This is a genomic window from Paraburkholderia largidicola (assembly GCF_013426895.1).
Classification (GTDB): Bacteria; Pseudomonadota; Gammaproteobacteria; order Burkholderiales; family Burkholderiaceae; genus Paraburkholderia; species Paraburkholderia largidicola.
Genome location: NZ_AP023174.1, coordinates 115,343 through 230,685 on the forward strand (window position 1 = coordinate 115,343; position 115,343 = coordinate 230,685).

At 60.9% G+C, this 115,343-nt stretch carries 92 protein-coding genes, 1 tRNA gene and 1 pseudogene (2 of these 94 running past the window's edge); 49 read left to right on the plus strand and 45 right to left on the minus strand.

Features of this window, described 5'->3' with window-relative positions; genetic code table 11:
• The 4 genes from PPGU16_RS00510 to PPGU16_RS00525 form a co-directional block, all read right to left on the minus strand.
• Positions 1-100, minus strand: the start of a protein-coding gene (locus PPGU16_RS00510; protein WP_243460556.1) for an ABC transporter permease. The gene continues 908 nt to the left of window position 1, outside the view; only the first 100 of its 1,008 coding nucleotides appear in the window; it begins with the start codon at positions 98-100; the stop codon falls past the left edge of the window.
• Complete coding sequence (locus tag PPGU16_RS00515) at positions 90-1,655, minus strand: sugar ABC transporter ATP-binding protein (protein ID WP_180722506.1); 1,566 nt, start codon at positions 1,653-1,655, stop codon at positions 90-92. Before PPGU16_RS00515 ends, PPGU16_RS00510 begins: the two co-directional genes overlap by 11 nt.
• Positions 1,656-2,188: 533 nt before the next feature.
• Positions 2,189-3,193 carry an ABC transporter substrate-binding protein gene (locus PPGU16_RS00520; protein ID WP_180721236.1) on the minus strand — a complete coding sequence of 335 codons (1,005 nt, stop codon included), beginning with the start codon at positions 3,191-3,193 and terminating at the stop codon, positions 2,189-2,191.
• Between the two features lie 107 nt (positions 3,194-3,300).
• A complete protein-coding gene (locus PPGU16_RS00525) occupies positions 3,301-4,353 on the minus strand; it encodes a LacI family DNA-binding transcriptional regulator (protein WP_180722507.1) in 1,053 nt (350 codons plus the stop codon).
• A 308-nt stretch (positions 4,354-4,661) separates the two neighbouring features.
• Between PPGU16_RS00525 and PPGU16_RS00530 the strand changes: the two genes are divergently transcribed.
• Positions 4,662-5,651 carry an aldose 1-epimerase gene (locus PPGU16_RS00530; protein ID WP_238266318.1) on the plus strand — a complete coding sequence of 330 codons (990 nt, stop codon included), beginning with the start codon at positions 4,662-4,664 and terminating at the stop codon, positions 5,649-5,651.
• A 21-nt stretch (positions 5,652-5,672) separates the two neighbouring features.
• Here the strand turns inward: PPGU16_RS00530 and PPGU16_RS00535 are convergent, their stop codons facing one another.
• Both PPGU16_RS00535 and PPGU16_RS00540 read right to left on the minus strand, forming a co-directional pair.
• Positions 5,673-6,470 (minus strand): endonuclease/exonuclease/phosphatase family protein, encoded by a 798-nt coding sequence (locus PPGU16_RS00535; RefSeq protein ID WP_180721238.1) that lies wholly within the window; start codon positions 6,468-6,470, stop codon positions 5,673-5,675.
• A 28-nt stretch (positions 6,471-6,498) separates the two neighbouring features.
• Positions 6,499-7,005 carry a hypothetical protein gene (locus tag PPGU16_RS00540; RefSeq protein WP_180721239.1) on the minus strand — a complete coding sequence of 169 codons (507 nt, stop codon included), beginning with the start codon at positions 7,003-7,005 and terminating at the stop codon, positions 6,499-6,501.
• 326 nt (positions 7,006-7,331) lie between these two features.
• On the opposite strand from PPGU16_RS00540, the gene PPGU16_RS00545 reads away from it, so the two are divergent.
• The 5 genes from PPGU16_RS00545 (at position 7,332) to PPGU16_RS00565 (ending at position 12,310) form a co-directional block, all read left to right on the plus strand.
• Entirely contained in the window at positions 7,332-8,309 is a 978-nt protein-coding gene (locus tag PPGU16_RS00545) for an AAA family ATPase (RefSeq protein ID WP_180721240.1), read from the plus strand.
• 233 nt (positions 8,310-8,542) lie between these two features.
• Complete coding sequence (locus PPGU16_RS00550) at positions 8,543-8,830, plus strand: DUF4148 domain-containing protein (protein ID WP_180721241.1); 288 nt, start codon at positions 8,543-8,545, stop codon at positions 8,828-8,830.
• A 280-nt stretch (positions 8,831-9,110) separates the two neighbouring features.
• Positions 9,111-10,217, plus strand: a complete 1,107-nt coding sequence (locus PPGU16_RS00555; RefSeq protein WP_180721242.1) for an NAD(P)/FAD-dependent oxidoreductase — start codon at positions 9,111-9,113, stop codon at positions 10,215-10,217.
• A 216-nt stretch (positions 10,218-10,433) separates the two neighbouring features.
• The gene (locus tag PPGU16_RS00560; RefSeq protein ID WP_091778120.1) at positions 10,434-10,745 is read left to right on the plus strand and encodes a high-potential iron-sulfur protein; all 312 of its coding nucleotides are present in this window, start codon (positions 10,434-10,436) and stop codon (positions 10,743-10,745) included.
• Between the two features lie 254 nt (positions 10,746-10,999).
• Positions 11,000-12,310 (plus strand): MFS transporter, encoded by a 1,311-nt coding sequence (locus tag PPGU16_RS00565; RefSeq protein ID WP_180721243.1) that lies wholly within the window; start codon positions 11,000-11,002, stop codon positions 12,308-12,310.
• Here PPGU16_RS00565 and PPGU16_RS00570 read toward each other — a convergent pair.
• Complete coding sequence (locus PPGU16_RS00570; RefSeq protein WP_180722508.1) at positions 12,307-13,821, minus strand: amidase; 1,515 nt, start codon at positions 13,819-13,821, stop codon at positions 12,307-12,309. The two genes, PPGU16_RS00565 and PPGU16_RS00570, sit on opposite strands and share 4 nt — an antisense overlap.
• A 107-nt stretch (positions 13,822-13,928) precedes the next feature.
• The gene (locus PPGU16_RS00575) at positions 13,929-14,627 is read right to left on the minus strand and encodes a dienelactone hydrolase family protein (RefSeq protein WP_180721244.1); all 699 of its coding nucleotides are present in this window, start codon (positions 14,625-14,627) and stop codon (positions 13,929-13,931) included.
• 675 nt (positions 14,628-15,302) lie between these two features.
• Between PPGU16_RS00575 and PPGU16_RS00580 the strand changes: the two genes are divergently transcribed.
• Entirely contained in the window at positions 15,303-16,448 is a 1,146-nt protein-coding gene (locus PPGU16_RS00580; protein ID WP_180721245.1) for a branched-chain amino acid ABC transporter substrate-binding protein, read from the plus strand.
• A 230-nt stretch (positions 16,449-16,678) separates the two neighbouring features.
• On the plus strand, positions 16,679-17,677 hold the full coding sequence (locus PPGU16_RS00585) for a cupin-like domain-containing protein (protein ID WP_180722509.1): 999 nt from the start codon (positions 16,679-16,681) through the stop codon (positions 17,675-17,677).
• A gap of 296 nt (positions 17,678-17,973) precedes the next feature.
• Here the strand turns inward: PPGU16_RS00585 and PPGU16_RS00590 are convergent, their stop codons facing one another.
• Complete coding sequence (locus PPGU16_RS00590; protein ID WP_180721246.1) at positions 17,974-19,185, minus strand: MFS transporter; 1,212 nt, start codon at positions 19,183-19,185, stop codon at positions 17,974-17,976.
• Between the two features lie 188 nt (positions 19,186-19,373).
• On the opposite strand from PPGU16_RS00590, the gene PPGU16_RS00595 reads away from it, so the two are divergent.
• The 3 genes from PPGU16_RS00595 to PPGU16_RS00605 all read left to right on the plus strand — a co-directional run bounded on the left by PPGU16_RS00595 (position 19,374) and on the right by PPGU16_RS00605 (position 22,157).
• The gene (locus PPGU16_RS00595; RefSeq protein WP_180721247.1) at positions 19,374-20,039 is read left to right on the plus strand and encodes a HugZ family pyridoxamine 5'-phosphate oxidase; all 666 of its coding nucleotides are present in this window, start codon (positions 19,374-19,376) and stop codon (positions 20,037-20,039) included.
• A 360-nt stretch (positions 20,040-20,399) separates the two neighbouring features.
• Complete coding sequence (locus PPGU16_RS00600) at positions 20,400-20,705, plus strand: H-NS histone family protein (protein ID WP_180721248.1); 306 nt, start codon at positions 20,400-20,402, stop codon at positions 20,703-20,705.
• Positions 20,706-20,954: 249 nt separating this feature from the next.
• Positions 20,955-22,157 carry a cation diffusion facilitator family transporter gene (locus PPGU16_RS00605; RefSeq protein ID WP_180721249.1) on the plus strand — a complete coding sequence of 401 codons (1,203 nt, stop codon included), beginning with the start codon at positions 20,955-20,957 and terminating at the stop codon, positions 22,155-22,157.
• 27 nt (positions 22,158-22,184) lie between these two features.
• Here the strand turns inward: PPGU16_RS00605 and PPGU16_RS00610 are convergent, their stop codons facing one another.
• The 3 genes from PPGU16_RS00610 to PPGU16_RS00620 all read right to left on the minus strand — a co-directional run bounded on the left by PPGU16_RS00610 (position 22,185) and on the right by PPGU16_RS00620 (position 24,002).
• On the minus strand, positions 22,185-22,643 hold the full coding sequence (locus PPGU16_RS00610; protein ID WP_012399541.1) for an Lrp/AsnC family transcriptional regulator: 459 nt from the start codon (positions 22,641-22,643) through the stop codon (positions 22,185-22,187).
• Positions 22,644-22,746: 103 nt separating this feature from the next.
• Positions 22,747-23,361: a 3'-5' exonuclease family protein gene (locus tag PPGU16_RS00615; RefSeq protein WP_180721250.1), complete on the minus strand. Its 615-nt coding sequence runs from the start codon at positions 23,359-23,361 to the stop codon at positions 22,747-22,749.
• Positions 23,358-24,002 (minus strand): MBL fold metallo-hydrolase, encoded by a 645-nt coding sequence (locus tag PPGU16_RS00620; RefSeq protein ID WP_180721251.1) that lies wholly within the window; start codon positions 24,000-24,002, stop codon positions 23,358-23,360. The genes PPGU16_RS00615 and PPGU16_RS00620 overlap by 4 nt, the downstream gene beginning before the upstream one ends.
• Positions 24,003-24,645: 643 nt before the next feature.
• Between PPGU16_RS00620 and PPGU16_RS00625 the strand changes: the two genes are divergently transcribed.
• Positions 24,646-25,245 carry a septal ring lytic transglycosylase RlpA family protein gene (locus tag PPGU16_RS00625; protein WP_180721252.1) on the plus strand — a complete coding sequence of 200 codons (600 nt, stop codon included), beginning with the start codon at positions 24,646-24,648 and terminating at the stop codon, positions 25,243-25,245.
• A 79-nt stretch (positions 25,246-25,324) separates the two neighbouring features.
• Here PPGU16_RS00625 and rsmI read toward each other — a convergent pair whose 3' ends face one another.
• Positions 25,325-26,200, minus strand: a complete 876-nt coding sequence (gene rsmI / locus PPGU16_RS00630) for a 16S rRNA (cytidine(1402)-2'-O)-methyltransferase (protein ID WP_180721253.1) — start codon at positions 26,198-26,200, stop codon at positions 25,325-25,327.
• A 37-nt stretch (positions 26,201-26,237) separates the two neighbouring features.
• Between rsmI and PPGU16_RS00635 the strand changes: the two genes are divergently transcribed.
• The 11 genes from PPGU16_RS00635 (at position 26,238) to PPGU16_RS43180 (ending at position 39,847) form a co-directional block, all read left to right on the plus strand.
• Complete coding sequence (locus tag PPGU16_RS00635) at positions 26,238-26,681, plus strand: YraN family protein (RefSeq protein ID WP_434064422.1); 444 nt, start codon at positions 26,238-26,240, stop codon at positions 26,679-26,681.
• A gap of 239 nt (positions 26,682-26,920) precedes the next feature.
• The gene (locus PPGU16_RS00640) at positions 26,921-27,508 is read left to right on the plus strand and encodes a phosphoheptose isomerase (RefSeq protein ID WP_180721255.1); all 588 of its coding nucleotides are present in this window, start codon (positions 26,921-26,923) and stop codon (positions 27,506-27,508) included.
• A gap of 20 nt (positions 27,509-27,528) precedes the next feature.
• Entirely contained in the window at positions 27,529-28,329 is an 801-nt protein-coding gene (locus PPGU16_RS00645) for a BON domain-containing protein (RefSeq protein WP_180721256.1), read from the plus strand.
• On the plus strand, positions 28,326-28,694 hold the full coding sequence (locus tag PPGU16_RS00650; protein ID WP_180721257.1) for a c-type cytochrome: 369 nt from the start codon (positions 28,326-28,328) through the stop codon (positions 28,692-28,694). Before PPGU16_RS00645 ends, PPGU16_RS00650 begins: the two co-directional genes overlap by 4 nt.
• Before the next feature lie 57 nt (positions 28,695-28,751).
• A tRNA-Ala gene (locus PPGU16_RS00655) sits at positions 28,752-28,827 on the plus strand.
• 1,404 nt (positions 28,828-30,231) lie between these two features.
• Complete coding sequence (locus tag PPGU16_RS00660) at positions 30,232-30,519, plus strand: hypothetical protein (RefSeq protein ID WP_243460557.1); 288 nt, start codon at positions 30,232-30,234, stop codon at positions 30,517-30,519.
• Positions 30,516-31,808 (plus strand): hypothetical protein, encoded by a 1,293-nt coding sequence (locus tag PPGU16_RS00665; RefSeq protein WP_180721258.1) that lies wholly within the window; start codon positions 30,516-30,518, stop codon positions 31,806-31,808. The genes PPGU16_RS00660 and PPGU16_RS00665 overlap by 4 nt, the downstream gene beginning before the upstream one ends.
• Before the next feature lie 235 nt (positions 31,809-32,043).
• Positions 32,044-33,723, plus strand: a complete 1,680-nt coding sequence (locus PPGU16_RS00670; protein ID WP_180721259.1) for an AAA family ATPase — start codon at positions 32,044-32,046, stop codon at positions 33,721-33,723.
• A 1,588-nt stretch (positions 33,724-35,311) separates the two neighbouring features.
• Positions 35,312-37,129, plus strand: coding sequence for a DUF262 domain-containing protein (locus PPGU16_RS00675; RefSeq protein WP_180722511.1), 1,818 nt, complete (start codon positions 35,312-35,314; stop codon positions 37,127-37,129).
• Entirely contained in the window at positions 37,126-39,288 is a 2,163-nt protein-coding gene (locus tag PPGU16_RS00680) for a DUF262 domain-containing protein (RefSeq protein ID WP_180721260.1), read from the plus strand. Before PPGU16_RS00675 ends, PPGU16_RS00680 begins: the two co-directional genes overlap by 4 nt.
• A 274-nt stretch (positions 39,289-39,562) precedes the next feature.
• The gene (locus PPGU16_RS43180; protein WP_345961156.1) at positions 39,563-39,847 is read left to right on the plus strand and encodes a helix-turn-helix domain-containing protein; all 285 of its coding nucleotides are present in this window, start codon (positions 39,563-39,565) and stop codon (positions 39,845-39,847) included.
• A 211-nt stretch (positions 39,848-40,058) separates the two neighbouring features.
• Here PPGU16_RS43180 and PPGU16_RS00690 read toward each other — a convergent pair whose 3' ends face one another.
• The 9 genes from PPGU16_RS00690 to PPGU16_RS00730 all read right to left on the minus strand — a co-directional run bounded on the left by PPGU16_RS00690 (position 40,059) and on the right by PPGU16_RS00730 (position 46,958).
• Positions 40,059-40,352 (minus strand): hypothetical protein, encoded by a 294-nt coding sequence (locus PPGU16_RS00690; protein ID WP_180721261.1) that lies wholly within the window; start codon positions 40,350-40,352, stop codon positions 40,059-40,061.
• 104 nt (positions 40,353-40,456) lie between these two features.
• The gene (locus PPGU16_RS00695; protein WP_180721262.1) at positions 40,457-40,750 is read right to left on the minus strand and encodes a hypothetical protein; all 294 of its coding nucleotides are present in this window, start codon (positions 40,748-40,750) and stop codon (positions 40,457-40,459) included.
• A gap of 198 nt (positions 40,751-40,948) precedes the next feature.
• Positions 40,949-42,499, minus strand: a complete 1,551-nt coding sequence (gene tnpC, locus PPGU16_RS00700; RefSeq protein ID WP_180720034.1) for an IS66 family transposase — start codon at positions 42,497-42,499, stop codon at positions 40,949-40,951.
• 30 nt (positions 42,500-42,529) lie between these two features.
• The gene (gene tnpB, locus PPGU16_RS00705) at positions 42,530-42,874 is read right to left on the minus strand and encodes an IS66 family insertion sequence element accessory protein TnpB (RefSeq protein ID WP_180720033.1); all 345 of its coding nucleotides are present in this window, start codon (positions 42,872-42,874) and stop codon (positions 42,530-42,532) included.
• On the minus strand, positions 42,871-43,338 hold the full coding sequence (gene tnpA / locus PPGU16_RS00710) for an IS66-like element accessory protein TnpA (protein ID WP_243460538.1): 468 nt from the start codon (positions 43,336-43,338) through the stop codon (positions 42,871-42,873). Before tnpA ends, tnpB begins: the two co-directional genes overlap by 4 nt.
• 39 nt (positions 43,339-43,377) lie before the next feature.
• Positions 43,378-43,956 carry a hypothetical protein gene (locus tag PPGU16_RS00715; RefSeq protein ID WP_180721263.1) on the minus strand — a complete coding sequence of 193 codons (579 nt, stop codon included), beginning with the start codon at positions 43,954-43,956 and terminating at the stop codon, positions 43,378-43,380.
• A complete protein-coding gene (locus tag PPGU16_RS00720; protein ID WP_180721264.1) occupies positions 43,953-44,876 on the minus strand; it encodes a recombination directionality factor in 924 nt (307 codons plus the stop codon). Before PPGU16_RS00720 ends, PPGU16_RS00715 begins: the two co-directional genes overlap by 4 nt.
• A gap of 47 nt (positions 44,877-44,923) precedes the next feature.
• Positions 44,924-45,919 (minus strand): YqaJ viral recombinase family nuclease, encoded by a 996-nt coding sequence (locus PPGU16_RS00725; RefSeq protein WP_180721265.1) that lies wholly within the window; start codon positions 45,917-45,919, stop codon positions 44,924-44,926.
• 73 nt (positions 45,920-45,992) lie between these two features.
• Positions 45,993-46,958 (minus strand): DUF932 domain-containing protein, encoded by a 966-nt coding sequence (locus PPGU16_RS00730; RefSeq protein ID WP_180721266.1) that lies wholly within the window; start codon positions 46,956-46,958, stop codon positions 45,993-45,995.
• Here PPGU16_RS00730 and PPGU16_RS00735 point away from each other — a divergent pair.
• Complete coding sequence (locus PPGU16_RS00735) at positions 46,957-47,238, plus strand: hypothetical protein (protein ID WP_180721267.1); 282 nt, start codon at positions 46,957-46,959, stop codon at positions 47,236-47,238. The genes PPGU16_RS00730 and PPGU16_RS00735 overlap by 2 nt on opposite strands.
• A gap of 421 nt (positions 47,239-47,659) precedes the next feature.
• Here the strand turns inward: PPGU16_RS00735 and PPGU16_RS00740 are convergent, their stop codons facing one another.
• Positions 47,660-48,535 (minus strand): diguanylate cyclase domain-containing protein, encoded by an 876-nt coding sequence (locus PPGU16_RS00740; RefSeq protein ID WP_180721268.1) that lies wholly within the window; start codon positions 48,533-48,535, stop codon positions 47,660-47,662.
• 292 nt (positions 48,536-48,827) lie between these two features.
• On the opposite strand from PPGU16_RS00740, the gene PPGU16_RS00745 reads away from it, so the two are divergent.
• From PPGU16_RS00745 to PPGU16_RS00760, 4 genes are all read left to right on the plus strand, one after another.
• Positions 48,828-49,823 carry a helix-turn-helix transcriptional regulator gene (locus PPGU16_RS00745; RefSeq protein WP_243460558.1) on the plus strand — a complete coding sequence of 332 codons (996 nt, stop codon included), beginning with the start codon at positions 48,828-48,830 and terminating at the stop codon, positions 49,821-49,823.
• Positions 49,824-50,394: 571 nt separating this feature from the next.
• Positions 50,395-50,976 (plus strand): hypothetical protein, encoded by a 582-nt coding sequence (locus PPGU16_RS00750; protein WP_180721270.1) that lies wholly within the window; start codon positions 50,395-50,397, stop codon positions 50,974-50,976.
• Positions 50,973-52,733, plus strand: coding sequence for a hypothetical protein (locus tag PPGU16_RS00755; RefSeq protein WP_197986836.1), 1,761 nt, complete (start codon positions 50,973-50,975; stop codon positions 52,731-52,733). The genes PPGU16_RS00750 and PPGU16_RS00755 overlap by 4 nt, the downstream gene beginning before the upstream one ends.
• Entirely contained in the window at positions 52,705-54,408 is a 1,704-nt protein-coding gene (locus PPGU16_RS00760) for a LeoA/HP0731 family dynamin-like GTPase (protein WP_180721271.1), read from the plus strand. The genes PPGU16_RS00755 and PPGU16_RS00760 overlap by 29 nt, the downstream gene beginning before the upstream one ends.
• Before the next feature lie 102 nt (positions 54,409-54,510).
• On the opposite strand, the gene PPGU16_RS00765 is transcribed toward PPGU16_RS00760, so the two are convergent.
• Positions 54,511-54,744 carry a hypothetical protein gene (locus PPGU16_RS00765; protein WP_180721272.1) on the minus strand — a complete coding sequence of 78 codons (234 nt, stop codon included), beginning with the start codon at positions 54,742-54,744 and terminating at the stop codon, positions 54,511-54,513.
• Positions 54,745-55,631: 887 nt separating this feature from the next.
• Between PPGU16_RS00765 and PPGU16_RS00770 the strand changes: the two genes are divergently transcribed.
• Positions 55,632-56,288 (plus strand): hypothetical protein, encoded by a 657-nt coding sequence (locus PPGU16_RS00770; protein ID WP_180721273.1) that lies wholly within the window; start codon positions 55,632-55,634, stop codon positions 56,286-56,288.
• Positions 56,289-56,345: 57 nt separating this feature from the next.
• On the opposite strand, the gene PPGU16_RS00775 is transcribed toward PPGU16_RS00770, so the two are convergent.
• The 4 genes and pseudogenes from PPGU16_RS00775 to PPGU16_RS43345 all read right to left on the minus strand — a co-directional run.
• Positions 56,346-56,837 carry a hypothetical protein gene (locus PPGU16_RS00775; protein WP_180719569.1) on the minus strand — a complete coding sequence of 164 codons (492 nt, stop codon included), beginning with the start codon at positions 56,835-56,837 and terminating at the stop codon, positions 56,346-56,348.
• Positions 56,761-57,516, minus strand: a complete 756-nt coding sequence (locus PPGU16_RS43265) for an HNH endonuclease (protein WP_180721274.1) — start codon at positions 57,514-57,516, stop codon at positions 56,761-56,763. The genes PPGU16_RS00775 and PPGU16_RS43265 overlap by 77 nt, the downstream gene beginning before the upstream one ends.
• A 7-nt stretch (positions 57,517-57,523) precedes the next feature.
• Positions 57,524-59,047, minus strand: a complete 1,524-nt coding sequence (locus PPGU16_RS00785) for a DGQHR domain-containing protein (protein ID WP_180721275.1) — start codon at positions 59,045-59,047, stop codon at positions 57,524-57,526.
• A gap of 257 nt (positions 59,048-59,304) precedes the next feature.
• Positions 59,305-60,161, minus strand: a pseudogene (locus tag PPGU16_RS43345) (transposase); the annotation flags it as partial.
• 299 nt (positions 60,162-60,460) lie between these two features.
• Here PPGU16_RS43345 and PPGU16_RS00795 point away from each other — a divergent pair.
• Genes PPGU16_RS00795 through PPGU16_RS00820 form a run of 6 tightly spaced genes read left to right on the plus strand, consistent with a single transcriptional unit; the run spans position 60,461 to position 66,057 of the window.
• Positions 60,461-61,396, plus strand: a complete 936-nt coding sequence (locus PPGU16_RS00795; protein WP_180721277.1) for a hypothetical protein — start codon at positions 60,461-60,463, stop codon at positions 61,394-61,396.
• A gap of 7 nt (positions 61,397-61,403) precedes the next feature.
• On the plus strand, positions 61,404-62,525 hold the full coding sequence (dbpB, locus tag PPGU16_RS00800) for a DGQHR domain-containing protein DpdB (protein ID WP_180721278.1): 1,122 nt from the start codon (positions 61,404-61,406) through the stop codon (positions 62,523-62,525).
• Positions 62,522-63,817: a tRNA-guanine transglycosylase DpdA gene (gene dpdA, locus PPGU16_RS00805; protein ID WP_180721279.1), complete on the plus strand. Its 1,296-nt coding sequence runs from the start codon at positions 62,522-62,524 to the stop codon at positions 63,815-63,817. Before dbpB (PPGU16_RS00800) ends, dpdA begins: the two co-directional genes overlap by 4 nt.
• On the plus strand, positions 63,814-64,890 hold the full coding sequence (dbpB, locus tag PPGU16_RS00810; RefSeq protein WP_180721280.1) for a DGQHR domain-containing protein DpdB: 1,077 nt from the start codon (positions 63,814-63,816) through the stop codon (positions 64,888-64,890). The genes dpdA and dbpB (PPGU16_RS00810) overlap by 4 nt, the downstream gene beginning before the upstream one ends.
• 16 nt (positions 64,891-64,906) lie before the next feature.
• Positions 64,907-65,608, plus strand: a complete 702-nt coding sequence (queC, locus tag PPGU16_RS00815) for a 7-cyano-7-deazaguanine synthase QueC (RefSeq protein WP_180721281.1) — start codon at positions 64,907-64,909, stop codon at positions 65,606-65,608.
• 44 nt (positions 65,609-65,652) lie between these two features.
• Positions 65,653-66,057: a 6-pyruvoyl trahydropterin synthase family protein gene (locus PPGU16_RS00820; protein ID WP_180722514.1), complete on the plus strand. Its 405-nt coding sequence runs from the start codon at positions 65,653-65,655 to the stop codon at positions 66,055-66,057.
• Positions 66,058-66,069: 12 nt separating this feature from the next.
• On the opposite strand, the gene dpdD is transcribed toward PPGU16_RS00820, so the two are convergent.
• The 11 genes from dpdD to PPGU16_RS00880 form a co-directional block, all read right to left on the minus strand.
• Entirely contained in the window at positions 66,070-68,304 is a 2,235-nt protein-coding gene (gene dpdD / locus PPGU16_RS00825) for a protein DpdD (RefSeq protein WP_180721282.1), read from the minus strand.
• The gene (dpdK, locus tag PPGU16_RS00830; RefSeq protein WP_180721283.1) at positions 68,294-68,818 is read right to left on the minus strand and encodes a phospholipase D-like domain-containing protein DpdK; all 525 of its coding nucleotides are present in this window, start codon (positions 68,816-68,818) and stop codon (positions 68,294-68,296) included. Before dpdK ends, dpdD begins: the two co-directional genes overlap by 11 nt.
• On the minus strand, positions 68,815-73,590 hold the full coding sequence (gene dpdJ, locus PPGU16_RS00835) for a protein DpdJ (protein ID WP_180721284.1): 4,776 nt from the start codon (positions 73,588-73,590) through the stop codon (positions 68,815-68,817). Before dpdJ ends, dpdK begins: the two co-directional genes overlap by 4 nt.
• Positions 73,581-74,318: a hypothetical protein gene (locus PPGU16_RS00840; RefSeq protein ID WP_180721285.1), complete on the minus strand. Its 738-nt coding sequence runs from the start codon at positions 74,316-74,318 to the stop codon at positions 73,581-73,583. Before PPGU16_RS00840 ends, dpdJ begins: the two co-directional genes overlap by 10 nt.
• Positions 74,315-77,362 carry a protein DpdH gene (dpdH, locus tag PPGU16_RS00845; RefSeq protein ID WP_180721286.1) on the minus strand — a complete coding sequence of 1,016 codons (3,048 nt, stop codon included), beginning with the start codon at positions 77,360-77,362 and terminating at the stop codon, positions 74,315-74,317. Before dpdH ends, PPGU16_RS00840 begins: the two co-directional genes overlap by 4 nt.
• Positions 77,359-78,255, minus strand: coding sequence for a protein DpdG (dpdG, locus tag PPGU16_RS00850; RefSeq protein WP_180721287.1), 897 nt, complete (start codon positions 78,253-78,255; stop codon positions 77,359-77,361). Before dpdG ends, dpdH begins: the two co-directional genes overlap by 4 nt.
• Positions 78,252-80,825 carry a protein DpdF gene (gene dpdF, locus PPGU16_RS00855; protein ID WP_180721288.1) on the minus strand — a complete coding sequence of 858 codons (2,574 nt, stop codon included), beginning with the start codon at positions 80,823-80,825 and terminating at the stop codon, positions 78,252-78,254. The genes dpdG and dpdF overlap by 4 nt, the downstream gene beginning before the upstream one ends.
• Positions 80,822-84,163 carry a protein DpdE gene (gene dpdE, locus PPGU16_RS00860; protein ID WP_180721289.1) on the minus strand — a complete coding sequence of 1,114 codons (3,342 nt, stop codon included), beginning with the start codon at positions 84,161-84,163 and terminating at the stop codon, positions 80,822-80,824. The genes dpdF and dpdE overlap by 4 nt, the downstream gene beginning before the upstream one ends.
• A 603-nt stretch (positions 84,164-84,766) precedes the next feature.
• Entirely contained in the window at positions 84,767-85,315 is a 549-nt protein-coding gene (locus PPGU16_RS00865; protein ID WP_243460559.1) for a VUT family protein, read from the minus strand.
• A gap of 14 nt (positions 85,316-85,329) precedes the next feature.
• Positions 85,330-85,905, minus strand: coding sequence for an AlpA family phage regulatory protein (locus tag PPGU16_RS43185; RefSeq protein WP_345961157.1), 576 nt, complete (start codon positions 85,903-85,905; stop codon positions 85,330-85,332).
• Position 85,906: 1 nt separating this feature from the next.
• On the minus strand, positions 85,907-87,280 hold the full coding sequence (locus tag PPGU16_RS00880) for a tyrosine-type recombinase/integrase (RefSeq protein WP_180721290.1): 1,374 nt from the start codon (positions 87,278-87,280) through the stop codon (positions 85,907-85,909).
• Between the two features lie 470 nt (positions 87,281-87,750).
• Between PPGU16_RS00880 and PPGU16_RS00885 the strand changes: the two genes are divergently transcribed.
• The 9 genes from PPGU16_RS00885 to PPGU16_RS00925 all read left to right on the plus strand — a co-directional run bounded on the left by PPGU16_RS00885 (position 87,751) and on the right by PPGU16_RS00925 (position 101,706).
• Complete coding sequence (locus PPGU16_RS00885; protein ID WP_180721291.1) at positions 87,751-88,860, plus strand: OpgC domain-containing protein; 1,110 nt, start codon at positions 87,751-87,753, stop codon at positions 88,858-88,860.
• Positions 88,857-90,545: a tannase/feruloyl esterase family alpha/beta hydrolase gene (locus PPGU16_RS00890; RefSeq protein WP_180721292.1), complete on the plus strand. Its 1,689-nt coding sequence runs from the start codon at positions 88,857-88,859 to the stop codon at positions 90,543-90,545. Before PPGU16_RS00885 ends, PPGU16_RS00890 begins: the two co-directional genes overlap by 4 nt.
• Before the next feature lie 247 nt (positions 90,546-90,792).
• The gene (locus PPGU16_RS00895; RefSeq protein ID WP_180721293.1) at positions 90,793-91,656 is read left to right on the plus strand and encodes an STAS domain-containing protein; all 864 of its coding nucleotides are present in this window, start codon (positions 90,793-90,795) and stop codon (positions 91,654-91,656) included.
• Between the two features lie 9 nt (positions 91,657-91,665).
• Positions 91,666-92,022 (plus strand): STAS domain-containing protein, encoded by a 357-nt coding sequence (locus tag PPGU16_RS00900; protein ID WP_007582301.1) that lies wholly within the window; start codon positions 91,666-91,668, stop codon positions 92,020-92,022.
• 19 nt (positions 92,023-92,041) lie between these two features.
• A complete protein-coding gene (locus PPGU16_RS00905) occupies positions 92,042-92,467 on the plus strand; it encodes an anti-sigma regulatory factor (RefSeq protein ID WP_180721294.1) in 426 nt (141 codons plus the stop codon).
• The gene (locus PPGU16_RS00910; protein WP_180721295.1) at positions 92,452-93,609 is read left to right on the plus strand and encodes an ATP-binding protein; all 1,158 of its coding nucleotides are present in this window, start codon (positions 92,452-92,454) and stop codon (positions 93,607-93,609) included. Before PPGU16_RS00905 ends, PPGU16_RS00910 begins: the two co-directional genes overlap by 16 nt.
• On the plus strand, positions 93,578-95,032 hold the full coding sequence (locus PPGU16_RS00915; RefSeq protein WP_180721296.1) for a sensor histidine kinase: 1,455 nt from the start codon (positions 93,578-93,580) through the stop codon (positions 95,030-95,032). Before PPGU16_RS00910 ends, PPGU16_RS00915 begins: the two co-directional genes overlap by 32 nt.
• Complete coding sequence (locus PPGU16_RS00920; RefSeq protein WP_180721297.1) at positions 95,029-96,663, plus strand: response regulator; 1,635 nt, start codon at positions 95,029-95,031, stop codon at positions 96,661-96,663. Before PPGU16_RS00915 ends, PPGU16_RS00920 begins: the two co-directional genes overlap by 4 nt.
• 129 nt (positions 96,664-96,792) lie before the next feature.
• Positions 96,793-101,706: a response regulator gene (locus tag PPGU16_RS00925; RefSeq protein WP_180721298.1), complete on the plus strand. Its 4,914-nt coding sequence runs from the start codon at positions 96,793-96,795 to the stop codon at positions 101,704-101,706.
• An 18-nt stretch (positions 101,707-101,724) separates the two neighbouring features.
• Here PPGU16_RS00925 and PPGU16_RS00930 read toward each other — a convergent pair whose 3' ends face one another.
• From PPGU16_RS00930 to PPGU16_RS00950, 5 genes are all read right to left on the minus strand, one after another.
• Positions 101,725-102,693, minus strand: a complete 969-nt coding sequence (locus tag PPGU16_RS00930; protein WP_180721299.1) for a Csu type fimbrial protein — start codon at positions 102,691-102,693, stop codon at positions 101,725-101,727.
• Complete coding sequence (locus PPGU16_RS00935) at positions 102,690-105,248, minus strand: fimbria/pilus outer membrane usher protein (protein ID WP_243460561.1); 2,559 nt, start codon at positions 105,246-105,248, stop codon at positions 102,690-102,692. Before PPGU16_RS00935 ends, PPGU16_RS00930 begins: the two co-directional genes overlap by 4 nt.
• Before the next feature lie 10 nt (positions 105,249-105,258).
• On the minus strand, positions 105,259-105,999 hold the full coding sequence (locus tag PPGU16_RS00940) for a fimbrial biogenesis chaperone (protein ID WP_180721300.1): 741 nt from the start codon (positions 105,997-105,999) through the stop codon (positions 105,259-105,261).
• Between the two features lie 211 nt (positions 106,000-106,210).
• Positions 106,211-106,720, minus strand: a complete 510-nt coding sequence (locus tag PPGU16_RS00945; protein ID WP_180721301.1) for a Csu type fimbrial protein — start codon at positions 106,718-106,720, stop codon at positions 106,211-106,213.
• Between the two features lie 172 nt (positions 106,721-106,892).
• A complete protein-coding gene (locus tag PPGU16_RS00950) occupies positions 106,893-107,216 on the minus strand; it encodes a hypothetical protein (RefSeq protein WP_180721302.1) in 324 nt (107 codons plus the stop codon).
• Positions 107,217-107,424: 208 nt separating this feature from the next.
• Here PPGU16_RS00950 and PPGU16_RS00955 point away from each other — a divergent pair, with 208 nt between their 5' ends.
• The 3 genes from PPGU16_RS00955 to PPGU16_RS00965 all read left to right on the plus strand — a co-directional run bounded on the left by PPGU16_RS00955 (position 107,425) and on the right by PPGU16_RS00965 (position 111,483).
• Complete coding sequence (locus PPGU16_RS00955; RefSeq protein WP_180721303.1) at positions 107,425-108,051, plus strand: DUF2239 family protein; 627 nt, start codon at positions 107,425-107,427, stop codon at positions 108,049-108,051.
• A gap of 385 nt (positions 108,052-108,436) precedes the next feature.
• On the plus strand, positions 108,437-109,987 hold the full coding sequence (locus PPGU16_RS00960; RefSeq protein ID WP_180721304.1) for a methyl-accepting chemotaxis protein: 1,551 nt from the start codon (positions 108,437-108,439) through the stop codon (positions 109,985-109,987).
• Between the two features lie 188 nt (positions 109,988-110,175).
• Positions 110,176-111,483, plus strand: a complete 1,308-nt coding sequence (locus PPGU16_RS00965; RefSeq protein ID WP_180721305.1) for a solute carrier family 23 protein — start codon at positions 110,176-110,178, stop codon at positions 111,481-111,483.
• Positions 111,484-111,544: 61 nt separating this feature from the next.
• Here the strand turns inward: PPGU16_RS00965 and PPGU16_RS00970 are convergent, their stop codons facing one another.
• Positions 111,545-113,206 carry a Na+/H+ antiporter gene (locus PPGU16_RS00970; protein WP_180721306.1) on the minus strand — a complete coding sequence of 554 codons (1,662 nt, stop codon included), beginning with the start codon at positions 113,204-113,206 and terminating at the stop codon, positions 111,545-111,547.
• 382 nt (positions 113,207-113,588) lie between these two features.
• Between PPGU16_RS00970 and PPGU16_RS00975 the strand changes: the two genes are divergently transcribed.
• Positions 113,589-114,863, plus strand: coding sequence for a sensor domain-containing phosphodiesterase (locus PPGU16_RS00975; protein ID WP_180721307.1), 1,275 nt, complete (start codon positions 113,589-113,591; stop codon positions 114,861-114,863).
• Between the two features lie 40 nt (positions 114,864-114,903).
• On the plus strand, positions 114,904-115,343 hold the 5' portion of the coding sequence (locus PPGU16_RS00980; protein ID WP_180721308.1) for a copper homeostasis protein CutC. It continues 256 nt past the right edge of the window; the window shows 440 of its 696 coding nt (coding positions 1-440); it begins with the start codon at positions 114,904-114,906; its stop codon lies beyond the right edge, outside the window.

A 115,343-nucleotide genomic window follows, 5' to 3' on the forward strand; every position in this document is an offset into this window, starting at 1 on the left:
GAATGGTGATGCGCCGCTTCTTTTTCACTGTCGATGGATCGGGCGACGCTGAAGCCGCTGCGAGCGGCGCGCCGTCGTTGCGCAGCGACTCATGAGCCATGACGGTCGCCCTCCAGTGCATCGTCGATATGCGCGGACTGCGCCGCTTCCACCAGTTGCGAGGTGCCCGGGCTGCCGTAGGCAATCGCGTCCATGATCGCGGATTCGCTCATTTGTGCGCCATCCAGTTCGGCGACCGTGCGCCCGTCGCGGATCACCACGGCGCGATCGGCTACGGCCGTCAGTTCTTCGAGTTCGGAGGCGGACAACAGCACCGCCATGCCTTGGTCGCGCAGTTCGCGCACGATCTTCGCGACATCCGCCTTGGCGCCGACGTCGATGCCGCGTGTCGGCTCGTCGAGCAGCAGCAGCGACGGCTGCGCGGCAAGCCAGCGTGCGAGCAGCACCTTCTGCTGATTGCCGCCCGAGAGTTCGCGGATCGGTTGATCGGGGGAGCGCAGCTTGATGCCGAGCGACGCAATGAAGCGATCGACGATCGTCTGCTGCTTCTTCACATCGACGATGCCGTGCTTCGACAGCGTGCGCAGACAGACGAGCGTCAGGTTGTCGCGCACCGACAGATCCGGCACGATGCCTTCGGCCTTGCGGTCCTCCGTCAGATACGCGAGGCCGCGCGCGATCGCGTCTTGAGGCGATTTCAGCACGACGTCCTTGCCGTTGATCGATACCGTGCCGCGCTCGGCGGGGTCCGCGCCGAACAGCAGGCGCATCGTTTCCGTGCGGCCCGAGCCGAGCAGACCCGCGAGGCCGACGGCTTCGCCCGCGTGCACATCGAGCGATACGTCGCTCACCTTCGGATGCGCGGAAAGATTGCGCGCCGAGATCGCCTTGTCGCCGCGCCGCGCGAGATTCGCCTCGCGCGCGGCGCTGTCGTCCTGCACGACGGCGGCGAGCGTGCGACCGAGCATCGTCGTGACGAGCTGACGCTTGTCGATATCCTTCATTGCGCTTTGTGCGACGGTCTGGCCGTCGCGCATCACCGTCACGCGGTCGCACAGCGCATACAGTTCATCGAGCCGGTGCGACACGAAGATCACCGCGCGCCCGTCGTCGCGCAGCTTGCGCACGACGGTGAACAGCAGTTCGACTTCGCGTTCGTCGAGCGACGAAGTCGATTCGTCCATGATGACCATCTTCGCGTCCGACGACACGGCGCGTGCCAGCGCAACCATCTGCTGAATCGCCGTCGAATAGCTGCCCGCGGGCTTCTTCACGTCGATCTGCAAGCCAAACGATTCGAGCAGCGCGGACGCGCGCCGCTGCACTTCGCGCCAGTCGATCAGACCGAAGCGGCGCGGCTCGCGACCCAGAAAAATGTTCTCTGCCACGGAGCGAAACGGCACCAGGTTGATCTCCTGGTAGATCGTGCTGATGCCTGCTTCGCGCGCTTCTTTCGGCGTGCGGAAATCGATCTCGCGGCCCTCGAAACGCACCGTGCCGCCCGAGCGTCGATAGGCGCCCGTGAGGATCTTGATCATGGTCGATTTGCCGGCGCCGTTCTGGCCGATCAGCGCGTGGACTTCGCCTGCCGCGACGCTGAGATTCGCGCCGCGCAGCGCTGGCACGCCGCCGAAAGAAATGTCGATGCCTTGCATATCGAGCAGTGTCGCGCGCGAAGACGGCGACGGCGGCTGAGCGCCGGGGGCCGCGTCGGAAGGCGCGTGGAATTGCGTCACGTGTGTCTCCTTTGTCGACCAGCGTTGGCGCTTTAGCGCCTTACGCTGGTCCCATGCAACGCGGTCGACCAGCGTTGGCGCTTTAGCGCCTTACGCTGGTCCCATGCAACGCGGTCGACCAGCGTTGGCGCTTTAGCGCCTTACGCTGGTCCCATGCAACGCGGTCGACCAGCGTTAGCGCTCTAGTGCTTACGCGGGTCCCATGCCGCATCGCTCGCGATGCAGCGCGGCCCGTGCCTATCGCAACGGCCGGCGCGAGATTTACATACTGTCGGTCAGTTCGCGACGTTGATGGTACGCCCGACAAAGCGAAGCGACGTTCCATGGAACGTCGCTTCGAACCCTTCCCGTCAGCCGGGCGCGAACGCCCGGTGAAGCCCTGCCTCTGGCCGTGCCGCGCGCCCCGCTGCGTGAAAGCCAGGAACACGCCGGCCGGTTACATCAACGAACGCTCAATAGCCGTACTGCATGCTTTCCTTCACGTTGCCCTTGTCGTAGAAGCGGTCCGACACCTTGACCCACGTCGGAACCTTCTCGCCCTTGGCGAACTTCTCCGCGACATCGCACGCGAGCGGGCCGAAGAACGGGCTCGATTGCACGCTCGCGCCGAGTTCGCCGGCGGCGATGGCTTCGAGGCCGCCCTTTGTGCCGTCGATCGTGACGATCTGGATATCCTTGCCCGGCTGCTTGCCTGCCGCCTTGATCGCGGCGATCGCGCCAAGCGCCATTTCGTCGTTGTGCGCGTAGACAGCCGTGACATCCGGATGCGCCTGCAGCAGCGTTTCCATCACCTGACGACCCTTGTCACGCGCGAAGTCGCCGCTTTGCGACGCGATGATCGACATGCCCGGATTCTTCGCGATGACTTCGTCGAAGCCCTTCTTGCGGTCGTTCGCAGCGGACGCGCCCGTCGTGCCTTCGAGTTCGATGATCTTCGCCTTGCCGCCCGTCGCCTTGACGAGCCAGTCGGCTGCGCGATGGCCCTGGTCGATGAAGTCCGAGCCAATGAACGTGATGTAGTCGCGGCCCGCCTTCGCCACCGATTGATCGACGTTGCGGTCGACGAGAATCACGGGAATACCCGCCTTCTTCGCCTGCAACACGACAGGCGCGAGCGGCTTCTCTTCACGCGGCGGGAACACGAGCAGATCGACGTGCTGCGCGATCATGCTCTGGATGTCGGAGACCTGCTTCGAGTTGGACCCGTTGGCATCCGTCATCACCATCTGCCAGCCGCACTTTGCGGCGATGTCCTTGAAGCTTTGCGTTTCGGCGAGGCGCCACGGGTTGTTGCTCTCCGTCTGCGCGAAGCCCACTTTCAGCGGTTTCTTGGCGGGAATCTTCGGCAGATCGTCAGCCTGCGCCGACGCCATCCCAAATCCCAAAGCCATTGCCAGCAATGCTGCGGCGAGCGGCTGAAGCCGTTGCCCGCGCGAATCCCGATTGTGCGACGCCATGTCTTCCTCCAGTACCAGTTGGTGTGTTTTGCTTTTGTGCTTCAACTGCCGCCGGCACGTCGGTGGTGACCGGACGTGCCGATTATTCCATCGCGAATTATTATTGGTCAATCACTAATAATATTAATTGCTGCGCGTTTTGCCTCGGTAATTTCCCTGACTGAGCCACGTTCGATCAACGGACCGTCGAGCTTCACCATCCGGTGGCGCACGGGCGCGCCCGCCGCCTGGTTGTGCACTTCCTGAAGCAGCGTGTCGACGGCCCAGCGCCCCAGTTCGTAGTTCGGCAGCACGACGGTCGACAGCGGCGGATGCGTGTGGCGAGCGATTTCCTGATCGTCGTAGCCGAGCACGGAGACGTCGTCGGGCACGCGGTAGCCGAGCTGTTTCAGTGCCTCGATCGCGCCGAGCGCCATCAGGTCGTTCGCACAGAAGATCGCGGTCGGCGGATTGGGCTCGCGCATCAGCGACAGCGTGTGCTCGAAGCCCGTACCCGAACTCCAGTCGCCGTCGCGGACCAGCTCAGGCGCGAACGGCAGGTCGGCGGTAGCGAGCGCGGTGCGATAGCCCTTCAAACGGTCTTTCGCCGCGTCCTGCCAGTGCTCGCCGTTGATGTAGCCGATTCGCCGGTGTCCCGCACGCAGCAGGAATTCGGTCGCGACATGGCCGCCCGCGACTTCGGCTGGCACGATCGACGACTGGCCGCCCTCGCTGGTGTAGCAGTTCAGCAGTACGGTCGGCACGCGCGCGAGCGCGGCGGGCAGCGTCACCTTGCGGGTGTAGACGGTCGCGTAGATCACGCCGAATACGGTCGGGCTTGCGAGGGCCGCGTCCAGCACCTGCTGCTCGATGTCGGCGTTGCCGTGCGTCGAGTAGACCGCGAGCAGCTTGCCGTTCGCGTAGGCGGCATCGCGCGCGCCGTCGATGTTCACGACGGGGTGCGGACTGGTCGAGATTTCGTCGGCGAGATAGATGATCAGATTGCGCTCGCCCGACGACGGCGGCAGCGGTTCACGCGGGGTGAGGCGATAGCCGAGATCCTGCGCAGTTTTCAGCACCTTGTTGCGAGTGGCTTCGGAAAACTTGGCGCTGCTCGCGTTGTTCAGGACGAGAGAAACAGTCGATTGCGACACGCCAGTGAGCTTGGCGATATCGGTCATCGTCGGGCGGCGCTGAGTCGATTTTTTCATTGATCTGGCCGCGCAACGGCGGCTCGTTGACGGTGAATGCCGCAGGCATCGTTGTACTGACGGTACCACTAATAATATGCGCTGGACAACACACGCAAACCCCGCTTTTTTACTCCACTACGACCGCCTCAGTGGTGGATTTCACCGGTATTATTACTAATAATATTGACCGATGAGTTCTGCCGTGCGATTCTCGCTCGCGCGGGCCGCTTCGGCGCATGGCATCGAACGCGCGCGCCCCGATGACGTCGCAACCGCCCACGCCCATTCAAACGACTATGCGCGAAGCTTCTCTCCATCCGTCCGCAGCCGATCCCGCCACCGATCTGCGCATCGACGATCCGTCGCTCGTCGTCTTGTCCAGCGGCGATACGACGCTCGTGGTCGCGCCGGAAGTCGGCGGATCGATTGCTGCTTATTTCGAGGTTGTCCGCGAGCCAACGTCGCAACGCGCGCTGCACTGGCTGCGTCCGGCCACGCGCGCAGCGCTCGCCGCTGGCGATCCGCTGCGGATGGCGAGCTTCCCGCTGTTTCCGTATTGCAACCGCATTCGCGATGCGCGCTTCGAGTTCGACGGTCGCACGATCGATCTGGGCGGCGACGGAAACGGCTATGCGCACGCGCTGCACGGCCACGCGTGGCGCCGGCCGTGGCGCGTCGGCGCGCGCACGGCTTCATCGGTCGAACTGCATTTCGAGCATGAGCCGGACAGCGAAAAGCGCGGCGACTGGCCGTTTCACTATCGCGCGAGTCAGCGCATTGAATTGCGGGGCGATGCGCTACACGTGACGCTTGCCGCACAGAACCTGTCGGACAGCCCGATGCCGTTCGGCATGGGCCATCATCCGTACTATCCGCGCACGGCGAACACGGTGATCACCGCGCATGTGGACCAAATGTGGCATGCCGACGCGCATGTGTTGCCGACGCATCTCGGCCCGCATGGCGCGGTCGATGCGCTCAGGCGCGGCATGAGTGCCGATGCCTTCGATCTGGACAATAACTTCAGCGGCTGGACGCGCAGCGCGACGATTGCATGGCCTGACGAAGCGCGCAGCCTGACGATGACCGCCGATGCGCCGTTCGACCATATGGTGGTGTTCGCGCCCGCGAACGATGTGCAGTTGTGCGTCGAGCCCGTCACGAATACGACCGACTGCTTCAACGCGAACGCCAGCGATGGTGCACGAGAGCGCACGGGCTACCGCGTGTTGCAGCCCGGCGAAACGATCAGCGCCGGGATCAGCTGGAAGCCGCAGCGCGCCTGATACAGACGCACCGAAGCGCGTTCAGTCGACGCGCAGCCGCGCCATATACGGCAGGTGATCCGATAGCCACGCTGTCTCTTGCGCCGGCTGGATCCATTCGACGGGCTTCATGCCGCGCACGAACATCTTGTCGAGCGCGAGCGCGGGCGAAAACGCGGGAAACGTGCGCCCCGGCTCGCCGAGCAGCGTCGCGACTTCTTCGAGGCCGTGCTCGCGGAAAAGCGGCACGGAATCGTTGCGCCAGTCGTTGAAGTCGCCCGCGAGCACGAGCGGACCGTCGGGCGCCTCCTTCGAAATCCAGTGCGCGATCCAGTTCATCTGACGCAGCCGCGCCTGGCGCGTCAGCGCGAGATGCGCGCACAGCAGCGTCACCGCGTGGCCGCCGAACGTCGCGCGCGCAACGAGCAGGCCGCGTCGCTCGAAGCGGTGCGCGGAAATGTCCCAACGTCCGCCGAGATCGAGCGGATGCGGCGACAGGATCGCATTGCCATGCCGCCACGACGGCTTGAACACGTTCGGCCCTAGCGCGATCTGCAACTGCAGCGCGTCGGCGATTTCGGTCGCCTGACAATGCCATACGTCGTTGTCGATGTCGCCCAGGCGCGCGCCAAACGAGCTGGCCAGTACGGGGCCGGGCATCCGGCGCGCCATCGCTTCCTGCAGGAAGTACGCGTCGGCATGAACGGACTGCACCCAGCGCTGCATCGCCTGCCATGCCTGGAAGCCGAGTGGCGAGCGGCCCTTGTGCAGGTTCCAGCTCACGGCGATGAAGTCTTTCCGGTCTAAGTTTTCGCGTATCAGTTCTTCGGGGTTTCGCATGCCGCGTTATCCACGTCTTTCGTTAAGTTCACGGGTTGTTTGCGACGCTTGCACGCAATCGATATACGAGATTCGGGTCCTTGTCGACGATCGTCCACGAAGTCCAGTCGCCGGGCGGCACCTTCAGCCCCGGATGGCTCGCGCTCACCTGACGAGGCTGCGGCGGCAGCTTGCAGCCGGTGCTCGTGGTGCGCGTGGACGGTTCTTCGAGCGTTTCCTGGGCGTCGATCAGGAACGTGACGCCGCTGGCATCCGCCTGGGTCGGCGAAAGGGTCAGCGTGCGGGCGAGATCGATGCTGCCCGCCGGCACGTCCTTGCAACCGACGCTGTTCTGCACCACGTGATGGTGCGTATCCGTGCGCGCCTGGCCGACGGTCGTGTTGCCGTCGAACGAATCGATCTGCTGGCCGTCGCGCATCACCTGCAGTTCCCATTTGACGACGGGCGGCGCGCTGCGCGGCTGCGTTTGCGCCATCGCGCCCTGCGCCATCAACGTGGTGCCGAACACGGCGGCAACGAGGCTGGTCTTCCACATGAACAAAAAGTCTCCGGAATCGCTGCGTTTCGCTAAAGCGTGCGGCATCCGCGCGTTCTTTCTGCGACCGCCGACCATCTTACGCTTTATCGGGATAATGGTTTTCTGACACCCGATCTGGAACCAAGGTTCAGCGCCGGTGGTTACATTGCATTGCAGATAGGGGCGCGGATGTGTCGATTCAAGCAATTGCCTCGCCCGACATGTGCGGTTAGCAGCAGACCCGCATGATTGCTGGCTTGCATGCCATTTCGGCGTCGTTACACTGAAATTGAAGCGGCGTCGGGGACGCTGCCGATGCAAGATCAGCACGACGGGGTGAAGCAATGACAACGGCCATGGTGAAGCAGGAAATTGCGGTTGCATCGTTCAGCAAGGTCTATGACCTGGATCAGGTCGAGACGGCGTTGAACGAACTCAGCGAAGGCGCCAACGACGCACTGCGCTCCACATACGAAAAGATGCTGAAGGTCGGCAATCTGCGGTTTTGCGTGAAGCCGAACCGGATGCCGTCCATCGACGATCTGATCGAGTCGTTGCCCAACTTCACCGAGCCGCTCGACGACATCCGCAAGCAGGTCGCGCTGTGCCTCGAAACGGAGGACCGCCTCGAACTGATGCCGATCCTGCTGCTCGGCGATCCCGGCATCGGCAAGACGCATTTCGCGAAGCAGTTGTCACGGATGCTCGGCACCGCGTATCACTACGTCGCGATGAGTTCGTTGACGGCGGGCTGGATTCTGTCGGGTGCGTCGTCGCAATGGAAGAACGCGAAGCCGGGCAAGGTGTTCGATGCGCTGGTGCACGGCAGCTACGCGAACCCGGTGATCGCCGTCGATGAAATCGACAAGGCAACGGGCGACTCGCAATACGATCCGCTCGGCGCGCTTTACGCGCTGCTGGAGCACGACACTGCGCAGACGTTTATCGACGAGTTCGCGGAGATTCCGATCAACGCGGGCCATGTGATCTGGATCGCGACCGCGAACGACGAACGGGCGATTCCGGAGCCGATCCTGAACCGGATGAACGTCTACGAGATTCCGCCGCCGGACCGGGACGGCTCGCGGCGCATCGCGCAGTCGATCTACAACGAAATCCGCTCGGCGCACGGCTGGGGCCAGCGGTTTCCCGCGCAACTGGGCGGCGCGGCGCTCGACGCGCTGGCGCAGGCGTCGCCGCGTGAAATGCGGCGCGCCATCCTGAACGGCTTCGGCTCGGCGCGAATCGCGAGCCGGGACCATATCGGCGCCGACGACATTCGCCTTGACTACAATTCGCGCCGCAAACCGATCGGTTTCTAGCGTCAATCGCGTGATTTATGCGAACAGGCCGCGCTTGCGCGGTCTGTTCATTGTTCCAATGGTGCAGCTATTCCATAGCGTAAGCAGGGCGAATTGCGCCTGATTTGAACATATTCGAGCAACAGTCAATTCCGCTAATGAGGGTCGGCAATCCGATAGGCGAGGACTAGACTCCGTTCACTGAAATGCAAACCGCGTTTCGTTTGAACTGGACTTCACCTCAGGAACCGATCATGAAGAAGCTCTCGCTTGCCGCTTTGCTGATTTCCGCAGTCGTCGCCGCGCCCGCTTTCGCCAGCGGCTACAGTCCGGCTCCGACGCAGACGCCCTCTAGCGTCAACGGACCGAAGACGCGCGCTGAGGTGAGGGCCGATCTGGCGCAAGCCCGCGCGAATGGCGAACTGAGCCTGAATCCGAACGCACCCGCTTATCCTCAGCAGTTTGCGACGGGCGGCTATACGGTGCCGATCGCCCATGTGGACCTGCGCCATCTGTTCAAACGCACAACTGCACAGGATTGATCAAGCCTGTTGTGGCTCCGGCGGAACGGGGCCGCCAAATTCACCTAGAATGAGCGTCGTGGGCGTACACTGAGTCAAACGCTCGACGCGTTCCCACATATTGATGCCCGCAGCCGCACAAGGCTGCGGGCATTTGTGTCTGTAGCGCGTCGCGTCATTTCGCATTGTGCATGTGAAGCGTTCGACAGCACGCGGTCACGGTTTCGACGACACCGCACGCTATCGAAATCCTGGTGGATGACGAGGTAGAACGCGGCGCTTCAAGCCGCGTCCAACGGACATGGATCAGATCGAATGTGTGGTGATCGGCGCTGGTGTCGTCGGTCTTGCCGTCGCGCGTGCGCTGGCTGCTCGCGGACGTGAAGTGATCGTGCTGGAAGCGGCGGAAGCCATCGGCGTCGGCACGAGTTCCCGCAACAGCGAAGTGATACACGCGGGCATCTACTATCCGCGCGGTTCGCTCAAGGCGGCGCTGTGCGTGCGTGGCCGCGAGATGCTGTACGACTACTGCGCCGAACGCGGCGTGCCGCACCAGCGCTGCGGCAAATTGCTCGTCGCGACTGCGCGCAACCAGATTCCCCAGCTAGAAAGCATCATGGCGCGCGGCAAGGAAAACGGCGTGCTGGATCTGATGCGTATCAGCGGCGAGGAAGCCCAGGCGCTGGAACCGGCACTGCAATGTGTCGAAGCGGTGTTCTCGCCGCAGACGGGCATTGTCGATAGCCATCAACTGATGCTCGCACTGCAAGGCGATGCGGAACGCGACGGCGCTGTCTGCGCGTTCCATGCGCCCGTCGAAGCGATCGAAGCGATCAACGCGCGTTTCATCGTGAAGGTAGGCGGCAGCTCGCCGACCACGATTGGCGCTGCGTGCGTGATCAACAGCGCGGGGCTGCAGGCGAACGCGATCGCACGCAAGATTCGCGGGCTCGACGCGCGTCATGTGCCGCCGCTCTATCTTGCGCGCGGCAACTACTTCAGCATTTCGGGCCGCGCGCCGTTCAACCGGCTGATCTATCCGATGCCGAACGAAGCAGGACTCGGCGTGCATCTGACGATCGATCTCGGCGGCCAGGCGCGCTTCGGCCCGGACGTCGAATGGGTCGATTCGATCAACTACGACGTCGATCCGCATCGGGCCGAATCGTTCTATGCGGCGATCCGCGCGTATTGGCCCGCGTTGCCCGATCATGCGCTGCAACCGGCATATGCGGGTATTCGTCCGAAGCTGTCCGGTCCCGGCGAGCCCGCCGCCGACTTCCTGATTCAGGGTCCCGCCGCGCACGGCGTGCGTGGTCTCGTGAATCTGTTCGGAATCGAGTCGCCGGGTTTGACGGCGTCGCTGGCGATTGCGCAGCGCGTGTGCGAAGTCAGTGGCCGCGCCTGAAGGCGCAAGTCTGCAGCGAACCGTGCCGCGTGAATTCGACATCGTTATGTAGCGAAGGTGACACCGCCGTGACGCGCTTGGCAGTCGCGCACACGCAGTACGATTCGCTTATGACGGGGATTTGAAGCATCACGCGCGCCGGCTTCATTGATATGCTTGGGGACCGCTGTCGTTAGAACGGCGTAGATCCCCACAATACCAATGGAGTGAGTTCCCATGAACAATTCCCGTCGTACGTTTCTGATCACGAGTATCGGTGTGGCATCGACGCTCGCGCTGTCGCGCCAGGCGTTCGCCGATGCACCGAAGGTCGCGGAATCCGATCCGACCGCGCAGGCGCTCGGCTACAAGGAAGACGCGTCCAAGGTCGACAAGGCCAAATACGCGAAGTATGCAGCCGGCCAGGACTGCGGCAATTGCAGTTTCTATCAGGGCAAGGCCACCGACGCGTACGCGGGCTGCCCGATGTTCGCCGGCAAGCAGGTCGCGAGCAAGGGTTGGTGCAGCGCATATAACAAGAAGGCCTGATACCAGGAAATCCAGTCGGCGTGGGCATGCATCGGAAGATGCAATGCAGCATCGCCGCACCTGCCTCTCGTAGCACCGGATAGAGCGCGCGCCGTGCAACGCGGTGTCGCGCTCTTTGTCGTATGAAAGTTGCTTGAAATACGATGTCGTGCTCTTTTACACTCGCATGGCTTGCGCGCGCGGCCTCACGACGGCCCATTCGAATCACTTCAAATCAACGCACCCCGACGCCTCGACGAAGGGCGGAGACATCGATGTCACAAGCAGCGAGGAGCCTCAATACCCGTGCGGTCACAGCGGCCGTCATCGGTAATGCACTCGAGTGGTATGACTTCACCGTCTTTGGTTTTCTCACCGTCGTCATCGCTGAACTCTTCTTTCCCTCCAGCAGCGACTACGCGTCGATTCTTCTCACCACGGCAACCTTCGGTGTCGCGTTCTGCATGCGGCCTGTTGGCGGCATCGTGCTCGGCCTGTACGCGGATCGCGCGGGACGCAAGGCGGCATTGTCCCTTGTCATCGCGTTGATGACGCTCGGCATTCTGCTGCTCGCCATCGCGCCGCCGTACTCGGCAATCGGCATAGGCGGGCCGATCATCATCGTGGTCGGGCGTCTGTTGCAAGGATTCTCCGCGGGCGGCGAGTTCGGCAGTTCGACCGCGCTGCTGATCGAAGCGGCGCCGTTCTCGAAGCGCGGTCTGTACGGCAGCTGGCAGATGGCGAGCCAGGCGGCGGCACTGCTGCTCGGCGCGATCGTCGGCGCGCTGGTGACGCGCGGTCTGTCGCCGGAAGCGCTCAAATCATGGGGCTGGCGCGTGCCGTTCATCATCGGTCTCATGATCGGCCCGATCGGTTTCTACATTCGCCGCAATCTCGCGGATTCCGAAGCATTTTTGCACGCGAAGAAGACCGCACGCCGCGCGACGCTCAGCGAGCTTTTCGCGCACCATACGCGCGACGTGCTCTGCGGTCTTGGCTCGGTGATCGCGCTGACGGTCACGATCTACGTGCTGATCAGCTATCTGCCGACCTTCGCGGTCAAGCAACTGAAGCTGCCTTATTCGGATTCGTTCACGGCTGTGATCGTCGGCAATCTGCTGCTGATGGTGTTGTCGCCGCTGACGGGCGCGTGGTCCGATCGCATCGGGCGCAAGGGTTTGTCGCTGTGGTCGCTGGGCATCACGCTGGTGGTGATCTATCCGCTCTTCGCATGGCTCGCAGAAGCGCCGAGCGTCTCGAAGCTGATTCTCGTCCAGGCGGTATTGTCGATCACGCTGTCCGGCTACTACGGCCCATTCGGCGCGCTGATGGCCGAACTCTTTCCCGCGAACGTGCGCTCAATCGGCCTTTCGCTCGCCTACAACTTCGCGGTGATGCTGTTCGGCGGCTTCGGCCAGTTCATCGTCACGTGGCTCATCGAGACAACCGGTTCGCCGCTTGCGCCGACGTACTACGTGATGTGCGGGCTCGCGCTGTCGATCATCGCCGTCGCGTGCATGCCAGCGAAACGTCACGCCGATCTCGATGCGATGCGCAAGCCCGTCGATGCGTTGGAGCGCCGCTAGCTTCGCGCGGGCATCAGCGGCGGCCGCCTGCCGAACCACGGACGCGCCATCTCCAGTTGCGCGGCGAGCCGCAGTAACGTCGCTTCACCGCCGTCACGCGTGGCGAACTGCACGCCGATGGGCAGTCCACGTGCATTCCAGTAGAGCGGCACCGACATCGCCGGTTGCCCCGTCAGATTGAACAACTCCGTGCATCCCGCCCACGCGAACGCCTTGTTCGAGACTTCCGTCAGCAGCTTGCGCATCAGCGGCTCGACGGGAACGGTGGTGACGGCGCGCATCTGCATTTTCTCGACGGCGGTGGGCTGCATTTCACCGATCTTGATCGGCGCGGAAGCGAGCGTCGCGCACAGAATCACGTCATAGCGCGTCATCAGATCCGCGAGCTTCGCGCTCACCTGACGCTGCGCTTCGAGTGCTGCGGGCAACTCGCGTTCGCCGAATTTGCGGCCGATATGTCCCATCGTCCACGTGGCGATTTCGAATTCCTCGCGATTCGGCTTGCGGCCCGTGATCTGATCGGCCCTCAGCACGAGGTTTTCGGCGCTCACGGACCAGATCATCAGAAACGCTTCGCGCAGGCTCGCGAAGTCGATGCCTAGCGATACGGGTTCGATGTGATGGCCCAGCGACGCGGCGAGTTGCGCGGCGTCGTCGAGCGCGGCGCGGGCGTCGGCGGACAGCGCGCGGGCGAGCATCGGATCCGTGACGAACGCGATGTGCAGCGGCTTGCACGGCTCGCTGGCGGCGGCGAGGAAGGTGCCGGGCGCGCCCATCGGACGGTCGGCGTTGCCTGAAGTGAGATCGAGCAGCAGCGCGCTGTCGCGCACGCTGCGCGAAACCGCGTGATCGATGCCGAGGTCGCCGGGCGCGGGCACCGCGTTCGACGGCTGCCGTCCGCGCGACGGCTTGAGCCCGAACAGGCCGCAACACGACGCAGGAATACGGATCGAGCCGCCGCCGTCCGACGCATGCGCGAGCGGCACGATGCCCGCCGCGACGGCGGCGGCCGAGCCGCCGCTCGAGCCGCCCGGCGTGTGATCGAGGCTCCACGGGTTGCGGCACGGCCCAAACAGTTCGGGCTCCGTATAAGGCATCTGGCCCATTTCCGACGTGCTCGTCTTGCCGAAGATGTTGAGTCCGGCGGCGCGCGTGGCCGTGACGAGCGGCGCGTCTTCGTCTGGAATGAAGTGGCGGTAATGGCGGCTGCCCATCGACATCCGCAGCCCTTTGACGGGCAGTCCGAGATCCTTGACCAGATACGGGACGCCCGCGAGCGGTCCGTCGGCCAGCGTGTCACCGCCCGACGCATCGCCGTTGCCATTCGCCTGTTCTCGCGATGCGCGCTGACGGGCGGCATCGTAGTCCTTCAGCACAATGGCATTGATCGCGGGATTGGCGGCTTCGGCGCGCGCGATTGCTGTTTCCAGCAATTCGCGCGCGCTCACCTTGCGCTTGCGCACGAGATCGGCGAGGCCGATCGCGTCATGATCGAGATAATCGGATTGCACGACGACGACCCCCGCGGACAGGAATGGTGATGGCGGCACGCGCGGGGCGTCGTGCCCTGAATCGAAGCGCAGGGCACGACGCAGCCACGTCGCGCCTCTAGCGTAACTTAGGCGTGGGTGCCGAGGAAAGTCAGCGTGCGGCCATGCGCGAGCGCTGCCGAATGCTGGTGATAGCTCGCGCGCTCGCTGCAGTTGAAGCCGTGATCCGCATTCGGGTAGATATACAGTTCGACTTCGTCGCGGCCAGCAAAACGCTCCTTCACTTCACCGACTGCCGACAGCGGAATGCCGTGGTCCAGTTCGCCGTAGTGGAACTGCATCGGCACCTTGATTTGCGCGGCCTTGTCGAGCTGGTTCTGGATGCCGCCGCCGTAGTACGACACGGCGATATCGAGCAGCCCTTCGGCCGCGGCCAGATACGCGAGACGGCCGCCGAAGCAGTAGCCGACGCCTGCGATCTTGCCCGTCACTTCCGGCATCGCGCGCAACGCGGCAGCCGTTGCACCGATATCCGCGACGGCGAGATCGACGTTCGTCTTTTGCAGGATTTCGATGCCCTTGTCGCGATCCGCGCCGGCGTAGGTGAGTTCGACGCGCGGCTGCGTGCGCCAGAAAATATCCGGTGCGATCGCGATATAGCCGTCCTGCGCATATTGATCGACGACGTCGCGAATGTGACCGTTCACGCCGAAGATTTCCTGGATGATGATGACGGCCGGACCCTTGCCGCTTTTCGGCGTCGACATGTACGCGCCAAACGAATCATTGCCGGTTTGGATGTCGATCCATCGGGAAGTCACGCTCACGTTGTTTCTCCTTGCATAAACGGTGAAGCCGCTATCGGGCGGGCAATCGTTTGCGGGCGTCTCGCCCGCAGCGGGCGCTCAGTGTGCCATCAAAAGAAGGCAAGTGCAGCGAGCGGCCCGCGCGGCGGCCTTCCCGTAAGCGGATTGAAACGACGTCCCGTTTCGGCCGGCTGCGCGGACAGGTGGCGGCGGCCAAAAACGGCACTCGCACTCTATATATAGAGCGCATAGCTTGAGAATGTTTGAGAACGATCTCAACGGCGTTCTATCACCATTGTGTTGACGCGTTATGACGTGTTCGACGCACATCCGGCGCATTAACGGACGATCGCGGCAAAGCTTTAGACCTGCACTATAGAAGGATGCCTCGTTTGCCCGAAACCCGCGCCAGCCGTCGCTTTCCGGGCATGTCACGCGTGCCTTTCACGACTAAGTGGGATAAACGCTATTGGTAGTGTTCCCACTTTCTCAAAAAACCCCCACAAATTAATTTGATGGCCTACACTTGCGCGCAAGCGCGGGGCGCCACCTGCCACAAACAGGCTGGAACGCGTGCTTGCCAAGTGCATGAACGATGCATCCGGCGGAGTCGTCCACGGGAATTGAGCGACACGTGAAGGAAGCGGGGCACAAGGGCGATACCGTTGTTTTTCGGGACCGAAATCGGAGACTTACATGAACACCAAAATCCAAAAGCTGTTGCCGATCAGCGCTGCGGCGATGCTGTTTGCAACGTTGGCGACGACGGCTATGGCCGACGAAGTTGTCAAGATCGGCCATGTTGCGCCTTTGACGGGTGGCATCGCTCACCTGGGCAAGGACAACGAAAATGGCGCACGTCTCGCAGTTGAAGAGATCAACGCCAAGGGTCTGACGATCGGCGGCCAGAAGATCACGCTGCAACTCGACGCACAGGACGACGCAGCTGACCCGCGTACGGCAACGCAAGTTGCGCAGAAGCTGGTCGACGACAAGGTTGTCGCCGTGGTCGGTCACTTGAACTCGGGTACGTCGATCCCGGCTTCGAAGATCTATAGCGATGCAGGCATCGTTCAGATCTCGCCGTCGGCAACGAACCCGGCGTACACGCAACAGGGCTTCAAGACGACGTACCGCGTCGTCGCGACGGACGCGCAGCAAGGTCCGGCACTGGCGAACTACGCAGCGAAGGGCCTGAAGGTCAAGAGCGTCGCGATCGTCGACGACTCGACGGCATACGGCCAGGGTCTCGCAAACGAATTCGAAAAGACGGCGAAGTCGCTGGGCCTGAACGTGATGTCGCATGACGCGACGAACGACAAGGCTGTCGACTTCCGCGCGATTCTGACGAAGATCAAGGGCGAAAACCCGGACGCGATCATGTACGGCGGCATGGACGCCACGGGCGGCCCGTTCGCCAAGCAAGCCAAGCAGCTCGGCCTGCGCGCGAAGGTGCTGGCTGGCGACGGCGTGTGTACCGACAAGCTGTCTGACCTGGCTGGCGATGCAACCGACAACATCGTCTGCTCGGAAGCCGGTATGGCGCTCGAGAAGATGGAAGGCGGCGCAGCGTTCCAGGCGAAGTATCAGAAGCGTTTCGGCCAGCCGATCCAGATCTACGCTCCGTTCACGTATGACGCTGTGTACATCATCGTCGACGCAATGAAGCGCGCTGGCTCGACCGATCCGGCGAAGATCGTGGCAGTGATGCCGAACACCGACTACAAGGGTGTGATCGGCGAAACCACGTTCGATTCGAAGGGCGACCTGAAGCACGGCGTGATCTCGCTGTACAACTACAAGTCGGGCAAGAAGACGCTGCTCGACGTCGTGAAGATGTAAGAGCGCTTGGCGTAGCGGGCGGAAGCGCGGTTCGCCGCGTTCCGCCCAACGCGAGCCGGCCCGAAAGGGCTTAGGAGGCACGCGGGTTTCGACCCGCGTGCCTTTTGTTTTTGTTTTTGCATGGTTCTATTGCGCATGTCTGTCTGCGCATTTCTTTTTGCGCACCGGATGCGGTGCGGGCGATATTGTCGTAGCGGCTACAACACGCGGGGGACGCGGTCGTGACACGTATGATCGATGACGAATGGCGGCGCTGGATTGCCGAGAACCTGTTGCTCGATGCCTCGCCGGAAGCCGTGCATGCCGTGCTCGTCGAGCATGGATTCGAGGGCGAAGATGCGTTATGCGAGATCGATAGCACGCTGCAAAGCCCTTATTTTCAAGCGGGTTCGCGCTTGCGCAATCGTTTGCGTAAGCGCGAATGGATGCTTTCCGTGTACGGCGAGCTGAATCGCATGCGTTCGGATGCAGGGTGTGTCGAGCGCCGCGCGCGCCTGTCGCGCGACGCGTTCTACGAGCAGTTCTATTTTCAGAACCGGCCGGTGATCATCACGGGCATGTTCGATTCGTGGCCGGCGCGCAAGCTGTGGAATCTCGATTACTTCCGCGCGCGTTGCGGCCTTGTCGAAGTAGACGTGCAGGTCGGGCGAGAGACGGATGCGAACTACGAGATCAACCAACCGGCGTTGACGCGCACGATGCGCTTTGGCGAATACGTCGATCTCGTCGAAAGCGCAGGCGTGACGAACGACTTCTACATGACGGCGAACAACGCGTCGCGCAACCGCGCGGCGCTCGCGACGCTATGGGCCGATGCGCCGGCGATCGGCGAATATCTCGATCCCGCGCCCGCCGACGCGGGCTATTTCTGGTTCGGCCCGGCCGGCACAAAGACGCCGTTTCATCACGACCTGACCAACAATCTGATGGCGCAGGTGATTGGCCGCAAGCGCGTTCTCCTGGTGCCGTTCACCGACACCGCCCACATGTACAACCATTTGCATTGCTATTCGCAGCTCGATGGCGGCGCAATCGATGTCGAGCGATTTCCGTCCTTCGAACAGGCGCGGGTGATCGAGTGCACGCTCGAACCCGGCGAACTGCTGTTCCTGCCGATTGGCTGGTGGCACTACGTCGAAGCGCTCGATGTTTCCGCCACGATGACCTACACGAACTTTATCGAGCGCAATGACTTTGGCCGCACGTACAGCACGTATCGCGAGCTTTGAGCGGCGCTAGCGTGCCCAATGCTGCGTAAAAAAACGGCGGACCGATACTCTGGTCCGCCGTCCCCCCTGACGCTTCGGTTGCCGTCGTTAGTTTTTCTGTGTGATGGGTTGTGCTGTGCCGTTTGAATCGCAAGGGTTATGCCATTGCGATCGCGCAGCGACGCGTCGCGCGAAACCCAAATGGAATCAGGCGCTTCCGTTCTGCGTGTCAAAAGAACGAGATTCGCTGGAGGTTGATGTGTCGCGGAACATGCGGACATATGCCGCTCGCGTAACGTAACGCGAGCGACGTGCGTTCAGATGCCGAGCCGACGCAAAACCTTGGGCCCGATGAACGCGACGAGCGCCGCGCACAGCGCGACGACGGATAGCCCGATGGGAAGATTGGTGACCTGCGCCACGCCGCCGATGATCACCGGCCCGAGCAGCAGCCCGAAGTAGGCGAGCCCGGCGACGTGCGCGAGGCCCTCGGCGGCATGGATCCCTTTCACGCGCGCGGCCGCCGCGAACAGCACGGGCATCATGTTGGCGAGACCGAGGCCCATCAGCGTGAAGCCCGTCAACGCCGCGATGGGATACGGCAGAAGCAGCGCGCCGATCATGCCCGCGCACGCCAGCGACGCGCTCGCGGCAATCAGCTGCGGCGCGCCGAACCGCGCGCGCACCGCGTCGCCGGCGAAACGTGCAGCTGCCATGCCGCCCGAGAACGCCGCGTAAGCCGCGCTCGCGACGGCCGGCGTCGACGCGACGACATCGCGCATATAGACGGTCGCCCAGTCATACATCGCGCCTTCCGCGATCAAGGCGATCAGCGCGATCGCGCCGAGCGCCCACAACGCGGGCGAACGCCAGCGGTTGCCACGCGGCGTGTGTGCATCGGGATGCTCGGAATGCGGAACGTGCGGCAGGACGGACGGACACGCGGCCAGCAACACAGCCGCGCTGATCAGCGACGCGAGCAGCAGGTGCACGGCAGGCGCCATGCCGTGCGCGAGCGCTGCGCCGCCGACCGCCGCGCCCGCCATCCCGCCGACGCTGAACATGCCGTGCAGCGCCGACATGATCGGCCGGCCGAGCGTCTCTTCGACGGTGCTGGCTTCCGCGTTCATCGCGACGTCGAGTGTCGCCATGCCCGCGCCGAACAGCGCGAGCAAGACGAGCAGCATCCAGTAATACGGCACGACGAGAATCAGTGCGCCCGCCGCGGACATCACGAGCCCGCCCGCGAGACAGGCGCGCCGCGTGCCGACGCGCGCGATCCACGGCGCGTTCGTCACCATCGCGCCGATCGAACCGCCCGCCACCGCGAACAGCGCAAGCGACAGCATGGCCGGATTCAGCTGGAATCGATCACGCACGGTCGGCACGTGGACGCCCCAGGACGCATACATCATCCCCGCGATGAAGAAGAGCGCCATCGTCGCGTAACGGGCGCGGTTGCGCGCGCTCGCGGACAGATTGCGATGCGCGGCGGGCAAGGATGCGGACTCGGACGGACGATCGGACACGGAAAGCTCGGTGATTGAAAACGAAGGTGAAGCGGGAACGCAGCAAGAAAGCGTGATGAAAGCGCTTCCACATTCTAGCGAAGCATGATGCGTCGTGCGGGCAAGCCTCTGAACTAATATCTACTTTCCACTCGTGTCGCGGTTCACGGCATCGCGCGGCGCAAACATCACCCGACGAGGACGCGCACTTGAACATTCCCGCTCACGCTCCGCTGCATCTGCTGCATCAGGCCGCCATCGGCACGCTCGCGACGCATGCGCGCCAGCCGCAGGGGTTTCCGTATCCGACCGTGTTGCCGTTCGCGCCGGATTCGCATCATCGCCCGACGATACTCGTGAGCCGTCTCGCCGAGCACACGCGCAATCTGCATTCCGATCCGCGCGCCGGCTTTTTGATCGTCCACGCGCCGGACGGCGACGTGCTCAACGGGCAGCGCATCACGCTGGTCGGCACGTTCGAGCACGTCGATCCGGCGCCTCCCGTGACGCAGCGGTATCTGCGCTATCACCCGGATGCGGAGCGCTATCTCGTGCTGGGCGATTTCTCGTTCTGGGTGATGTCGGTCGAGCGGATGCGTTACATAGGCGGGTTCGGCGCGATGGGTTGGTTGACGCAAGAAGAACTCGATCCGCTCGACCCCGTTTCGTTCGACGAGGAAAACGCGCTTATCGAATTCTTCGAGCATCACCCACGACGGCCGGCGCACGTGCAATTGATGGGCATCGACCGGTATGGGGCGGATCTGAATGTTTCGGGGGCCCGCAGTCGCTTGGCCTTCGACACACCTGCGCCCGATGCGGAATGCCTGCACGCCGCCCTTGAAGATTGCATCGCACGGCACGCCAACGCGTGACGGGTAATGCGGTGCGATTTTTACCGGAAAATCGGGTCGGCATTTTACATTTTGCCAGTTAAAACTCGCATGGCATGAAATGTTTTGGAATAAATTAACCATTGCTTTTCATGTCTTGCCAGTTAAATATGAATCGATTCCTCAGATGAGCGTTATTCAGTAGCAGAATAATTGGGCTTGTGAACACGGTTGATTGCCAGTCGCTTGAAAGTTTATGAAATTGAGATTAATTAATTTTCGCCAGTGGCTTTTCCGAAGTTTCTATTTTGTGTTAATCTCGCCAGCAAATTCCGAGGCATGATCACTTTCCGGACTAATCGGCCCAGACCGTCCGTCCATTTATCGAACCACAAGGAAACTATGTCCTCCTACAGGGAACTACTCGCGCAGCGCGAAAAGCTCGAGAAACAGATCGAAGAGGCGAAAGCGCGCGAGTATGCGGAAGTGTTAAACGAGATCAAGCAGAAAATGTCTGATTACGGTATTACGCTGGCTGAACTCGGCGCTGGCGGACGTACGAAAGCTGTAAAGGCAGCGGGCCGTCCCCGCGCCGGCGTCGCGCCTAAATATCGTGACCCCGAAAGCGGCAGCACCTGGTCGGGCCGCGGTAAGCCGCCCCGCTGGATTGCCGGACAAGATCGCGAAAAATTTCTCATCGAGAAATAATATGACTTAATGCTTGCACCGCAAGCAATGGATTTAAGAAAAACCGCGCTCCATTTGGAAGCGCGGTTTTTTTATTGGGCCATGTCTTTTCAATTCTTAGGAAAGAAGGTGACCGGTGCGGTGCGCGCTTCGATGCGAATGAGTCGCGTTATGATAAGCACATGATTTAAAAGGTATTTTTCGTTTGCTTAACTGCCGTTTCACAAAGCGGCGGGTAGAATAAATAGTAACCAAACCGCTCGCTTTCAGATGCCTTCCAACCCGACCACCCAATCCGCGGAGAAACGGCGCGTAGCCCGCAAAACCACTTATGTCAGCATCGGACTCAATACGGTGTTGATGTCGGTGCAGATTGTCGTGGGCGTGATTGCGCATTCGCAAGCGCTCGTCGCGGACGGCGTGCATTCGCTCGCCGATCTCATTTCCGATTTTGTCGTGCTGGTCGCCAATCGACATAGCGGGGCCGAACCGGACGCCGACCACAACTACGGACATAGCCGTTATGAAACGGTCGCGTCGCTATTTCTGGGCGGCCTGCTGATCGCGGTCGGCGGCGGCATGTTGTGGCGCGCCGGCGAGCGGCTCACCGATCTCGACAACATCCCCGCCGTTCATGTGAGCGCGCTCGTGGTTGCCGTCGTCGTGTTGCTGTCGAAGGAAGCGCTGTTTCGCTACATGCTGCGCGAGGCGCAGCGCGTGCGGTCGGCGATGCTGATTGCGAACGCGTGGCATGCGCGCTCGGATGCGGCGTCGTCGCTGGTGGTTGCGTTGGGTATCGTCGGGAGCATTGCGGGTGTGCGGCTGCTCGATCCGATTGCTGCCGCCATTGTCGGCTTCATGGTCGCGCGCATGGGATGGACCTTTGGTTGGGACGCGCTTCAGGATTTGTCGGACCGCGCGCTCGACGAATCCGATACCGCCGATCTGCGCGCCCGGATCTTATCGACGCCCGGCGTGCGCGACGTCCACGAACTTCGCACGCGAAAGATGGGCGACTTTGCGCTCGTCGACGCGCACGTTCTCGTCGATCCGATGATCTCCGTTTCCGAAGGCCACTACATTGCCGAAACGGCGCGGGCGCGGGTGCTGTCGGACAACCGCGTGCTCGACGCGCTGATACACGTCGATCCGGAAAACGACGCGATTGCGCGGCCGCCCGTCAATCTGCCACCGCGCGCGAAGGTCGCCGCGGAAGTGGAGTCGGCGCTTGCCGCGCAAGGCCTTAGAGCGGCTAGCGTGAATCTGCATTATCTGAGCACGGGGCTCGACGTCGAGGTGACGTTGCAGCCGTCGAGGCTCGACGCGCTGGAAAGCGAAGTGCGTCAGCTAGAGCGGGTCGATCTGGAAGCGCTCAAACGCAAGCTTGGCGCGCGCCGCCTGAGCGTGACGCATGCAGTGGATGTGTCGACGGCTAGCGCGGATCTGGTGCGCGAGCCGCGCGGCGACGGCTGAACGATTCCCGGCGTCCAGGGGAGCCGCTTATAGCGGCAACTGCGTATCGAACTTGATCTCGCGCAGCACGACGCTCGTGCGCACCTGCGCGACGGCGGGAATCTTGAAGATGCGGTCGTGGAGAAAGGTGTCGTACGCCTTGATGTCGGGCGCGACGATCTTGAGGATGTAATCCGATTCGCCCGTCGTGCTGTAGCACTCGGTCACTTCCGGGCAGGTGGCGATTTCCCGTTCGAACTGCTCGACACCGCCTTCCGTGTGCCGCGTCAGATGGATATGGGCAAGCGCGCACACATGCAGACCGAGCTTTTCGCGATCGAGCAACGCCGTGTAGCGCTGGATGATGCCCGATTGCTCCATGTCCTTGATGCGTCGCCAGCACGGTGTGCTGGACAGCCCGACCTGATCGGAGATTTCCTGCACCGAACGGCGCGCGTCGAGCTGCAAAAGACGCAGGATTTTTTGAGAGAACGTATCGAGTGTCAACTGCGCCTCCGTTGTCGCGTCGCCTTTTCGTCAATGGTAGAGGTGGCGGAAACGAAACGCAATGCAAACCGCCCGTACTGAGGGAGATTCCCTAATTTGGCGCTTACTCGGCGGGTTTTTGTCCTGAGTCGTCCCCGTCAGTGTCGGCTGCTACGGCGCTCTGGCTGGCCCGCAGCTCCGCGAGCATGTTGCAGAAGAGCGCGCCTTGCTCGATGGCGTCGTCGAGCGCGACGTGCGTGTGCGGATGATCGTCGAACCAGTGCTTCGGGAAGCGTGGCTTGATGCACTTGCGATACGGCAGCCCCGTCATCGCGAACGCGAGCGTCTTGATATCGAGCGCCGACCACGAGAACGGACAGCGGCCTGTAAAGCGCATCATGTACCAGAACATGAACGTGAAATCGAAGCCCGCCGGCATCGCCACGAACACGGGCTTGCCCGGCAGCGCCTCGACCCATTCGACATACGCCACGAGCGCCGCTGCCGGCTGCTGCAGGTCCTTGCGGCACGCCGCCCACGCTTCGGGCTGCGTCTTCCACCAGGCCTCCTGCACGGGATGGGGCGCGGCGCCTTCGAGCAGTTCGAGGTTCGCCGAAAACGTGCCGATCAGTTGCTTGTCGGCCGTATAGGCGGCCGACGCAAAACTCAGCATCGAATGCGGGCCGGGAATCGGGCCGTCCGCTTCGACGTCGGTGCTCACATAGATTTCCGCGCTCATGCGCCCACTCCGTCCGCGACATACGGATTCGTGCGGCGTTCGTCGCCGAACGTCGAGGTGGGGCCGTGGCCGGGAACGAACGTGACGTCGTCGCCGAGCGGCCAGAGCTTGGCGCGGATCGAGCGGATCAGGTCGCCGTGGTTGCCACGGGGAAAGTCCGTGCGGCCGATCGAGCCGGCGAACAGCACGTCGCCCACCAGCGCGAGCCGATGTGCGCGGCTGAAGAAGATCACGTGACCAGGCGTGTGGCCGGGGCAGTGATAGACCTCGAGCGTTTCGTCGCCGAACGTTACCGTGTCGTTGTCGTCGAGCCAGCGCGTCGGCTCGAAGGCCTCGGCGGCAGGAAAGCCGAAGCGCACGCTCTGTTCAGGCAGCTTGTCGAGCCAGAAGCGCTCATCGACATGCGGACCTTCGATCGGCACGCCATAGTGCTCCGCCAGCGTCTTCGCGCCGGCGCAATGATCGATGTGGCCGTGCGTCAACAGCACCTTTTCGACCGACACATTCTGGCGCTCCACCTCACCCTTGATGACGTCGAGATCACCGCCTGGATCGACGATGGCCGCGCGCCCGGTGTTCTCGCAAACGAGCAGGGAACTGTTCTGCTGGAACGGCGTAACGGGCATTAGTGTGACTTTCATGGCGGGCGCGCGAAGCGTGAAAAGCTCGATTGTACCGGCCGCCGGGACACATGCCATTGGCCGGAAAGCCGACTGGCGCATGCGCATTTTTGCAGTAATAGTGAGAATTCATCGAGCGGATGGGCAGCCGGGCAACACGGAATTGTGTTTTTGCTATAATGCACGTAATGGGTGTGGGAAACCGCACTGTCTTTTGGGTGAAAAGGCATTTCGTCCTATAAAACGGGAACGGGCGCTGCTGCTTCACCATCAAGCAAGTGTCGTCGGGTGAATCCGATGACAAATCCAGCATCGATCGCTTTTATCGATGCGCACGTCCTGTCTAGCCAGGTGCCACGCGCCTGCCACGGCCTCGCTGCCGTAACGCTGGATGGGGCCTACGCCGCCTTCCTAAGCGCCGTGAGTTTCCGGCGCTGAGCGTGTTTCACGTTCGATGGCGGCTTGTGGGGTCTGGCCAAAACTGCGGGGACAGTTCCGTCAGACGTGAAAACTAACCGTGCGGTAGCGGCTGAGTGTGCCGCGTCCGGGCTTCCGTCGTCCTGCGCCAGCGTTGCGCGGTGCGCGCTCGCTCATTGCCGCCGGAGTCGCATGCAATAACGCAGTCATACGCGTGGTGCGGCTCGCATTGGTATCAAATTGTCTTATGAAAACTCGGCTACCCCGACGTGTTGGGAGCGTTTTTGCCTTTTTGGCACTCGCCGGTTGTGCGGTGCCTCCGGGCGCGAGCACCCAGGTCAGCGGTGTGTCCGCCACGACCAGGGATGCGCACACTGCGGTTGCCCCGCAGTCGTATGGCTCCGGTCTGAACAATCTGCCTGACACGGCAGAGCAGAAGGGCAAGCTCGCTGACGCAGAACCGTTGACCGACGGTCCGAATATCGGTGATTTCCATCAGATGGGCCGTGCTTCCTGGTATGGGCGCGGCTTCCACGGACGCAAGACGGCCAACGGCGAGCGTTTCGACATGCACGCGTTGACGGCTGCGCACCGTACGCTGCCGCTCGGCTCGTACGTGCGCGTGACCAATCCGGCGACCAACGATACCGTCGTCGTGAAGATCAACGACCGTGGTCCGTACGCGCGCGGCCGGGTGATCGATCTTTCTTACGCGGCTGCGAAAATTTTGCACCTTGCGTATATCGGTACGGCACGCGTGAAGATCGAAGGTCTGACGCAGCGTGAGGCGAAGGCCGAGATGAAGGAAATCCTGGCGTCGAATCAGGGCGATTCGAACGAGAAGTAAGATCGTCTTTGAGCGATGGCCGTGGACACAATGCAGTGTCCCCGGAAGAAAAGGCTGCGTCAGGCAGCCTTTTTTATTTTCACTCGTCCTTTTTCAGGGCCAGCGCGCGCGTGTACAGCGCGTTGCGCGACGCGCCCGTGAGCGCTGCCGCAATCTTCACTGCGCCGCTCACTGACAATTCCTCCAGCAACATGCCGAGCAGCGCGTCGTGATCGTGCTCGCCTTCGGTATCGACGGGCGCGCCTTCGACGACTAGCACGAATTCCCCGCGTTGCCGGTTGGCATCTTCTTCGAGCCACTTAGGCCCTTCGGCCAGGGTGCAGCGATGCAACGCCTCATGTAATTTCGTCAACTCACGGGCGATCAACAGACGCCGTTCGCCGCCGAATGCGTCGGCGAGCGCCTGCACGGTTTCGACGATGCGATGCGGCGCCTCATAGAACACCATCGCGTACGGATGCTTCGTGAGCGGCGCGAGTGTGGCGGCGCGCTGCTTCGCTTTGGGCGGCAGAAAGCCAACGAAAGAGAACGTCGATACCCAGTCGCCCGCGATGCTCAGCGCCGTAGCGAGCGCGCTTGCGCCCGGCAGCGGGACGACGGGGAAACCGGCTTCGCGCACGGCATCGACGAGTTTTGCGCCCGGGTCCGAGATACCAGGCGTGCCCGCGTCGGAAACGTACGCGATGCGCTCGCCTGCCTGCAGATACTCGACGATGCGCCGCGCGGACTCGCGTTCGTTGTGCTGGTGCACGGCGACGAGGGGCTTCGAGATGCCGTAGCGCGACAGCAGTTGTCCTGTGTTGCGCGTGTCTTCGGCGGCGATGCGATCCACGAGGCCGAGCACGTGCAGCGCGCGCAATGTGATGTCGGCGATATTGCCGATCGGCGTGGCCACGACGTAAAGCGCGGAGGCGGGGTACTGCTGTCCCTGCGCGAGTTCGGAAAGAGGAGTCATGACACGGAAGACGCAGACAGACGAAGCGAGGCCGACATTGTGCCACGCAGCCGAGTGCGCACGAGACCACGTGCGAGACGACATGCGCGATACGGCGCGGCGCCCGCACAACTTTTCCGATGGCGCACGGTCCAAAAACGTCGGGGCAGCGTTCGAAGCGCACGCGATGACGTTTTTGCAGCGCCAGCGTTTGCGCTTCGTCGCGCGTAACGTCGTGTGTCGCGGCGGCGAGATCGATCTCGTGATGCGCGAGCCGGACGGCGCGCTCGTGTTCATCGAAGTGCGCGCGCGAGCGCACGGTCGATATGGCGGCGCGGCGGCGAGTGTCGTGAGGCAGAAGCAGCAGCGTATCGTGCGCGCCGCGCAGCACTTTTTGTCGGCGCATGATGGCGCGATGCCCGCGTGCCGGTTCGACGTCATCGCGTTCGAACGCGGGCGTCTGGTGTGGCTGCGAGATGCTTTTCGTGCGGACGACTGTTGAGCAGGCGGTTTCGCCGCGTGAGTACGATAAACTTGCGGGCGCGAAAAGGGCGGCGAGCGGGTGGTGTGTGAAGACGCGCCGAACGGTTTGCTTGCAGGCGCGCAGTACGGAAGCGCACAGCGGGCTCGCTTGACGCGCCGCTCGGAGCGGCTGCGGACCATCGCGCGGGGAAGGGCAACACGTCCATTTGAAGCTGCGCTGCCAGGCGGGCAGCGCAAGCAGTACACGATAGAGAGTCGATGTCAGTCGAACGCATTCAACAGCACTTCCGCGATAGCGCGGCAGTCACACTCGCAGCACTGGAAGCTTTGTCGATGCCGATCGCGGCGGCCGTCGACACGATGTTTGCCGCGCTTGCAAACGGTAACAAGATTCTGGCGTGCGGCAACGGCGGGTCCGCTGCCGACGCGCAATACTTCGCCGCCGAACTGATCGGCGGCTTCGAGCGTGAGCGGCCGGCGTTGGCGGCCATTGCGCTGACGACGGATTCGTCGATCATCACGGGCATCGCCAACGATGCATCGCTCGATCAGATTTTCGCGGCGCAGGTTCGCGCGCTCGGCCAGCCTGGCGACGTGCTGCTCGCTATCTCGACGTCAGGCAATCCAGCCAATATCCTCGCTGCCGTCGAAGACGCACATGATCGCGAGATGATCGTGATCGCGCTGTCGGGCAAGGGCGGCGGCAAGATCAACGAAGTGCTGCACGATACCGATATCCATATTTGCGCGCCGTCCGATCGCACGGCGCGCGTGCAGGAAGTGCATCTGTTGACGATCCATAGTCTGTGCGACGGCATCGATGCGATGTTGCTCGGCGAAGAATGATCCCGAAGGAGAGCGAGTTGATGAGCGCATATCGCGTGAAGAGTACGTTTGTGAGGACCACGCTGGTGGTTGGTCTCGTCGCCGGGCTGGCTGCGACGTTGCAGGGTTGCGTGCTGGCGGTGGGCGCGGCGGCGGGCGGCAGCGCGCTGGTCGCGACCGACCGGCGCACGCTTGGCGCGCAGACGGAAGACCGCGAGATTCAGGTGAAGGCGATGTCGTTGATCAGCCAGAACTTGCCGGACTCGGCTCACGTTAATGTGACGGTGTTTAATCGGCGGGTTCTGTTGACAGGTGAAGTGGCGGGTGAGGTTTCTAAGGCTCGGGCTGAATCGGTTCTGCGTAGCCTCAACAATGTGAATGCGATCATTAATGAGTTGACCGTCGCGCCGGCGAGTTCTTTCTCTTCGCGTAGTAACGATACGTATCTGGAAGGGCGCGTGAAGACCGCGCTGATCGCTGAGAAGGATATTTCGGCGAATAACTATAAGGTGGTCTGCGAGCGTGGTTCTGTCTATCTGATGGGGCTCGTTACTGTTGATGAAGGGAATCGCGGGGCGGATGTGGCTAGCCGGGTGCCCGGGGTTACGCAGGTTGTGAAGGTGTTTCAGTATATTCAGCCGCAAGAGGCTGCTGCGGCGTCGGCGGCGGCTGCGTCGGCGGCTTCGGGGGTGCCGGCTGCTGCGGCTCAGCCTGATGCTGAGGTGACTTCGGGAGCGGTGCCGGATTCGTCGGTGACTTCGAAGCCGTTGGAGCAGCAGGCGCCCGCGCCGGTGAGTAACTCGACGCAGGTGCATCCGGGGAATCCGAAGGCGGGGCAATGAGGGTGGGTTTTTTTGTTGCTGGGCTTCGGGTGGTGATGGGTGGGTTGGTTGTGGCTGCTGGGTTTGGGGTTGTTAGCGCCGCTCATGCTGCCGATGCGCCTTCGCGTGGGCCGGCCATCGCTCGGGCTAATGCTTGTATGGGATGCCATGCGGTTGATCGGAAGCTTGTTGGGCCTTCGTTTCAACAGGTGGCTGAGAAGTACAGGGGGAATGCTGGGGCTGCTGTTTTGCTGTCGAAGAAGGTTAAGGAGGGCGGCTCCGGCGTGTGGGGCGCGATTCCCATGCCCGCTCATCCTGCTATGAACGACGCGGATATTCGGACCGTCGTCGATTGGGTGCTGGCTGGGGCGCCTTCTTCGAAGTGACCCCGGCTTGTTGGTCTGGCACAGTAATTTTTCGTCGTGCTAGAATCGGCTGGTCGTGGGGCGGTAGCTCAGCTGGGAGAGCGTCGCGTTCGCAATGCGAAGGTCGTGAGTTCGATCCTCATCCGCTCCACCAAGAAAATCAAAGGGTTACAGGTGATTTGCCTGTAACCCTTTTGTGTTTCTGCGGCCGGTGTAACCGCTGTGTAAGCGAATTTAAGCAATTCCGATCCATCCAAGTCAAACCGATCGGTCGCGCTCTGACTGTAACGCTCGCGGGTCAGCTCCCGCTAGGGACATGCTTGCGTCGTCGTACCCTTCACCGTTACGACGAAACGCCCGGCCCATCCCATACCTGGCGAGGTCCTTCTCTGGCCGCCATCGTTTCCTTTACTGCTCTGTTCGTCTAGGCAGCATAAAGCCCTGCCTTGCCATGCCGTTAGTGCGTTCACAAGTCCCGTCGTTCTGACGGGGTTACGAACGCTGCGGTTGTCTATTTTGATAGCCGTCCGAGCACTGAGTGGTTAGCGCATGAACATCAAAAAGTCAGACTTTGTTTCCCTTTGGCGTGCCGTCGAGGGTATCGCTTCACAAATTTCTCCCCCAGAGATTGTCCCAAGGAGCGAGGAGGGCCAAGGTTCCGGTCGGCTCCTGCTCGGTCGCGAAGCACACACAGAGGCGTTTAGTGTCCCCGAACCTATCCGTACCGTGCATCGATTCTTATATAGCCATTCAAAGGCCGCAGACCTTTTAGTTAGTGCGATAGACGTATTACCGAGGGGGGCGCAACCAGTCTGGCTGGACATCACCGAAGGCATGGGAGCACCAAAGGCAACTACAAGATCTGAGGCGGAGGGACGGAGAATACTAAGCCTGTGGATTCGAGCGTTCGACGACTGGGAGGCCACCTTCTTTGCATGGTTGTATAACCGCGAGCGACCGGCGCCTGTCGCAACGGATCCGTATCTCAAGTACATAAACATGGGCACTTATAGCGGTGCCAACATTGGCTTCGTCTACCCTGTTCTGGTGCATCTTCTTGAACAGTCGGAAATCCCTCATCCGTTTGGCAGCTGCGTCGCACCAACGGAACACGAAACGCATAATACGGCGAACGTTGTGATAGCGCCCCGATTCCGAGGGCCGCTGGCTGAGGTGCTGACTATCGCATGGGAGCGTGCTCGGGACCGTAGCAGCGCTCGCTCCATATTGGCGGCACTAGTGGAACTCGCTAGACGCTCCCCAGTTCCTTCGCCACTGACGGAGGCTTTAGACAATGGCCAAGAAGTGAAGTGGGAAGACGACGATGGAAATTTGCATGTTTTCGGAATCGCAGAAATGCGTAGCCGGATGCGCGGAGACAACAGGCGGCGTACATAACTGTACATAAGTCGACGTAACTGGGCGTATCGCCCAGCGTCAGGCCTCGGCCCGATAGATTTCCTCCCACGCGATTCGCGTAGAGCGGTGGCGATCCAGAGTGACTGGTATGCCCCGCTCGCAGCGCGAAGCCTGATGCTTCGTATCAGCTTGGAGAGAAATGAACATGTCGCTGAAGCCCATCCTTAATTCAGTGGAACAAGAGTGCCCCCGCTTAGCAAAAGAAGCGGCTCGTCCGACGTTGTGCCACCCAGCAATGCGCCCCACGCATGTAGACACTGTTGTGGCGGCCAGCATGTTGCTCGTCGATTCAAAAACGCTGCTTAAAAGCCATAGCCAGAAGGGGAACTATAGCGGCATTCGTCCGGTGCGTTTGCCGTCGCGGAAGCTCGCGTGGCCATTGGCCGATATTGAGAAACTTCTCAATATTGACGGATGTGACAAATGAAGTCTCCCATGGACATGTTGAGTGGGTGTTCGCTTTCGCTGCCGATGCAATCATCTAGCAGATCAACGCGTGGCTTACAGCCAGCGTGGAATCTGGCGACACAGCTTGAAGGGGACGGCGCGATGAACTCAGGCGCGCAGGTTTCATCGATCGCCAACAGGCGGGAAGATGGCGCAACTTCTGTTGATGACTCGTATGGTAAGTCTATCCAGTCAACGATGCTCCCAATGGTAGCGGCATTGTTCGCCACCGCAGTATCGATCGTCATTGCTGGATACGGGGGGTGGCAGCGTGGCGGCACACAGATTGAGCAAGTGCTTAATGTCGCGCTTGCCGGCATTGCTGTCGTATTCTTGCACCTATTGCCCATGTGTTGGAACATGTTCCGCTTGCCCTCGCGGGTCTTCGCTTTCGCATTGTGGTCCGTCAGTCTGTTTGTGATTCTGTACGGGCAGGCCACTTTCTTCGTGCTGTCGCAGCAACATGCGGGTGAACAACGCTCGGCAACACTTCCAGCCATCGTTTCCAGCCTTCCGCCGTTGCCAAACGGGCGCTCCCTCACCGCCGTTGCGCAGGACATTGCGAGGACGACTGCCGCCCTCGCTGGTGTGAATCCGCGCCGCTGCGAGGGCAATTGCCCGTCTCCCAAGGCTCTACGAATGACATTGTTGGCGCGACTTGATGCGCTGAGCGTTGAGGCGGACGAGGCAAAACGAAGGGAAGCGGACGAGGACCGGCGCAATCGGCAGTTCGACCGCGACGAAGCGCTGCGCTCGACCCTGCGTGAAGACCAAGCCGCGTCAACTGTCGCATCTTGGCTCGGCACGACCGAACGCCGACTCGAACTGATTTCGGCGACTGCGTGCGCGGTTGTTCTCGAAGGCGCTGCCATCGTTAGTTGGCTATTGGTGTCAAACGCATCATGCCGGGCGCGTACTCGCGAAGCAGTCCCATTTGTCGGTAAAGCAACTGCGGCCGAGCGTGAAGCCGCCCTATCTGAACATGAGGCGATTGCGCGAGCGCCGCACCTCGCAAATTCCGTTCACTTGGCGCACGCCGACAACGGTGCCGCAGTCACGAGGGGGCGGCCAGAGGTCACGAGGGAAAGCGCCGACAGCCCGGCGCGGTGTGAAGACGAACATCTGCTAACAAAAATACGTGCAGCTGTCGCGACGGGACAACTCAAGCCAACGCAAGCGTCAATCCGCAAATTTCTCCGCTGTGGGCAACCGAAGGCCGCGAGGTTGAACCGCCAGTATTCTGCCCGCTTCGGCGACGCGAGCGACTGAGCTGCGTGGGAATCCGCGGCGGCACGACTGGGCGCGTCCCGTTTAACACCTACCGCGTATACGAAGTCTCGGGTGTTCGAGCGGCCTAAGTGTGGCGACTCTGGGTGCCGTCGGTTGTCGGCGCGTTGCCCCGTTGTTTCCCTTGCATTTTCTTTCATTTGAACGGCTCAGCACGACATATCGTCGTTGACCGGGCCGTACTTGCCGTTCGTATCAGATGGCAAAGGCATAAGGCATGTTTCATACACGTCGAGATCCGTCCGAGGCGGCGGACATCAATATCATTTCTACAACCCAGGTAGTTGCCCAGAACACTGAATGGTTGCTGCCAGGCTTCTTACCAAAGAAGAAGTTGTCGTTGCTCGCTGGTATGCCGGGCGCAGGCAAGACGTCGATAGCCCTGTACTTCGCGGCGGTCATCTCGTCGGGTGGGATATGGCCCGACGGCAGCCGAGCTGAATCGGGGCGTGTACTGATTTATGCTCCGGAGGACGGAGTTGCGGACACGATTAAACCTCGGCTGGCAGCAATGGGTGCAGATCTTCGTAACGTCGAGGTGATCGGAGATACAGCAGAGTTTAGCGGGCGCAGCCGACGGTTCGACTGCCAACGCGATTTGGGCTTGCTGCAGCAAAAGCTGATCGGCAAAGGAGGCTACGCACTTGTTGTCATCGATCCCGTCACGTCGATCGTGTCAGGTAATTCAAACAACAACAAAGCCGTGCGTGACGCACTGGAGTCGCTGGTGCGTTTTGCCGATGCGGTGTGCGCCGTTCTGTGCCTCACTCACGTAAGTAAGGGGTCTTCGCGGCGGTCACCATTGGAACGCGTGATGGGCGATCTCGCATATGGCGCCGTGCCGAGAATGGTTCTAATGGCCTCCAGAGTTCGAGGTAGCGCGGACGCCGATCAATGCGGCGTCTTGGTAAGGGCAAAGACAAATATCGCTCCGACGGACGGCGGGTTCGAATATCAAATTGAGCCGGTTGAGGTACCGGTCGACGGCAAGCGGATTCAGACTTCGCGTCTTGTCTGGTCTCCTGGGATGTTGAGTGGCTCGGCCGACGAAATCCTCAAATTGGCGGCTGGGGCGTCGGCGGAAATGCCAGGAGGTGCGTTGGGAAGGGCAGCTGAGTTCCTGCAAAACGCGCTCGCTAATGGACCGATGTTGTGTTCGGAACTTGAATCTCATGCCGTCGCAGCGGGAATTTCGAGCAGAACGCTCACGCGGGCGCGAAAGCATTTAAGCGTCCTGTCGAGTAAGCAAAGCGGTGCCGGTCCTCACAGCCCAAACGTTTTGTACCTGTCCAACGTGCCGGAGAGGGCGGGCGGCGTGGGCAATGCGGTTGGAGGGCTGTCGTTCGAGCCGCTAGGAATGCCCACGGACCGATGGTCCCCCGGATATCCGATGGGCTACCCAGCGTACTGCTCGGCGGTGAACGGCGCGCCACCACCGTTCATGAATGGCGTACCGTCCGGAACGCCACCTATGATGACACCCGATGGTGTTCCGTATGGAGGCGTGCACACGCAGTATCCCCCGCATCTCGAAACCAGAGTGACAGGCTTCGGCATGGCTCCCCGAGCGAGTCAGGTATCCGGTGAGGCGCACGCGCAGGTTGGCACGGTTGGCACAGTTGGCACAGTTGAGCGATCGCGACTGCCGCAACCCGGCGACAGGCCAGAATGGGTGTCGGAATCGAATTGGGATTGGCTGCTTCAGGAATACGCGAGGGAATACGACCAAACAAAGCGATTTGATACGGAAAGCGAATTAGAATTTCAGGATCGGGTTGCTCGCCGCTTTCTCGATGCGTCGTGCTCCGATTGGGAGCGTTTAGATGAGCTTGGCAGAGTGCTTGTAGATGCCTTCAACCGCCTTCCGTATTTAGGCAGCTTAGGAAATCACTTTTAATGAGAGTCGCCCCTGGGAGATTGGTGTGCTGGCACGAAGGCGGACAGCGAGCCGCCGCGACGACGACAATTGAAGACGCTCAATGTCTCGGGTAGTGTTGGTTGCATATATCGATTGATCGATCTTGACGACGCCGTATATGCACGTCGAAAGGATTGCTCCCCCGTACGAGGCCGGTTAATCGAGGCGCAACAAGCGCTTGATGCCGGATAGATCCGATTTGTTGTGGTGGCAGTATGCTCAGATACTGCTCTCTGCTCCGACTCTTGCATGCGCATCCGCGTATCAATGGAAGAGCTCCGCAACTGATCATTGCCGCGCCATCGTGTAGCTTCTGCTGTGCGCAGAGCATACCCGACGATCGATATTTCAGTTTTCTCAGGGGGGGCGTTTCGGCCAGCATGTGTGCGGCCGGTGTGGCCGGTGCGGCCCGTAATACACGTTGGCACCCCCAATCTTTCCGAAAGAAGGTTGGGTAGAGTTTTTTGGTGCATGCGGAACTAATGTTGAAAATTTCTTTATTCTGAAAAATCCAAACATGCAACAAATTACTTCTGTTCAGACGACAGGGTGCTTGCATCCGATAGTTTGTACAGAAGTAATTTTTGTTCGCACCAAAAATTTATTGCATCAGATGTATATTTTATAGGACAAGTGCTCTCGACTACGCCGAGGCGCCTTCCTTTCCTTCTTCGCGAAAGCGTTGAAGGAAAGGACCTACGGGGATAGGTTTCGTATAATAGTGAGCGAGCGAAGCGAAGCGATCTATTAGAGAGTTTATAGCAGCCGCAGGCGAATATAAACTCGACACCCCATTAACTGGTGAGGGGTATTTACAACCCCTCACCAGCACTATTTATTTAGAGTTTATAGTAACCGGAGGCATCTGCCGGAGGTGGATATAAACTCGATTTAACCGGGGCTTGGCTGGAAGCCAATCCCGGGATTATTTCTTTAGAGTCGACATGATTAACGGGAGGAGGGGATGGGTCCACTCCTCCCTTATATACCGCAGCTACGAGTGTTGCGCGAGAATGGCATTCTTGGATGAAAAAATAGAGTGCATCTATGTTACGGAGGCGATTCCATTCGGCTAATGGCGCAAGGCAAGTGACCGCTCGATTCGCAGCATGCGATCGGTACAGCGGTTCGACAAAGTAGCCGACGATCTGGTAGCTACTGCACTCGTAACAAGGCACAAATACTGCGCGTGAAGCCACGCAAGAAGTCTCGCGTGTCGACAGAGGAGCTGCAGCTCAATGAGGCCTTGCTTGGAAACTGGCCGCATGCGATCAGAGAATCCGCAGGTTGCGAATCTTCGCGATTTGAGGCGAACGCTTCAGGATGTGTTCGGTGATTTACTCGGGCAGCCATCCGCGAGGGATGTTCATCGGAACGTCGCCTACGAGTCGTGACGGTACTCCGGTTGTGCTCCCGTGAGTTCTTCCCAGGCAAGGTGTTAATCAATTTTGAAGGCGAAAACGACTTGGCTACCCAAACCCAATCTGATACGTTTGCCAGCGATGTCTTTCGGTGACCGGTTTTTCCAGGAAAACCCACTTTGCTCGATCAAATAGGCGAATACACGATGTCAACGCATCAATTACAGCTCCGTCCAATCGATGACCTTCGCAGCGAAAGATTCTTTGTGCCCAATTATCAGCGCGGATACCGTTGGTCGAGACGGCAGGTCACGGAACTACTCTCCGACGTTTGGGACTTTGTTCAGTCCGGAGCGAAGGCCAAAAATGAGTTTTACTGCCTTCAGCCGGTCGTTGTGGCCCCTGTCGACGATGGGAGCTGGGAAGTTGTCGATGGGCAGCAGCGATTGACAACGCTGTATCTGATACTGCACTTTTTCAACGGTCGCTTCCAGGAAGTATTCAGGAAACAGCTTTACTCGATTGAGTATAAAACTCGACCAGCGAGCGCCGACTACTTGCGCGAGCTACAGCCAGAACGCGCCAAGGAGAATATCGACTTCTTTCATATGGCGGAGGCCTTCGCGGCGATTCAGGAGTGGTTCGCGGACAAGTTTAATAGGGTGAACGACATTGAGTCTGCCTTCCTGAATGACGTCAAGGTCATCTGGTATGAGATCGAAACTGAAGGCGGGAAGCCGATGGAGGTCTTCAGGCGCCTTAACATTGGAAAAATTCCGCTGACAGACGCTGAGCTGGTCAAGGCCTTGTTCCTGCGGTCGAGTAACTTCCAGGGGGAAGGCCAACGGGCGCTCCAGCTTCGGCAATTGCAAATTGCACACGAGTGGGATGCAATGGAGCGCCGACTTCAGGAGGATGACTTCTGGTTCTTCCTGACCAATGCGCGACTGGAGGCCGGTCGAATCGAGTTTGTACTCAAGCTCTGCGCCGAACGTATTAAACAGTCCGGACCTCGATGGAGCAACGCTTCAGTCTTTCACACCTTTGCCCAACGCCTGTCGGAGCCAGGTTCGCGCGCATGGACCGAGTGGGAGGGCGTAAAGCGTCAATTTCTAGCAATGGAGGAATGGTTCCGTGATGGCACGCTCTACCATATGGTCGGCTTTCTAGCCAGTCATGATGCGGGTGAACCTCATCGGGCGATCGCCAACGTGTCGCGGCTGTCGGCCGAGGCGGCGAGCAAACGCGCTTTCCGGCGAAAGTTGAAAGCAGAGATCTTTCAGCGGGTTTTCCGGCACAGCCGGGATGCAGCGCCGAGCGCTGGCGTGGGCCTTAGTGAGTTCGTGCAAGCGGAGCTTGGAGGCCTCGACTACGACTCCGATACTGTTCAGATTCGAAACGTCCTGCTGCTGTTCAATTTGGCGTCGCTGATGGAGAGCGATTCGCGTGCCCGCTTTCCGTTCGATGCCTACAAAAGCGAGAGATGGGACATTGAGCACATTCGTTCCGTTCATTCTCGAATGCCTCAGCGACAGGATGATCAGAAACGATGGCTGGGCAATGTTCTTGAGTATCTTGGATGCGACGCGTCGGGGGAGGACGGCGAAGGCGGAGCGACAGTGCGGCCAGATGGGCACGACGACCTGGTGCAGGAAGGGAAGGCCATCATTCGCGATCAGAGTTTCGACAGCGAAGCATTTGAGGCTTTCTTCAAACATGTTCAGGAGTGTTTTGATCCCTTCCAGGACATCGAGGTTGATGACAGCCTCGGCAACCTGACACTGCTCGATCAGGTTACAAATCGGGGTTATGGCAATGCAATCTTTCCAATAAAACGCAAGACGGTGATTGCTTTGGATAAGGTGGGGAAGTTCGTCCCTCTTTGCACCAAAAATGTCTTTCTCAAGTATTACAGTGCAAGAGTTGACCGCATGCTCGTATGGTCAAAGGAAGACGCTGCCACCTATGCATCCGCGATTCACGACTGCCTAACTCGATTTTTCGCAGAGGAGGACTTGGCATGAGCCAAGGGAAGCTGCACACGTTTTTTGGACTTCTCGAGGACGTTGACGTCATCGAGATTCCCGTTATCCAGCGGGACTATGCTCAGGGACGGACTGAGGCGGGTGACATCCGTGAGAGCTTCTTGTCGGCGATAGCCGGCGCATTGAAGAAAGAAAATCCGCCGCTGGATCTGGACTTCGTGTACGGCAGCGTGGCGCAAGATGGTCTACGGACACTGTCGGTGCTCGATGGTCAACAGCGCCTCACGACACTGTTTTTGCTGCATCGGTATCTGGCGGCACTAGACGGGAAATTTGAGGATTTCCGCGAACGCGCGTGGATAAAGGAAGTAGAGCGTACGGGTTTCGCCTACTCCACCCGTCCCAGCGCTGCCGAGTTTTTCGAAGCGTTAACAGTGAACGACTTCAATATCCCCGGCGTACATGAGGAAGCGACCTTATCCGCCTTGATTGTCGACTCGAAGTGGTTTTTCGACGCTTGGCGTAGAGATCCGACTGTCCGTTCCAGCTTGGTCATGCTCGATGCTATCGATGTCAAGTTCAGGAAGACGGAGGGACTCTATCAGACACTCGTGGAAGAGCAGCGCGTCACCTTCCATTACCTCGATCTTCACGATTTCGGATTATCGGACGATCTTTACATTAAGATGAACGCGCGAGGCAAAGCCCTCACGCCGTTTGAGAACTTCAAGGCGTGGATTGTCGAGAAAGTCGCGGACGAAGCCTGGTCGGATGACTTCACGGCAAAGCTGGATCAGCAGTGGGTGGATCTTTTCTGGACACTTGCTGGACGTAACGGCGCCGGCGGAGAAAGCTTCGATGATCTGTTCCTGCGCTTTTTCTATATTTCGGCCTATTTTCAGACCTGCCAACGCGTCAGCGGGTACTGGAACGCAACCAACGATGATCGCAGTTGGCTCTTAAGGCTTCGCGACGCACGGGGCTACTGCCCGTTAAGAGAGTTCGATGCGAACGGCTCGCTTATGCCGGCACAACTTGCCGAGATCGGAGTCGTACTCGACTATCTGGTGAGCGATCGGGGGGCGAGGTTCGTTCACATTCTCCAGCGAGCCTTGGCGTCAAGAGCGGACTACTACGATCTACTCCGGTTGTACGCGGTCGTGGCTTTTTTGCTTTCCCCCGATGTCCAGAAGCTGGACGAAGCTGCCCACGAGATGTGCTTGCATCGGTGGTCCCGCGTGACCAAGAACTTGATCCAGAATACCCGTATCGATGAACCGAGTACGGCGGTTAGCGCAATAAAAGGCTTGACGACGTTGGCCAAGCACGCCACTTCGCTCTATGAGACTCTGGCCGGGGATGCCCCGGGGAGTCTCGGGTTCAACAGAAGCCAGATCGAAGAGGAGCGCCAGAAGGCCGCGCTGCTTTTGAAGGACGACGAGTGGTCGAATCTGCTCGATGAAGCAGAATCTCACTGGTACCTGCAGGGGCGCGTGGGCTTCCTATTGAAGTTGAGCACGACCGATTCTTCAGCGCCCGGCAAGGAACAGTTTCAAAAGTACACGGCGGTCGTAAAACGGGTATTGACGCAAGATATTCTTGTGTCTCAAGAGTTCGTGCTTCAACGAGCGTTGCTCTCGCTTTATGACTTCCTCCCGGCGTCAACTGGAGACAATCATACCTTCTGCGTTCCAAACGCTACCTCTTACCGCGATCGCCAGGAGAACTGGTTACCGGTCTTTGAGGATTCTCGGTTCCGGGAATTTCTTGATGCCATCGGTGACGATGTACCAACCTCGCTCAGACAACTGATCGACAACAGCACCGCGACAGGCTGGCGCTCCTTGATGGTTCGCGACCCAGGACTGTTTGGCTATTGTGGAATGCGACTGGTACGCAAGTCCGCAGACAGCGTCCTCCTCCTGTCGAAGGTGCGGTTGTCTGGCTACTTCGCCGAATCACACAGCTACGCACTTTATCTCGAACTTCGGCGACAACAGATGACCGGGGAACTCGCCGATATCAAGCAGATCAGCTACCGAGCTGTGTATGGTGACGACTATCCAGGCCTCTACATCAAATCGGACACCGACTATTGGATAGTCTTTCGTCGCGACAAGTGGAGCTGTTGGCGTAGCGGCGGGGAACCAGCGGAGATGCCTGAGCCGATAGCTCAGATAGCGGCGCGCTTCAGTTGATGTGACGATACAGTTGATCGACGGCGCCAGAGGGTTCTTGTTCTGCTCGAACTAGTCGAAGTGCATTTGGGGCTCGACAAAGCCGCTTTTACAGATGCATTTTCGATGCAACGCCCGATTGTTGTTGAACGAAAGCAAAAAAAGAAACCCGGAAGCGGACAGACTCAGCAGGTCCGAAAGCCCGCTGAGTCTAATGGTCCGGTTTGCGCTAACCTTGCATCATCATGGCGGCTTCCCGTGCCAGCACCGTTCCTCCCATTCACCGAGCTCGTCGTTGGAAACGACTGTATCGGAGCAGCGTTCTACGGCGGCTCTCCCCAAGCTAACGGCATTCAACTTAATGGGTTTAGGTTCAACCTGTAAGGTCATTAATTTGAGGAGGTTGATGTTCAGCCATTCTGGTCGAATGGGAGAACACATGGCGCAGATAGACGTCGAACAGGTGGCTGGCGTGATCAGCTGGACGATTGCGACGCACCGTAGTGAAAGCGGCCTGACACAGGAACAGGTCGCAGAATCGCTCGGTATTGGTAATGAGGCGGTATCGCGTATGGAGTGAGGCCTAGTGATGCCGACCGTTTCACGCTTTGTCGAACTCGCCGAAATTTTGGCTGCGAGGCAGCCGGCCTGCAAGCCGAGGGAAGTAGCCGCAGCAGCGATCAAGCGGAATACGTGGGGCGGCTTCTTGCAAAGCTTGGTGGCAGCGACCGTGCGATGGTTGTCGAGATCGAGAAGCGTTTGGCGGGACGACTCGCCAAACGCTGATTCCGTCAATATTCGTCGGGCAGCAGGATCGTCGTAGTCGACCGATCCCATTCGGTGATTACCCAGATTCGCGTTGCGTCCGGTAACCGGTAGCTCGACAGAAGGCGCAAGCCTGTGGTAACTGATAGGTCGTTCTGGCGTCTGTCGTCGTCGGGAATGTCGCCCCAGTTGCCGCACACGTGTTGCATGACGACGCTTATGACGGGAATGCCGTGCGAGTGCAGCGCAGTATGCGCTGCGGGAGTGACACACAGGCGACCGGGATAAAAGAGTGGTTTGAGCCTCGCGGGCTGATTCATGATGGAGTGTTCCAGAAATGGGACGAGCGCGAGCCTCCGAAGAATCCGGATGCAAGACGCGCGAAAACCGAAGGAATAAAAGACCGGGCGCACGATGCGCCCGTTTATGACGTGACCTCGGCGAGTTGGCGTCTCAGGGCGGATGCCTTCGCCTGAGAGCAGCGCAGATGACGGCGTATGTCCGCGACGGTCGGGCGAACGTGACCGGCCGCGACGTCGCGGGCAAGTTGCGTGATCTCGTCGTCGGTCGCGTTGGCGACGGGGGATGACGCAAGCTGAACGGCGTCCGCAGTCGTATCGCCAGGGAAGACGGGATCGTTACCGGGCGTCGCGGGTACATGACTCTTTGTGACGACAGCAAATGTGGGCGGCGTCGAGTCCGGAGTGGCGACTGGCACGGGAGACCGCCGGAGTGCAATGGTCCAGAGCAGGCACGCCACGCCTTCGAGCACGCCAGCGAACAGCAAGCCGGAAATCAGATCGACGAGCCCCGCAGTCGTGCCCCGTAAGGCAGCGAGGTAAGCGGCTCGCGAGGGCCGTTCGATGGAACTCGCGCGCGCGAGGGATGATAGTGATACTGGACCGAAGGGTAATGATCAGAGGGAGATCGGTGGAGGTGACAGGACGGGCAGTCTGTCTGCCACATTCCATGGCAGGAGTTCACCGATGCGATTGATCTTGTGATCGGCGATGTGGGTCAGGAGATATTCAAGGTAGCTGAGGGGGTTGATCCCATTGAGCTTGCATGACCCGATCAGGCCGTACATTGCCGCAGCCCTTTCCCCTCCACTGTCGGAGCCTGCGAAGAGGAAGTTCTTCCTCCCCAGGCTTACGCAGCGCAAGGCGTTTTCGGCCAGCGCGTTGCTTATTTCGACGCGACCGTCGTCACAGTACAGAACGAGCGCGTCCCATTGATTGAGTGAATAGTTGATCGCTTTGGTCAGTTCCGACTTTGCTGACAGTGTCGCGCGCTTGTGTGTCATCCATGCATTGATGGCCGCTAACACCGGTATGCTCTTGTGCTGTCGTACCTGCCGCCTCTCGCCTGGCGGTGCGCCGCGAATATGGGCCTCGATTCCGTAAAGTTCGCCAATCAGCTCGAGCACATGCCTTGTCGCTTCGGTGGGTGTACGCACATGAACATCGTACAGATATCGCCTGGCGTGATCCCAACATGCCGCTTCACGGATCCTGCCGCCTTCATACAGCTCGTTGAAGCCCCCGTATGCGTCGGCCTGCAGGATGCCCTCAAATCCGGCGAGATGGCTCTGCGGGTGAATGCCTTTGCGGTCGGGCGAGTATGCAAACCAGACCGCCGCCGGCTCCGTTGATCCCGAGCGACTGTCATCGCGAACATAGACCCACAGTCGGCCCGTGCGGGTCTTCCTGTTGCCGGGCGCCAGCACAGGAATTGGCGTGTCGTCCGCATGCAGCTTGAAACTCGCCATCACGTAGCGACGCAGCGCCTCGGTCAGCGGACGACAGAGCTCCTCGCACTGACCGACCCAGCGCCCCATGCTGGCGCGATCGAGCGTGACGCCGTCACGCGCAGCAATCTCCGATAGCCGGTACAGCGGTTGATGATCTGCAAACTTCGAAACGAGGATATCTGCCAGTAGGCTCGGATGCGCAATGCTGCGCTCGATCGGTAGCACCGGCATTGGCGGCTGGGAGAAGTGATGACAGCAGGGGCAGACTGCCTTGCGCCGGATTGTGCGAATCACCTTGAACGCGGCGGCGACACGGGCGAGTTGCTCAGACACGTCTTCGCCAAGTGGTTGCATGGCGTTGCCGCAGTTCGGGCAGTTCGAACCAGTGTCAAGCACGTGCTCTTCGCGCAGCAGATGCGGCGGCAACGCCTCCTTCGGGGCCGTCGTACCGACTGGCGCGCTCGTACCCGACGCGCGGGCACGGCGAACATCGGCGGCACCACGCCCACCCGTCAGATCCTCCAGTTTGGTTTCGAGCCGCTCGATCTGGCGGTCCAATTGCTCGGATTTGCGGCCGAACTGCATCCGCCTGAGCTTGTCGATCTGAGCCTTAAGCTGCTCGATCTCGATATCACGTTCGGCAAGCTGGGCGCGGGCCTCGATCAGCAAGGCTTTGAGCGCATCGACGTCATCCGGCAGTGGGACATCATCGGTCATGCGCCGGAGTTTACGCGTGCGCCAGGCCGTTTACAACACCGATAGCGCCGCCGTTCGACGCGGCTGACGCCAGTCGATGCCTTCGAGCAACATCGACAGTTGTGCATGGGTCAGATGGACCTTGCCACCGTCAGCCTGCGGCCAGATAAAACGCCCTCGTTCGAGCCGCTTCGCAAGGAGCCAAAGCCCGTCCTCTGTGGCCCACAAGATCTTGATCAGGTCGCCGCGCCGCCCGCGAAAAATGAAGACGTTGCCGCCCAGCGGATTCTCCTCGAGCGCGGTCTGCACCTTCGCCGCCAGCCCCTGAAAACCGGCGCGCATGTCGGTGACGCCGGCAGCGATCCAGATGCGAGTGCCAGCCGGCAGGCCGATCATCGGGTAAGCTCCCGAATCAGCAGGCGCAGCATATCCGGTGACACGTTGCCGCGAACTCTCAGGCGCGCACGGTCGAACTCGATCTCACAAAGATCCTCTGGAGACCGTACTGTCGTGACTGCCGTCGGTGGCGTATGGCTGGCTGCTTCAGCGACGACATCCACAGACAACAGCGAAGGTGCCTGCTGTGTCGGTTTCGGCGCCGCGCCCTCCGGGAGCGTTGGCAAACCATACTCTCCTGCCAGATAGAGCCGCCGCCATTTGAACAGCAGGTTCGCGTTGATATCGTTGCTGCGCGCGATCAACGCTACCGACGCACCCGGCTCGAACGATTGTTCGACGAGTTGCCGCTTGAATTCGGTCGGAAAGTTCGGCCGTTTATATGCGCTGCCTGCGGAGCGCTCATCCCACGTCTTGTCCACTTTGGTTCCCACCATAAATTTGGTGGATACCAAACTATCCAAAACCTCAATCGCTATGCCAGAACGGCCCTCGTGAGCCGCTTACGCAGCGAGTCGCGACGTGACCGGATCAGCACGACGCGAGTCCTCCATGCCAGTCGCACGGTCGCGCTGGGCCTCGATGCGCCGGACGTCACTGGCTTCGGCGTCTAGCGCATCGAGGCTTGCCTGGCGCGTCATGCGCCGGCCATTTCGGGTTGCGCAGGCTCGCCGACAGTTCAGCTGGTTGACCGACGCCAGTTCGCGCGTAACCATTGCGCGCTCCGTCATGACGACCGCAAGGCTGCGTTCCGGCGCGGGCGGCATGTCGCCGGCAACGGTAGCTGCCCGCCTATCTCCGGCATGCTGTTGCGCGAGCAAGAAAAAGGTCACATGGCCGTAGCATGCGGTAACCAGACACGCTACCCATATCAGGGAACCTATGCTGCGGATGGAGATCGACGCCTCGCGCGCCAGCGCGGGCAACAGGTGCGCACCCACGACCAGTACGATGCCTGTCGCCACCCAGACGAATCGCTCAGTCAGCCAGCCGCCCCGCTGCCACCCGGCGAGGACCGACATGCAGATAGCGGTGCCGCTCGCGAAGACCGCCAGTAGCAACGCGCCTTGCCGGAGCGTCATGCCGTCGCTCCGCCCAGCAGCACGGTGCGCCGATCCAGCCGCTCTTTCAGGCTGGGCCTTACTGCCGGGACTTCACCGCCCGCATCGGCGGTCGTGACTGGACCGTCGCTGTGACCGGAGTCGGACGGATAGAACTCGTCGACGACTTCCGCCCCATCCTCGATGCTGTCCTCAAAGGCACCGTTACTGAAACCGGCATGCGCGGCGGTATCGAGTGCCCGCTGATCGAATCCGGCAGCCTGTCGCCGGGCATCGAGTTCGCGCGCCTGCATGATGGCATCTTCGAGCGTGCTGCCGGAACGCACTGCCAGATCCACGTAGTAGATCGCCGACCGGTAGCTCTGCGTGGTGGACTTGCCGCGCAGCTTCAGTTCCAGCGGCAGACAGGCGAGGAGGTTGCCCGATACTGCGCCAAAGTAATGCAGGCGTGCGGCTAGCGTGCGAATCGAGTTGTACGAGGTCGTACGGAAGATGAACGAACCGAGTTCGTCTTCGTCGCCAATGGCAACGTTCAGCCGCCCATACGGCTTGCAGTTTCCGGCGCGACCGAACGCGCAGCCGTCCGGCGACGGGCAGGGCAGCTCCTCGATTCCGGTATCGCCAACCCGCCTGCACGACTCGCCGTTGCCGACGCACACGGGGCGGCCGGTGTCGCGGTCGAACAGCGAATACTCGGCGCGCAGGTTGAGATGGGGATCGTTGAACAGGAACCGGACCGGAATCGCGCGCAGCTTGCCGGTGCTGACCTTGCGCAGCGACTCGTTCAGCGGATGCAGCATCCAGCCGTCGCGGTTCTGGACCTGTGTGGTGATCGTGAACTGGTCGTCCTTCTCCGGCAGACGCTTGCCGTTTTTCTCGACGACACGGCCGATCGAGATACGACCGATTACGGGAGGCGTGATGGCCAGACCCTTGAGCATGGCAATTCTCCTGTATGTAAATAGAGGGAGGGGGAAAAAAGAGCGAGTCAGGCAGACACGAGAAACCGGCGCGAGCCGGGCTTCGTGACGCCGTACTGCACCGTGAATTCCGGGTGATCGGCCAGTAACCGCTTGAGGTCGACGCCGCAACCATCGCGGCTACGACGAAAGGAAACGGAGCCGGTCTCAAAGATCGCCCGGTCGGCTTCACCCATCGCATGCTGGATGGCTTGCTTGAGCTTCGCTTCGGCAGCCTGACGCCTCTCGATGTCGGCGCGTACGACGAGGAGGTCGGCGAAAACCGACGACAGGTGACGGTCATCCGTGAAATCCACCGTGCCGCCGCTGCCGGGATACAGGCACCTGAGCGCACGATCGGCTGACTCCGATCCGTCAGCGGGCGGCGGCGTGTCTGTTTCGACATGACGCCAGAATGCGGCTTCCAGTGGAATGAGTCGTGCGATCAGTTCGTCGTCTCGCTCGATGCGGTGCACTTCGAGCTTTTGTCCGCAAACTAAAACTGCGACATCTGCCCCTTGCTTCCCTGTGACAGCCAACTGATGCTGGACTTGGATCTGTACATATTCCGGCACCCCGTCACGCCAGAGTCGCGCGCCGAACTCGCCCGCCGTCTTGCATTCGAGGATCTGCACGTCGGGCGTCGCGACCACCTCGCGGTCGATGTTGGCGAGCATGAACGGGAGTGTCGGATGCTGGAGCACGGCATTCACGCGCCGCACGCGGTTGCCCGTCTGCTTCGTGTACGACGCGGCCACGATGGGTTCGAGCAGCGTGCCCCAGTAGACAGGTTCCGTCGTGTCTTCGGGATCAGGGCGAGCCAGGTTTGCATCACGCCCAGTCTTGATGAGCCACAACTCAAGTGCGCTCATGTATGGATTGAGGCCCACGGCAGCGGCAGCGTCTGAGCCGCCGATCCCGGATTTCCTGACCTCAAGCCAGTCCTCGCGTGGCATGCCTTTCGTTTCAACGAGGCGCAATGCTGGACTGCACTTCCCGTGTACGGCGGCTCGGCTTAGAGACATGATTAACTCCAGATGTGAAAACGCCCGGCGGGGAAATTCCCGGCCGGGCGCCTATGCTGTGTTGGTGAAAGTCTCATGGGACGAGCTTCATCGCTTCGTCCCATGCCTTCTGCTTGAGCGTGGCTCCTGCGCCGAACCACGCGGCATCGCGCCGGTGGTCGTCGCTGCGCGCACGGCGTTGATGATCGACAAACTCGGTGATGCTGTTGAGCAGCCCCCAGGCGGTGTCGCTTGCTGAGGCCATTTCAGCGCCTTTGCCCTGGCCGCCAAACAGTGCCTGGACGGCCTTGACAGCACTGTCGTTGGTAGTCGAAACGGGCCGGTCGGATGTGCTGCCTGCGTTGTAGGTCAACACACGCCGGAAATAGGCTTCGGCGGTTTCGTCGCTCACCTTGCGTTCAGACAGGGCTTTCATGCGTGCCATAAAGCCATCCCAGTTCGATATTGCAATACCCAATTGGCGTTTGACGGCCTGCGCATCGAACTGGCTTCGGTGCGGTACTTTGACAGCGCCAGTGCCGTCGCCCAGCGCGATCGCGAGCGTGTTGTTGCACACGACACGCACCGACGTGAACTGCGCGGTTGTCGCGAGCGTGCCGTCGCAGGCGGTGGCGAGCAACAGGTAGCCGTTTACACGGTCGCATCCCTTGAGCGTGGCGCTCTGACCGGTCTTCGCGAGCGCCCACAGTTTCTTGCCGTCCTTCAGCACACCTGCTGTTTCAAGCTCGAACCCGCCAACTTCTGTGAGGTCCCGGTAGAACTCAAGGATCTCGGCGGGCTGTACGACCTGATAGCGGCTGGAGACGACAGATAGCGGTGCTTTCGTGTCGGAGCGGTAGAGCACTTTCTGCTCGGGGAATGCGTGGATCGAGCCGAGGCCCGTGCTGCCGGCGACAAAGCGCACTTCGGATTCTTCAATCTTCCAGTTCATGCCGGCCTGTTGTGCCCAGACTTCGAGCGGCTGGTTATGGGCGAGCTGGTTACCGAGGCCGTGCCACGGGGTGTCATTGACATAGGCCATCGTTTGAACGAGATGCATGGTGGTGCTCCTGATAGAGAAAGTGAGAAGCAGACAGCAAAAATACCTACATCCCCGAAGGGCTGTAGGCATGGCGTCGAATAGCGGACTAGGGAAAACGAAACGAACCGGCGAGCTAGGACGTTTGCTGCTTGCCGAAGGTATGGCCGCATGCCGTGCACTCGAAGTTGTCGAGCACGTGCGTGTCGATTTGCTCGCCTACGGCGGAACCAGCGGCACAACCCGCTGCGCCCCCGAACAGCGCGCCCATGAGCGCACCAGCAAGGCCGCCGAAGATTGAGCCGACGGGGCCGGCGACCATGCCAAGAGCTGCGCCAGCTTCGGCACCGCCTAATGCGGCAGCAGCGCTACCGGCGGCACCGGCAGCTGCACCCACGGCGCTACCAGCTTTGCGAGCATAGTTACGAGTTTTGATGTTTGTGGAGTTGCAGCGGGGGCATTCAAGCGATGTACGCGCAGGCGCGAGAGTACTGGAAGACATTTGGCGACCAAGAGAAAATTGAAGACCGTGAATGGATACCTATTAGTTGAGTGGGACCGTTAGTCCATCTCACTGTAGTGATATAGGTCTCAAAATTTCTGGAATCGATTCTTTGCGTACAAAAGCACGACTGGCGCATCGTACCCAGCCTCGGCCCATGCAGATTGCGCTAGGCAAAAGGCGCGCAATGCGATGGAATAACTTGTGCTATCGGTCGACACTATGCCATCGTGAACTGCTGACTCTCAAAGAATCGATAGACTCCCTTGCCGGCCCTCTTGGCGGAATAAAGCGCACGGTCGGCACACTCAAGAAGTTGATCCGCGTTAGTCCCGTCATGTGGGAAAAGAGCAATGCCAACGCTGGCGCCGATATGCACGGTTGTACCATCAGCGAGCGCGAACGACACTTGGAGCTGCTGGACGATGTGCTCGGCAACGGTGGCAGCGTCATGCGCATGCGCGACCTGTTCCAGAACGATGACGAACTCATCTCCCCCGAGGCGGGCCAGCGTGTCCGTGTGCCTTAGGCGTGCGTTGAGCCGCGTCGTGACGGCCTGCAGGAGTTCGTCTCCGGCCTTGTGGCCGAACGTGTCATTAACCTGCTTGAAGCCGTCGAGATCGACGAACAAGATTGCGCCGGGGACATTCTTTCGAAAGCGGTCGAGCATGTGCTCCAGCCGCGACATCAGCAGCAGGCGGTTAGGTAGCCCAGTGAGTGGGTCGTGGTGCGCAAGCCGAACCATTTCACGTCGCATGTCCCATATACGCGAGTCGTCGATAAGCGTCCAGATGAGGGCGACCGTTTTCTCGTGTTCATCGCGAATAGCATTGATGCGCAGTGAATAGCGATGCACGTGGCTGTGGACCAGCTGGCTAGGCATTTCACCTTGCCAGAAGCCCGTGGACCCGATGGACTTGCGGATTGCCCGATAGAGCGTCCGGCCGGAACATCCGGCCCAAAGGCGGAGCAGGTTTTTGTCTTGGATTTCATCGGAACGGAATCCAGTTATACGCGTGAGTGACGTGTTGGATTCGATCACGTATCCCCGGGCATCGGTGATCACCATGCCGTCCGGACAATGGTCGAAGATCATTGCGCGCAGCCCGAGTCGCTGTACTGTCGTAATCGGAGCAAGAGGTTTCCCGCGTTCCAAATTGCCTCCCTGAGTCCACGAGTTTTTCCTGATCGTGCAGGTTAGAAGGCCGGTGAGACAAATCGTGTCTTGTTCTGACCAGCAACTTCTGACGGTAGTGCTGGCAGATGGGTAACGAAGGCCGCCATAGTCGTGGTGAAGCCATGGGCTAAAGAGCGCCGGAAATATGTCGTTAAGAGGTTATTGAAAAGTTCTCCCCGGTCCATTCCCCGACATGCTAGATCGAGAAATCATGCAGGTCTTGCCCGATGCTGCTAGGGGCGAGGAGCCAATTTCCACTCCCGACGTACATCGCAAGCTCAGTGTCATGCTGCTCGACCCGCCGGTTGTGAAGACCGTGCAGCGACGGCTCGAAGAGATGCTCAAAGATTCGCTTGTCTTCATGGAGCAGCGCGGGAGGGCCAAGTATTGGCGCAAGGTTGCGGGAGCAAGCGGCCTTGCCGCAAAGGCGGCCGGGGCAATGACGCACGGCGAGGCACTGGCCCTGCAGACATTGCGTCGCTTCTCAACGTGGCGGATTCCGGCGTTGGTGGCCGAAACGCTTTCGCCGTTGTTCGATGTTGCTGGCAAGCGTCTGGCGACGGTCAATAGCGAGCATGAGCGACGCTACCGTAAATGGATCGACAAGATCGAGGTCGAAACCGGCAGCTTCGCGCTGCGATACCCCGACGTCGATCCCGATATCTTCGCAACGGTTTCGCATGCGCTCTTTAACGAGCAGAAACTGGAGATCGTCTACCGGTCGCGCTCGAAGATCGACAATGCTGAAGCGAAAGTCATCTACCCGCTCGGGTTGGTGGAGGTCGGCGGGTTGGTTTATCTCGTGGCAGCGATGCCACGCCATCCCAATCCGGCGATGTACCGGCTTGACCGTCTCGCACGCGCGACCATGCTACCCGAGTCGTTTGCCTACCCGCGCGGGTTCAGGCTCTCGCAGTACGTGCGGGAGCAGCGCCAGTTCGATTTCATGGTCGAGGGTGAGATTGACCTGAGGCTGCGTTTCAGGAACGGGGCAGGGAACCATTTGCTCGAAGCGCCGTTGTCCGGCGATCAGCAGGTCATACAGGGCGACAGCACGCTTGAGGTGCGCGGAACGGTGCTGTTGAGCCAGAGACTGCGGTGGTGGTTGAGGGCGTTCGGGCCAAACGTCGAGGTGCTGGGGCCAGAAAGCCTGCGCTCGGAGCTGGCGGCGGAGGCCCGGGCAATGACTGCGATTTACGAAGGGTAGGGAGCTTTGAGCTGTGTCTGTTGAAGGTGCTCGGACATGGTTTGACTGAAGGGGCGGTTATCTTGAGAGGGCGGCATGTTGATGCCGTTCTATTGCACCGCCTGCCAGGAGAAATCATGTGCTCGAATTGTAATTCCTCCCCCCTGCAACATTTGGCCGCATTTGCGATTGTGTTTGTGGCCGCTGTGGTGGGGACGGCGGCAGTTGGAGCGTATGCCGATCGGGTCAAGTCTGATGCGCAGCAGGGATAACTCGACCTGTATGGGATGGCGGGTTTGAAACAACCCGTCACGTTTGACGAATAAGCAGCCGGAAACGATATGCCAGTACGTCCAGCGCCCTTTACGTTGAAATGCACTCGATGTGGGTGGAAACATACATTTGCCCCGCATAGCGATGTCCTGATCCCCGGTCAGGACATGAAATCACTTTGCCCGCGCTGTGGCGCGCGGGAATTACGGCGGAGTGAAGCGACGCTGTTCGACCAGTTGTCGGGCAAGCTGAAGGACGTCATCTCGCGATAGGGCGAGCGGACTCCGATGGCTTCGCTCCCTTTTCATCAGCAATCATCTTGTCACCCAACATGCATCCTGAACAGGATTTCGATCGGCTGTACACGGACATATCTGCAAGCATCGCTGGTGCCATCGCCGATATCGCCGAACTCAATGTCGAGCACGAACAAGGCAAGCAGGAAATCGGCAACATGCTGCAACGGTTGCGCACGATTCAATCGCGCTTCGATCGGCAACTCGCCGATCTCCAGCAATTTGCGGAGTGGGACAAATTCACGCTCGCCTTCTTCGGCGAGACGAATGCAGGTAAAAGCACCATCATCGAGTCGTTGCGCATTCTCTTCAAGGAAGAATCGCGCGAGCAACTGCTGCGCGAACAAGCCTACGACGTCGAACGTTTCGAACAGGCGCTTAAGAACCACGTCGAGCAGGTCCGGCAAGGCATGAACCGCGTTTGCAGCGACTATGCGGCGGAAATTGCCGACATCAGGCAAAGCGCAGCAGCGCTCGCGGGCGTGGTGAAAGCGGAATCGTCGGCGCGTGTGCGCCGCAAGGTCTGGCTGGGTGTGCTTGGCGGCGTCGTGGCGGGTTGCACGCTCGCGGTGCCGCTCACGCTTGTGCTGCGAGGCCTGCTATGAGCACGGTGAGTGTAGAAACCGAGGCGCTCTACGAAGGCGCGACCCGCATCGCGACCTCGGCCGCGCCTGCGCCCGTGAAGGCTACGCGCGCGCCACTATCCCGCGTTCGGGCTGCCACCGAGGCAGTAGACGGTCTGGTCAATGCGTCGCTCCCAGCGCTCCATGAGGCGGTGATCGCGCTAGAAGAGCGCCGGCTGGCGGCGCCGCGCGTGGATGGCCGGATCATCGGCACCGGCGAGGCGGACTTCACCAAGGGCAATACCGTCTATCAGCTGAATCATAAGGGCAAGACCTTCCAATTGCTCGACGTGCCCGGCATCGAAGGCGACGAGAACCGCTACGCGAAGATGGTAGAGGAAGCTGTCGCGAAGGCGCACCTGGTCGTCTATGTCAACGGCACCAACAAGAAGCCCGAGAAAGCCACCGCCGAGAAGATCCGCTCGTATCTGCGCTGGGGCACGCGGGTCTATCCGCTCGTGAACGTGCGCGGAAATGCCGACTCCTACGAGTTCGATAGTGATCGTGAGTCGCTGGAATCGCATGGCGGCGTGCTCGCCGCGCTTAAGCAGACCGTCGGCGTGCTTGATACCGTGCTGCCAGAGGGCGTGCTATTGCCCGGCAACTGTGTGCAAGGGCTGATCGGCTTTGCTTCGCTCGCGGTGAACAGCATCAGCGGCAAGACGAACATCCACCCATCGCGGGACAAGGATCTCGTCATCCAGCAACGCAATTATCGCAAGTATTTCGCGTCCTACAAGGCGATGTTCGAGTTCAGCCAGCTTGGTGTTATCGCGAAACTGGTTGACGCGAAACTGCCCACTTTCCGCGAAGACATTATCGAAAGCAACAAGGTGAAAGTGCGCCAATTGTTGGCCGCGAACATCGCGGATCTGCAAACCGCGCTCGCGGATCATCAGCGCTTCGTGAACGATGTGTCGGGCAGTTTCAAGGACTGCCGTAATCTAGTCGAGACATCGTTGATCACATTCGAGCGCCTACTAGCCAACGGAATCTCCAACCGCTGGTCGGACTTCTTCAACGCGCTCAGCGAACGTGCCGACACGATCGTCGCAAAAAATTTCGGCGAGAACGAGGTCATCGGATCGGAGCTCAGGCGCGCGTCCTCGGCTCTTCAGATTAAGGTGGGCGAGGATATCCAGACGCATCTTCAAACTTTGCTCGAAGAGCTTCAGGAGCGTGCACGCGACGCCATGCAGCGATTGATTGTCGACGTTCAGCGCATGCAGTTCCTGCAAGGCATGAAGCTCGACGCTGGCGACCGCGCTGCGGCATTCCGGATCGAGCAGTTGGACATGAGCCTGAGCCTCAAGGAGTGGGGCGGCATTGCGTTGAATATCGCTTCCTATGCAGTCACGGGCGCAACCATCGGTTCGGCATTTCCAGTGATCGGTACCTTGATCGGTGGGATTGCGGGCGCCGCCATCGGCGCGCTTATGAGTGTGGTCGGGTTCTTTACTAGCAAGGAAAAGCGCATCCGCAAGGCCCAGGCGCAGGTGCAGAACAAGATCGACGATCTGCGTAGCGAGGTCATGCGTAAGCTTCCCGGCGAAGTCGCGAAAATCGCCGGCTCGATTCGCAAGGAAATGGCGGATTCTGTGCTTGCGCAGATCGATGCACTGCATGCAAAACTCGTGCGCCCGCTCGCCGTCATCGAACAGCAGATTGCCGCGATGTCAAACATCAAAACTCAACTTGAACACATGCCCTATGGAACAATTCAAGCAATTCAGCGTTGATAAGGACGCTGCTGTCGGCAAGCTGAACCAGTTGCGCGAACTCCTCGCAGAGCTTGGTGAACTGGGACTGGACGTGCATCAGGATCTGGACAAGATCGGTTCCGCATTGGCATCGATCGAAAGCGACGTGTTGCGTATTGCGCTGCTCGGCGCGTTTTCAGATGGCAAGACGAGTGTCGTCGCCGCATGGCTCGGGCGCATCATGAGCGACATGAAGATCGACATGGACGAATCTTCCGACCGGCTCGCCGTGTACAAACCTGAGGGGCTGCCCGGAGAATGCGAAATCGTCGATACGCCGGGACTCTTCGGCGACAAGGAGAAGACGCTCAACGGCCAGACGGTGATGTATGAGGATTTGACGCGCCGCTATATTTCAGAGGCGCACCTGATTCTCTACGTGGTCGACGCCACGAATCCGCTCAAAGAAAGCCATGGCGAGATCGCGAAATGGGTCTTGCGTGACCTCAACAAGCTCACTTCCACGGTCTTCGTCATCAACAAAATGGACGAGGTGACGGACCTGACCGAACACGCGCTCTATACGGAACAGGCCGCGATCAAGCGGGACAATCTCAAGTTGAAGCTGCAACGTGTGGCGGGCCTTTCGCCGGACGAGTCGGCGCAGCTCAATATCGTGTGCGTGGCCGCGAATCCGAATGGCCGCGGTCTCGAATTCTGGTTCGGCAAGCCGGAGCACTACGAAAGCCGCTCGCGCATCAATGATCTCAAAGCGACAACGGGCCGGATCCTCAAGGACAACGTGCCCGGGATACTGATCGCGAAAACGGGCTTCGACGTCGTGCGCGACGTCGTTGCGCAGAAGCTTGCCGCTGCTCAGATGCAACTCGACGAACTCGCGATCTATGCGAAGCAGAATCAGGAGGAGTCGGAGCGTATCAAGAGCGATATCAACCGCGGCCGCACCGATGTCAATCGGCTCGGTGGCGAGCTTGGGAAGGAATTGCAGGCGATGGAAAAGCAGTTGCTCAACAAGTTGCGCCCCTTGTCGCTCGACGACATTCGCGGCTATCTCGAAGACGAGATTGGCTATGCGCAAGACGGCATTGGCTACAAGCTGCATCTCAATATCAAGACGGCGGTCGATCACTTTTTCGAACAGTCTTCAGCCGTCACGAACCGTATTTCAGTTGAGATCAGTCGCCAGCTCGACAAGAGCGAGAGTTTCGTTGAAGCAATGAGCGAGGGCATGCTCCAATCGGCAAGCGGCGTGCTCAAGGGCATTTCGAAGGTCAATCCGAGTGTCATCAAAGGCACGATTTTCTCTGCACGCGACCTGCTGGGCCAGTTCACGGGCATCGCCATCAAGTTCAAGCCATGGCAGGCCACGAAGTTTGCCGGCGCCATCGCGACCTGGGCCGGTCCTGCGGGCGGTGCCATTTCGTTGGGCGTCGATGTGTACAAGATGTACAAGAGCCACGAGTTGGAGGCCGAGTTGAGGCAGGTCAAGGACGAAATTGGCGACGTCATTAAGAGCGCCTTCAAGGATATCTACGACCTCCTCGCCGACAACGAAAAAATGCTCGACTTCTTCGCGCCGCAACTGCGCGAGTTCCAGCGCATCGTTGCGACCATGAGTGATAGTGCCAGAGCCATTCAGGAGAGTCACGGGAAGTTTGGCCAGATCGAGCGGCGACTGAAGATGCTCGCCTGAAGGTAGGCGTGAGGGTTTGTGCTGCTCTGTCCATGAGCATTGCCAGAAGCAGAGCGCCGGTGATGGCGGTCGCACTGAGCGCCGCCTGTGCTTCCCGGGCGATCACAGGGTTTCCTCGATGGTTTCTTCGAATGTGCCGTTACTGAACCCGGCACTTGCCACGGCATCGAGCGCTGCCTGATCGAATCCCATCTCCTCGCGCCAGGCATCAATCTCCCGTGCCTGCTTCAAGGTCTCGTGAAACGGTGTCAGCTGCGTCGGATTCGCCTTGCGCCTGTACTTCGGCCCGTCCTGCACCTCGGTATTTAGGTATTTCTGAATAGTGTTGCACGACACGCTAGCGGGGCTTGAAGTCTAGCGTACGGGATAGCCTGAACGGCTTTGACAGGCCCGGGCAGCAAATGCGACAGGACCAGGAGCGGCGAAAGGGATTTGCCAGAATATCCCTGAGAATATGCTGGTCGGCATTAATTAACGTCTGAGATTCCCGGAGCCGATACAATGCAGGTGACCAGTAACGAGCGGAACGAAGTCCTGTTCAAAGAGCGTTCGATTTAAAACGCCGTACCCAACGATCAATGGCACATCACCGCTTTCAGTCGCTATCCAGCACTGCGCGGCATTAACGGCGTTTCCGATGAAGGTACTTCTACGAAAATCACATCGCGAGACCGAATCTAGTTCGACAAGTGATTCAATGTCGTCGCTGAACGCGAGGGAAACGTTAAATGGATGGACTGTCATTGTTGTGACGGATTCGCAAACGTAGCGATTAAACCCCCTGTTTAGCCAGCGAGTCTGCCCTGTGACGAAGCTCTGAACGACCGCTCCCGGCATCTTCGATCGTCCGTTACGGGCCGGCTCGTGCCTTTCACATGACTGTGGCGGTCAACGGTCGATCGAGATATACGTCGAACAGAGTTCGGCCATGAGGGGGCGCTTGCTGTCGCAGGGGAAGGTCGCACAAGCGTCCGCTTCACGCTGATAACAGCCGTCTGGATGATTGAATTATCGCCAGTAGCAATGGGAATCTCCGGTTCCCCGCCAAGCTAGGCTACGCTTTTTGGCGGAGATAGGGCGAAGTGGCTCTTCTCAGGGGAATTGATCCGAAACGGGACAGGCGATCCATTGACGTGAATTCAAACCTACGGCGCCAAGGCCATTATTGAGTTGTCGCGTATTGCACCCTCTAACGCGAGACCTCGATTACGTTGCGAAAACCCATGAAATTTCTGCGCACCCTGATCATCCTCGCCCTAACTACTCCTTTTTTTGCCGCGTGCGCTTCCTCGGATGATCGGTTCTCAAACGAGCAGATATTCGCATTCGGTCCGACTTATTCTGAATGTCAAAGTCTGCCGGACGGCCTGCCTTTCAATATCTGGGGTGATCGTCTGCCCCACAATATTCAGCAAACCGTCAGCCCGGATGAAAGCATGTTGACTGTTCAGGGGACCGAGTATGAAGGGGAGCGGTATTTGGACGTGACGGTGTACCGGTTCTTCGTGAATAGCCATCAGTGTAAGGTTTTTGCGGCTGCATACAACGGCGAGCGGCGGCGGATCATGGCTGCGGCGACCGCAAAGGCGAAAGAAGCGGCCAAAGTCTCCGTCGAAAAAAATCATCGCTGGTTCTCGCAGAACATCAATCACGATCATTGCATCCCAAGCCAAACACCGGCCTACTACATCCGCGAAATTCAAGACGATGGACGGCGGGCTGATACTGCCGACACATCAGGCCCTGACGGCCTGATAAAGGTCGAGGTTTCGTATCGGGAGGATAATGGGGACACTATGGTGTACACGCTGTATAGAAGTGAATCTGCATGCACAGCTTCGTTGCCGAGGAATCAGGCAATACCGAGCCGCTACGAGTAACCCAAGACCTGAGGTCGTCGTCTCGACTGTAATCGGGGGGGGCGGCCGTGACGAAAACTACGCACGTCGATATACATTCGTAGTACGGGGGAGAGCATGTTTTATCTGAGTGTACGGGTTGGGGCGGACGATAATTGTTGAAACGGAGCCGTTTGCCAAGGCCCAATTGCAAACTCGTTTTCTCCTGATCTCATAAGGTCCAACCGAAACGACCTGCGCGAGGCCCAATTCAGAAGAACGTTGTTCTCGAATATTGCAGCCGATGGCAGCCGCTATGAAACGAAAAGTAGTCGGCTGTTTGCATCGAAATATGACAGGATGACACGCCCCTCCCGGCATGTCGTTGCGGGCAACCTTCTTCCCGCGATACTGCCGGAAGCAAGCGGTCACGGCCATGTTGGTGCTTTCGTCCAATATTCCTAAAGATGGCGGATCGGCGTTCGCTGCCCGCCATCTATCAAGAGGATTCGCGTCAATTCTGAAATCGAAATCTGGGGCCCTCTGCAATTCGACCGGCCATTCGTTCTCGTGCACTTCGATACTGAGCATCTTGATATTCCCGCAGGTGCTCAGTGCAATAAACCGTTAAGTTGTCGAAGATAACGCGCCCTCCATTCGACACTGGCACTCGAGGAGCCACATGTAATTCACCATCGGAGGCACTCGCCTCACAATTTGGGGCGCCACATAGCCCACCGTGGCGCTGTAGGACCGCGTACCTCAGGGCGGCACTCGGCTCATTGCCTGGGCGTTCATCAAAAAATGGACACAGCATCAACCAATGTAAAGAGCTCGACTTACCCAGATTGCATTTACTGCAGAGCAGTTGATTGTTCGATAATCCATCAACTCCGCCCAATGACACCGGAGTAATATGGTCGACGTGTGGCTCAGCAAGCGCATTTAGAAGCACTCCACATATCGCACATCGCCCTCCCTGTTTTTCCTCGAGTTTGACCTTCTCCGCTGCAGTCAATCTACGTTGACGCGCCGTCGAACTTGCAAGTCGGAGATGTTCTTCGCTGGGCGATTGCCCGATCATCATCCTGATGAAGTCCTCTCTTTCCGAATCCTTTAATCGAGAGTTGGGGAGTGAACCCCAAACTGCTCTCAGTGCGCTTATGGCAGCATATTGGGCCGCCAACTCTTCCGAGCAGCACGGAAAGTGGGGCTTCAAACCCCGCAATTGCCCGATAGCTTGTGCGAGATGTGAAACAAGTTCCGTCATAGCACGCTCATGCGATCTTTTCTTTCGGCTTCTTCTCGAGGACGACGGACTCTCTAACAAGAAAGTTGGTTAAACCCTGGATATCTTGGTTGGTGTTCTGACGGGTTTGAATTTCCTTAATGTAGTTTTGCTTTTGAGTAGCCGTCCCATTGAGCGCTTCGGCGGTCCAAAGAACTCTAGTGGCCAGTCGCAACAGGCTATTTTTCATCTCCGGCCAGATTTCCGGTCGGCTCAAGTCATGCTCATGCAGCGCTGCCTGCACTTTTAGAAGGTCGACCACGACACCGGCGATCGCTCGCAACCCTGCTCCGTGCATGAGGCGCGAATCCTTAGGCGACTTTCCCCAAGCCGTAGGCCATACGTCTTTCACTATCGTAAAGGCATCAGACACGCAGCGTGCAAGATTCGACGCACTGCCTTCAAAGTCGAGACTGGAATTTTCGAAAGCAGAGACAACTGAAAATAGGGTATTGTAGGCAATCGGGAATCCGCGTCCTTCTACGCCTGGATGTTTCACCAATTGGTAGAAAGGAGAATGCTTATCCTCAATGGCTAGTGTCTTTACCGCTTGCGCAATTTGCCGCTCCTGCTTCACATAACCCGGCGCGTCTGGCAAGGTACCCAAGAGAGCACGCGAAAAATCGGTGGAAATCTTAACGGTGTTGTTTGCAACGCGGAATGTCTCCTTTGCCTGCTCCGGAGACGAAGCGCTCGCATTGACGCTCAGCTGAAATGAGGGCGTTTCATCCACATCAACCAAGGACAGTGCGGCTGTGCGCTGTTGCCCGTCCACAAGCAGGGCACACTTTTCTTCGTCAAATGCTGCGCTTCTGTACGGGATATCGAGTTCAATAGGAACGACTTCTTGCACAATTCGACTTGGATTACCAGGGAATGTAGTGGTCGACCATTCTCCGAGGGTTCTGCATATTACCCACGACTCCGGTGACGACTCTCCGACTTCATTAGCCCAGGCGAATATCTCATCGTTGAATGCAAGTATCACTGAATTAGGTACCTGCACTCCCGACTTCATCCCTGCACTTATATCCTTCACGTGCTTGACGATTTCATCCCGTTGCTGCCCTGTACCTGCCACAGCATCCAATCGGTCCACAGCAGCGAACGCTCTAATTAACCTGCCATCGATGGTAAAATTAAGCCTGACCGAATTGTCCGATAGACGGGAAGCAGTACCCAGAATTTTTAAACGCTGTAGGGGAATATTTTTATTGCGAAAAAGGGCTATGCCATCTTTGTCAAGCGCTCTTTGAGTCGAAGTAGATTTCTCCAAAATATCTTCAGAGCAACATTCGCCGAGCGCAACAGAAATTTCGGGCTCATCCGCGTTCACTTGAAGCAAAAGCTGAACCTCTTTTGCGGAAATTAGAGGATCATCCAATTGCAGAAAAAGTTGAACCACTTTCTCTTTTAGGGAAAGGTTCATATCGGCGCCGATGACAGCAGCCAAGGCGATTTCGGATTGCGAGAATCTAGCTTTTATCGATTCTTGAAGTTGTAGTGCCGCCATGTGGATCTCCTGAGTTCAAACCCCATTTAGGATGGTAAGTGGATGACTCGGGAAACTCAAGCGATCCCACGCTATTGCCGTGCGAAGAAATAGGTAGATCCGGTGCCAAATGGTCGTGCAGGTCGGTGCCCAGCAAGGCTGAGAATGAGGTGTTCAGGTAAAGAACGGGTGGGACTGAGTGCCGCAAGAATAGCGCGCAAGCGATCACCATAATCAACCGGATTGCATTGCCCTGACTTCGCGAGAAGCGGCGCAACTGCGTAGACGATGAGCGCTTGGCGGCGGCGCGTGCCCTGCTGGAGTTTGCGGGCGTTATAGTCCCGCGAGATTGGGTTTTGCAGGGACGCACGGGGCGCAGAAGTAGAGCGCTCGCTTGAGGATCTTGTTGCCCCGCTTGGATGGATGTTTGACACGGATGGAGGAGACCGAGCGCTGCTTTACCGGTGCGAGGCCCGCGTTGGCGTCGAGATGCGGGAGATGACACGAAGGCTTTACGAGCAACTTCAGTAGGGACCTTGGTGGTGGTTTTGGCGTCGACTCCCGGCATGCAGGTCAGGACTGGTCAAAGGGAAGGTTAAATGTACTAGACGTTCTATTTCGTCTGAGACTTCGTCCCGTTATTTGCACAAGGGCACGAGTTGCTAGGCGAGACTCGGCATGATGATCCTGCGGCCGGTGTCACGGGTACAGTCACTGCGTGTTCGCTGAGCGCACGAGCGATTTCGACAGCAAGACTTTTCATCGTCCGTGGACACGTTTGGTCAGGCGGTTGGGAGGCGCTTTCTCGCTGGCCGCCGCAAGTCGACGGGCAACGGGTATGGCTCCAGCGGGTCGAGCAAATCTGGATGGCCGAAGCGCGAGCACATAACGCGCTCGGTGCACGATGAATCCCGGTAAGCTTGCCTCGAATGCGATTGCTGGTCTGTGTGATCTGTGCGATAGATCAATTTCGAAACCGCGCGGTGTGATGAGGTCGACCAACTGTTCGTCGGCTTAGTCGAAGCGAGCGCAGCGTATGCGCGGTCCATCCCGCGGCTTCATCAATGATGGTGGCACCGCTCTCGGCTTTTCCTGCATGCTGGTCGGTGACGTGGGACATAGCCGGATCCGGCAACGATCTTTTCCATTTTCATAAATCGTCCAGCCCGAAGAATATTTGTAATCGGAAGCAGGGTGTTTGGCGGACTGAGTTGGTCGGAGTCGTCGACAATCCACATGATCCATTTGATGACTCATCCGAAAGTCCCTTTCCGTGCGTTCTTCGTGGCACATCGTTGCGCCGGAGCTACACATTCTCTTCATCACCCCCCTGTATCTCACTGAAAAGATGGAAATTTCTCTCAATAAGTGCGAAACTATCGACGAATTCAGTGTGTAGTATTGATGGTGATTTTTTCGACTGTGAGTGCAGTTATGACACGTCAAGCGATTGTTGTTACCAACTGCACCAACAGAAAGCGCCACAGCGGCATCAGCGTCGAACTGGCCTCGCTAGAAGCAGGCGGTACACTCCAATCTGTTGCTGCGCGTTGGGTCAAAGCCGTTCGGCAAGCGAAGCCGTCGGGTCACGCTCGGGACGTTTACATGGGGCGTGCGTTTGTTGAGGCGCAGCGAGTGGCCGACGCACTGCAGGGTACGTTACACATCGTCTCCGCAGGACTTGGCATTGTTGGTGCCGCGGATCGGATACCCTCGTACGACCTTACCGTCTCCGATGGTGCGAATTCGTTAAAGCCGTTGCTCGCCCGGTTGGGGTTAAACGCAAGCGATTGGTGGGAGGCACTAACGGCAGAGCTGGGGGGGCAGCACTCCATTTCGACCCTGCTTCACCGACATCCTGACGCTCTAGCGCTCTTTGCATTGCCTGGAAGTTACGTGTCACTGGTCGCTGAGGATCTGGCTTCCCTTACTAAGGCACAGGTCAATAGAATCCGCATCATCACATCGGATCATGGCCGGACGCTCGTGCCCGATAACGTTCGACAAGTTGCTTTGCCATATGACGAGCGCTTGGAGGGTTCGCCCTACGCGGGCACGCGAACGGATTTTGCGCAGAGGGCAATGCGCCACTTCGTGGAGATGTTGGACGGACATCGACTCTCCGCTGACGAAGCACTTGCGTCTGTGACTAATGCGATGCGCAATTTGACGAAGCCGGTGGTGCCTGCGCGGGAGAAGAAAACCGATGCAGAAATTCTGGCGCTTATGCGCAAGAACTGGCATCGGTCTAACGGAGCATCCTCGCGACTCCTGCGATACCTTCGTGATGAGGCGTTAGTCGCTTGTGAGCAGGGGCGTTTCCGCAGTCTTTGGTGCGATCTCCGGCAAGAATTCGACATAAAGGGGTGAGGTCGATATGGCTAGAAACGAGATCGTGGTGCGAGCACTGCGCACGATTCAGGGCGAAAATCTAGATGTGTACGCCTTTTTTATTCAAGGCTCCGACATCGTGCGCGTCGCAGACATCTCGCGAGTAGAGCGGGACGGTGACGACGTACTGAAAGGGTTTCAGCGGCCGGAAATTCGCACACACGTAAAAGGCATCGTCGACTATCTGAATCAGGACAACGTGTTGTTTCCCAACGCGATCATCTTGGCGATGTCGCCAGCGGTTCACTTCGCGGCATCGCGCGGCACCAAACCTACCGGCGATCATGGCGTGGCGCAATCCGGAACGTTGACAATTCCTGTTTACGACGAGGGGCAACGGGTCGCTTGGATCGTTGATGGACAGCAACGTTCACTCGCGCTGGCGCAAGCGGAGCAAAAGCGCATTCCGGTTCCCGTTGTCGGATTCGTGTCAGACAGCCTGGAAGTTCAGCGCGAACAATTCATCCTCGTTAACAAGGCGCGTCCCTTGCCGACGCGTTTGATCAACGAACTGCTACCTGAAACACGTAGCATTCTTTTGCCGCGAGAACTGAGCGCGCGGAAGGTACCATCGGAGATCTGCAGTCTGCTTAATCGTGATCCGGAGTCGCCGTTTCACAAGCTTATCAAGCGCATCTCGGAGAAAAGTAGCAATGTCAGCGTGATTACGGATACCGCGATCATTACCATGATACGCAATAGCATGAACAATCCGCTTGGTGCGTTGGCACCCTACAAGGGGTTGGGACGCGAAGGCGTAGATGTCGGCGGAATGTATAAGATCCTCATCACATACTGGTCATCTGTACGCGATGTCTTTCCTGATGCTTGGGGAGTTGACCCGAAACGCAGCAGGCTTATGCACTCAGCGGGTATCGAAGCCATGGGCGTATTGATGGATAGAATCTACGCCCGCTTGGCTGGACAGAGCGAAGACTATAAGACAGTCCGCAAAGAACTTGAGAAAGTCGCGCCCGCTTGCCGCTGGACCAATGGAACTTGGGAGGCGCTCGGCGTGTCGTGGAATGAGATCCAGAGCGTCCCGCGCGATATTAGAAGACTCCAAGACACACTGGTGCAGATTTATACCAGTTCGATGAAACAATGAAATTCCTTTACTCCGACACTCAGGATTACGTCGATCCCGAGTACGACTTTATTAACGACCGCAACGCGCCCGGCCGTCGCCGCTACTGGGACGACATGTACGCGCACGAGTTGATGACTCCAGCCCCTTACGATGGCCTTCTTGTATCGATGAGCGCGGTTCGCCAAGCGGCTGGCGTTCCAAAATCCAAGGTTCGTTATTCGACTGCTGAGGAGCAACGCATGTTGCGCGATGGCGTGCGTAAGTTCCTTCGCTATGGTGGGGCGCCATTCAAGGATGCAATGGTGATGGGCGACTGTGGCGCGTTTGCGTACGCTGACAACCAGACTCCTGCGTACCCTCCAAATGAAGTAGTCGAGTTCTATCTCGACGCAGGCTTTACACATGGGGTTTCCCCCGACCACATCATCTTTGATTGCCTGACCGATAATCCGCCCGCCAGCGACATTGACGGGAGCATCGTCGAGCGGTATGAAATCACGCTTGCCAACGCGCAGGAGTTCATCAAACTCACAGCGTCGGAAGGGCATGCGTTCGAACCGCTTGGTGCTGTTCAAGGGTGGTCGCCCCGAAGCATGGCTGCGGCGGCGGTGGAGTTGGAGAAGATGGGATACCGCTACCTCGGCATCGGAGGTCTCGTTCCGCTTAAGGTCGATGTTATCAAACAGGTGCTGCATGCCTTACGAAGCGCGATCAAGCCAGAAACGAAGATTCATCTTCTCGGGTTCGCCAAGGCAGACACAATTCACGAGTTTACAAACTTCGGGATCACCAGTTTCGATTCGACTTCGCCTCTCATTCGTGCGTTCAAGGACGCAAAAGCTAATTACTACATCGACTCGCCGAAAGGCGGCTTGGATTACTACGCCGCCATTCGCATTCCGCAGGCCATTGAAAACGCTCGACTGATGCAAGGCATCAAGCGTGGCGTTCTCAGTTCAGAGGACTTGCAGCGTCGAGAGGAAAAGGCGCTCACCACGCTGCGTCGGTTTGACAGAGGTGGAGTTAAGGTGAAGGAAGCGCTCGACGCGGTGATGGACTATCAACAATTCCTCACACTCGCGGACAGTGTCTCACCCGAGGCTCACTACAAAGATCTGATGAAGATGCGAGCGTTGATTCAACGCACGCTGGAAGACGCGCCTTGGAAGCGTTGCAACTGTTCCATTTGCAACAAGGCTGGCGTCGAGGTCATTATTTTCCGTTCGAGCAATCGAAACAAGCGCCGTGGGTTTCACAATCTGGGCGTTTATCACAAGCACGTACAACGTACCCTGGAGAAGCACCGGTGAGCGTCCATCGATTCAAGGCCATTCGCGCGTCGCAAGCCGCGGAACATGATGTATTCACTTTTGCAGCCACGCCCGAGCAGATATTGGCGTTCTCGGAAATCGAGCGCGTCGGACGTGAGGAGAGTGGAGAATTGCGCGGCTTCCAGAGACACCAAATAGCCTCGCACATTAAGGAGATCCGCGATTATCTGCGACGCGAAGATGCACTTCTGCCAAACGCGCTGATTGTCGCGTTCATCGGTGGCGTCAAGGTCAAGGACAGGAGCGATGGCGTGGTGGACATCGAGATTAAAGCGACCGACAGCAAACCGGGCTTCGTGGTGGACGGCCAGCAGCGCCTGAGCGCGCTAGCGGGCATCACGAAGCCGGGGTTTCAGGTCTTCGTGTCTGCGCTCATCTGCAAGGACTACAATGAACTGCGTCAGCAGTTCGTGTTGATCAACAATACGCGGCCTTTACCCAAGACGCTGATCTACGAACTGCTACCAAACGTGGAAGGTCTACCTGAACGATTCACCGCTCGCAAATTTGCTGCACGCATCGTCGACCGACTGAATTTTTCGCGTAACTCGGCGCTTCGTGGAGAGATACGTCAGCACACCAATCCCAAGGGGGTGCTGAGCGATACGGCCATGCAGAAAGTCGTTATGAACTCGGCGTCGGACGGCGCCATTCGCGAGTTCATCAAAGATGGCGACTTCGAGAACCGCGCGTACGATTTCGTGAATGCGTTCTTTGGGGCAGTTACCGAGGTATTCGGCAGCGAATGGATTGGCATGAGTCCGAAGACATCGCGTTTGCGACACGGAGCCGGGCTAGTGGCGATGGGCTTCGTGATGGAGTTTCTTTACTCCAGTGAAGGAGCAACCACGCAGACAGAGTTCGAACATGGTCTTGAGCTGCTAAAGGAATACACAGCGTGGACTAGCGGCCAGTGGCGCCTCGCGCCAAACGATGAACGTCCCTGGAACGGCATTCAGAACACTCCAAGCGATATTGACTTGCTTACCAACTATCTCGTCCGGTCGATGAAGCGAGCGCTTCGTCAACACCGTCTGGTTGCGAACTCTTAGTCATTTGAGGTTGATCATGAAAACGCGCGCCATCGTTCTCTTCTCAGGTGGGCAAGACTCCACAACGTGCCTGGCATGGGCGCTCGAGCGATATGAGTACGTTGAGACGGTGGGGTTTGACTACGGGCAACGGCACGCCGTCGAACTGGAGTGCCGCGTGAACGTGCTGCGCAGGCTCCGTGAGGACTTTCCCGCTTGGGGTGCGAAACTTGGCGATGATCACATGCTTGATCTCTCGATCCTCGGCCAGATCAGTGATACCGCGCTGACTCAGGGCAAGGCGATCGAAATGCAAGCGAGCGGTCTGCCGAACACGTTCGTACCGGGACGCAATCTGCTGTTTTTCACGCTGGCAGGCGCTCTCGCTTATCGCCGTGGTGTGCAGTTGCTGGTAGGCGGCATGTGCGAGACAGACTACTCAGGCTACCCGGATTGCCGTGACAGCACGCTGAAAGCCTTGCAGGTCGCAATCGCGTTGGGAATGGATCAGCCGCTGGTGATTGAAACGCCGCTTATGTGGATCGATAAGGCCGATACCTGGCGCATGGCGGATACCCTCGGAGGCGCTGCGTTCGTAGACCTGATCCGCACCGAAACGCACACGTGCTACGTCGGAGATCGAAACGAGCAGCATGATTGGGGCTATGGTTGCGGCGAATGTCCGGCGTGCGAACTGCGGCAGAAAGGCTTCGAGTCGTTTCGGGAAGTAGCTGTATGACGCGCGGTGTTATGAGGGAGGAGTAGGAAGTGGCACCGGACCAGATGAACTACGAACTCAGCCAGAAGTTCTATTTCGAGGCGGCGCACACGCTGCACCGGGAGATCGACGCCGAGGGCAGTCGTCGCGTTCACGGGCACACGTATCACGCACAGATTTTCGTGCGTGGCCGGCCGGACCCTACCACACGCATGGTGGTCGACCTCGGTCTGCTACGCAGAGAGATCGAACGTGTTCGCGACCAACTCGACCACCGTTTTCTCGATGAAGTACCCGGCCTCGGCGCGGCAACCCTAGAAGGCTTATGCGCTTACATCTACCGCAACCTTTCGTGCGCGCTGCCGAACATCTCTAGGGTTCGGGTGGAGCGACCTGCAAGCGGAGACTGCTGCGATCTTGACTTGGCGATGGCGATGGCGATGCACGCTCGGGAAGAAGCGCGCATCTGACACAGGCGACGCTTACCCCGCCGCTTGAATCTGCTTTATCACCGTCTCGACGATACGCGTCGTGCCCGTGCCCTGAACATGGCACAGGGCGTCCGGCGTACGCAGCGCGTCCTTGATACAGAAAAATGCCTGATGCGTGGCCACACTCGACACGAAAAACACGAAGTCGGCGTGGCGCGTACTTTGACGTAGGCGCGGCGTGCACTCCGTATCACAATTCGTCGTGACCTTGAGTTTGGGACTCAAGGTCTTGAGCATATCCATTGCGCGTTGGGTTGCCTGGCTATCCAAACTATAGATCATCACGCGCGCTTCGGAATCGGTAGTTTCCGGCTCAACAGACCTCACCACCTCTTGCGACGGCAGCGTGAAGGGAATCGAGTTCTCATTAGCCAGAAGGCGCAAGAGGGCTTTTTGCGCATCAGCGAGGCGGGCTAAGAATTCGCTGCCCGCACTCAAAATGGCGACTAGCAACTGGTTGCGCGCCTGATCGTCGCGCGAGGGCGACATTGCCAGTGAATCGGCGAGATCGAGCGCCCAAGGCATCGAGTGAGGAGAGCGCACGACGTCGAACATTTTCTTCAGACGTTCCATCAGATGTCTGTACTGCTCGGGCGTCGGGCCGGCCCGCACGACGTGCAGCGCCGCCTGCTTGATTAGCTCCAGTTCGCTTTCGCCGTAGCGGTCGCGCACCCATATGGTGTCGAGCAGTTGGTCATACAGAGGAATGAACGGCACATGCGGCCGAGTCCGCTCGACGATCCAGTCAAACCAGACTGGCAGAAGCGCGTCGAAGGTGCCGGAGTTGCTCAGCACTTCGTCTTCCATACTTTGCAATAGACGCTGTTGCATGGCGTCGTCGATCTTGATGAGCGCGTCGGCGTTGGCAAGTTCGCGCCAGAACTCCACCACGTTGTCCGCCGCGGCCGGCTCGCTCTCGACCTCGTCCAGCAACTGCGCCTTCAGGTCTTGCGGGGGGAAAGTCTCGGCTAGTCGAGTGACATCGCCGAGCAGGCGCGTGCGGTTTTTCTGAACCTCGGCTGCTACCGCCGGGTCGCTCGCCTCCAAACGTGCGATGGTCAGCACGGCGCGTTCGGGATCGTCAATTTCCTTAGAGCAACGGAGCAGCGCAATCAGCACATCTACGCTATCTTCGAGCGACGACAGCAGATCGTAGGCCTGTTCGTAGCGTTCAAGGTTCATGTCCTCGCACGCTACATCAAAGCCGTTCCGCGGCGTAAGCGCTTCGATCAACTTGACGATACCCGCCGTGGCTGGGCCGAAGGCGTGGTCACCGAGTTCGGCAAACCATTGAGTGCAGAGATCGACGGCGGGCTGGGTCTGCGACAACTCGTGCAGCACGAACGACTTCAGCGCGGCGGGGCGACGCGAGCGTCCCAGCGAACGCAGCAGATGGCCGGCGGCCGGGCGAACCTGCGTTTCGAAGGCCTTCTTCAGTCGCTCAGGATCACCGGACGCCTCGTGCGGACGGATCCAAGTTTCGTACAGCGCTTCCCAAATGTCACCGAAGGTTTCCGGCGGCAGTCGCAACTTGAGCAGGTGCGAAAAGTTTTCGTGGTCGAGGATCTCGTCCCATCGGCCGAACGACGCCGCGATGCGAATGTCCAGGAATGCGCGGTTCTCGGCGCTCAGACCGTGCTGTTCGCGCAAAGCCGCGACGGCGGCGCTGGCTTCGGCCTCGTTCTTCGCGAGCAAGGCCCAGTCGAGCGCCGCGCGCAGCTGCGCGAACGTCCGGTGCTCTAGCTTCCGGCGCTTCGGCTTGCGCTGCAACAGCTCCCAATACACGCACCACTGCTCGACGATATGCATGTCGAACTTCGGTCGGTTCGCGGTGAAGCGCACCGCATGGAAACCGTGCTTTGTGAACAGATCGTCTGCATTCTTAGGGGGGACCGTCGAAATGTCGAAATCTGCGAAGCCTGGGCCGACGAATGCATCGAGATCGGCGCGGACTGCGCGCTCGCCCTGCTTGTCGCGCGCGCATGCGTACCAGGTAACGCGTTCGTCCGCCGCGCTGCGGAACGGCAGCAGCATGGGCAGATCGGCTTCGCCCTTGCGTGTACGCTGGATCGCACTGACCAGCGCTTCGGGGACTTCATTGGTGTTGGGTTCGCCAGTATCATCGTGTCGTGCGGCCGGAAGCACGAACAGATTGGGCGCGGCGAAGAACGCATCGAGACATGCGGCCGCACTTTGCGCCAGCTGTAACTGATGCTCAGATGCCATGGTCTTGGAACTCCATCTTGGCCTGCGCTATACGCTCTCCATCGAATTCCAGCGTCACGTGTTCCTCGTTGAGCGAGATTCCGCGCTCCGTGAAGTTCATCGACCCAGCGATCAACACGTGGTCGGTAAGCAGGCTCTTGGTATGCAAGGTATTGCTTTCCTTCCAGTCGCACTTGTCCTGCAGTCCGGAATCCGCTAGCGCGCCAAAGAGGCGTTTTTCGAACGGCTTGTTGTGATTTTCTGCGCGGACCCGGATCACGAGCCGCGTGTCATTGGAAGCAATTGCCACCAGAACGTCGACCAAGCGAATCTCGCGCCTGCTCCATTCGGGATTGAGACCGCTGAAACTGCCTATGCTGTTATCGAAGATGACAATATTGCTGATCCACGGCGCTAGCAGATGAACCGTTTTGCTCGGCGCCAGCAGCTCCTTGGCGAAGACGGCCGCCAAGGCATTGCGCGCGGCTTCCGGTGCAGACGTGGCCGACTTGAAAATGCTTCGGGAGGTACTCATGCGGATTCCGGAATCGAGAAGTGGAGCTCGATCGTGTCGTCGCGCCGCCTGACCGAAGACAGCGTCGCGAAAACGTTCAGATAATCGAAGTGGATTGGCTCGACAGTCAGCGTGCGAATGATCGTCGGGACGAGTTCATGCGCCTGGTCAGCCACCACCGCAAATACTGCTTCAGAGCGAGCGATCAGTTGCTCGCGCGCGTTCTCCAGCCAACCCGGCTGGCTCGGATCGATCGGCGCTTGGCGTTGCGTCAGCCATTGTCCGAGCAGCAGACGCTCAGTCGCGATATTTGGCACGAATCGATTCGAGAGCGGCAAATTTACCGCGCGCAGTGCGTGGCCTTGCGGCCACAACAGACCCATCAACACACCGAAGCGCCAGCTTTCGCGGTCGCTCATGGGCAAGACAAGGCCAGAGGACACAAAGGCGGCGTCCAAGCGCGTGTCGCTGCTGTAGACCGCGCACATCACCCGAACATCGATCTCGATGCCGTGCAGGTGTTCGAGTCGTATCCAGTGATCATGAATCTCGGCAATCAGCCGGTCGATTTCCTCAGGGGATCCGGGCCTCAGCATGCGCAGACTCAGGGCCACCGCGTAGCCGTGGAATACGGCTTGTCCGCGTCGCACCAGGTCCGCGCGCAGACGGGCGAACTCTGCCTGCGCCGTGGTCGGACTGGTGGCATTACGCACGCGCATGACCGCATCGACGATTTCGGTTTTGCGATCGTTGCCGCCGAGCCATTCCACCAGCTGCTTTAACTGCGTGTTGGTCGACTCGAGATCACTGGCTTCTAGCGCGGCTTCGACGTGCCGGTAAAAACTGTCGGGACGCGAAGCGAGCAGTTCGACTACCTGTTCGATCATGCCATTTCCGCCGGGGCTGGTCTCCGAGATCCAGATTTCCGCTCGTTGTGGCGCAGTGCCGTCGAGGCGTATGCCGGGATCGATATCCACGATCAGTCCTTCCGGATCGACCTGCGGGCAGGCCTGCTGAATGGCCTCCAAGCAGGCGGCTCCGAGGGTGGCGCGCATGGTTCGGGCCAGCCACGTTTCCCATTCTGCGTCGATCGGCATGACGAGTACACGTGCCGCGTCCCGCACGGCGAGCCGCACGCTTTCGAGACCGAGCGCTTCAGTGAGCGCTTGCCTGAGGCGATCGGGACTTTCATCGCCAGGCTCTGTCTCGGGCATCTGGAACACCGTGGAGAGCACGCCCTGCAGCATCTCCATGCGCGCGCCGTTGGCGAGCTCGTTCAACGCGACCGTCAGTGACAATTTCTCCGTGGTGGCCACCAGAATGGCCGCAATCTGGAAAATCTGTGCAATCCAGCCCCGCAGAAACGGATTTGCTACGGTCTCGACGAAGCTCGGACAATGCTGCGCTTCCCAGTTGTAGCGTGCGGCACGGGCGGCGCGCACGCGTGCCTCATCCGACCAGTCGATGCTCTTGTGCAACTCGGCGGGTAGATTCAGCACGATCAGAAGCGCGTCCGCGTCGATCTCGAAGCCGACGCCGGAGGGCTTGCCCTCTTGTGTGAAGCGCCAGTCGACTGTCAGGCGGTGCGATGTGTTGCCGATCCGCATGCGCATATCCGCTCGCGATGCGATTGCGTATCGCCGGATCAGTGCGGCAGATTGCCCCGCGTGCGTATGCGCGACGAGTGAGCTGAAAAGGCGACTCACGCCGATATGCTCGGGCGGTCGGAATTCCGTGCCGTCGCGCGGCCCTTCGAGATGCGAGCTCCATTTGAGCTGCGCATTGGTTGTGTCGCTTATCTCGGGCAAGCCGGCGCTCCGTGCGGGCGCTGCCTGCAGGCGCGCGGTGCGGGGGCGAAAGGCTTGATACTCGACCACCTTGCGGCCTTCCATGCGATGGAACGGCCGCTCGCCCTGCATTTGATACCAGTCTCCGATATCCGCGTCTTGCTCGACGATCTCCTGATTCATGTCGAGGTAGCTTTTGAGCGTTTGCGCTGAAACACCCAGCCAAAGCGCGTGATCGTAACGACGCGAGACCTTGCCGGGCGCGAACTCGCCCAGTGCCTGCTGAACAGGCAGATAGTGGTCGTCCGCTGCCTCGCCAGGCAGGGCGAGGCGCATTTCGGGCAGGCTCAGATCATCGAACAGATTGGCTGGAATGTAGTCGGGCAGGGGATGGCCCGCGCTGTAGTCGGGATGCGCCGAGTCCTTGCCCAGCCAGTTCATCTGCAGACGACGCATGGCAGTGGGCACCGCACCGAGCAGTAAAGGGCGCGGATGGTTCCACAGCAGCACATTTAAGTCTTCGCGCGGGATCGCAAGGCGTTTCTGCAGCGAAGCAGCAAGGCGCTCGCCCGCATCCTGGCGGATTAGGACGTGTTTGAGAAGGTCGTGGAGACGCTTGTGAGCGAGACGCGTCTTCAACCAGTACCAGCCCGATGTTTCCAGGTTCTCGCCCCGATGCCAGCCTTTCGGCGCGAGTTGCTTCGCCTTGATCCGTAATGCGTTGTGCTGCGCGGAGATTTTCGCGGGCTGAGTGCTTTTGAGGACCTCCCTGAGCTCGCGAAGGTTATGCGGCTCCCAGTGTTTCAGCAGGGCTTCATCGGGCGGCCCTTTCATATCACGCCAGACGTAGATTCCGAGCGGGTCCGTGTGCGTCATATCGCCGAGCTCATCGAGCAGCGCATAGACCGACTGCATGCGTTGCACGTAGCGATTCGAAAGCGGTAACTGACGCGCCGGCAGCTCGGGATCGAAAAGCGTATCGTAGGCCTGATATGCGAGACGGTCCCGGCCGTAGTCGGTCAGCACGATCATCGTCCACGGGCGCATGTGACGCGTGCGGCCCGCCCGTCCCTTGCGCTGCAGGAACGAGGCAATGTCGCGCGGCGCTTTATGTTGCACGACCACGCCGACGGCCGGATCGTCGAAGCCGACCTCAAGTGCAGCGGTAGCCACCACGACTTCGCTGGCAGCGCTGACGCCGGAGTCGAGTGCCGTCGTGCGCGCAATTTCGAGCCGCGTTTCTAGCTTGTGACCGATATTCTCTGGCACACGCCAATCCTGGCCGCCATCGTAGCGGCGGTTCTGCTCGAGGCTTGAACGCAGCCGGGCAAGACCGCCCTCGGGATAACGCGATGTATTCGGGTGGCCAGAGAAATGGCGGCCTTCCGCATCCAGAAGGTTGCGGAACAGGCGGTTGGCTGCATCCAGTTGATCTGTGAAGGCGAACGCGCGCCATCCGAAGAACGGGTTGCTGGTCTTGTCGAATCGATTGCGCGGGTCGAGCAGACGCGCTGAGAGCATCAGCGTCTGGATGGTTGTTGACAGAAGCGCGGCCTGAGACACCGGATCGCCGCGAAGAGCGAGCAGATACTCCGCGCCTTCATCGATGATGTCATTCTCCAGCGGCTTGATCTCCTGGACCACGGAATCATCCAGCCCCGTGAGACTGGCGAAAAAGCGCCGGCCTTCAGAGATGGTCGCGGAGAGGCCGACGAAACTCGAGCGTCTGCCGCTCGCGCTCCACCATCGGCGCATCAGATACGCGACCTGTGCGCCGTAGGTGCCGGAGTACAGATGCACCTCGTCCATGAGCACGAGGCTAGGCGCTTCGAGCGCCTTCGGACCGATGCCGAAGAGATGACGCAACTGCGGGTTGGATAAGTGGCGGTTGAGCATCTCCACCGACGTGAACAGCACATCGGGCGGCTCTTTTGCCATGGCTTCACGCGTAAATGCAAGCCGGTCCGATTCGACACAATGTCCGCACGACTTGCAGACGAGCCGGTCACGTGCCAGTTCCTTGTCTTCGGCGCGGACGACCATCTCTCCGCCGCAACCAGGCTTGGGGCAGGTGAAGAACGGGCAGATGGATTCGCGTCCATTGGATCGCCAGCCGCTCTGCTTGAGCGCGCTATGACGGGTTCCGGGCGTTTCGCCGTACAGTACGCCGACTCGCAGTGGTGCGCCGCCGCGGCTCGAGATCCAGTCATCGAACTTGCCGCACTGTTCGTAGACCTCGGCTAGTTGATCCTTGAGCAACTCGTTACGTGGATACAGCGCGAGGACCCGAACCGACGACTTTGGCGACTCCACCCGCTGCCGGGCGATCCACGCGAGCGCCGGCAGATAGAAGGCGAGCGTCTTGCCGCTACCGGTGCCCGCCGAGACTAGAGTGCCCGCTCGCACGCGATGGTGCAGGCCATCCAGAATGCGCGCGGCGGCATCGACTTGAAAGCGCGACATGCCTGCATTTGGCGGCATCTGGTCGAGCCAGTGCGCGACGGCCGAACGCAACAGGGGATCGGTCACGGCCGTGTCGATGACGCTCATCACCGCATCGCGCCGCTGATCGCGTTTTGGGTAACGGCGGGCGCGGCGCAGGAAGCGGTAGTCCGCGACCAGCGTCGGTGCTGAGGTCCATTGAGTCGGCCCCGCGTGTTGCGGAAACATCTGGCGCAGCCGCGCGATAAGGCGTACGCCTTCGGCCATACGCGTGCGCCAGCGCGGGCTATGGTCACCCGAGCCGGTATGCGAATGCGGTATTTCGAATATCATGCGGAGCGCGACGAGCTGGTCCCGCAAGTCACGCGCGGTGGCGATATTGCAAGCCACGTCGTAACGCAGTTCGGAGTTCCGTTTATCGTTGAGGACACGGTTCAGTGCCTCGTACACTTCATCATCCCCGAGCGCATTGTCGACCAGCCCCCAGACGAGCGCACGCGCCTCGATCTGCTCCAGTTCGTCGAGTGCGCGTTCTGCCAACGTGAGATCGGGAGTCAGCGCCATGTGCCCACCGTGCGGGTACGGATGACGAAGCGAGAGGTGTCGTCGTATTGTCGGAGCCAGATGAGAACTTCCTCGGTGAGGAGATCGAGCGCGGCGCCGTCTGCCTCCATTGCTTTGAAGAACAATTTGACGGACTGAGGCGTAGGCGTCAGCGTCGAGACAATCTTGCGTAATTCCTCGACGTGTTGGCGCAGCGCGTCCGCCGATCGGGTATCGGGAGGCATGGCAGCGCTCTTGAGCGAAGCGTACAGAGTGTATACCTCGCGATATCGGGCGAGTGCCTGCTTGTTGCCGGGAGTCTCCGGTTCGCGTGCAAGCAGCGCCGAGGAGGCTTCCGGTTCACCGAGATCACGGATCAACGCGCGCCAGCTTGCGCGGATAGCATCGCTGCTCAGGCTGTTGGCTTTGTCGGCCTGGGCCAGTAGTCGTATCCAGAACTCATCGCGTGACAATGCATCGACGCCGTCGCTTTTGCTGAGCCGTTCGCGCGCTTCCGCGCATAGAGCTCGCGTTGCCTCGTCGGCGCTTGCAAGCTCGGCCAGTTTGGATGCGGGCGGCGCAAGGTAGCCGGACTTCACGTGCAGTTCAGCGCGCTTTTCCTTGCGGCGGGACCATTCGGCCGAACGGTTCTGAATGGCCGACAAGTGAGAACGTAGCTGATTGGTACGGATGACTTGATCGAGTCCGGTTCGTGTCAGTTGAGCCTGTTCGAGCAGTGTTGGCATCATTCCTCCCAAGCCAGATCGCGGAAGAGGGCGTCATGCGCTTGGACGGCTGCCTGATCGTCGATCGAACTGGTCTGTGCTTTGATGGATTTGTCGAGGTCAATGAAGAAGCGCCGAAGCAGGGCGACTTCCTTGTAGATTGTGATGAGTTGCGGCAACGGGACGAGCGAGAGGGCCGCCAGTTTCTGATGCGTTTCCCAGTTCGCGTCGACGGGCTGTACTTTTCGCAGACGTTGGATCGCCTGATCGAGCGGCTCGGCCGCCAGACGATCCACCGCACCGCGCACTTCGCTCAGCGCAACGGAGCCAGTCGGCCAAGCGGGCGTCTGACTCGCCTGATCCACTATCGCGCACATTTCGTCTCGCCATGCAACGCGTGCATGGTCTTCGGCGAAAGCCGCGGCAGCTTCCTGCAAATACAGGTCGACTGCCGTTGCGAGGTCTCGCACGATCATATCGACGGCTTGCGGCTCAAGTCGGTCAAGCATATCCTGCACTTCATTGCCAGCCTCGCCATTGCCGTTGAGTACGAACACCCAGCGATCCTGAACTTCCTGCTTAATGGCCTGGCGGAAACGTTCGTTGTCGATGGCCAGCACCTTGCCGCCGTCACCCTGATAGCACGATAAGTAGCGGCGCAGGCGCTCCTGCAGTCGGGGGCGCGTGTCAGTCGCCAGTTTCCGGGTCGTCATCGCTCTGCGCACTTGTTGCGAAAGATCATCGACCGCGACGGCGATTTCCTTAGGTGCATCGGCAAGCAAGTCCCGCAGACTGGGGTTGTCTGCACGCGTGGTCACGCCGAGCAGCAAATCTTGTCGATGCAGTGTGAGCGCGGCAATCCCAGTGTCGCGGACGGCCTCATCGAGCACCATGTCGAGTATCTGATGTTCAAGCCGTTCCAGTAACGTGTTGGCTGCGGCATAGTCTGTTTCCCCGTTGGGATAGGACCAGGATTTCCCATTGCTGTCCCAACGGTCGAGCGCTTTCAGGCCGGCGATGACAGTCGGCGAAATAGGCACGTCCGGCGGCGAAACTTCAATCTTCAAGCCCTTGGTGGGATTGCTGATCGTGCTGGCGGGCGGAAGCCAGAACCAGTCCCGGTTGACTTCCTGCCCGCTCAGGCAGTAGTCGCCGAAGTTCATCCGCTTGTTCAGAGCATCGGCGAGCAGGGTGCGCGTTCTGACCGGATACGTTCTGATCAGGCGCGTGTTCTGGTCCCACAACTCGAGCGCCTGTGCATATGGGCTTTCCGCCGGTTCGGGCGGTGGTGGCGGTGGCGGGGGTGGTGGCGCCACTTTGCCGCCTCGATGCGGATCTGGATCGACCGGTACGGGTTTGGGCGTCACGACCGCATCGAAAGGCCATGGCAGCGAGAACGCGTCGAACACGTTGCGCGTGGCTGGTGGGGCTGTATCGAGCGTGTTGGGATTACCACCCCAGTGAGCGAGCCCCGATGTCACTCGACCGAGTTGTTCGGGTGTCAGACCTTGATAAGTCAAACCGACGCTCACTGCGGACAGTAGCTTTGGATTGCGGAAGTTGGCGGGAGGAAAGCCGGCAGCCTCGAAGGTAAAGCGCTGACTGAGCGTGCTGCTCAATACCTCGTTGATGTAGGCGCGGGGATTGAATGTCCAGGCGTCGCCGATTTTGAGGACGCTCGCAGCTAGCGATTTGATCGCGGCGACATTGAACGGAAAGAGGCTATAACCTGATTCACTGCTCCCGAACGACGCCAATTTTTCCGACCAGGCCGCGTCCAGCGTGGGATCGAATTTGGGCACCCACGAATAGAGATCGTCCCGGTTGGGAGCCACCGTGTTGAAACGCCGCTTCAAATGAGCGATACCGTGGCGGGCTGCGTTGAGGTAGCGTCCCGTGAACTCGACCAGCAGACGCGTGACGGTTTCCTCGTCGATGCCTTCGCTCGGCACGACCCATTGCTCCCGCGCGCGCGTCAGCACGGTCTGCCGGCCTGCAAGGAAACCATCCGTAACAGCCACTGCCGTGCGGATCGGGGCGCGCACGCGCACGCCCTTCTCGTCGCTCTCGGCGATCATGATGTCCAGCAAGGGTTGCTGAATGCCTGAGAGGGCCGCCAGATCCTCGATGAGCAGCACCAGTTCCTTGCCGTCCGCGAGCAATTCTCGTCGAATCTCGTCGACGACCTCCTGAATAGTGCGTTGATTCAGCGCTTCTGTGAATCGGAAAATGGTGCGTAGAGCCGAGTCCAGCACTTCCTGCAGCACTTCCGCGGCGATGCCGCGAGCGGCGCCGTTCGAACTGGCCAGGAACGCGAGCGCTTGGCCCACGGTCCGGCGCAGTTCCATGCTTGCGACGGCTGCAGGTGGTTCGAAGTCCGCGATCTGGAATTGCCGGCGCGCGGGGTCAGACGTGCCGCTGAGGCTTGCATCGACGATTCTCAACAAAACGTCCCGAAACCACTGATCGCGAATCTCGGGGTCACGGATCATATCGCGCACTCGGTTCGCAGCGACGATGCGAGGTCCGAGCGTTCGGTCGCCGCTCGCGCGAATTTGCTCCTCCACTTGCGCCGCGTAGGGGCCGAGTTCCTCGGCGAGCGCGGTCGCGAGAAGTTCGGCCGCGCGTGGCGGGTCGAGCGACTCCACCGCGCGACTCAGGTCCGCCCGCAGCGCGTCGTATCGTGCGCCGCTCAGCGGGGCGAGAATCCGTTCGACTACTTCGCGAAGACTCGCCGTCTTCGGAATCGGAACCACGACTAGATCTTTGCGGCGCGGATGGCGATCGAGTTGCGCCCCGAGCCAGCGGATCATGTGCGATTTGCCGACGCCAGACGCGCCGGTAATCGCAATGATGACCGAGCTGCCGTCGTTGACGGGGCGCATGAGCGAGTCGAGCAGGTCGACTTCAGACGCATCCACTTCATTCCCGGCCTGAGCGGAGCGTCGCTTCAGCGTGATGGGCAAGTGTACTGCGAGCAACAGCGCCTGATCTACCGTTTCGGCTTCGGTGCGGAGACATTCCTCCACATGTTCACCGGTGGGCCAGAATTCGATCAAAGGGTTCATCGGACGGCTCCTGCGCTGGGTCTTGCGATCCACTGAAAACTCATGTCGGCGCGCATGCCGTTCACACCGGTAAGAACGATAGAACTGCCGACGTCGGCGCGACGCTGCAACAGCAGGTCTCCTGATCCGCGCAAATTGAGCAAAGCCCTGGACAATGCAGTGCTGAGTTGACCCGCCTGTAACGGCGCGAGTGCGTTGCCGTCCACGGAGGAGAGGACTTCTTGCCTCCACATGCCACGGTCGAGTACGGGCAGGGCCTGCGCGAGTTTGTCGACAAACTGGGTCGCGTCGATGTCTTCGCCTTCTCCCAGGATCTTGGGCAAGACATCACGTATTGCGACGGTGGGATCGATGTCCGCAAACGGCTGCTGGCTGAAGCCGAGGAAGCGCGCCCAGTATTGCAAACCAGTGCGTCGAGTCGGGTTGCGGAACAGCAATCGCTCGGACTCTCCCATTTGCTGAACTTCCAGCGCCTCGAACTGGCTAAAGCCGGTTCGATACACGTCCTGAGCGAGCATCCATGCAAGGGAACGGGTGAGGTCCGCTGCGGCCGCGCCTTCGGACATCCAGAACTCCCCATTGTTTTCTGCAGCCATGACGCGCGCACAGGCAGTCCGGCGCGTGAACGCAAGCAGGTCCTTTGCGCCGTCGCGGCGGCTGGCAGGACGCTCTGTTACGGTGATCGCACCGTCGACTTCCTGAAATAGTCCCAGCGCCGTCCAGCGCAACAGCGTGCCGCGCGCCAGTTTTCCAGCATCGGAAACCAGAGCGGGCGGCGCGACGGCATCGAGCAAGGCTTCGCGGGGAATTGGTTTGATCGCACGCAGGACCGTGGCGTGCAGCTGGACTAGGATGTTCGGCAGCCCGTCGTTGGTGAGATTCAGTAGGCTCATAGGGTCAATGCCCGGATCAGGGACTGTTCATCGGTATGCGGAAGTACGCTTGACCATAGACGGTCGGGGCGATCCGGATCTCGAGCAGAATTGGGAAGAAGCACGACAGTCATCGCACAGGGCGACGTTTTCAAAGCCAAACTTAGGGAGTGACCGATTGATTCGGAAGACAAAATGACGATCCGTACTTCATGTTCGGCGCCATCCAGGCCGTCGGGCCGGGCTGGATCGAACAAGTCGATGAATGCATCGGAGCGCAGGCGTCGCAAGCGCGCCCGCATCGAGTTCAGCGCGACATCCTGCGTCTCACGCTCGAGCGCGATCGTGTGTGGCTTCAAAGTGCTGACGAGCGCGTCGAGGACGTTTGTGGTCGACTGTTGCAGAACACGAGAAACGTCATCCACTACGATGAATGACAGATTGCCATACACGCGAGGGACGCCCCGCAATGCGTTCGGAACATCTGGTCTCCGCGAAAAGATGTCCAGTCGAGCAACGAACGGTGACGGTGCCACCGGCTTGCGCGGTCGCTCGGACCAGTGATGGTTGCAACCTCCGCAATAAGGACGAACCGGAGCGAAAACCGTATGCAGCGCGACCCGATAGAGTTCACTCAGGGCGTCTTCTACCTTCCGTTCATTGCGGGCGATCGACAGCATCAACTCCATGCCCTTGTTGTTGGCGGACCGCGCGTCACTTCGAGCGCGCTGCATTTGCTGATCGAAAGTCGCTCTCGCCAGATGGCCTGCATTGGAGAGGCGTACCGCTGCATACGTAACGGTCGTTTCGGATTCTTCGAGGTCACTATCAGGTTTGCCGAATCTGTCCGGCGGAACCGTGGATAGTGCTGTTATATCGATTAAGCCAGCGCACGCCATGAGATTGAGCGTGCGGAGATTCCATTCGAGATTGGTTGAACCTTGAACATTTAGCGCCGGACGGAGCCGGCGCAGATCCACCCAAGTCTGGTCGCCTTCGGCGTCACGGGCAACCGGACGCTCGATCATCATGCTCCAGCGCTCGAAGGCGATTTCGTTGCCAACGTAGCGTGGCGCTGCGAGCCCTTGCGCCTGCTGGATATCCTCCTGTGTGTAGAGCAGCAGACTGGCGGACGCGATGCCGTCACGCCCGCCGCGCCCGACCTCCTGATAGAAGCGGTCCAGCGATTCCGGCAGCGTCGCGTGGACGATGGTGCGGACATCACTCTTGTCGACGCCGACGCCGAACGCGGAAGTGGCGATCATGCCGTCCAACTCATCTCGTTTCCATTGCGCGAGCAGCGTTTTTCGCGCGCTTGCACCCGTTTCGCCAGTGAACTGCGCGATGCGTTCGAAGCCATCTTCGAGGAGTATTCCTAGCCACTGCTCGGCCTCGTCGGGCCGTGTGACATAGAGGATGAACGGGCGCGGCGCTAATCTGAGTGCCTCGACGACACGTTGCTTCCGTTCGGCGAGCGTTGCACAGAAATGAGTTGCGTAACGCGGCTCTGGCCGGAGGTAGACGGCAGAAATGAGCCTGGTCTTCTCAGGCGGTCCGAACTGGCGTTGCAGCACTTCGATAGTGTGCGAGGTGAGCGTCGCAGACGCGAGCACGACTCGGATCGAGCGCGGCGCCATGCTGCGCAGGCGTGAAATTAGCGCGGGAAGAAGTTGAAACGCTGGCCGGAAGCCACTGCCCCAAGTAACGACGAGATGTGCTTCATCCACGACGACGTGAGTAAGACGCCCCGCTTTCGCACAGTCTTCTAGCAAGCCTCGCAGCGAGCCGGTTGCTGCCTCGGGCGAGGTGAACAGCACACGCTGAGTGCCATTATTCATCGCACGAAACACTGCGGTGCGCTCGTCCGGGCTGAGGCCGCCGTGATACGCGAGCGGCTTCTCCTGCCAGTTGACGTCTTCTCTGCGGAAGAACTCGGCCATGCGCTCGCCCTGATCGATTGCCAGCGCGACGGTGGGCACAATCGCCAGCGTGACATGGCCTTCACCGTTCAAAAGTGGCGGCAATTGGGCCAGCAATGATTTGCCGCTCCCCGTCGGCAGCGCGGCGATTAGCGTGATGTCGGAAGGCATGTGAAGGAGGCTGCGCACGGCCTCGCGCTGACCAGCGCCGGTGAAGAACGGCAATCCCAGCGCGTCGCCGACGACGGGCTCCGCTGCGATCCATTTGCGGTCGAGCGCCTGAGTTTCGACTAGCACGTCGTCGAACAGGTCGCTCTGCTTGCCCAACCAGCTTAGCCGGGGACTTTGTGCGCGAATCTCGAAACGGCGCTCGAAAGCGATCACCTGGAACTGAGCTGCTTCCCACGCGTGGCGATCCGGCCATATCGGTCCACTTGGCACGCTCAGCCATTGCGCCCCGCCGCGGTGGGTATGCAGCAGTAACCACTGCCGCAGTAAGGCCGCCAATTCGACGTGCGAGCGGTGCGCATGACCATCGACATATCGCAGCAGTACTTGTCGGAGGCGCTCGAGCAAACCTGTGGCCTGATGCGTTGTCAGAATCTGATCGGCCCGCCCCCAATCCGCTAGACACTCCTTGAGTTCGGCGTCACCGAAGAAATCGCGCTTCATTGCTCGAACGGGTCTTCAGAGGCCAGGAAAACCACACCCGCAACATCGAGATCGATATCGGGTTCGGCAAGCGAATTGCGGATCGCGGCGCAAAGCGCGTCGTCGTTGGAGCGCTCTTCGAGTTCGCATCGCCGCTGCGCGCCCGTTAGCCGCGCCAAGCGTGATTCGGTCTGGGCGTGACGTAGCCGCTCTTCGCGGTCCAGCGCGGTCAGCGCCTGTCTGACGTGCGCACGGCACGCGTCGGACTGAAGCGCGGCGGCTTCGGCCGTCTGCCGCGCTTCTGCGCACAGGGCCGGCCAGTCTCGCAGCCAGCTGGTTTGGATCGGCGACGGAAGGTCGCGCCACCGGCGAGGATTCAGGTTGAAGTCGCGGCGCGTGCCTTGCCAGAAATCGGTATACGACGCTTCCATCAGTTCCGACGGGGTCGATACGACCGCGCCAGAACCATCCACCCAGATGCGAAGGAACATCGGCGCGAGCAGCGCCTGCGACTTGCGGGTGAGTGACTGTTCAAGAATCGACTGTCCGTCGGCACCGCGTCCGTCCAGCTTCGCGACGAGTGCGGCCGGCCGGATGATGAAATCGAACCGGAAGAACAGATCGGCGCCGCTCGGATCGTGCACCTCGTATTCACGGTCGACGCGCCACATGGCGAAGGCGCGTCCGCGGTCGTCCTGCTCGCAGAACGCCTCGAGCGATGCCACCAGCGGATCACCCACGCGCAGTACGCGCACGCCCTGCGACCGCGCAGCGCGCGTCAGCGCATTCTGCCGGCGAAACACGTAGCGATAGGTCAGCGGCGAGCGCGAGCGATCGCTCGGCGCATCGACGTCGATGCTCTGCAGGAACGTGCGCAGATAGCCGCCCATCGGGATGAGTGTTCTGGGCACACCATGTTCCATCACATAGGCTAGCCTGAATGCCTCGTCCGAGTCTTGGTTGATGGGGCGCGAGCCGTCGTAGCGAACTTGAAATTTGAGGGCTTCGCCAGCAAACCGGATCAGCGCGGCGCGCCACTCACGCCACGACTGATCACATTCGTCGACTTGTTCCATGGCGTCCAATTCTTGCTCACCGAGTGCATCCAGCCCGTCCTGATGATCGATCTGCTTGCGTTCACGTTCGACCAAGCCCATTGGCCCGCTGAGCGCGGTCGCGTGTTCACGAATAGCCGGTGTACCTTGCGCGAACCACTCTTCCTCTAGCGTCTGCAAGGCTGATTCGATCAGGTACTGCAGGCTCGCAACCGAGCGGTTGAAAACCTGCCAGCCAGTATCAAGCGTGTCGATCCACGCACCTTCATCGGGGTTTGATTCGTCATGCAGCGCATAGGACACGATGGGATCGCCTTTGCCGAAACGGTCAAGCCGTCCGAGACGTTGCTCGCAGCGGTTCGGCGAACCCGGCATGTCGAAGTGAACGGCGATCTTTTTGCCTCCATGGAGATTTACGCCTTCTTCCGCGCGCGCGTCGCACACGAGCACGCGAACCTTGTCGGTCGTCGACAGGAATTTCTGCCAAGGCAGCGGGGTGTCTTCGTCCTCGCAGTTCGCACGAACTTCGTGACGAACGACCTGGGCGCCAAAGGAGCGCTGCAAGTGTTGAGCGGCGCGGTCGGCATCGGTGCGATCGCTGCAAAAGACCACCACCTGCGCATTGGGTGTCGCCAATATGCCTTCGAGCGTGGCAGTGAGGGTATCTAGGCGCTCCTGACCGTCGCGCATGCGTTCCGCGCTGCCGTCCAATGCGTCGGCAATCTCGAGCGCCTCGTCGTCGCGGATGTTGTGTTGCTCGAGCAGCTTGCGCACCGAGGTACGGTCGCGCGAATTGAGCACATGACCGAGCACGGCAGCTCGCAGCGTTGCGGGCAGCGTGTCCAAGCCGTTCAGATGCAACCGCAACTCCTCCAGTTGACGTCTCCAGCGCTCAGCCCCGGCGCTCCTGAACGGGACTCGCTTGAGGCCAGCACGTCTAGGCGTGGCCCATTGCAGCGACTTGCGGCGATTCCGCAGAATACGTCGATGCAAACGATAACTCTCCACCAGATGCGTTTTTAGATCCGCAAGTGCGTTGACGTATGCCTCGTCTTCTTCATCTGGAAAAGCGTTAAGAATCGCGCGCAACGCATCGACTTTTTCCATCAGCGTGATGTCTTCACCATACGCCTCTTGAAGGCGGTCCAACTCGCCAGTGAGACTCCAAAGATTCTCAGGAGTCAGCATTGCGACTACCTCCGCGACGACCTGGCGCGTTGCTATTCGTCGATTGAATCCATCGAGATCGTCGAGCGGGAATGCCACCGGATCGAGCAGATGCAGTACGCGTAGGAAGCCTTCAGGGTCCGACAGTACGGGCGTTGCTGACAGCAGCAATAACCGGGGAATGCGGTGCGCGTGGGCCTGCAGTCGCCGGTACAGCGTGATCTCGTGCTCGCTGCTAAAACGTGAAAGGTGATGCGCCTCGTCGACTACGAGCAGTCCGGCGTTAGCGAGTTCGTCTTCAACATCCGCGACATCTTCGTGGCTGACAACATGAAGAAAGTCATCGAGGTCGTTGCCGAGGCCGAACCTCGTGGTTAGTTCCTCTCGCCATTGCGCGACGAGAGCGGGAGGCGCAAGAACGACGGCATGTGAACTTCCCGGCGGTATGTCAAGAAAGAATTGGCGGATGATCACGCCGGCTTCGATGGTCTTGCCCAAGCCGACTTCGTCCGCGAGCAGGTAGCGCTGCACCGGATCGGTCAATACGCGCCGGACGACCTCAAATTGATAATCGACCAGTTCGATAGAAGACGAGAGAGCGGCTGTGATGCCCGAAGCCGCGCTGTACTGAAGCGCGACCTGACGCGTGAAGGCGCTGCGTGCATCAGCGAGAAATGGTGTTTCAGTGGCTTCGCTGGTGAGCAGTGGCAGAGGGTCGCGCAGGGGGCGGTTCCAACGGACCTGAAGATCTGCGGCCTCGACATTGGCCGATTCACCATTTGGGAATTGCACGAAAATGGCAGCGCCATTTCCGTCGGTCACGCGTCCCACCTGCCAGCGGCCAGTCGATTGCCGCCTAAATACGCGTGTCTGGGTAGGCAGGCAAATCGGCTTGATGTTCGTCAGGGATGATTCAACAACCTGCGGTTCAGCCCCGGGTGCATCGAAATATTGAACACGGGCGATTCCGTTCGTTGCACCGGCGAACTTTCCGATTCCCCAGGCAGAGTACGGCACGGCGGTGATCTGGACGAATGCGCCGACTTCAGGTCGAGCGGCCGGCATCACCGCGCTCCCGCCAAAATAGACCCGGATTCGCTCGATGTCGGGCTTTTCCGATACACGTCGGAATAGCATTCCCGAACCCGACCCTCACAAGTGAAACAACCAAAGTGAAATTGCGGCATCTCTGCTGGCGCCTTGCGCTTCTAGACTTTCTGTTTATCGCTCACGTGAGCGGCTAATGGTCGCTTCACTCGACCCCTCTCTCATGAGGTCCCCGGTGTGCCTTACAACGTCGCAATCTTAAGATCTTTCGACGATTGGCGCGACGGTGAAATGTTACCTATGTCTCAAAGCAACAACTAAGGCGCCTACAGAGTAGTAAACGGCACCCGTAAATCCTTTCTTGAACGCTAAATAGAAGTTGAGACGTGCGACAACTTGCAAATATGCGCGATTTGCCGCTGCTATCTATTCAGACGATCGAACCCCATTTTTAATTGCTTTCGCGTCGCGAGTGTGCTTAAGTGCGTGCCGGCGATTCAGCGCTTCCATACGAGGTGCGATGTATCGATTTAATAATTTGATTTGCACGATACTATTCCTCACCCTGACAGGGTATGGAGTGACCGGTGCAGACAACGGAGTCCGAAGCGCGGGGAGACTAACAACTGCCAGGCGAGAACTGCAAGGCGCGAAAGAGCAAACCTACGCTCGTATCTGTAGCGTTTCCCCGCTTTAAGCGATACGAACCTTGCGCAACAACACCCAAGACCAGATAGCGCCCCCTGTAACCTTCGCCAGAAATTGCAGTCCTGCGATTGTCGGGAATATCGTGCCAAATGCGATCAGCGGGAATACGACAGAGTCAATCGCTGCGCTGGCTACGTTTGCGCCATTCGCACGCGTGAGAACGGGATAGCGTCGCACCGCTTGGAACACGACCGCGCTCGTAATGGCCGCCGCGCTAAATGCGACGAGAGACGCCAAGGATATAACGCCTGAAGCCGGATTGAGCATATAGCTGACGACACCGGCGCCGGTGATCAGGCAGAACATACGAGCCCACAGCGAGTGCCCATGCCAGTCCAAGTGAAGACGATCTCGGATAGCAAGGTCGAGGCCGATCAACAAGAAGGCGTTGATCGGAGTGGACGCCGGGCCGAAATGCGCGACGCTCAGGTTTGCTGCGGCAACCGCTGCAATGTAGATCAAAATGTACACGGAAAATGACAAGGAGAAGTTGGATGTGCAATCGATGCCTTCGATAACTAGCGAAGGTGACATGGACCGTTTGCGTTCTATGGTTTTTTATCTTCTGCTCGATAGTTTGCTGGCGATTTTAGGAAGGACTCGATGTCGGCAACTCGCCAGCCAATCGATCTTGGCCCGATCTTCAACTGGGGAGGGAAGGTCCCCTCTTTGACCCGCTGATAGATCGTAGAGCGAGATAGCCCAGTTTCCCTCTCGACCTCTACGCGCCTCATGATTGCGGCTGGTGGCCGCGGATCCGCTGGCTTCATCGGGGTGATCGCCGCTTGCGGTTCGGGACCTTGAGGACCGTTGTGTTCTTCCTCTACTTGTCGGACGGATTTTGCTCCGAACTCTATCAGCATTTTTGCGAGTTCGTCACCCACTGCGCGCCACCGTGCGAATGCCTCGCAGTAAGAGACGACGGAACGTGCATCGACGCTGCTGAGCACTCCAGCATCGGAGAGTTGTTGGGCTACCGTAGGCCAGTGCGCGATTGCTGCGGGAGAAAGCTGCCACAACACATCTGTATCAGCACCGTGTTTAGGACGGTTTCGCCGATTTGCCTCATTCGATTGATCCGATGCACTAGCTTCTCCGGTTTGGCCTGATTTCCGCGGGCGCATATCACGCTCCTTTCAGTTGCCTGTGAAACTTGATCCCTGCTTGATTGAGCACCCAGGCTTCGATCTTGTCATGCCACATCCGCAGCAGGTCGAGTGGCCGACGTCGATAGTGCTTCTCGGCAAGTGCCGACGGTTTGTGTCCTTGGATCTGGGCGACGACGCCAACGGGAACCTCGACCCACTCTGACAGGGTTCCGAACGATCGACGTAGGCCGTGCAGCGAGACATGCGGCAAACCTGTCGGCGCCAATGCTCGGTTATGCGCATGACGTGGTTCGGCGATCTTTCCATCCGCCGCCGTCTTGCTGGCAAAGACCCACTCGGACGGTTCCCATTCTTCTCGTCTTTCGGCAAGTCGCTTCGTTTGACGTTTGTTAGGTGGGGTCTCGTTCAGTCGCCGAAGATTCAACAATAGGCTCGCCAAATACGGGGTGAGCGGTATCGTTCGTCCACCAGTACCCTCGACTTTGTCGTTCATAGTGAGACTGCGCCAGCGGAAGTCCACGTCTTCCCACCGCAATGCAGCTAGCTCTTCCCGCCGGGCGCCCGTGATCAGCAGGCCTTGGAGATATGCGCTGATGACTGGATTCTCGATGCCGCGCACCGCGCTAAACCAAGCCGATAACTGCTCCCGTTGCAAGCAGTCGTCTTTCGCGGCGCTTCGCGGAAGGATGCCTTTGACCTTTGGAGATGTGTAAGCGTCGTGAGGAATGATGCCCGCATATGCCTCGTCACTGTCACACCATCGAATGAACGCTTTGAACAGACCGAAAGCATGGCCAGCATTTGTCGGTCCCCGGGGTATCTCAGCCTCGAGCCACTCCGACATGGACGTCGCCGTGATCTCGGTCAACCTCCGCGGCATGAGCGGCGCCAATGGCCCACGCACCTTCTCTTTGCCGCCGCGTTTGGCAATACCGCCCCCAGGCGAGGAGAGGTTGATGTGATCAATGATGTATCTCTCGGACCGCGGCTTTTTCGTTTTGGGGGAGATCTTCGTTCGCAGATGCTCCAGGTAATGCTCCCACGCTTCGCCGACAGTCACGTCCTGACGGCGCTTCGCTGCCTGACGGGCTTCGTGTTCGGCCTTCTGCTCAGCCTCTCGCTCGCGCGGATCAACTCCGTCGTCGATAATCGTCTGGAGACTGCGAGCGCGCTCTTGAGCCTTGTCGATCGTCCAGCTCCTCGGATCGCCGATCGTCATCCGGACCGTCGAGCCATGGATCTTCCCTTGGTAGATATAAGCCTTGGCTCCACTAGGCGTGGCTCGCAAGCCGAGGCCGGGGGTCTTGCTATCCCAAAGAAACGACTGCGACTTACCCTCTTCGCAGCGATGCGCCTCTACACGAGCCGCAGTGAAGTTGACCTTAGCCACCCAACCCCCTTGCTCATAAGTCGGCGATTTCGTGTAACCGCCATGTAACCAGATTATGCGCCAACGAGGGAATCTCGATCAACAGTAATGAGGGGTGGTTTCAATAAAAATCGTTTAAATTCAGGGAATTAAATATCTGGATAAGCGTGAATCCATTTCGATCAATGTCGACTTGTTCGCATTCGCAATGCGAAGGTCGTGAGTTCGATCCTCATCCGCGCAATTGCGGCCCAATAAGAGCCGCGATCGGTGAAAAGACCGAAGTCTTCGTGCATCCCTTCGATGCGATCCTCGAAGCTCGCAGTGGCTCCCAACCACTTCATTTCCCCAACATCCCCTTACACCATGCGTAAGCATGGAACGTTCTCACTCCCAACGGCTCCTACACCACGTAAACCCCAGCACCTCGCGACCCGCAGCGCAGCAAAACCGCGCCGCCGGCCCAGCACTTTTCCAAAAGAGCCTTTCGAATGGACCCGCACCGCCCGCGATCTATCGAAGTGGATTTTTTCCGAGGGGTCGTGCTGATCGTGATCGTGCTCGACCACATCCCTGGCGGGGTGTTACAGCACCTGATGTTGCACGCCTACGCCTTATGCGACTCGGCGGAAGTTTTCGTCTGCCTCGGCGGCTATGCCTCAGCCGCAGCCTACGGCGCGGTCCTAAGCAAAAAAGGCGAAAAAGCCGCCCACAACCGCTTCTACAAACGCTGCTGGGAAATCTACCGCGCCTACCTGCTAACAGCGGTGCTGACATTACTTTCAGGCGCAATCCTGCAGCTACTGCAACTCAACCGCCCAATGGCCGACCTGACAGGCTGGCCACTATTCGTCGAAGCACCGCTTAGAGAAGCCTTCGACATAGCAATCCTCAGACGCCAACCGTACCTGTCAAGCGTCTTACCGATGTACGTCATCTTCGCGATCACGGTCCCGTTCATCGTCCCACTAGCCCGCAAAGCCCCACTCACCGCAGCAACAGCCAGCCTCGTAACCTGGGCGCTAGCAGTCCCCCTAGCCAGACTCTTCGCCATCGACGACGTCAGCGATTGGGCTTTCAACCCTTTCGCCTGGCAGTTGATGTTCGTGATCGGTATCCTGTGCCGTGAGCGTCCGGTTTCAGATCGCTTCCTGGAATCCAAACCCGGCCGCTGGTTCACAAAAATTGCAATCACAGCCGTGCTAGCCTTCGCAGTGGTGAAGCTTTTCATCCTGACGCAACCGCTCCCTGGCCACCTGAAACAGAACTTGTCGATTGAACGCGTGATCAATTTCCTCGCTATCGCCTGGCTTGCCGTCGTCCTTGTCCGCGCCGGCACCATTGCGAAACTCGCGCACAAAGCGCCCGCCGTCATCAAGGTCGGCCAGACTGGATTAGTGTGCTTCGTCGGCGGCACGCTGATCTCGCTGATCGTCGACACAGCAACGCCGCGCAGCATCCACGGCCTGACCCACGGCCTCGCGGCGCTCGCCGGCGATCTCGTAGCGATCATCGCCGTGCTGCTGCTCGCGCGTTTCTGGAAAGACTGGAAGGGCCCGACGCAACCGCGCGCTGCCGTCAGCGGAGCCGACTGCCGATGAAGGGCGGTACTGCATGGCTGCGTGCAGCGCTCCGGCTCGCACGCGCGGCGCTCTTATGCTGTGCCGTCAGCATGGCAACAGCTGCCGCACCCGAAGCCCAGAACCAAACCCAATCAACGCAAAAGCCCCCGTTCGCCACCCGTTGCGCGGACCTGAACGGTCTCTGGCTAGACGCCGAAACCATCGCACTCCCGACCCACGGCGCCCACGTCGAATCCGCAACGTTAGTCACAGCCCAAACCCCCGGCAACGGCGCAGGCGAGTTCTGCCGCATCACGGGCGTCATCCGTGCGATCAAAGGCACGACACCCGACATCCGCTTCGACCTGAACCTGCCGCGCCGTTGGAACGGCCGCGCATTGCAGGTCGGCGGCGGCGGTTACAACGGCACTGTCGTAACCGGCATCGGCGTGATGCCGTTCTCACCGATCCGCGCACCGCTAGCCCAAGGCTACGTCACCTTCGGCGACGACTCCGGCCACGTCGGCAACTCCGCATTAGCGGTGTTCGGCCTGGTCGACGAAGCCGTCGTGAACTTCGGCTACGCGCATCTGAAGAAAACACACGACGCGGCCCTCGCTTTGATCGTACGCATGTACGGCCATCCACCCGACCGCATGTACTTTGCGGGCGGATCGACAGGCGGCCGCGAAGGCTATACGGCGATGCAGCGTTTCCCCGACGACTACGACGGCGTGATCGCCGACTCCCCCGCGCTGAACTTCTCCGGCGTAAGACTGATCGGCATCCGCCTTGGGCAGGCCGAGTATGCAACCCCGGGCGGCTTCGTCCCACCCGCGCTGCTCGAACGCGTCTACCAGAAGTCGCTCGAAGTCTGCGACAAGCTCGACGGCGCGACGGACGGCATCGTCAGCGACGTCGCCGAATGCCGCCAGCGCGAACCCGAGATCATCGACTCGCTGCGCTGCCATCGCGGCACGTCATACGCCCATGAAGGCGGCTGCCTGACCGACGCGCAACTATCGACACTCAACGTCCTGCGCAGCGGCCTCACCCTGCCATACAAACTCGCCTACGACATCAGCGGCTACCACGGCTACAACGTCTTCCAGGGCACGCGTCTGAACGGCATGCTCGGACTCGGCCGCGACCCGGCGCGTCAACCATCGCCGACCTTCACCGGCAACGGCTATCTGTTCGCACAAGCCGACGGCTACATCCGCTACTTCGTCACACAGGACGCCACCTTCGATTCGATCAAATTCGACGTACAGCATCCCGGCAAATACCAGAAGCAACTGGTCACGCTATCGCAGGTCATCGGCGCAATGAACCCCGATCTCGGCCGCTTCATCGCTAAAGGCGGCAAGCTGATCACGATGCAGGGCCTCGCCGATGAAGTCATCAGCCCCAACCAGACGATCGCCTACTACGATCGCCTCGTCGACCAATACGGCGACGAGCGCGTGAACGCCTTCATGCGTCTTTACATGGTGCCGGGCTTCCAGCATGGCGGCGGCGTGTTCATTCCCTCCGTCGATCTGCTCGGCGCACTCGACAACTGGGTCACGCGCGGCGTCTCGCCGGAAACGCTGCTCGCCACCGACATTTCCCCGCCAACCAACGGCCGCTCGCGTCCGCTGTGCCGCTATCCGATGTATCCGCGCTACCTCGGCAAGGGCAATCTCAACGAAGCCAACAACTTCGTCTGCAGCGAACCTTAAGCGTCGCTAATCAGATGAAAGCGCGCGTCACAGAGCCGTGAAAGCGCTGTCGCGCACCGCACATTTCGGCCCTCATTTCGCCCGCAATCACGCAGCGCCCCTGTAGTATTGGGCGATCATGCTGCAAGGCGCTGCTATCTGACGTCATCACACGCCTTCCGGTAATGTTTGCGCGCAACGAAAGCGCGCAAACCGTTTGCACACAAACAATTGAGCAAAATTTACCTGCACTCTTCCCGGAGACCTTATGACCGCTTCTAAAAGCGCGGCCCTCGTCGAGGTGCTGACGCGTCATCGCGACACGCTGCTAACTGAATGGTTGAATCAGCATCTATCGATCTCGCTGCGCCGCGGGCTCGCCACGGAAGCGGAAATGGGCGACCAGTTCCGCAACTTCCTGAACATCTTCATCGACACGCTTGGCAGCGCCGATACGCTGGATGCGAGCCGTCCCGAATGGGAACCCGTGCGCGCGTTTCTCGCCGACATGTCCGCCCATCGCGCGCGTCAGGGCTTTACGCCCGTCGAAACGGCGACCTTCGTGTTCTCGCTGAAGCAGCCGCTCTATACACGTCTGCGCGAAGAGTTCAGCAGCCAGCCGCAAGAACTCGCGGACGTGAGCTGGACGGTGAACGTGCTGCTCGACTCGCTCGGCCTTTACACGACAGAAGTCTTTCAGCGCAGCCGCGAAGCGATCATCGCGCGTCAACAGGAAGAACTGCTCGAACTGTCGACGCCCGTCGTGCAGCTGTGGGACGGCATTCTCGCGCTGCCGCTGATCGGCACGCTCGATTCGGCGCGCACGCAAGTGGTGATGGAAAGCCTGCTGGAGAAGATCGTCGAAACAGGCGCGGCGATTTCGATCATCGACATCACAGGCGTGCCAACCGTCGACACGCTCGTCGCACAACACCTGCTCAAGACCGTCGCAGCCGCGCGTCTGATGGGCGCGGACTGCATCATCAGCGGCATTCGTCCGCAGATTGCGCAGACCATCGTGCATCTCGGTGTCGACCTGACCAACGTGATCACGAAGTCCACATTGGCGGATGCTTTCATCATTGCGCTGCAAAAGAGCGGGTCGAGCATTCCGACGCGCGCCGCCGGTTAAGGTGACTTCATGGATCGCATTCCAATCCTGCGGTTGGGCGATTGCCTGATCGTCGCGATTCAGGTGGACATGCACGACCGTCTCGCCATCACGCTTCAGGACGACCTGACCGCGCGCATCGTGAAGGACAAGGCGAAAGGCGTGCTGATCGACATCTCGGCGCTCGATATCGTCGACTCGTTCATCGGCCGGATGATCAGCAACACGGCCGCCATGGCGACGGTGCTCGACGCGCAGACGGTCGTGGTCGGCATGCAGCCGTCCGTCGCGATCACGCTGGTCGAACTGGGACTCACGTTGACGGGCGTGCGCACGGCGCTCAACGTCGAACGAGGCATGGCGCTGCTCAAGCAGCGACAGCCCTGATCAAGCGGGGCGCTCACACATGAACTCATTCGGCGTAGTGGTGACATCGACTGTCGAGGTCGGTCTGCGCTCGGATCAGGAGATCGTCAAGCTTCGCCAGATCGTACGCGACGAAGCCATCGCACAAGGTTTCTCGCTCGTCGATCAGACGAAGTTCGTCACGGCCGCAAGCGAACTGGCACGCAACACGCTTTTGTATGGCGGAGGCGGCGACGCGAAGTTGAGCGTGCTGCTCAACGGCACGCGCAAAGGCCTGAAGCTGACGTTCGTCGACCAGGGCGCGGGCATTCCGGATATCGAACGCGCGTTGCAGGACGGCTTCACGAGCGGCTCGGGCCTTGGCCTCGGGCTCGGCGGCGCGCGGCGTCTGTGCGACGAGTTCGAAATCCAGTCGGAACCAGGGAAAGGCACGACAGTGTCGATCACCAAATGGAAACTTCGGTAAGCGGTCTGCGCGCCATGCACGCGTCGTTCGAAATCGCCGACGCGAGCAGCGTCGCGTTCGCGCGGCGCGGTGCCAATGATGCGGCGCAAAAGGGCGCGCTGAACGAAACGGACATCGGCCGCGTCGCGCTGATCGTGACTGAGGCGGCGACCAACATCCTCAAGCACGCGCAGCATGGCGAGCTGCTTGTGCGCGTGCTGCCTTCGGATACGTCGGGCGCGCTCGCCGACGGCGTCGAGATCATCGCGATCGACAAAGGCTCGGGCATGCAGGACGTGCAGCTCGCGTTCCGCGACGGCAGTTCGACGGCGGGTTCGCCGGGCACCGGGCTCGGCGCCATCCGGCGCTTGTCGGAAGAGTTGTCGGTGTATTCGCAGCCGAATCTCGGCACGGTGCTGCGCGCCGTGGTGCGCAGCCGCAGCACACACGAGCGGGCGGGACGCGCGGCGGCAGGCACCGATGTCGGCGGCGTATGCGTGCCGTATCCGGGCGAATCCGTATGCGGCGACGCGTGGGGCATCGAAGCGGATCAGGACGGCCTGACCATCACGCTTGCCGACGGTCTCGGCCACGGTCCCGACGCACATGTTGCGGCAGCAGGCGCGGTCGAAGTCGCGCGGCGGCGTGCGGGCCGCTCGCCCGGTGCGCTGATGGAACTCGCGCACGGCGCGTTGCGCCCAACGCGCGGCGCCGCCGTCGCCATCGCTCGGCTCGATCTCGCGCGCTCGCAACTGGTCTTCACGGGCACGGGCAACATCGCGGCGTCGATCTTCAATACGGGCAAACCGGCGCTCGTCGGCGGCGGCGCGAATCATGGCGCGAGCAAGGCAGCCGACGGCGCGCGCCACACCTGGCAGCTCACGTCGCGCAACGGCATCGTCGGCCACACGATGCGCGATTCGCAGGAGTTCGAAGTGCCGTGGACGCGCGACGCGCTGCTCATTCTTCATTCGGACGGCATCGGCACGCGCTGGGATCTATCGGCATATCCGGGCTTGCATCTGCAGCCGGCCGTGATGATCGCCGCCGTCCTGTATCGCGATTTCGCGCGCCGCCGCGACGACGCCACTGTGGTAGTCGTCAAGGCAGACCAGGGAGTACATTTCAGGCATGACGACCCCTATATTGCGCATCCGGCTTGAGGCTGAAGAAGACGTCGTCGCTGCGCGCCGCAAGGCGCGCGCGATCGCCGCGGGCTTCGGCTTCTCTACGCTCGACCAGACGCGCATCGCGAGCGCGGTCTCGGAGATCGCGCGCAATGCGTTCGACTACGCGCATGGCGGCGAGGTGACGTTCGCATTCGATGGCGTGTCGAGACCTCAAGCGCTTCTCATCGATGTGCGCGATCAAGGTCCGGGCATCCGCGAACTCGAATCGGTGCTCGACGGCACCTACCGGTCGTCGACGGGCATGGGCCGCGGCATTGTCGGCACCCGTCGGCTGATGGACCGGTGCGACATCGAATCGTCGGCGGCGCGCGGCACGGTCGTCGCGATGGCGCGCTTTCTGCCCTTCGACCGCCCGGAGATGGCGGCGACGGGTATCGACGCGATCATGCGCGACCTCGTCCAGCAAAACGCCATGGGCAGACGTCCGGGCACAGCGACGAGCGCCGAAGACGCGGCGCGCCGCTCGCTCGACGAAGTGCTCGAACAGAACCGCGAACTGCTCGCCACGCTGACGGAACTGCGCGATCGCCAGGACGAGTTGACGCGCCTCACGCAGGAACTCGAAGCGACCAATCGCGGCGTAGTCGCGCTGTACGCGGAACTGGACGAACGCGCGGACGAACTGCGCCGCGCCGACACGATGAAGTCGCGCTTCCTGTCGAACATGAGCCACGAGTTGCGCACGCCGCTCAGTTCGATCCGGGCGCTGTCGAATCTGCTGGTCAACCGGCTCGACGGCGATCTTTCCGCCGAGCAGGAACGCCAGGTGCTACTCATCCGCAAGTCGGCCGAAGATCTCACCGAAATCGTCAACGATCTGCTCGATCTCGCCAAGATCGAAGCAGGCCGTACCGAGGTGACGCCGGTCTGGTTCAAGGCCACGGAGCTCTTTGCGGCGCTGCGCCCGATGCTGACGCCGCTGCAGACCGACCCGTCGGTGAAGCTGGATTTCGAGGACGCATACGGTTTGCCACCCATCTTCACCGACGAAGCCAAGCTCACGCAGATACTGCGTAATTTTGTCTCCAACGCGCTCAAATTTACCGAGCGCGGGGAGATTCGCGTCGGCGCAAGGCTGGAGCCGGATGGCGAGCATGTCACGTTTTTCGTGGCCGATACGGGAATTGGCATCGCCGAGGAGCATCAGCAAGTGGTTTTCGAAGAGTTTGGCCAGGTGCAGAACCACCTGCAGCAGCGGGTCAAGGGAACGGGGCTCGGCTTGCCGCTGTGCCGCAAGCTCGCCGCGCTGCTCGGCGGCTATGTGGGTGTGGACAGCAAGCCGGGCGTCGGCTCGACCTTCTTCGCGACGCTGCCGCTCAAGATCGAAGCCGTGATCGGATCGGCCGCGGACGACGCACCTGGCGGTCCGGCCATTGCGCACGGAGGCGCCTCATGACGGTTGCCGCTCCGCTGATCCTCAATGTCGACGACAACGACGGCGCGCGTTACGCGAAAACGCGCGTGCTCGTGCATGCCGGTTTCGAGGTGATCGAAGCGGCGACGGGTCAGGGCGCGCTCGATCAGGTGCGCGCGCACTGTCCGGCGCTGGTGCTGCTCGACGTCAAGCTGCCCGACATCAGCGGCATCGAAGTCTGCTCGATTCTCAAACGCGATCCGCAAACGCGCTCGACGCTCATCCTGCAGACGTCGGCAGCCGCCGTGCAATCGTTCGACAAGGTCCGCGCGCTCGATGGCGGCGCGGACAGCTATCTCACGGAGCCGATCGAGCCCGCCGAACTGGTTGCCAATGTGCGCGCGCTGTTGCGGCTGCATCGCGCGGAAGAAGCGCTGCGCGACGCCGACCGTCGTAAGGACCAGTTCCTCGCGACGCTCGCGCACGAACTGCGCAATCCGCTCGCGCCGATCCGCAACGCCGTCGAACTGATGGACCCGCGCCATCACGCGAACGAAGACACCGTGCGCGACGCGCGTATGATCGCGCGCCGTCAGGTGGAACATCTGAGCCGGCTCGTCGACGATCTGCTCGACGTGTCGCGCATTACGCACGGCAAGATCGCGCTGCAGATCGAATGCGTCGATGTCGCCGCCGCCGTCGCGACGGCTGTCGAAGCGAACCAGCCGGCCATCCAGAAGAAGCAGCACACCTTGCACGTCCGTGTACCCGACGAGCCTTGCATGATCTACGGCGACCCGATCCGCGTCGCGCAGGTGATCAGCAATCTTCTGTCGAATGCGGCGAAGTACACGCCCGAAGGCGGGGTGGTCGAGCTCGACGCGAGCGTAGCCGAAGACCTCTTGACGATCCGGGTGCGCGACAACGGCATCGGCATTCCGCCGAACGAACTGGCCGACGTGTTCAATCTCTTCATGCAATCGGACGATTCGCTCGCACGCTCGGAAGGCGGTCTTGGCATCGGGCTGTCGCTCGCCAAGACGCTCACCGAATTGCACGGCGGCACGATCGAGGCATTTTCTGCGGGGCTTGGAATGGGCTCGGAATTCGTCGTGACGCTGCCGATAGCGGTGTCAGAAAATGTAGCGGCGCCGAACACGGCAAAGCCCGCGGCGGCAACGGCCGTCGACGACGCGTCGAACAGCCCGGCGCCCGCTGTCGCCGATCCTGTCAGCGACACCCAGAGCGCGCCGGATGCGAAGCGCCGCGTGATGGTGGTCGACGACAGCGTCGACGGCGCCGAATCGATGTCGATCCTGCTCGAAATGCTCGGCCACGACGTGCGCGTGATGTACGACGGCGCGGCCGCAATCACGACAGCAGGCGAATTCAAGCCGGAAGTCGTGCTGCTCGATATCGGCTTGCCGGGCATCGACGGATATCAGGTCGCGCGTGCGTTGCGGGCCGAGCCGTCCACGGCGGGCGCGTTGCTGATCGCGCTTACTGGCTATGGGCAGGAAAGCGACCGGCAGCGAACGCGCGATGCGGGCTTCGATCATCATCTCGTGAAGCCGGCTTTGCTCGATGACATCGAGCGCGTGATCGCGACGGACGGCGCGAGCGGCATGCCGCGTAATCCGGGCACGCCCGTGCAGTCGGACGCGACGGGGTGAGCATCGAACGAAAGGGGGCGAAGCAAGTTAGCGCGCGAAAGCGGCGAACATTCGCAGCGGCGAACGGCGCGTGACCGGCAACGGCAACGCGCGCGAGGGTAAGGCGGCGGGACATTTGAGGTTGCGTCGATGAAACCGGACAACACGATGGCGGGCGCGGCCCCTGAGGCGGACGCGGCGCTCGCAGGCAGCGCGTCTCCCAGTTTTCTCGCGGGCGGCGGCGAGATGGGCAGTCTGATACGCGCATACGACTGGCGCGCGACGCCGCTCGGCGCCCCCGACGACTGGCCGCAAAGCCTGAAGACGTCGATCCGCATCATGCTCACGTCGCGCCAGCCGATCTGGATCGGCTGGGGACCGGACCTGATCTATTTCTACAACGATCCGTACAAGTCGATCATCGGCGGCAAGCATCCCGTCGCGCTCGGCTCGCCGACTTCGGTGGTGTGGCACGAAATCTGGGGCGAGATTCATCCGCTGCTGCAGACGGCGCTCGCGGGTGTCGAAGGCACCTTCACGGAGCAGAAGCTCCTGATCATGGAGCGCAACGGCTACCCGGAAGAAACGTACTACACGTTTTCCTACAGCCCGATTCCCGACGATCACGGCGGCACGGGCGGCATCATCTGCGCGAACAGCGACGACACCGTGCGCGTGCTCGGCGAACGCCAGTTGCGCCTGTTGCGCGAAATCGGCGCGGCGACGCGTGACGCGCTGTCGTGGCGCGATGTCTGCGAGCGCAGCGTGCGCGCGCTCGAAAGCGATCCTTACGACGTGACCTTCGCGCTGTTCTATCAGACCGAGCCGGGCGGCGCTTCGGCGTCGCTGGCGGGCGCCTGCGGCATCGACGCGGGGCATCCCGCGGCGCCGCAAGTGATGAACGCCGCGCCCGATTCCGTATGGCCTTTCGCGGACGTGCTGCGCCACCAGCGTCTCGCCGTCGTGTCGGATCTCGCCGAGCGCTTCGACTCGCCGTTGCCTCTGGGCGCATGGCAGCGCCCGAGCACGCAGGCGGCCGTGTTACCCGTGCAGCCGTCGGGCGAAGCAGGGCGCGGCGGCGTGCTGGTCGTCGGGCTGAATCCGTTCCGGCTCGTCGACGACAACTACCGCTCGTTTCTCACGCTGGTCGCACGGCAGATGGGCGCGGCGCTCGGCTACGCCGACGCCTACGAAGAAGAGCGGCGGCGCGCGGAAGCGCTAGCGGAAATCGATCGCGCGAAAACCACTTTCTTCTCGAACATCAGCCACGAGTTCCGCACGCCGCTCACGCTGATGCTGGGTCCGCTCGAAGAACTGCTCGCGAAACCCGATGCGGCCAACGCGGCCGAACGGCCGCTGCTCGAAGTCACGCATCGCAACGGCTTGCGGCTGCTGAAGCTGGTGAATGCGCTGCTCGACTTCTCGCGCATCGAGGCGGGCCGCATCGAAATGCATCCGCAGCCAACCGATCTCGCGATGTTCACTGCCGACCTGGCGTCGCTTTTCCGCTCGGCGATCGAATCGGCGGGCATGACGCTCGAAGTCGATTGCGAACCGTTGCCGCATCCCGTGTCGATCGACCGCGAGATGTGGGAAAAGGTCGTGCTGAACCTGCTGTCGAACGCGTTCAAGTTCACCCTCATGGGCTCGATTTCGGTGAGCCTGAAAACGACGCAGGGCGGCAGCATCGAAATGAGCGTCGCCGATTCGGGTATCGGCATTCCCGCGCATGAGATTCCGCGTCTGTTCGAACGTTTTCATCGCGTCGAGGGCGCGGTGGGGCGGTCGGTCGAAGGCAGCGGCATCGGGCTCGCGCTCGTCAGCGAGCTGGTGCGGCTGCATGACGGCGCGATTCATGTCGAAAGCGAACTGGGCGTCGGCACGCGGTTCACAGTCGTACTGCCGGCTACGATGTCGATGGACCCCGCATCGAGCGACAGCGCTCACGCAACGACGAGCGCGAACGCGCACAGCTATGCCGACGCGGCGCTGCGCTGGTTGCCCGATGCGTACGCGGCCAGCAATGCCGACGACTTGAGCATGCTGCCCGGCAACGGCGATACGCCCTCTACCGAGCAGGACCACGAAGCGGCGGGCAAGCTGCTCGTCGTCGATGACAACGCCGATCTGCGTGACTACATGCGGCGCATTCTGTCGGCGGCGGGTCATGACGTGCATGTTGCCGGCGACGGTGAGGAGGCGCTCGCTGCCGCGCGCAATCTGCAGTTCGACCTGATCGTGTCCGACGTGATGATGCCGAAGCTCGACGGCTTCGGATTGTTGCGCGCGTTGCGCGCCGACGCCGATCTGCGCGAAACGCCCGTGCTGCTGCTGTCGGCGCGCGCGGGCGAAGAGGCGAAAGTGGGCGGCCTCGAATCGGGCGCGGATGACTACCTGATCAAGCCGTTCGCTGCGCGCGAACTGCTTGCTCGCGTCGCGGGCAATCTTCAACTCGCGCGCTTGCGGCGCGAAACGGGCAACCGTCTACGCGAGGAATCGCGCACGCTTGAAATCCTGAACCGCGTCGGCACCGCGGTCGCGGCGGAACTCGACCTGAACCGCGCGGTGCAGGTCGTCGTCGATGCCGCGACGGAACTGACGGGCGCCGCGTTCGGCTCGTTCTTCTACAACGTGCAGGACGACAAGGGCGGCAGCTACATGCTGTACACGCTGTCGGGCGTGCCGAAAGATACCTTCGCGAAGTTTCCGATGCCGCGCAACACGGCCGTGTTCGCGCCGACGTTCATGGGCCACGGCATCGTGCGCTCCGACGACATCACGAAAGACCCGCGTTACGGCCGCAACCCGCCGCATCGCGGCATGCCCGAGGGCCATCTGAAGGTGCGCAGCTATCTTGCCGCGCCCGTCGTGTCGCGCACGGGTGAAGTGCTCGGAGGACTCTTTTTCGGACATCCGACACCGGGCGTGTTCACCGCGCGCGCGGAGCGCCTGGTCGAAGGCATCGCCGCGCAGGCCGCGACGGCCATCGACAACGCGCGTCTCTACCAGGCCGCGCAACGCGAAATCGCCGAGCGCACCAAGGCCGAAGAGGCGCTGCGCGAGCTGAACGAAACGCTCGAAGCGCGCGTGATCGAAGCCGTCGCGGATCGCGATCGTCTATGGGACTTCAGTGAGGACCTGCTGGTGGTCGCGGGCTTCAATGGCGAGTTGCAGCGCATCAGTCCTTCGTGGACACGCGTGCTCGGTCACGACCTGCACTGGCTCGCGTTGCAGTCGTACTTCTCGCTGATTCATACCGACGACCATGCGATGGTCAGGGCGAATCTCGACGAACTGCGCCGCACGGGCGCGCCGATGCGCTTCGAGAACCGCCTGAGGCATATCGACGGCACATGGCGCTGGATCGCGTGGACGCTTTCGCTCGATCCCGATACGAAGCGCATTCATGGCGTCGGCCGCGACGTGACGAGCGATCGCGAAACGCAGGAAGCGCTGCGTCACGCGGAAGAAGCGTTGCGTGTCGCGCAGAAGATGGAAGCGATCGGCAAGCTGACGGGCGGCGTCGCGCATGACTTCAACAATCTGCTGCAGGTGATCGGCGGCAATCTGCAACTGCTCGCCGACGACGTAGTCGGCCAGGAGCGGCCCGCGCAACGCGTGCGCAATGCGCTGGGTGGCGTCGCGCGCGGCGCGAAGCTCGCGTCGCAACTGCTCGCGTTCGGCAGGCGTCAACCGCTCGCGCCGAAGGTGGTGAACCTTGGGCGCTTCGTGCGCGGTCTCGACGACATGCTGCGGCGCGCGCTCGGCGACGGCATCGAGATCGAGACGATCGTGTCGGGCGGACTGTGGAATACGCTCGTCGATCCGTTCCAGGTGGAGAACGCGCTGCTCAATCTCGCGATCAACGCGCGCGATGCGATGGACGGCCACGGCAAGCTGACTATCGAAGCGGGCAACGCCTCGCTCGACGATGCGTACGCAAAGCGCCACGCCGACGTCACGCCGGGCCAGTACGTGATGGTCGCCGTCACGGATACGGGCTCGGGCATGTCGGCCGATGTGCAGGAGCATGTGTTCGAGCCGTTCTTCACGACCAAGCCTGAAGGGCAGGGCACGGGCCTTGGTTTGAGCATGGTGTATGGCTTCGTCAAGCAGTCGGGCGGCCATGTGAAGATCTACAGCGAGATGGGGCACGGCACGACGATCCGCCTGTATCTGCCGCGCGTGCGCGAGGAAGAGGATCTCGAAACGGATGTCGACGTGGGCCCGGCCAAAGGCGGCGCGGAAACGATTCTGGTCGTCGAGGACGATGAAGACGTGCGCACCACAGTCGTCGAGATGCTGGCGTCGCTCGGTTATCGCGTGCTGAAGGCGAAGGATGCGCAGAGCGCGCTGGCGATCGTCGAGAGCGGCGTGCCGATCCATCTGCTGTTCACCGATGTCGTGATGCCTGGGCCGCTGCGCAGCACGGAGCTGGCGCGCAAGGCGCGCGAGCGGCAGCCGGGTATCGCGGTGCTGTTCACGTCGGGCTACACGGACAACGCGATCGTGCATGCGGGGCGTCTGGACGAGGGCGTCGAACTGTTGAGCAAGCCGTATTCGCAGGAAGCGCTCGCGCGCAAGATCCAGCACGCGCTGCGCCTGCAGTACACGCGGCCCGACGATGCCGTCACGCTGCAGGCAGCAGACTCGCAAACCGTCAGGTACGTCGACCGGCACAACAACGAGACCTTCGACGCGATCCGTCATCTGCGCATCCTGTTCGTCGAAGACGATGAACTGGTTCGCGTCAGCACGGCGGAGTTGTTGCGCACGTTCGGGCTCGAGGTCGCCGAAGCCGAGAGTGCGACGCAAGCGGAGCAGATACTCGGCGAGCGTGACTTCGACGTGCTGTTGACGGACATCGGACTGGCGGGTGCATCAGGCGTCGATCTGGCCATCGACGCCGCCGCGCGCCAGCCTGGCATGCGCGTGATTTTCGTGACGGGCTCGGATGCAGCGCTGTCGCCGCAACAGCAGACGCAATTGCAGAATGTCGCGCAATTGCGCAAGCCGTACGATCCGCTCGATCTCGTCAACGCATTGCGCGCGTGCGTCGACTGATTATTCGGCAGGTCCGGTTCAGTAGGTGATCGTCGCGATCACGGTGTCGATGTAGGTGCCGGCTTGCGGCGTCGTTTGCGGCAGCACGCGCGCGTAGACCGTCACGCTTTGCGACGATCCCGTGCCTGTGCCCGCGAGCGCCGTCGTGCCGTTCGTGCCGTCGCCCCACGGCAGCGAGTGACTCGCGTTCTGATAGAGCTGATAGTGGATCTTGTCGGTGCCGCCGCTGCGCGTCATCACGCGGTCGGCGACGGTCGCGCCGCTGCCCGCTCCCGCCGACAGCGCAATCGAATACGCGTCGTTGTTCGTGCACGCGACGGTCAGCGTGCCCGTCGCCGTGAGCGTCGAGTTGAGTACGCCGGCCGTGCCGAAGTTGATGTTCGTCGACGAGATCGTGCAGTCGTTGATCACGCTTGCGCTGACCGTGAAGCTGAACGTGCTGCTCGGCGAGGTCAGCGAAGCGCAAGCGGGCGCCACCAGCAGATACGCCGCATAGTCCAGCTCCGCCTGCAGCGCGCCCGCGAATGTCGATGTATAGGTGCCCGCGACGAGCGCAGTTTGCGAGGCTGGCACGCGTCCATAGACGGTGAGCGTCGCGGAGCCGGCGCCCGTCAGGCCGTTCTGGACGACATCAATGGCGATGGGCGCGTACGTCGTCGAACCGCGCGAGCCCCACACGGTGCTGCCGCCCGATGTCGTGTAGAGGTTGTATTGCAACTGGCCCGTCCCGTTCAACGCGATACGCGGCAAGTAGCTGCTGCCGCCACTGCCCGTGCCGATGTTCACGCAGGCGCGCACGGGCAGCACGCCCATGCCCGTGCAGTTGATCGTGATCGTCGAAGACGTGCTCGCCGCAGTGCCGGCAATGGGGCTCACCTGGCCGAAGTTCAGGCTCGACGCGATGGCGTTGCAGGTCTGCGCGAGCGCGACACGCGGCGCGCAGGCTAGCCAGGCGGCGAGAAGAACGAGCCATAGCACGCGCTTCATGGTGAACGCGCCTTGCAGGTGAACGGGCCGAGCGTCGGCAGCCCGCTGCCTTTGCGCTCGAACGTCACGTCGACTTCGCACGGTCCCTGCGCCGACGTCGACGTGAAGGCGTTGGCCGCGCGCATGTCGTCGATGAAGGCGAGGCCGTCATACCCGATTACGTAGCGTTTGCCCGTTTCGCGCTGCGTCAGCACGGCGCCGGCCGGCAGCGGCTTGCCCGCCGCATCGACGACGATCAGTTGCGCGCCCGTGAAGTCGCGCAGCGGGAAGCGCGCGAGCACCCCCGCGCGCGATTGCGGCGCGAGGTTCAGGCGCGTGGTGGCGACGGAGGTGTCGGCGGGCAGGCCGAGCGGATCGATCGCGAGATGGTTCGGCTCGTAGGCGACGAGGTCGGGCACCAGCAGATGCCCCGCGCCGTTCGTCTCGCCGATCTCACGGTTTTCGTGCAGCACGGGCACGTGTGGCACGCCGTCGGTGGAGACTAGCGCGAAGGCGTCGTCGATGCGGCGTCCCGCGAGCACGTCGCCCGCCATCAGCACGACCGACCCGGACGCATCCACTTCCCCATAGGTGCGCGAGCCGACGTTGGCGACGCTGCCGATCAGGTCGCCGTAACGGCCACGCCAGGTGGCCTGCGCGAGCGATTGCTGCTGGCCGTTCTGGCGCGAGGTCTGCACCTGCCAGCCGAGGCCGCCGCCATAGTCCGGCGTGCGCGTGACGGCCGCGCCGAACAGCGGCTTGCCATGATCGCTGCCTGCGTTGACGCTCGCGTTCATCGAGCCGCCGAGCAGGAAGCTCAGCGCGACGAACACGCCTGTGTTCCCGGTGTCGCCAAAGTCGTGATAGACGCTAGCGGACAGCGACGTGCTCGCGGGCAATGTCGTCGTCCACGCGAGCGAGCCGATGCGCGAGTTGCCGTAGTAAGGATCGTCGAGACCGACGAGGCTCGCGCTCGCCGTGCTCGATGAACCGAACAGACGGAACGGCAGCGCGAGCGTCGCGCGATAGGTCGTGCGCGGCACGGGCGTGCCTTCGGCCGACGCAAGATCGCTGTAGTGCGGTGTCGCGTGTTGGGCCTGCAGGTCGATGGAGATCGCGGGCAGATGCCATTGCCAGCCCGCCGCGAATTGCGCGCCGCTGCCGCCGGGTGTCGGCAGCACGCCGCCTGGCGACGTATTCGTCGTGCCTTCGACGAAGCCGATGCCGATCGGCACGCCCGTCGGGTTCGACAGGCTCGTGGCAGGCGCATTGCGCGCCAGCGAACCGTCGCCGCCGTTGCCCGCGCTGCCTGCCACCGCGAAATTAAGCACGCCCGCGCCGCCCGCTTCGAGCAGCGCGCCGACGCCCGCGTTGTAGACGCCGCGCGTCGCTTCACCGTGCGTTTCGAGTGTGATCCTCGACGTGAGGCCATGCCGGAACGATACGGATAGCGAAGGATCGCCCGCATAGTCGAACGAACTGAGCGCATACGAGCGGCGCAGGAAGCCCGCTTCGACCGAAAAGTCGGTGAGGCCGGGCGCGAGCAGCCGCGAATCGATGTAGAGCGGCACCGTCGTCATCACGCTGCGGCCGAGCACGTCGCGCGTGACGATCACCGCTTCGCCCGAGCCGTTGATCGCGGGAACGGCGTTGATGACGAACGGCCCGGACGGCGCCGAACCGGTGAACTGCCGCACGTTGTTCACGTACAGATCGACGGCGCTCGGCACGGCGGAGGTGCCGGCGAGTGTCGGCACCGGGTAGGTGACGAGGTCGGGACGCAGCGTGAAATCGCGCGACACCTGCGCGCCGCCGAGCCGCACAGGCCGCGTCCAGGTCAGCGACGACGAGATCGTATCGCCGACGCGCGTCGTCACCATCGTGTCGGGGTTCGAATGGCTCCACGTGGTGTCGAGCCGCACGTAGCGATGCAAGTTGCGATACCAGTACGCGGTACCCGTGTTGTCGAGCAGGCCGCCCGGATAGAAGAAGCGTTCCTCGCTATAGAGGCCGTACTGCGTCGGCGAATTGGTCTGCGCGCTGAACTCGTAGTTGATCACGAGCCCCGTGCCGCTCGCCGACACGGGCGGCCGCGCGGGAATGTTTTCGAGCGTGGCGGGCTGGCGGCGCGCGTCGGTGAGCTGCAAGTCGAGCTGCTGATGCTCGGGACGGTACGTGTAGCGCAGGCCCGGAATCGTGCCGAGCGCGATCAGGCCGTTCTTGCCGGGCGGCGGCAGATCGTCGGTGCGAATGCCGACGTCGCGCAGTTCATTGGGCGTCGTGTAGATCATTGCGTCCGTCACGACGAAGTGCGCAATTTCCTTCGTCGATTCGCCGTTGATCGTCACTTCGAGATAGACCTCGCCGTTTGCGGGCGCGGCGGGGATGGGCGCGGTCGACGGTGCGCGCGGCGACGACGGCATCGGCTGCGCGGCGACGCTGAGTGCAGGTGTCGTGTCGCTCGCGCTCGCGGCGCTGGCGTCCGGCGGCGCGCTCCACGCCTGCGCGCACATCAGCGGCCACGCGATGCCCGTACAGGCGCTGTAGATTGCAGCGTGTCGCCGGCGCCATGGCATCGATCCACCGTTAGCGGGCGGGTGTGCTGTCGGCAGGCGCTGCGGCGCCTGAGTCCACGCGCACACGCGCCGTTACCGGCTGCCCATTGACGACCAGCGACAGCGTTGCCTCGCGCGCATCGGCGGGCGCGTTCGCGATGGGCCAGCGGCGCGTCGCGTGGGGCAGCGCGTAGCCGAGCAGGCCGGGCGTCAGCAGCGTCGACTGGCCGTCGCGCCAGGTCAGTTTCACCTTGCTCAACTGCGCGTGCGTTGCATCGCGGTTGACGGCGCGCAGCATCAGCCCGGGTGCTGGTGGCGCCGATCCCTGCATGGCGCCATCCATTGCGGCCCGTTCGAGCGCGAACTGCAGCGCAGGCGCCTTGCCGTCGAGCGGCGCGCCGACGAACACGGGCACGGAGTAACGCAACTGCATGCGAACGCCCGTCGCGTCCGCGCTCTGGCCGTTCGGAATCTCGTCGATCAGGAGGCGATACGTCTCCTCGCCGCTCACGTCACCTTTCGCGACCCGCAGGATGCGCACGGTCTGATCGGCGCCCGGCGCGACCTGGACGATGGGCGGACTCGCCACGATGTTGTCGGTGCGTTCGAGATGATCTTCGTCGGCGCTCTGGCTCCACGCGAACACGCGGACCTGCGCGTTGAGCGGCGTGCTGCCGACGTTGTGAAGCGTGAGGACAGCGGCGGGACGGTCGGCGGCCAGGTCGAGGCGGATGGGCGTGACCTGCAATGCAGCGGCGTGAGTGGCGCTCATGTGCAGGGCGGCGATGCAGCAAAGTGCGGCGGCCACGAATGCGCGACATGCCGATGCCGTTCGAATGCGGCGCGGCGTCCACGCATGCCTCGCTGGCTCTGGGCTGACGATGCCCGTTACGTCACCGTCAGAGGCTGTGCCCAGCCGGGCGCGACGCAAAGCAGCGCCCGCGAGCCGGCGCGCGGCCCGTTTCAACGACGCGCTCATGGCGTCAGAAAGTGACGGTCGCGGTGACGGTCGATGTATAGGTGCCCGCCGCCGGCGTGTTCTGCGGCGCGACGCGCCCGTACACCGTCAGCGTTTGTGCGGCGCCCGTGCCCGTCCCGGCGGCCGTATCGGTGCCGACCGTTTGACCCCACGTCAACGAGCGCGCGGAGTCGCGATACAACTGGTAGGCGACGGTCGGCACGGGTGTGCCCGTCCCGCCGAGCAGCCGGTTTGCCACCGTCGAACCCGTCACCGAGCCCGCATCTAGCCCGACCGTGTACGGCGCACCGTTCGAGCAGGTGACGGTCAGCGTGCTGGTCTGGTCGATGTTCGCGGCGATCACGCCGGACGTACCGAAGTTGAGATTGGTCGCGGAAATCTGGCAGTCGGTCTGCAGAGTCAGCGTAACAGTGAAGGTGGTCTGACGGGTTGCGGCGTACGCGTTGAAGGGGACGACGGGTGCGGCAGCCAACGCGACAGCCAGACACGGAACGATCAGGTTGCGCCAGCGCATCGAATTATCTCCACGGAGCCCAAGCGCCTTGTGCGCTTTTCAAGGCGACGATCCAATTATGGGATGGCTATCGTATGAAGATGTAACTATTTGTTAGATTCGACGAAAAAGTTGGACAAACGGATGCTGATTGAATGTTTTGTCGCATATCGTGCGGCGTTTATGCGATTTGTTAGAAGGCAATTTCTACCGCGGTATCGTGTGTCGCCGTGGCAAAAACACCCAACGCCTGTTCGTTTGCGTGCGCGAAGTAGCCGTCCCGATAGACGCGGAACGGTGCGCCTGCCGAACACGTGACCTTCGGCTGGACGGCATCCGTATTCATCGTGCAGACATCGTGGATGGTGAGCGATACCTGGATCTCGCTGGCGGCCGTCGCGGCATATGCCGTTTTCTCGACGGCGGCGGGCGACAGACAGAGCAACGTTGCGAGCGCGAGCGCGCCCCGGCGTCCCGTCAGCGACGACGGTCGACGCAAATAGCGGTGAACGAACATGGAACTACCCCGTACAGATGATGCGGCAATGGCCTTGGCGATCTTTCGTTGTCGCGGCCTCTATACCGGATAACGGCAATGCGGCGTGGGTTTTTAGATCATATGTCGCTTGGCAACGAGCGTATGATTTTTATCCGGATGATATTGCGTTTTATATTTGTACCCGGATAAAATGCACATATCGATTCCACGTGATACGAGGCATGACATGACAACCCATCCAGTTACCTGCACGGCTTTCGAAGGCGTTCGACGCCTTGCGTCAGGCGCGTTGAAGGACGTTGCGCTGGCCGTGAAGGCTGCGGCGGAGCGCGACGGCGGCGCTTCCGTGCTGATCTTCGACGACCAGACCAGCCGTCCCATCGAACTGGACCTGCGCGGCTCCGCGAGCGACGTGCTTGCGAGGCTCGCCGATCAGCCAGACGGTGAAACGCGTCAACCCGAACCCACGAGCGACGAACCTGCGGCTGCGCGTGGCCGCGGACGGCCGAAGCTGGGTGTCGTCGCACGCGAGGTCACGTTGCTGCCGAGGCATTGGGAATGGCTGAACGGGCAGCCGGGCGGCGCATCGGTTGCGCTGCGCAAGCTGGTCGACGCGGCGCGGGGCGCGAGCGAAGGAAAGGACCGCATGCGACAAGCGCAGGAAGCGGCATACCGGTTCATGACGGCGATGGCCGGCGATCTCGCCGGTTACGAGGAAGCGACGCGCGCGCTGTATGCGAACGACGCCGCGCGCTTCGAAGCGATGACAGCCGCATGGCCCGTCGATGTGCGCGATCACGCGCGCAAGCTGGCGAAACGCGCGCTCGATGTAGATACGTCGGGGAATGCCTGAAGCCTGAGCGCGCAAAGCCGAAAAGCGACAGGCGAAAAAAAACCGCTCATGCCGGGGAGCATGAGCGGAAAGTCGGAGAGTTACAACATCGCTTGCGCTACTCAATCGGGGTCACGCAGCCTGTGCAGTGTAGGGAAGCAGACATGCGTTCCGATATCAGATAACTCCCAAAGCGTGACTTCCGAACGCACCGGGCTCGCCAGGCCGGCTGCGTCCGATAGCAGGCCAATCACTTCGCGCAAACCCTCATGCCGGCTTTCTTATGCCGTGCATCCGTTCATCAAGTCCGCATAACGGCCGCCGTAAAGCATTGCAGCCCGCCGGCCCGCGTTGCCTGCGACCCAGGCTGTCGATGAATGGCTGATGAACTGTCGAGGATCTCACGATGAAGTGGTTTGACCGCATGACTGTCTGGAAGAAGCTGCTGATCGCGTTTGCGACGGTGATTGGTTTTGGTGTGGCGGTTGGCGTGGCGGGGTTGTCGGCGCTGGCGTCGATGCACGGCATCACGGAAGAGATATCGAGCCGCCACATGGACGGCCTTTACTGGATGGAAGAGGCGAACCGCTACAAGATCGACACCGATCTCGACGCGGCCAACCTCGGCTACGCGCCTGACGAAGCCGCGCGTCAGAAGTTGAAGGACGACATCGTCGCGTCGCTGAAGCACATGCACGACGCGTACGCGCGGTATCGCGAGACGATTGCGGGCGACGGCGGGCAAGCGCTGTACGACGACGTGCTGCGCAAGACCGATACGTGGGAAGCGATCGTGCATCAGCAGATCGGGCTGCAGCCGATACCGCCCGGCGTCGATAACGCCGAACTGGTACGGCGCGCGATCGCCGCGAGCGAGGCGCTGCGTGACAGGATCGTCGCGCTGATCGACTATCGCCGCCAGCAGGCGAACGCCGCGCAGCACGAGGCAAGCGCGGAATACGCGAGCATGCGCGTGGTGCTGTCGTTGCTGGTGCTGGCGTCGATGGTGGTGGGCGCGGGCTTCGCGTGGCTGATCGCGCGACGTCTGACGCGCCAGCTCGGCGGCGAGCCCGGTTATGCGGCGCAGATTGCAGGCCGCATCGCAGCGGGCGAACTGGGCGTACGCGTCGACACCAAACCCGGCGACACCACGAGCCTGCTCTATGCGCTCGCCAATATGCGCGAGCAACTGGCGGCGATCGTGGGCAAGATCAGCGAGTCGAGCGAATCGATCCTGCTCGCGTCGGGCGAAATCGCGCAGGGCAACACCGATCTGTCGCAACGCACCGAGGAGCAGGCCGCGTCACTGGAAGAAACGGCGTCGAGCATGGAGCAGCTGACGGCGACCGTCCGCCAGAACGCCGACAACGCGCAGCAGGCGGGCGGCGTCGCGGCCGGCGCGTCGGAAGTGGCGGTGCGCGGCAGCGGCCTCGTCGGCGATGTGGTCGAAACGATGCGCGAGCTTGCGGCCGGCTCGAAGCGGATGACGGACATCATCGGCGTGATCGAGAGCATCGCGTTTCAGACGAACATTCTTGCGCTGAACGCCGCCGTCGAAGCGGCACGCGCAGGCGAACAGGGACGTGGCTTCGCCGTCGTCGCGGGCGAAGTGCGCGCGCTCGCGCAACGCAGCGCGGTGTCGGCGAAAGAGATCAAGGAGCTGATCGAAAGCTCGACGTCGCGCGTGGACAGCGGCGCCGTCCTCGCCGAGCGCGCGGGCCGGACCATGACGGAAGTCACGCAGGCCGTGCAGCGGATGACGGACATCATGGGCGAGATTTCGGCGGCATCGAGCGAGCAGAGCACGGGCATCGAGCAGGTGAACCGCGCCGTCGCGCAGATGGACGAAGTCACCCAGCAGAACGCGGCGCTCGTCGAGCAGGCGGCGGCTGCGGCGGGCGCGATGGCCGACCAGGCACGGGATCTGAAGACGGCCGTCGCCGTGTTTTCGCTGTGATACGGCATGTGCGCAACACCCCGACGCAACACCGCCGCGCGTAGGCGTTTCGCGCGGCTTGTCAGCGCCAGGCGCTCTCCGTACACTCGCGCGTAGTTCAAGAATCCCATCCTGGACCGCGCTGCGGCATCACGCAAAAAGGCGGCGCTTCCATACAAAATCTACGCCAATAGAGGAGAACCCCCGCGATGGCCGATTCCTATTTTCCGCGCTGGCGTGTCCAGTCGAGAAGCGTCGAGGGGCGCGTCGTCAACACCGACGAGCGCCTGCCAGGGCCGCAAATGCTGGCGATGGGCATCCAGCACGTCGTCGCGATGTTCGGTTCGACGGTGCTCGCGCCGCTCCTGATGGGCTTCGATCCCAATCTGTGCATCTTCATGTCGGGCATCGGCACGTTGCTGTTCTTCGTGCTGGTGGGTGGGCGCGTGCCGAGCTATCTCGGTTCGAGCTTCGCGTTCATCGGTCTGGTGATCGCGATTACGGGCTACACCGGTCACGGTCCCAACACGAACATACCCGTCGCGCTCGGTGGGATCATCGCGTGCGGGGTGGTGTACGTCATCATCGGATTGATCGTGTCCGCCGTCGGCACCGCGTGGATCGAGACGCTGATGCCGCCCGTCGTGACGGGTTCGATCGTCGCGGTGATCGGCCTGAATCTCGCGCCGATCGCCGTCAAGGGCGTGAGCGGCAGCGCGTTCGATTCGTACATGGCGCTCGTCACCGTGCTGTGCGTCGGCGCCGTGGCCGTGTTCACCCGCGGCATGTTGCAGCGTCTGCTGATTCTCGTCGGCTTGCTGATCGCTTACGTGATCTACGCGGTCGTCACGAACGGCATGGGCATGGGCAAGCCGATCGACTTCTCGATCGTCGCGAACGCAGCGTGGTTCGGCATGCCGCATTTCACGGCGCCCGTTTTCAGCGGTCAGGCGACGGCGTTGCTCGCGCCCGTCGCGGTGATACTCGTCGCGGAAAACCTCGGCCACATCAAGGCGGTCAGCGCGATGACGGGACAGAACCTCGACGGCTACATCGGCCGCGCGTTCATCGGCGATGGTCTCGCGACAGTCATGTCGGGCTTCGCGGGCGGTACGGGCGTCACGACGTACGCGGAAAACATCGGCGTGATGGCCGTCACCAAGATCTATTCGACGCTCGTGTTCGTGATCGCCGCGGTGATCGCGCTGGTGCTCGGCTTCTCGCCGAAGTTCGGCGCCGTGATCCAGACGATTCCCGGCCCGGTGCTGGGTGGCGTGTCGATCGTCGTGTTCGGTCTGATCGCGGTGACGGGCGCGCGCATCTGGGTCGTCAACAAGGTCGACTTCTCGGACAACCGCAATCTGATCGTCGCCGCTGTGACGCTGGTGCTCGGCGCGGGTGATTTCTCGCTGAAGTTCGGCGGCTTCGCGCTCGGCGGCATCGGTACCGCGACGTTCGGCGCGATCATTCTGTACGCGCTGCTGCGTCGCAAAGGTCCGCAAGAGCCGGCTGTCTGATACAGCGATCCGCTTCAGCACGACGGGCGCCTGCGTTTTCCGCAAGGCGCCCGTTTTCTTGCTACTTGCCTTTTCCGCGCGTCAGCAACGCGGTCTCCGACAGATCCACTTCGCGCATCAGCTTGTTCATCGTGTCGTCGTTGATCAGCAGACTGCTGCGCAGATTGATCAGCGTTGCGCGTTCGGCGCGCATTGCCGCGAGCTTCATCTGAAACTCGAATGCTTCTGAGCGCCGCGCGCTTTCGGCGGGTTCCATGTCGTCGTCGAGCGTCGCGAGACGGCGGCGGTAGATGTCCATCACGCGTGCGGTCACATCGGCGGCGTAGGCGCAGGCCGCTTCGTCGAGATCGGCCGTGGCGGCTTCCTGATAGGAGTCGATTGCGCGAATCGCCGCCTGCGCCGCCTGAATGCGTGCCGAGCGTTCTTCGGCGGCATGCGGATCGGGCCGGCGGCGCGCGCCGTTCATCAATAGCGGCAAGCCGATCACGGCGACGAACAGCGACAGCAGAATCACGCCCGACGCGATGAAGATCGCGAGATCGCGTCCTGGCAGCGGCTGTCCGTTCGACAACGCGACGGGCAGCGACAGCACGCCCGCAAGCGTCACGGCGCCGCGGACGCCCGCAATGGTCGTCATCGATACGGTGCGCAGACCGGGCACTGCATTCGCGACGCCTTGCTTCGCCGCACCGCGGCTCGCGAACCAGCGCAGCAGCCAGACCCAGACGAAGCGCAACGCGTACAGCGCCACCGCGACGGCGACGACGTAGAAGATCAACCGCAACTCGGAGCCGCTCGCTTCTTCATGCGCGTCGAGCAGCGCGCGGCCGATGATGTGCGGAAACTGCAGGCCGAGCAGGATAAAGACCATGCCATTGAAAACGAACTCGATCATCGTCCACGTGACGCTCGCCCGCACGCGCGCCGACGCTGGGCTCGAGGTCGTGAACGACGAATAGTTCATCGTCATGCCGGCGGCGACGGCGGCGAGAATGCCGGAAAACCCGAAGTGCTCGGCGAACAGATAGGCGGCGAACGGAATCAGCATCGTCATCACGACGCCGGGCGCAGGGTCGCCTTCTTCGGTGAGGTTGAGAAAGTGCGTCGATGCATAGCTGAAGAGCCACGCGATGGCCGCGCCCGTCGCCAGCCCGCCGACCGCGATGATCACGAAACTCACCGACGCGTCGCGCAGCGAGAACACGCCCGTCAACGCGGCGGCGATCGCGAACTTCAACGCGACGAGACCGGACGCGTCGTTCATCAACGCTTCGCCTTCGAGGATGTGCATCAGATGCTCGGGCAAGCGGTTGCGTCCGGCGATGCCCGACAGCGCGACGGCGTCCGTCGGCGACAGCACGGCGGCGAGCGCGAATGCGATGGGCAGCGAGATGGACGGCACCATCGCGTGAATGAAGTAGCCGACCGCGACCACCGTCATGAACACGAGGCCGAGTGCGAGCATCAGGATCGCGCGGCGCTGCATGAAGAATTCGCGCTTCGGTATGCGCCAGCCGTCCGCGAACAGCAGCGGCGGAATGAACAGCATCATGAAGAGTTCGGGATCGAACGTCACGTGCAGGCCGAGACGCGGCCACGCGAGCAGCGCACCGAACGCGATCTGCACGAGCGGCAGCGGCAGCTTGAGTGGCACCAGCCGCACCACGACGCCCGAAGCGGCGACGGCGAGCAGCAGGATCAATACGGTGAAGACGATATCCATCGGAAACCGGATGTGGGAAAACAGGCATTGGCGCGCGACGGGACGAGGGACACCCGGACGCCCCATCGCGACATGAAAGCGCCGCGTCTGGAAAGACGATGCGGCGCGTCGGTTAGCCCGAAGTGTAGCCCGACGGGATGACATCGCGCTTCGAAGGCTGCAAGTCGTCTGAAAGCAGGATGCACCGCTGCGGTGCACTGTGCGCCCTTGCGCGACGCATGTGCGCTTCGCTCGGTGCAGCCTTCCATGCAAATTTCGTTTGTACGTGCGCCACCGTGCGCATGGAGCTTGCTTAATAGGAAGTGATAACGCACATTTCGAGGACGGCGGCGGTGCCTCGCCTTTACGACGCGCCCGCCGTGCTTTTGCGTGAGAGGACTGCATGACGATTGCGCAACAGGAAAGAACAGTGGTGCCGCACGGCTTCGAGCTCAGCATGACCTCGGGCCTGCAGCGCTATTCGGTACAACATGGCGACCTGACGCTGACGAGCGTCTTTCAGCCGATATTCAGCCTGTCGCACATGCGTGCGGTGGGCTATGAAGGCTTGCTGCGCGCGCACGATCCGTTCGATCGCGCGGTGTCGCCCATCGATGTGTTTGGCCACGCGGCGCGCGTCGGCGACGTGCTGCATGTCGACCGGCTCGCGCAGTCGCTGCATCTCGAGAACTTCAAGGTGCTCGGGGCGGAACGCGAGTGGCTGTTTCTCAACGTCCATCCGGGCGTGCTGATCGACTCGTATCATTCGGCGGCGCTGCTGGCGAATCTGCGACGGTTGAACCTGTCGCCGCGGCGCATCGTGCTCGAAGTGCTGGAGCAGAGCGCGGAAGACATCGAGCGTCTTGCCGATGCCGTGCGTCAGTTCCGCGAGCGCGGCTTCCTGATCGCGCTCGACGACTTTGGCGCCGGGCATTCGAACATCGAGCGCATCTGGCAGTTGAATCCCGATATCGTGAAGCTCGATCGCATCATGCTGTCGCATGCGGCGCATCGCGCGGACGTCGCGTCCATCCTGCCGGGTCTCGTCGCACTGCTGCACGAGGCGGGCAAGCTGGTGTTGATCGAAGGTGTCGAGACGGAGCACGAGGCGCACATGGCGATGGAGTGCAACGTCGATTTCGTGCAGGGCTTTTTCTTTGGCCGCCCGCATCCGGGACTCGCCGACGCGACGCATGCGACAGCGTGCATTGGCGAGCTGACCGAGCGTTACCAGACGCAGACAGAGGAGCGTGAGCGGCGCAACGCGTCGCGGCTCGCGCCGTACATTCGCGCGTTCGAGCGCGCGGCCGAGCGGCTCGCCGCTGGCGAACTGCTCGACGAAGTGTGCTGGAATTTTCTTGCGCTCGATCACGCGGCGCGCTGTTATCTGCTCGACGACAAAGGCCGGCAGGCCGGACGCAATGTCGTGCTGCGTGCCGACCGGGCGTCGCACGAAACGCGCTTCTTGCCGCTATCCGATGCGCAAGGCGCGAACTGGCTGCGGCGCCCGTATTTCCGTGCGGCGATGGAAGCGCCCGAGCGCGTGCATGTGACGCGGCCGTATCTGTCGATCAACGAGGCGGTGCCGTGCGTGACGTTGTCGGTGGCGACGCAGATTGGCGCTCGCACGTGCGTGTTGTGCGGCGATATCGACTGGTTCGAGGAGCCGCACTTCTGAGATCATGTGGGTTTCGTTTTTCACGACGTGACTCTCTGATATGCGAAGCGAACGGGTATTGCTCGAAGTCATCGCGACGACGGTTGCAGATGCTATAGCCGCTGCGCGCGGCGGGGCGGATCGGCTTGAACTGATTACGGCGATGGGCGAGGGTGGGTTGACGCCCAGCATCGGGATGATCGAGGCCGTGGTCGCGGCGGTGTCGATTCCCGTCAATGTGATTGTGCGGCCGCATAGCCGGTCGTTTGTCTACGATGCCGATGATTTTGCAGTGATGCTGCGCGATGTGCGCGCGGCCCGGTCGGCTGGGGCTAATGCTGTCGTGATCGGGATGTTGACTGCGTCGCGGGAGGTTGATCGCGATGCGTTATTGCGTGTTGTTGATGCTGCCGATGGAATGCCTCTTACGTTTCATCGTGCGTTTGATGAAGCGCGTGATTTGCACGAGGCGCTCGATGTGCTGCTCGAGTTCGATGCTGT

What these genes read in the sequence shown, in the direction of transcription:
- PPGU16_RS00515 (WP_180722506.1), bottom strand. Translation starts at nt 1,655, where the DNA reads ATGCAAGGCATCGACATTTCTTTCGGCGGCGTGCCAGCGCTGCGCGGC.
- PPGU16_RS00520 (WP_180721236.1), bottom strand. Translation starts at nt 3,193, where the DNA reads ATGGCGTCGCACAATCGGGATTCGCGCGGGCAACGGCTTCAGCCGCTC.
- PPGU16_RS00525 (WP_180722507.1), bottom strand. Translation starts at nt 4,353, where the DNA reads ATGACCGATATCGCCAAGCTCACTGGCGTGTCGCAATCGACTGTTTCT.
- PPGU16_RS00530 (WP_238266318.1), top strand. Translation starts at nt 4,662, where the DNA reads ATGCGCGAAGCTTCTCTCCATCCGTCCGCAGCCGATCCCGCCACCGAT.
- PPGU16_RS00535 (WP_180721238.1), bottom strand. Translation starts at nt 6,470, where the DNA reads ATGCGAAACCCCGAAGAACTGATACGCGAAAACTTAGACCGGAAAGAC.
- PPGU16_RS00540 (WP_180721239.1), bottom strand. Translation starts at nt 7,005, where the DNA reads ATGTGGAAGACCAGCCTCGTTGCCGCCGTGTTCGGCACCACGTTGATG.
- PPGU16_RS00545 (WP_180721240.1), top strand. Translation starts at nt 7,332, where the DNA reads ATGACAACGGCCATGGTGAAGCAGGAAATTGCGGTTGCATCGTTCAGC.
- PPGU16_RS00550 (WP_180721241.1), top strand. Translation starts at nt 8,543, where the DNA reads ATGAAGAAGCTCTCGCTTGCCGCTTTGCTGATTTCCGCAGTCGTCGCC.
- PPGU16_RS00555 (WP_180721242.1), top strand. Translation starts at nt 9,111, where the DNA reads ATGGATCAGATCGAATGTGTGGTGATCGGCGCTGGTGTCGTCGGTCTT.
- PPGU16_RS00560 (WP_091778120.1), top strand. Translation starts at nt 10,434, where the DNA reads ATGAACAATTCCCGTCGTACGTTTCTGATCACGAGTATCGGTGTGGCA.
- PPGU16_RS00565 (WP_180721243.1), top strand. Translation starts at nt 11,000, where the DNA reads ATGTCACAAGCAGCGAGGAGCCTCAATACCCGTGCGGTCACAGCGGCC.
- PPGU16_RS00580 (WP_180721245.1), top strand. Translation starts at nt 15,303, where the DNA reads ATGAACACCAAAATCCAAAAGCTGTTGCCGATCAGCGCTGCGGCGATG.
- PPGU16_RS00585 (WP_180722509.1), top strand. Translation starts at nt 16,679, where the DNA reads ATGATCGATGACGAATGGCGGCGCTGGATTGCCGAGAACCTGTTGCTC.
- PPGU16_RS00600 (WP_180721248.1), top strand. Translation starts at nt 20,400, where the DNA reads ATGTCCTCCTACAGGGAACTACTCGCGCAGCGCGAAAAGCTCGAGAAA.
- PPGU16_RS00605 (WP_180721249.1), top strand. Translation starts at nt 20,955, where the DNA reads ATGCCTTCCAACCCGACCACCCAATCCGCGGAGAAACGGCGCGTAGCC.
- PPGU16_RS00615 (WP_180721250.1), bottom strand. Translation starts at nt 23,361, where the DNA reads ATGAGCGCGGAAATCTATGTGAGCACCGACGTCGAAGCGGACGGCCCG.
- PPGU16_RS00620 (WP_180721251.1), bottom strand. Translation starts at nt 24,002, where the DNA reads ATGAAAGTCACACTAATGCCCGTTACGCCGTTCCAGCAGAACAGTTCC.
- PPGU16_RS00625 (WP_180721252.1), top strand. Translation starts at nt 24,646, where the DNA reads ATGAAAACTCGGCTACCCCGACGTGTTGGGAGCGTTTTTGCCTTTTTG.
- rsmI (WP_180721253.1), bottom strand. Translation starts at nt 26,200, where the DNA reads ATGACTCCTCTTTCCGAACTCGCGCAGGGACAGCAGTACCCCGCCTCC.
- PPGU16_RS00640 (WP_180721255.1), top strand. Translation starts at nt 26,921, where the DNA reads ATGTCAGTCGAACGCATTCAACAGCACTTCCGCGATAGCGCGGCAGTC.
- PPGU16_RS00645 (WP_180721256.1), top strand. Translation starts at nt 27,529, where the DNA reads ATGAGCGCATATCGCGTGAAGAGTACGTTTGTGAGGACCACGCTGGTG.
- PPGU16_RS00650 (WP_180721257.1), top strand. Translation starts at nt 28,326, where the DNA reads ATGAGGGTGGGTTTTTTTGTTGCTGGGCTTCGGGTGGTGATGGGTGGG.
- PPGU16_RS00660 (WP_243460557.1), top strand. Translation starts at nt 30,232, where the DNA reads ATGAACATGTCGCTGAAGCCCATCCTTAATTCAGTGGAACAAGAGTGC.
- PPGU16_RS00665 (WP_180721258.1), top strand. Translation starts at nt 30,516, where the DNA reads ATGAAGTCTCCCATGGACATGTTGAGTGGGTGTTCGCTTTCGCTGCCG.
- PPGU16_RS00670 (WP_180721259.1), top strand. Translation starts at nt 32,044, where the DNA reads ATGTTTCATACACGTCGAGATCCGTCCGAGGCGGCGGACATCAATATC.
- PPGU16_RS00675 (WP_180722511.1), top strand. Translation starts at nt 35,312, where the DNA reads ATGTCAACGCATCAATTACAGCTCCGTCCAATCGATGACCTTCGCAGC.
- PPGU16_RS00680 (WP_180721260.1), top strand. Translation starts at nt 37,126, where the DNA reads ATGAGCCAAGGGAAGCTGCACACGTTTTTTGGACTTCTCGAGGACGTT.
- PPGU16_RS00690 (WP_180721261.1), bottom strand. Translation starts at nt 40,352, where the DNA reads ATGAATCAGCCCGCGAGGCTCAAACCACTCTTTTATCCCGGTCGCCTG.
- tnpC (WP_180720034.1), bottom strand. Translation starts at nt 42,499, where the DNA reads ATGACCGATGATGTCCCACTGCCGGATGACGTCGATGCGCTCAAAGCC.
- tnpB (WP_180720033.1), bottom strand. Translation starts at nt 42,874, where the DNA reads ATGATCGGCCTGCCGGCTGGCACTCGCATCTGGATCGCTGCCGGCGTC.
- PPGU16_RS00715 (WP_180721263.1), bottom strand. Translation starts at nt 43,956, where the DNA reads ATGACGCTCCGGCAAGGCGCGTTGCTACTGGCGGTCTTCGCGAGCGGC.
- PPGU16_RS00720 (WP_180721264.1), bottom strand. Translation starts at nt 44,876, where the DNA reads ATGCTCAAGGGTCTGGCCATCACGCCTCCCGTAATCGGTCGTATCTCG.
- PPGU16_RS00725 (WP_180721265.1), bottom strand. Translation starts at nt 45,919, where the DNA reads ATGTCTCTAAGCCGAGCCGCCGTACACGGGAAGTGCAGTCCAGCATTG.
- PPGU16_RS00735 (WP_180721267.1), top strand. Translation starts at nt 46,957, where the DNA reads ATGGTGGTGCTCCTGATAGAGAAAGTGAGAAGCAGACAGCAAAAATAC.
- PPGU16_RS00730 (WP_180721266.1), bottom strand. Translation starts at nt 46,958, where the DNA reads ATGCATCTCGTTCAAACGATGGCCTATGTCAATGACACCCCGTGGCAC.
- PPGU16_RS00740 (WP_180721268.1), bottom strand. Translation starts at nt 48,535, where the DNA reads ATGATCTTCGACCATTGTCCGGACGGCATGGTGATCACCGATGCCCGG.
- PPGU16_RS00745 (WP_243460558.1), top strand. Translation starts at nt 48,828, where the DNA reads ATGCAGGTCTTGCCCGATGCTGCTAGGGGCGAGGAGCCAATTTCCACT.
- PPGU16_RS00755 (WP_197986836.1), top strand. Translation starts at nt 50,973, where the DNA reads ATGAGCACGGTGAGTGTAGAAACCGAGGCGCTCTACGAAGGCGCGACC.
- PPGU16_RS00760 (WP_180721271.1), top strand. Translation starts at nt 52,705, where the DNA reads ATGGAACAATTCAAGCAATTCAGCGTTGATAAGGACGCTGCTGTCGGC.
- PPGU16_RS00770 (WP_180721273.1), top strand. Translation starts at nt 55,632, where the DNA reads ATGAAATTTCTGCGCACCCTGATCATCCTCGCCCTAACTACTCCTTTT.
- PPGU16_RS00775 (WP_180719569.1), bottom strand. Translation starts at nt 56,837, where the DNA reads ATGCTCAGTATCGAAGTGCACGAGAACGAATGGCCGGTCGAATTGCAG.
- PPGU16_RS43265 (WP_180721274.1), bottom strand. Translation starts at nt 57,516, where the DNA reads ATGACGGAACTTGTTTCACATCTCGCACAAGCTATCGGGCAATTGCGG.
- PPGU16_RS00785 (WP_180721275.1), bottom strand. Translation starts at nt 59,047, where the DNA reads ATGGCGGCACTACAACTTCAAGAATCGATAAAAGCTAGATTCTCGCAA.
- PPGU16_RS00795 (WP_180721277.1), top strand. Translation starts at nt 60,461, where the DNA reads ATGACACGTCAAGCGATTGTTGTTACCAACTGCACCAACAGAAAGCGC.
- dbpB (WP_180721278.1), top strand. Translation starts at nt 61,404, where the DNA reads ATGGCTAGAAACGAGATCGTGGTGCGAGCACTGCGCACGATTCAGGGC.
- dpdA (WP_180721279.1), top strand. Translation starts at nt 62,522, where the DNA reads ATGAAATTCCTTTACTCCGACACTCAGGATTACGTCGATCCCGAGTAC.
- queC (WP_180721281.1), top strand. Translation starts at nt 64,907, where the DNA reads ATGAAAACGCGCGCCATCGTTCTCTTCTCAGGTGGGCAAGACTCCACA.
- PPGU16_RS00820 (WP_180722514.1), top strand. Translation starts at nt 65,653, where the DNA reads ATGAACTACGAACTCAGCCAGAAGTTCTATTTCGAGGCGGCGCACACG.
- dpdD (WP_180721282.1), bottom strand. Translation starts at nt 68,304, where the DNA reads ATGGCATCTGAGCATCAGTTACAGCTGGCGCAAAGTGCGGCCGCATGT.
- dpdK (WP_180721283.1), bottom strand. Translation starts at nt 68,818, where the DNA reads ATGAGTACCTCCCGAAGCATTTTCAAGTCGGCCACGTCTGCACCGGAA.
- dpdJ (WP_180721284.1), bottom strand. Translation starts at nt 73,590, where the DNA reads ATGGCGCTGACTCCCGATCTCACGTTGGCAGAACGCGCACTCGACGAA.
- PPGU16_RS00840 (WP_180721285.1), bottom strand. Translation starts at nt 74,318, where the DNA reads ATGATGCCAACACTGCTCGAACAGGCTCAACTGACACGAACCGGACTC.
- dpdH (WP_180721286.1), bottom strand. Translation starts at nt 77,362, where the DNA reads ATGAACCCTTTGATCGAATTCTGGCCCACCGGTGAACATGTGGAGGAA.
- dpdG (WP_180721287.1), bottom strand. Translation starts at nt 78,255, where the DNA reads ATGAGCCTACTGAATCTCACCAACGACGGGCTGCCGAACATCCTAGTC.
- dpdF (WP_180721288.1), bottom strand. Translation starts at nt 80,825, where the DNA reads ATGAAGCGCGATTTCTTCGGTGACGCCGAACTCAAGGAGTGTCTAGCG.
- dpdE (WP_180721289.1), bottom strand. Translation starts at nt 84,163, where the DNA reads ATGCTATTCCGACGTGTATCGGAAAAGCCCGACATCGAGCGAATCCGG.
- PPGU16_RS00865 (WP_243460559.1), bottom strand. Translation starts at nt 85,315, where the DNA reads ATGTCACCTTCGCTAGTTATCGAAGGCATCGATTGCACATCCAACTTC.
- PPGU16_RS43185 (WP_345961157.1), bottom strand. Translation starts at nt 85,905, where the DNA reads ATGCGCCCGCGGAAATCAGGCCAAACCGGAGAAGCTAGTGCATCGGAT.
- PPGU16_RS00885 (WP_180721291.1), top strand. Translation starts at nt 87,751, where the DNA reads ATGGACCCGCACCGCCCGCGATCTATCGAAGTGGATTTTTTCCGAGGG.
- PPGU16_RS00890 (WP_180721292.1), top strand. Translation starts at nt 88,857, where the DNA reads ATGAAGGGCGGTACTGCATGGCTGCGTGCAGCGCTCCGGCTCGCACGC.
- PPGU16_RS00895 (WP_180721293.1), top strand. Translation starts at nt 90,793, where the DNA reads ATGACCGCTTCTAAAAGCGCGGCCCTCGTCGAGGTGCTGACGCGTCAT.
- PPGU16_RS00900 (WP_007582301.1), top strand. Translation starts at nt 91,666, where the DNA reads ATGGATCGCATTCCAATCCTGCGGTTGGGCGATTGCCTGATCGTCGCG.
- PPGU16_RS00905 (WP_180721294.1), top strand. Translation starts at nt 92,042, where the DNA reads ATGAACTCATTCGGCGTAGTGGTGACATCGACTGTCGAGGTCGGTCTG.
- PPGU16_RS00910 (WP_180721295.1), top strand. Translation starts at nt 92,452, where the DNA reads ATGGAAACTTCGGTAAGCGGTCTGCGCGCCATGCACGCGTCGTTCGAA.
- PPGU16_RS00915 (WP_180721296.1), top strand. Translation starts at nt 93,578, where the DNA reads ATGACGACCCCTATATTGCGCATCCGGCTTGAGGCTGAAGAAGACGTC.
- PPGU16_RS00920 (WP_180721297.1), top strand. Translation starts at nt 95,029, where the DNA reads ATGACGGTTGCCGCTCCGCTGATCCTCAATGTCGACGACAACGACGGC.
- PPGU16_RS00925 (WP_180721298.1), top strand. Translation starts at nt 96,793, where the DNA reads ATGAAACCGGACAACACGATGGCGGGCGCGGCCCCTGAGGCGGACGCG.
- PPGU16_RS00930 (WP_180721299.1), bottom strand. Translation starts at nt 102,693, where the DNA reads ATGAAGCGCGTGCTATGGCTCGTTCTTCTCGCCGCCTGGCTAGCCTGC.
- PPGU16_RS00935 (WP_243460561.1), bottom strand. Translation starts at nt 105,248, where the DNA reads ATGCCATGGCGCCGGCGACACGCTGCAATCTACAGCGCCTGTACGGGC.
- PPGU16_RS00940 (WP_180721300.1), bottom strand. Translation starts at nt 105,999, where the DNA reads ATGAGCGCCACTCACGCCGCTGCATTGCAGGTCACGCCCATCCGCCTC.
- PPGU16_RS00945 (WP_180721301.1), bottom strand. Translation starts at nt 106,720, where the DNA reads ATGCGCTGGCGCAACCTGATCGTTCCGTGTCTGGCTGTCGCGTTGGCT.
- PPGU16_RS00950 (WP_180721302.1), bottom strand. Translation starts at nt 107,216, where the DNA reads ATGTTCGTTCACCGCTATTTGCGTCGACCGTCGTCGCTGACGGGACGC.
- PPGU16_RS00955 (WP_180721303.1), top strand. Translation starts at nt 107,425, where the DNA reads ATGACAACCCATCCAGTTACCTGCACGGCTTTCGAAGGCGTTCGACGC.
- PPGU16_RS00960 (WP_180721304.1), top strand. Translation starts at nt 108,437, where the DNA reads ATGAAGTGGTTTGACCGCATGACTGTCTGGAAGAAGCTGCTGATCGCG.
- PPGU16_RS00965 (WP_180721305.1), top strand. Translation starts at nt 110,176, where the DNA reads ATGGCCGATTCCTATTTTCCGCGCTGGCGTGTCCAGTCGAGAAGCGTC.
- PPGU16_RS00970 (WP_180721306.1), bottom strand. Translation starts at nt 113,206, where the DNA reads ATGGATATCGTCTTCACCGTATTGATCCTGCTGCTCGCCGTCGCCGCT.
- PPGU16_RS00975 (WP_180721307.1), top strand. Translation starts at nt 113,589, where the DNA reads ATGACGATTGCGCAACAGGAAAGAACAGTGGTGCCGCACGGCTTCGAG.